At 56.4% G+C, this 111064-nt stretch carries 124 protein-coding genes and 1 tRNA gene (2 of these 125 running past the window's edge); 61 read left to right on the top strand and 64 right to left on the bottom strand.

Annotated features, from left to right (window positions below):
* The 10 genes from V6N04_RS07950 to V6N04_RS07905 all read left to right on the top strand — a co-directional run.
* Window positions 1–194: the end of a TRAP transporter substrate-binding protein gene (locus V6N04_RS07950; RefSeq protein WP_371169611.1), read on the top strand. It extends 952 nt beyond the left edge of the window; the window shows 194 of its 1146 coding nt (coding positions 953–1146); the start codon falls outside the window, past its left edge; it ends in the stop codon at window positions 192–194.
* 117 nt (window positions 195–311) lie between these two features.
* Window positions 312–824 carry a TRAP transporter small permease gene (locus tag V6N04_RS07945; protein ID WP_371169610.1) on the top strand — a complete coding sequence of 171 codons (513 nt, stop codon included), beginning with the start codon at window positions 312–314 and terminating at the stop codon, window positions 822–824.
* A 10-nt stretch (window positions 825–834) separates the two neighbouring features.
* The gene (locus tag V6N04_RS07940; protein WP_371169609.1) at window positions 835–2163 is read left to right on the top strand and encodes a TRAP transporter large permease; all 1329 of its coding nucleotides are present in this window, start codon (window positions 835–837) and stop codon (window positions 2161–2163) included.
* Between the two features lie 12 nt (window positions 2164–2175).
* A complete protein-coding gene (gene hisD, locus V6N04_RS07935) occupies window positions 2176–3483 on the top strand; it encodes a histidinol dehydrogenase (RefSeq protein WP_371169608.1) in 1308 nt (435 codons plus the stop codon).
* Window positions 3476–4237 (top strand): SDR family NAD(P)-dependent oxidoreductase, encoded by a 762-nt coding sequence (locus V6N04_RS07930; protein ID WP_371169607.1) that lies wholly within the window; start codon window positions 3476–3478, stop codon window positions 4235–4237. Before hisD ends, V6N04_RS07930 begins: the two co-directional genes overlap by 8 nt.
* The gene (locus tag V6N04_RS07925) at window positions 4234–5220 is read left to right on the top strand and encodes a zinc-dependent alcohol dehydrogenase (protein WP_371169606.1); all 987 of its coding nucleotides are present in this window, start codon (window positions 4234–4236) and stop codon (window positions 5218–5220) included. The genes V6N04_RS07930 and V6N04_RS07925 overlap by 4 nt, the downstream gene beginning before the upstream one ends.
* A 20-nt stretch (window positions 5221–5240) precedes the next feature.
* A complete protein-coding gene (locus tag V6N04_RS07920; protein ID WP_371169605.1) occupies window positions 5241–5651 on the top strand; it encodes a universal stress protein in 411 nt (136 codons plus the stop codon).
* Window positions 5652–5711: 60 nt separating this feature from the next.
* Window positions 5712–6209 carry a sulfopyruvate decarboxylase subunit alpha gene (locus V6N04_RS07915; protein WP_371169604.1) on the top strand — a complete coding sequence of 166 codons (498 nt, stop codon included), beginning with the start codon at window positions 5712–5714 and terminating at the stop codon, window positions 6207–6209.
* A 1-nt stretch (window position 6210) separates the two neighbouring features.
* Window positions 6211–6765, top strand: coding sequence for a sulfopyruvate decarboxylase subunit beta (gene comE / locus V6N04_RS07910; protein WP_371169603.1), 555 nt, complete (start codon window positions 6211–6213; stop codon window positions 6763–6765).
* 49 nt (window positions 6766–6814) lie between these two features.
* Window positions 6815–7891: an alpha-hydroxy acid oxidase gene (locus V6N04_RS07905; protein ID WP_371169602.1), complete on the top strand. Its 1077-nt coding sequence runs from the start codon at window positions 6815–6817 to the stop codon at window positions 7889–7891.
* A 40-nt stretch (window positions 7892–7931) separates the two neighbouring features.
* On the opposite strand, the gene V6N04_RS07900 is transcribed toward V6N04_RS07905, so the two are convergent.
* From V6N04_RS07900 to V6N04_RS07870, 7 genes are all read right to left on the bottom strand, one after another.
* A complete protein-coding gene (locus V6N04_RS07900; protein ID WP_371169601.1) occupies window positions 7932–9077 on the bottom strand; it encodes an iron-containing alcohol dehydrogenase in 1146 nt (381 codons plus the stop codon).
* Complete coding sequence (locus V6N04_RS07895) at window positions 9074–10456, bottom strand: aldehyde dehydrogenase family protein (protein WP_371169600.1); 1383 nt, start codon at window positions 10454–10456, stop codon at window positions 9074–9076. Before V6N04_RS07895 ends, V6N04_RS07900 begins: the two co-directional genes overlap by 4 nt.
* Before the next feature lie 82 nt (window positions 10457–10538).
* Window positions 10539–11900, bottom strand: a complete 1362-nt coding sequence (locus V6N04_RS07890; RefSeq protein WP_371169599.1) for a glutamine synthetase family protein — start codon at window positions 11898–11900, stop codon at window positions 10539–10541.
* A gap of 62 nt (window positions 11901–11962) precedes the next feature.
* Complete coding sequence (locus V6N04_RS07885) at window positions 11963–12997, bottom strand: TRAP transporter substrate-binding protein (RefSeq protein WP_371169598.1); 1035 nt, start codon at window positions 12995–12997, stop codon at window positions 11963–11965.
* Window positions 12998–13048: 51 nt separating this feature from the next.
* A complete protein-coding gene (locus tag V6N04_RS07880; RefSeq protein ID WP_371169597.1) occupies window positions 13049–14374 on the bottom strand; it encodes a TRAP transporter large permease in 1326 nt (441 codons plus the stop codon).
* Window positions 14364–14882, bottom strand: a complete 519-nt coding sequence (locus V6N04_RS07875) for a TRAP transporter small permease subunit (protein WP_371169596.1) — start codon at window positions 14880–14882, stop codon at window positions 14364–14366. The genes V6N04_RS07880 and V6N04_RS07875 overlap by 11 nt, the downstream gene beginning before the upstream one ends.
* Window positions 14879–15655, bottom strand: a complete 777-nt coding sequence (locus V6N04_RS07870; RefSeq protein WP_371169595.1) for an N-formylglutamate amidohydrolase — start codon at window positions 15653–15655, stop codon at window positions 14879–14881. Before V6N04_RS07870 ends, V6N04_RS07875 begins: the two co-directional genes overlap by 4 nt.
* Window positions 15656–15772: 117 nt before the next feature.
* On the opposite strand from V6N04_RS07870, the gene V6N04_RS07865 reads away from it, so the two are divergent.
* Window positions 15773–16633 (top strand): MurR/RpiR family transcriptional regulator, encoded by an 861-nt coding sequence (locus V6N04_RS07865; protein WP_371169594.1) that lies wholly within the window; start codon window positions 15773–15775, stop codon window positions 16631–16633.
* A 13-nt stretch (window positions 16634–16646) separates the two neighbouring features.
* On the opposite strand, the gene V6N04_RS07860 is transcribed toward V6N04_RS07865, so the two are convergent.
* A complete protein-coding gene (locus V6N04_RS07860) occupies window positions 16647–17510 on the bottom strand; it encodes a zinc-ribbon domain-containing protein (RefSeq protein ID WP_371169593.1) in 864 nt (287 codons plus the stop codon).
* A 158-nt stretch (window positions 17511–17668) separates the two neighbouring features.
* Between V6N04_RS07860 and V6N04_RS07855 the strand changes: the two genes are divergently transcribed.
* From V6N04_RS07855 to V6N04_RS07835, 5 genes are read left to right on the top strand one after another with little or no spacing between them, the layout of a single operon-like run.
* The gene (locus V6N04_RS07855; protein WP_371169592.1) at window positions 17669–18343 is read left to right on the top strand and encodes a cell division ATP-binding protein FtsE; all 675 of its coding nucleotides are present in this window, start codon (window positions 17669–17671) and stop codon (window positions 18341–18343) included.
* Window positions 18340–19245, top strand: a complete 906-nt coding sequence (locus tag V6N04_RS07850) for a cell division protein FtsX (protein WP_371169591.1) — start codon at window positions 18340–18342, stop codon at window positions 19243–19245. The genes V6N04_RS07855 and V6N04_RS07850 overlap by 4 nt, the downstream gene beginning before the upstream one ends.
* The gene (locus V6N04_RS07845) at window positions 19245–19979 is read left to right on the top strand and encodes a lysophospholipid acyltransferase family protein (RefSeq protein WP_371169590.1); all 735 of its coding nucleotides are present in this window, start codon (window positions 19245–19247) and stop codon (window positions 19977–19979) included. The genes V6N04_RS07850 and V6N04_RS07845 overlap by 1 nt, the downstream gene beginning before the upstream one ends.
* A complete protein-coding gene (locus V6N04_RS07840; protein WP_371169589.1) occupies window positions 19979–20584 on the top strand; it encodes a pyridoxamine 5'-phosphate oxidase family protein in 606 nt (201 codons plus the stop codon). Before V6N04_RS07845 ends, V6N04_RS07840 begins: the two co-directional genes overlap by 1 nt.
* Window positions 20541–21200, top strand: coding sequence for an HAD-IA family hydrolase (locus tag V6N04_RS07835; RefSeq protein WP_371169588.1), 660 nt, complete (start codon window positions 20541–20543; stop codon window positions 21198–21200). The genes V6N04_RS07840 and V6N04_RS07835 overlap by 44 nt, the downstream gene beginning before the upstream one ends.
* A 9-nt stretch (window positions 21201–21209) precedes the next feature.
* Here the strand turns inward: V6N04_RS07835 and V6N04_RS07830 are convergent, their stop codons facing one another.
* Together V6N04_RS07830 and V6N04_RS07825 are read right to left on the bottom strand one after the other, a co-directional pair.
* The gene (locus V6N04_RS07830) at window positions 21210–21545 is read right to left on the bottom strand and encodes a carboxymuconolactone decarboxylase family protein (RefSeq protein ID WP_371169587.1); all 336 of its coding nucleotides are present in this window, start codon (window positions 21543–21545) and stop codon (window positions 21210–21212) included.
* Between the two features lie 214 nt (window positions 21546–21759).
* The gene (locus V6N04_RS07825; RefSeq protein ID WP_371169586.1) at window positions 21760–22725 is read right to left on the bottom strand and encodes an acetyl-CoA carboxylase carboxyltransferase subunit alpha; all 966 of its coding nucleotides are present in this window, start codon (window positions 22723–22725) and stop codon (window positions 21760–21762) included.
* A gap of 150 nt (window positions 22726–22875) precedes the next feature.
* Between V6N04_RS07825 and V6N04_RS07820 the strand changes: the two genes are divergently transcribed.
* The gene (locus V6N04_RS07820) at window positions 22876–23706 is read left to right on the top strand and encodes an AraC family transcriptional regulator (protein ID WP_371169585.1); all 831 of its coding nucleotides are present in this window, start codon (window positions 22876–22878) and stop codon (window positions 23704–23706) included.
* A gap of 54 nt (window positions 23707–23760) precedes the next feature.
* On the opposite strand, the gene V6N04_RS07815 is transcribed toward V6N04_RS07820, so the two are convergent.
* Window positions 23761–24720 (bottom strand): L-malyl-CoA/beta-methylmalyl-CoA lyase, encoded by a 960-nt coding sequence (locus V6N04_RS07815; protein ID WP_371169584.1) that lies wholly within the window; start codon window positions 24718–24720, stop codon window positions 23761–23763.
* Between the two features lie 356 nt (window positions 24721–25076).
* Between V6N04_RS07815 and dgcN the strand changes: the two genes are divergently transcribed.
* Together dgcN and dgcA are read left to right on the top strand one after the other, a co-directional pair.
* Window positions 25077–26078 (top strand): N-acetyltransferase DgcN, encoded by a 1002-nt coding sequence (gene dgcN / locus V6N04_RS07810; protein WP_371169583.1) that lies wholly within the window; start codon window positions 25077–25079, stop codon window positions 26076–26078.
* Between the two features lie 77 nt (window positions 26079–26155).
* Window positions 26156–27121 (top strand): N-acetyl-D-Glu racemase DgcA, encoded by a 966-nt coding sequence (dgcA, locus tag V6N04_RS07805; protein WP_371169582.1) that lies wholly within the window; start codon window positions 26156–26158, stop codon window positions 27119–27121.
* Between the two features lie 5 nt (window positions 27122–27126).
* On the opposite strand, the gene V6N04_RS07800 is transcribed toward dgcA, so the two are convergent.
* Window positions 27127–27576 carry a DMT family transporter gene (locus V6N04_RS07800; protein ID WP_371169581.1) on the bottom strand — a complete coding sequence of 150 codons (450 nt, stop codon included), beginning with the start codon at window positions 27574–27576 and terminating at the stop codon, window positions 27127–27129.
* Window positions 27577–27682: 106 nt separating this feature from the next.
* Here V6N04_RS07800 and V6N04_RS07795 point away from each other — a divergent pair, with 106 nt between their 5' ends.
* The gene (locus V6N04_RS07795; protein ID WP_371169580.1) at window positions 27683–28537 is read left to right on the top strand and encodes a D-amino-acid transaminase; all 855 of its coding nucleotides are present in this window, start codon (window positions 27683–27685) and stop codon (window positions 28535–28537) included.
* Between the two features lie 118 nt (window positions 28538–28655).
* Here V6N04_RS07795 and rplT read toward each other — a convergent pair whose 3' ends face one another.
* The 4 genes from rplT to pyk form a co-directional block, all read right to left on the bottom strand.
* Window positions 28656–29021 carry a 50S ribosomal protein L20 gene (rplT, locus tag V6N04_RS07790; protein ID WP_371169579.1) on the bottom strand — a complete coding sequence of 122 codons (366 nt, stop codon included), beginning with the start codon at window positions 29019–29021 and terminating at the stop codon, window positions 28656–28658.
* 14 nt (window positions 29022–29035) lie between these two features.
* Complete coding sequence (rpmI, locus tag V6N04_RS07785; RefSeq protein WP_371169578.1) at window positions 29036–29236, bottom strand: 50S ribosomal protein L35; 201 nt, start codon at window positions 29234–29236, stop codon at window positions 29036–29038.
* A gap of 135 nt (window positions 29237–29371) precedes the next feature.
* The gene (locus tag V6N04_RS07780; protein ID WP_371169577.1) at window positions 29372–29608 is read right to left on the bottom strand and encodes a hypothetical protein; all 237 of its coding nucleotides are present in this window, start codon (window positions 29606–29608) and stop codon (window positions 29372–29374) included.
* A gap of 42 nt (window positions 29609–29650) precedes the next feature.
* Window positions 29651–31099 (bottom strand): pyruvate kinase, encoded by a 1449-nt coding sequence (pyk, locus tag V6N04_RS07775; RefSeq protein ID WP_371169576.1) that lies wholly within the window; start codon window positions 31097–31099, stop codon window positions 29651–29653.
* 130 nt (window positions 31100–31229) lie between these two features.
* On the opposite strand from pyk, the gene V6N04_RS07770 reads away from it, so the two are divergent.
* The 12 genes from V6N04_RS07770 to V6N04_RS07715 all read left to right on the top strand — a co-directional run bounded on the left by V6N04_RS07770 (window position 31230) and on the right by V6N04_RS07715 (window position 40012).
* Complete coding sequence (locus tag V6N04_RS07770; protein ID WP_371169575.1) at window positions 31230–31970, top strand: N-formylglutamate amidohydrolase; 741 nt, start codon at window positions 31230–31232, stop codon at window positions 31968–31970.
* Between the two features lie 98 nt (window positions 31971–32068).
* Window positions 32069–32311, top strand: a complete 243-nt coding sequence (locus V6N04_RS07765) for a DUF6868 family protein (protein ID WP_371169574.1) — start codon at window positions 32069–32071, stop codon at window positions 32309–32311.
* Between the two features lie 78 nt (window positions 32312–32389).
* A complete protein-coding gene (locus tag V6N04_RS07760) occupies window positions 32390–32707 on the top strand; it encodes a DUF1244 domain-containing protein (RefSeq protein ID WP_371169573.1) in 318 nt (105 codons plus the stop codon).
* Between the two features lie 115 nt (window positions 32708–32822).
* Window positions 32823–33173 (top strand): YciI family protein, encoded by a 351-nt coding sequence (locus V6N04_RS07755; protein WP_371169572.1) that lies wholly within the window; start codon window positions 32823–32825, stop codon window positions 33171–33173.
* A gap of 6 nt (window positions 33174–33179) precedes the next feature.
* Window positions 33180–34427 carry an RNA polymerase sigma factor gene (locus V6N04_RS07750; RefSeq protein WP_371169571.1) on the top strand — a complete coding sequence of 416 codons (1248 nt, stop codon included), beginning with the start codon at window positions 33180–33182 and terminating at the stop codon, window positions 34425–34427.
* A 71-nt stretch (window positions 34428–34498) separates the two neighbouring features.
* Window positions 34499–35584 carry a phenylalanine--tRNA ligase subunit alpha gene (pheS, locus tag V6N04_RS07745; protein ID WP_371169570.1) on the top strand — a complete coding sequence of 362 codons (1086 nt, stop codon included), beginning with the start codon at window positions 34499–34501 and terminating at the stop codon, window positions 35582–35584.
* Window positions 35581–35844 carry a hypothetical protein gene (locus tag V6N04_RS07740; RefSeq protein ID WP_371169569.1) on the top strand — a complete coding sequence of 88 codons (264 nt, stop codon included), beginning with the start codon at window positions 35581–35583 and terminating at the stop codon, window positions 35842–35844. The genes pheS and V6N04_RS07740 overlap by 4 nt, the downstream gene beginning before the upstream one ends.
* Before the next feature lie 49 nt (window positions 35845–35893).
* Window positions 35894–36340: an ASCH domain-containing protein gene (locus V6N04_RS07735; protein WP_371169568.1), complete on the top strand. Its 447-nt coding sequence runs from the start codon at window positions 35894–35896 to the stop codon at window positions 36338–36340.
* A complete protein-coding gene (gene pheT, locus V6N04_RS07730; protein WP_371169567.1) occupies window positions 36337–38733 on the top strand; it encodes a phenylalanine--tRNA ligase subunit beta in 2397 nt (798 codons plus the stop codon). The genes V6N04_RS07735 and pheT overlap by 4 nt, the downstream gene beginning before the upstream one ends.
* Window positions 38734–38780: 47 nt before the next feature.
* Complete coding sequence (locus tag V6N04_RS07725; RefSeq protein WP_371169566.1) at window positions 38781–39230, top strand: YtoQ family protein; 450 nt, start codon at window positions 38781–38783, stop codon at window positions 39228–39230.
* Window positions 39231–39364: 134 nt separating this feature from the next.
* Window positions 39365–39793, top strand: a complete 429-nt coding sequence (mscL, locus tag V6N04_RS07720) for a large conductance mechanosensitive channel protein MscL (RefSeq protein WP_371169565.1) — start codon at window positions 39365–39367, stop codon at window positions 39791–39793.
* A gap of 142 nt (window positions 39794–39935) precedes the next feature.
* Window positions 39936–40012 (top strand) — tRNA-Met (locus V6N04_RS07715).
* A gap of 52 nt (window positions 40013–40064) precedes the next feature.
* Here the strand turns inward: V6N04_RS07715 and V6N04_RS07710 are convergent.
* Together V6N04_RS07710 and ald are read right to left on the bottom strand one after the other, a co-directional pair.
* Window positions 40065–40475 carry a DUF1801 domain-containing protein gene (locus V6N04_RS07710; protein WP_371169564.1) on the bottom strand — a complete coding sequence of 137 codons (411 nt, stop codon included), beginning with the start codon at window positions 40473–40475 and terminating at the stop codon, window positions 40065–40067.
* Window positions 40476–40560: 85 nt separating this feature from the next.
* On the bottom strand, window positions 40561–41679 hold the full coding sequence (ald, locus tag V6N04_RS07705) for an alanine dehydrogenase (RefSeq protein WP_371169563.1): 1119 nt from the start codon (window positions 41677–41679) through the stop codon (window positions 40561–40563).
* A 157-nt stretch (window positions 41680–41836) separates the two neighbouring features.
* Between ald and V6N04_RS07700 the strand changes: the two genes are divergently transcribed.
* Entirely contained in the window at window positions 41837–42295 is a 459-nt protein-coding gene (locus tag V6N04_RS07700; protein WP_371169562.1) for an Lrp/AsnC family transcriptional regulator, read from the top strand.
* Between the two features lie 53 nt (window positions 42296–42348).
* On the top strand, window positions 42349–43431 hold the full coding sequence (gene zapE / locus V6N04_RS07695) for a cell division protein ZapE (protein WP_371169561.1): 1083 nt from the start codon (window positions 42349–42351) through the stop codon (window positions 43429–43431).
* Between the two features lie 522 nt (window positions 43432–43953).
* On the opposite strand, the gene V6N04_RS07690 is transcribed toward zapE, so the two are convergent.
* The 3 genes from V6N04_RS07690 to V6N04_RS07680 are packed head-to-tail and all read right to left on the bottom strand — an operon-like array spanning window position 43954 to window position 47169.
* Window positions 43954–45192 carry a bifunctional folylpolyglutamate synthase/dihydrofolate synthase gene (locus tag V6N04_RS07690; protein ID WP_371169647.1) on the bottom strand — a complete coding sequence of 413 codons (1239 nt, stop codon included), beginning with the start codon at window positions 45190–45192 and terminating at the stop codon, window positions 43954–43956.
* Window positions 45193–45224: 32 nt separating this feature from the next.
* On the bottom strand, window positions 45225–46196 hold the full coding sequence (gene accD / locus V6N04_RS07685) for an acetyl-CoA carboxylase, carboxyltransferase subunit beta (protein WP_371169560.1): 972 nt from the start codon (window positions 46194–46196) through the stop codon (window positions 45225–45227).
* A gap of 31 nt (window positions 46197–46227) precedes the next feature.
* The gene (locus V6N04_RS07680) at window positions 46228–47169 is read right to left on the bottom strand and encodes a CPBP family intramembrane glutamic endopeptidase (protein WP_371169559.1); all 942 of its coding nucleotides are present in this window, start codon (window positions 47167–47169) and stop codon (window positions 46228–46230) included.
* Window positions 47170–47343: 174 nt separating this feature from the next.
* Between V6N04_RS07680 and V6N04_RS07675 the strand changes: the two genes are divergently transcribed.
* From V6N04_RS07675 to V6N04_RS07645, 7 genes are all read left to right on the top strand, one after another.
* Complete coding sequence (locus tag V6N04_RS07675; protein WP_371169558.1) at window positions 47344–48084, top strand: hypothetical protein; 741 nt, start codon at window positions 47344–47346, stop codon at window positions 48082–48084.
* A 91-nt stretch (window positions 48085–48175) separates the two neighbouring features.
* Window positions 48176–48949, top strand: a complete 774-nt coding sequence (locus V6N04_RS07670; RefSeq protein ID WP_371169557.1) for a DUF6478 family protein — start codon at window positions 48176–48178, stop codon at window positions 48947–48949.
* A 28-nt stretch (window positions 48950–48977) separates the two neighbouring features.
* Entirely contained in the window at window positions 48978–49358 is a 381-nt protein-coding gene (locus tag V6N04_RS07665) for a hypothetical protein (protein ID WP_371169556.1), read from the top strand.
* 4 nt (window positions 49359–49362) lie between these two features.
* Window positions 49363–49848, top strand: coding sequence for a 2-thiouracil desulfurase family protein (locus V6N04_RS07660; protein ID WP_371169555.1), 486 nt, complete (start codon window positions 49363–49365; stop codon window positions 49846–49848).
* Between the two features lie 81 nt (window positions 49849–49929).
* On the top strand, window positions 49930–51957 hold the full coding sequence (locus V6N04_RS07655) for an FAD-dependent oxidoreductase (protein ID WP_371169554.1): 2028 nt from the start codon (window positions 49930–49932) through the stop codon (window positions 51955–51957).
* A gap of 35 nt (window positions 51958–51992) precedes the next feature.
* A complete protein-coding gene (locus tag V6N04_RS07650) occupies window positions 51993–52913 on the top strand; it encodes an AEC family transporter (RefSeq protein WP_371169553.1) in 921 nt (306 codons plus the stop codon).
* Between the two features lie 130 nt (window positions 52914–53043).
* Window positions 53044–53949: a LysR family transcriptional regulator gene (locus V6N04_RS07645; protein ID WP_371169552.1), complete on the top strand. Its 906-nt coding sequence runs from the start codon at window positions 53044–53046 to the stop codon at window positions 53947–53949.
* A gap of 4 nt (window positions 53950–53953) precedes the next feature.
* Here the strand turns inward: V6N04_RS07645 and V6N04_RS07640 are convergent, their stop codons facing one another.
* From V6N04_RS07640 to V6N04_RS07625, 4 genes are read right to left on the bottom strand one after another with little or no spacing between them, the layout of a single operon-like run.
* Entirely contained in the window at window positions 53954–54895 is a 942-nt protein-coding gene (locus V6N04_RS07640) for an OmpA family protein (protein WP_371169551.1), read from the bottom strand.
* Window positions 54892–55467, bottom strand: a complete 576-nt coding sequence (locus tag V6N04_RS07635) for a peroxidase-related enzyme (protein WP_371169550.1) — start codon at window positions 55465–55467, stop codon at window positions 54892–54894. The genes V6N04_RS07640 and V6N04_RS07635 overlap by 4 nt, the downstream gene beginning before the upstream one ends.
* Before the next feature lie 6 nt (window positions 55468–55473).
* A complete protein-coding gene (locus V6N04_RS07630) occupies window positions 55474–56211 on the bottom strand; it encodes a GNAT family N-acetyltransferase (protein ID WP_371169549.1) in 738 nt (245 codons plus the stop codon).
* Window positions 56208–56936, bottom strand: a complete 729-nt coding sequence (locus V6N04_RS07625; protein ID WP_371169548.1) for a competence/damage-inducible protein A — start codon at window positions 56934–56936, stop codon at window positions 56208–56210. Before V6N04_RS07625 ends, V6N04_RS07630 begins: the two co-directional genes overlap by 4 nt.
* Before the next feature lie 38 nt (window positions 56937–56974).
* Here V6N04_RS07625 and sfsA point away from each other — a divergent pair, with 38 nt between their 5' ends.
* The 3 genes from sfsA (at window position 56975) to V6N04_RS07610 (ending at window position 59849) form a co-directional block, all read left to right on the top strand.
* Entirely contained in the window at window positions 56975–57673 is a 699-nt protein-coding gene (sfsA, locus tag V6N04_RS07620; RefSeq protein WP_371169547.1) for a DNA/RNA nuclease SfsA, read from the top strand.
* Window positions 57674–57708: 35 nt separating this feature from the next.
* Window positions 57709–58557, top strand: a complete 849-nt coding sequence (map, locus tag V6N04_RS07615) for a type I methionyl aminopeptidase (RefSeq protein ID WP_371169546.1) — start codon at window positions 57709–57711, stop codon at window positions 58555–58557.
* A gap of 233 nt (window positions 58558–58790) precedes the next feature.
* Window positions 58791–59849 carry a TRAP transporter substrate-binding protein gene (locus V6N04_RS07610; RefSeq protein WP_371169545.1) on the top strand — a complete coding sequence of 353 codons (1059 nt, stop codon included), beginning with the start codon at window positions 58791–58793 and terminating at the stop codon, window positions 59847–59849.
* 50 nt (window positions 59850–59899) lie between these two features.
* Here V6N04_RS07610 and V6N04_RS07605 read toward each other — a convergent pair whose 3' ends face one another.
* The 3 genes from V6N04_RS07605 to V6N04_RS07595 are packed head-to-tail and all read right to left on the bottom strand — an operon-like array spanning window position 59900 to window position 62312.
* A complete protein-coding gene (locus tag V6N04_RS07605) occupies window positions 59900–60541 on the bottom strand; it encodes an HAD family hydrolase (protein WP_371169544.1) in 642 nt (213 codons plus the stop codon).
* Between the two features lie 8 nt (window positions 60542–60549).
* Window positions 60550–61107 carry a 16S rRNA (guanine(966)-N(2))-methyltransferase RsmD gene (gene rsmD, locus V6N04_RS07600; protein WP_371169543.1) on the bottom strand — a complete coding sequence of 186 codons (558 nt, stop codon included), beginning with the start codon at window positions 61105–61107 and terminating at the stop codon, window positions 60550–60552.
* Window positions 61104–62312 (bottom strand): NAD(P)/FAD-dependent oxidoreductase, encoded by a 1209-nt coding sequence (locus V6N04_RS07595; RefSeq protein WP_371169542.1) that lies wholly within the window; start codon window positions 62310–62312, stop codon window positions 61104–61106. The genes rsmD and V6N04_RS07595 overlap by 4 nt, the downstream gene beginning before the upstream one ends.
* An 82-nt stretch (window positions 62313–62394) precedes the next feature.
* On the opposite strand from V6N04_RS07595, the gene V6N04_RS07590 reads away from it, so the two are divergent.
* A complete protein-coding gene (locus V6N04_RS07590) occupies window positions 62395–62889 on the top strand; it encodes a peroxiredoxin (protein ID WP_371169541.1) in 495 nt (164 codons plus the stop codon).
* Here the strand turns inward: V6N04_RS07590 and V6N04_RS07585 are convergent.
* From V6N04_RS07585 to V6N04_RS07575, 3 genes are read right to left on the bottom strand one after another with little or no spacing between them, the layout of a single operon-like run.
* Window positions 62886–64073 (bottom strand): GNAT family N-acetyltransferase, encoded by a 1188-nt coding sequence (locus V6N04_RS07585; protein WP_371169540.1) that lies wholly within the window; start codon window positions 64071–64073, stop codon window positions 62886–62888. The two genes, V6N04_RS07590 and V6N04_RS07585, sit on opposite strands and share 4 nt — an antisense overlap.
* Before the next feature lie 31 nt (window positions 64074–64104).
* Window positions 64105–64872: a glycerophosphodiester phosphodiesterase family protein gene (locus tag V6N04_RS07580; protein ID WP_371169539.1), complete on the bottom strand. Its 768-nt coding sequence runs from the start codon at window positions 64870–64872 to the stop codon at window positions 64105–64107.
* Window positions 64869–65330, bottom strand: coding sequence for a RidA family protein (locus V6N04_RS07575; protein ID WP_371169538.1), 462 nt, complete (start codon window positions 65328–65330; stop codon window positions 64869–64871). The genes V6N04_RS07580 and V6N04_RS07575 overlap by 4 nt, the downstream gene beginning before the upstream one ends.
* A gap of 358 nt (window positions 65331–65688) precedes the next feature.
* On the opposite strand from V6N04_RS07575, the gene V6N04_RS07570 reads away from it, so the two are divergent.
* Window positions 65689–66432, top strand: coding sequence for an MlaA family lipoprotein (locus V6N04_RS07570; RefSeq protein ID WP_371169537.1), 744 nt, complete (start codon window positions 65689–65691; stop codon window positions 66430–66432).
* Window positions 66413–67030, top strand: coding sequence for an MlaC/ttg2D family ABC transporter substrate-binding protein (locus V6N04_RS07565; protein WP_371169536.1), 618 nt, complete (start codon window positions 66413–66415; stop codon window positions 67028–67030). The genes V6N04_RS07570 and V6N04_RS07565 overlap by 20 nt, the downstream gene beginning before the upstream one ends.
* 73 nt (window positions 67031–67103) lie before the next feature.
* On the opposite strand, the gene V6N04_RS07560 is transcribed toward V6N04_RS07565, so the two are convergent.
* Both V6N04_RS07560 and V6N04_RS07555 read right to left on the bottom strand, forming a co-directional pair.
* Entirely contained in the window at window positions 67104–68363 is a 1260-nt protein-coding gene (locus V6N04_RS07560; RefSeq protein ID WP_371169535.1) for a ferredoxin reductase family protein, read from the bottom strand.
* 25 nt (window positions 68364–68388) lie between these two features.
* Entirely contained in the window at window positions 68389–68871 is a 483-nt protein-coding gene (locus V6N04_RS07555) for an EF-hand domain-containing protein (RefSeq protein ID WP_371169534.1), read from the bottom strand.
* Window positions 68872–68982: 111 nt separating this feature from the next.
* Between V6N04_RS07555 and V6N04_RS07550 the strand changes: the two genes are divergently transcribed.
* Window positions 68983–69447, top strand: coding sequence for a MarR family winged helix-turn-helix transcriptional regulator (locus tag V6N04_RS07550; RefSeq protein WP_371169533.1), 465 nt, complete (start codon window positions 68983–68985; stop codon window positions 69445–69447).
* A 102-nt stretch (window positions 69448–69549) separates the two neighbouring features.
* Here V6N04_RS07550 and V6N04_RS07545 read toward each other — a convergent pair whose 3' ends face one another.
* A complete protein-coding gene (locus tag V6N04_RS07545; RefSeq protein ID WP_371169532.1) occupies window positions 69550–71766 on the bottom strand; it encodes a transglycosylase domain-containing protein in 2217 nt (738 codons plus the stop codon).
* Between the two features lie 263 nt (window positions 71767–72029).
* Between V6N04_RS07545 and V6N04_RS07540 the strand changes: the two genes are divergently transcribed.
* Together V6N04_RS07540 and amt are read left to right on the top strand one after the other, a co-directional pair.
* A complete protein-coding gene (locus V6N04_RS07540) occupies window positions 72030–72368 on the top strand; it encodes a P-II family nitrogen regulator (protein ID WP_371169531.1) in 339 nt (112 codons plus the stop codon).
* An 18-nt stretch (window positions 72369–72386) separates the two neighbouring features.
* Window positions 72387–73703, top strand: a complete 1317-nt coding sequence (amt, locus tag V6N04_RS07535; RefSeq protein WP_371169530.1) for an ammonium transporter — start codon at window positions 72387–72389, stop codon at window positions 73701–73703.
* Between the two features lie 163 nt (window positions 73704–73866).
* On the opposite strand, the gene V6N04_RS07530 is transcribed toward amt, so the two are convergent.
* The 11 genes from V6N04_RS07530 to V6N04_RS07480 all read right to left on the bottom strand — a co-directional run bounded on the left by V6N04_RS07530 (window position 73867) and on the right by V6N04_RS07480 (window position 82981).
* Window positions 73867–74175, bottom strand: coding sequence for a hypothetical protein (locus V6N04_RS07530; protein WP_371169529.1), 309 nt, complete (start codon window positions 74173–74175; stop codon window positions 73867–73869).
* A 175-nt stretch (window positions 74176–74350) separates the two neighbouring features.
* Window positions 74351–75535 carry an amino acid aminotransferase gene (locus V6N04_RS07525; protein ID WP_371169528.1) on the bottom strand — a complete coding sequence of 395 codons (1185 nt, stop codon included), beginning with the start codon at window positions 75533–75535 and terminating at the stop codon, window positions 74351–74353.
* Window positions 75536–75538: 3 nt separating this feature from the next.
* On the bottom strand, window positions 75539–76393 hold the full coding sequence (sseA, locus tag V6N04_RS07520) for a 3-mercaptopyruvate sulfurtransferase (protein WP_371169527.1): 855 nt from the start codon (window positions 76391–76393) through the stop codon (window positions 75539–75541).
* Window positions 76394–76534: 141 nt separating this feature from the next.
* Complete coding sequence (locus tag V6N04_RS07515) at window positions 76535–76819, bottom strand: hypothetical protein (RefSeq protein WP_371169526.1); 285 nt, start codon at window positions 76817–76819, stop codon at window positions 76535–76537.
* Between the two features lie 146 nt (window positions 76820–76965).
* Window positions 76966–77415 (bottom strand): YaiI/YqxD family protein, encoded by a 450-nt coding sequence (locus V6N04_RS07510; protein ID WP_371169525.1) that lies wholly within the window; start codon window positions 77413–77415, stop codon window positions 76966–76968.
* A 6-nt stretch (window positions 77416–77421) separates the two neighbouring features.
* Window positions 77422–78252, bottom strand: a complete 831-nt coding sequence (gene fghA / locus V6N04_RS07505; protein WP_371169524.1) for an S-formylglutathione hydrolase — start codon at window positions 78250–78252, stop codon at window positions 77422–77424.
* Window positions 78253–78286: 34 nt separating this feature from the next.
* Window positions 78287–79399 (bottom strand): NnrS family protein, encoded by a 1113-nt coding sequence (locus V6N04_RS07500; RefSeq protein WP_371169523.1) that lies wholly within the window; start codon window positions 79397–79399, stop codon window positions 78287–78289.
* A complete protein-coding gene (locus tag V6N04_RS07495) occupies window positions 79396–80322 on the bottom strand; it encodes an AEC family transporter (protein WP_371169522.1) in 927 nt (308 codons plus the stop codon). The genes V6N04_RS07500 and V6N04_RS07495 overlap by 4 nt, the downstream gene beginning before the upstream one ends.
* A 32-nt stretch (window positions 80323–80354) precedes the next feature.
* Window positions 80355–80681, bottom strand: a complete 327-nt coding sequence (locus V6N04_RS07490; RefSeq protein WP_371169521.1) for a cupin domain-containing protein — start codon at window positions 80679–80681, stop codon at window positions 80355–80357.
* 89 nt (window positions 80682–80770) lie between these two features.
* A complete protein-coding gene (gene mbfA / locus V6N04_RS07485) occupies window positions 80771–81748 on the bottom strand; it encodes an iron exporter MbfA (RefSeq protein ID WP_371169520.1) in 978 nt (325 codons plus the stop codon).
* 120 nt (window positions 81749–81868) lie between these two features.
* Window positions 81869–82981 (bottom strand): S-(hydroxymethyl)glutathione dehydrogenase/class III alcohol dehydrogenase, encoded by a 1113-nt coding sequence (locus V6N04_RS07480; RefSeq protein ID WP_371169519.1) that lies wholly within the window; start codon window positions 82979–82981, stop codon window positions 81869–81871.
* 110 nt (window positions 82982–83091) lie between these two features.
* On the opposite strand from V6N04_RS07480, the gene V6N04_RS07475 reads away from it, so the two are divergent.
* Complete coding sequence (locus tag V6N04_RS07475) at window positions 83092–83367, top strand: I78 family peptidase inhibitor (protein WP_371169518.1); 276 nt, start codon at window positions 83092–83094, stop codon at window positions 83365–83367.
* 58 nt (window positions 83368–83425) lie between these two features.
* Here V6N04_RS07475 and V6N04_RS07470 read toward each other — a convergent pair whose 3' ends face one another.
* The 4 genes from V6N04_RS07470 to paaI form a co-directional block, all read right to left on the bottom strand.
* On the bottom strand, window positions 83426–83869 hold the full coding sequence (locus V6N04_RS07470; RefSeq protein WP_371169517.1) for a c-type cytochrome: 444 nt from the start codon (window positions 83867–83869) through the stop codon (window positions 83426–83428).
* Between the two features lie 105 nt (window positions 83870–83974).
* Complete coding sequence (locus V6N04_RS07465; RefSeq protein WP_371169516.1) at window positions 83975–84553, bottom strand: TetR/AcrR family transcriptional regulator; 579 nt, start codon at window positions 84551–84553, stop codon at window positions 83975–83977.
* 3 nt (window positions 84554–84556) lie between these two features.
* The gene (gene paaK / locus V6N04_RS07460; protein ID WP_371169515.1) at window positions 84557–85864 is read right to left on the bottom strand and encodes a phenylacetate--CoA ligase PaaK; all 1308 of its coding nucleotides are present in this window, start codon (window positions 85862–85864) and stop codon (window positions 84557–84559) included.
* Between the two features lie 34 nt (window positions 85865–85898).
* Window positions 85899–86330, bottom strand: a complete 432-nt coding sequence (gene paaI, locus V6N04_RS07455) for a hydroxyphenylacetyl-CoA thioesterase PaaI (protein ID WP_371169514.1) — start codon at window positions 86328–86330, stop codon at window positions 85899–85901.
* Window positions 86331–86653: 323 nt separating this feature from the next.
* On the opposite strand from paaI, the gene V6N04_RS07450 reads away from it, so the two are divergent.
* Window positions 86654–87001 carry a DUF2794 domain-containing protein gene (locus tag V6N04_RS07450; protein ID WP_371169513.1) on the top strand — a complete coding sequence of 116 codons (348 nt, stop codon included), beginning with the start codon at window positions 86654–86656 and terminating at the stop codon, window positions 86999–87001.
* On the opposite strand, the gene V6N04_RS07445 is transcribed toward V6N04_RS07450, so the two are convergent.
* From V6N04_RS07445 to V6N04_RS07435, 3 genes are all read right to left on the bottom strand, one after another.
* Window positions 87002–87853, bottom strand: coding sequence for a C40 family peptidase (locus V6N04_RS07445; protein WP_371169512.1), 852 nt, complete (start codon window positions 87851–87853; stop codon window positions 87002–87004).
* Entirely contained in the window at window positions 87853–89235 is a 1383-nt protein-coding gene (locus V6N04_RS07440; protein ID WP_371169511.1) for a leucyl aminopeptidase family protein, read from the bottom strand. Before V6N04_RS07440 ends, V6N04_RS07445 begins: the two co-directional genes overlap by 1 nt.
* 85 nt (window positions 89236–89320) lie before the next feature.
* Window positions 89321–89701 carry a hypothetical protein gene (locus V6N04_RS07435; RefSeq protein WP_371169510.1) on the bottom strand — a complete coding sequence of 127 codons (381 nt, stop codon included), beginning with the start codon at window positions 89699–89701 and terminating at the stop codon, window positions 89321–89323.
* Window positions 89702–89840: 139 nt separating this feature from the next.
* On the opposite strand from V6N04_RS07435, the gene V6N04_RS07430 reads away from it, so the two are divergent.
* Genes V6N04_RS07430 through V6N04_RS07410 form a run of 5 tightly spaced genes read left to right on the top strand, consistent with a single transcriptional unit; the run spans window position 89841 to window position 93295 of the window.
* Window positions 89841–90491 (top strand): carbonic anhydrase, encoded by a 651-nt coding sequence (locus tag V6N04_RS07430; protein WP_371169509.1) that lies wholly within the window; start codon window positions 89841–89843, stop codon window positions 90489–90491.
* Window positions 90492–90506: 15 nt separating this feature from the next.
* On the top strand, window positions 90507–91145 hold the full coding sequence (locus V6N04_RS07425) for a lysophospholipid acyltransferase family protein (protein WP_371169508.1): 639 nt from the start codon (window positions 90507–90509) through the stop codon (window positions 91143–91145).
* Window positions 91142–92080, top strand: coding sequence for a phosphatidate cytidylyltransferase (locus V6N04_RS07420; RefSeq protein WP_371169507.1), 939 nt, complete (start codon window positions 91142–91144; stop codon window positions 92078–92080). The genes V6N04_RS07425 and V6N04_RS07420 overlap by 4 nt, the downstream gene beginning before the upstream one ends.
* Window positions 92081–92095: 15 nt before the next feature.
* On the top strand, window positions 92096–92713 hold the full coding sequence (locus V6N04_RS07415) for a CDP-alcohol phosphatidyltransferase family protein (protein WP_371169506.1): 618 nt from the start codon (window positions 92096–92098) through the stop codon (window positions 92711–92713).
* 48 nt (window positions 92714–92761) lie between these two features.
* On the top strand, window positions 92762–93295 hold the full coding sequence (locus V6N04_RS07410; RefSeq protein ID WP_371169505.1) for an SRPBCC family protein: 534 nt from the start codon (window positions 92762–92764) through the stop codon (window positions 93293–93295).
* A 54-nt stretch (window positions 93296–93349) separates the two neighbouring features.
* Here the strand turns inward: V6N04_RS07410 and V6N04_RS07405 are convergent, their stop codons facing one another.
* Together V6N04_RS07405 and V6N04_RS07400 are read right to left on the bottom strand one after the other, a co-directional pair.
* Window positions 93350–94030, bottom strand: a complete 681-nt coding sequence (locus V6N04_RS07405) for a hypothetical protein (RefSeq protein WP_371169504.1) — start codon at window positions 94028–94030, stop codon at window positions 93350–93352.
* An 868-nt stretch (window positions 94031–94898) separates the two neighbouring features.
* On the bottom strand, window positions 94899–95921 hold the full coding sequence (locus tag V6N04_RS07400) for an aspartate-semialdehyde dehydrogenase (protein ID WP_371169503.1): 1023 nt from the start codon (window positions 95919–95921) through the stop codon (window positions 94899–94901).
* A 386-nt stretch (window positions 95922–96307) separates the two neighbouring features.
* Between V6N04_RS07400 and V6N04_RS07395 the strand changes: the two genes are divergently transcribed.
* Entirely contained in the window at window positions 96308–97615 is a 1308-nt protein-coding gene (locus tag V6N04_RS07395; protein ID WP_371169502.1) for a DEAD/DEAH box helicase, read from the top strand.
* On the opposite strand, the gene V6N04_RS07390 is transcribed toward V6N04_RS07395, so the two are convergent.
* Together V6N04_RS07390 and hemE are read right to left on the bottom strand one after the other, a co-directional pair.
* Window positions 97612–98799 (bottom strand): MFS transporter, encoded by a 1188-nt coding sequence (locus V6N04_RS07390; protein ID WP_371169501.1) that lies wholly within the window; start codon window positions 98797–98799, stop codon window positions 97612–97614. The two genes, V6N04_RS07395 and V6N04_RS07390, sit on opposite strands and share 4 nt — an antisense overlap.
* A 128-nt stretch (window positions 98800–98927) precedes the next feature.
* Window positions 98928–99962 carry a uroporphyrinogen decarboxylase gene (gene hemE / locus V6N04_RS07385; RefSeq protein ID WP_371169500.1) on the bottom strand — a complete coding sequence of 345 codons (1035 nt, stop codon included), beginning with the start codon at window positions 99960–99962 and terminating at the stop codon, window positions 98928–98930.
* Window positions 99963–100077: 115 nt separating this feature from the next.
* On the opposite strand from hemE, the gene hemC reads away from it, so the two are divergent.
* Window positions 100078–101034, top strand: coding sequence for a hydroxymethylbilane synthase (gene hemC, locus V6N04_RS07380; protein ID WP_371169499.1), 957 nt, complete (start codon window positions 100078–100080; stop codon window positions 101032–101034).
* Between the two features lie 40 nt (window positions 101035–101074).
* On the opposite strand, the gene V6N04_RS07375 is transcribed toward hemC, so the two are convergent.
* The 6 genes from V6N04_RS07375 to clpS all read right to left on the bottom strand — a co-directional run bounded on the left by V6N04_RS07375 (window position 101075) and on the right by clpS (window position 106145).
* The gene (locus V6N04_RS07375) at window positions 101075–102250 is read right to left on the bottom strand and encodes an acetyl-CoA C-acyltransferase family protein (RefSeq protein WP_371169498.1); all 1176 of its coding nucleotides are present in this window, start codon (window positions 102248–102250) and stop codon (window positions 101075–101077) included.
* 91 nt (window positions 102251–102341) lie between these two features.
* Complete coding sequence (locus V6N04_RS07370; protein ID WP_371169497.1) at window positions 102342–102791, bottom strand: MarR family winged helix-turn-helix transcriptional regulator; 450 nt, start codon at window positions 102789–102791, stop codon at window positions 102342–102344.
* A gap of 200 nt (window positions 102792–102991) precedes the next feature.
* Entirely contained in the window at window positions 102992–103882 is an 891-nt protein-coding gene (gene hemF, locus V6N04_RS07365; RefSeq protein WP_371169496.1) for an oxygen-dependent coproporphyrinogen oxidase, read from the bottom strand.
* Window positions 103883–103930: 48 nt separating this feature from the next.
* Complete coding sequence (locus V6N04_RS07360) at window positions 103931–104758, bottom strand: SDR family NAD(P)-dependent oxidoreductase (protein ID WP_371169495.1); 828 nt, start codon at window positions 104756–104758, stop codon at window positions 103931–103933.
* A gap of 35 nt (window positions 104759–104793) precedes the next feature.
* Window positions 104794–105783 carry a class I SAM-dependent methyltransferase gene (locus V6N04_RS07355; protein ID WP_371169494.1) on the bottom strand — a complete coding sequence of 330 codons (990 nt, stop codon included), beginning with the start codon at window positions 105781–105783 and terminating at the stop codon, window positions 104794–104796.
* A 20-nt stretch (window positions 105784–105803) separates the two neighbouring features.
* Window positions 105804–106145: an ATP-dependent Clp protease adapter ClpS gene (gene clpS, locus V6N04_RS07350; protein ID WP_371169493.1), complete on the bottom strand. Its 342-nt coding sequence runs from the start codon at window positions 106143–106145 to the stop codon at window positions 105804–105806.
* A 110-nt stretch (window positions 106146–106255) separates the two neighbouring features.
* On the opposite strand from clpS, the gene V6N04_RS07345 reads away from it, so the two are divergent.
* Entirely contained in the window at window positions 106256–106960 is a 705-nt protein-coding gene (locus V6N04_RS07345; protein ID WP_371169492.1) for an HAD family hydrolase, read from the top strand.
* Between the two features lie 227 nt (window positions 106961–107187).
* A complete protein-coding gene (locus tag V6N04_RS07340; protein WP_371169646.1) occupies window positions 107188–108624 on the top strand; it encodes a D-alanyl-D-alanine carboxypeptidase family protein in 1437 nt (478 codons plus the stop codon).
* A gap of 8 nt (window positions 108625–108632) precedes the next feature.
* Here the strand turns inward: V6N04_RS07340 and V6N04_RS07335 are convergent, their stop codons facing one another.
* Both V6N04_RS07335 and V6N04_RS07330 read right to left on the bottom strand, forming a co-directional pair.
* On the bottom strand, window positions 108633–110240 hold the full coding sequence (locus V6N04_RS07335) for an ABC transporter ATP-binding protein (protein ID WP_371169491.1): 1608 nt from the start codon (window positions 110238–110240) through the stop codon (window positions 108633–108635).
* Window positions 110237–111064, bottom strand: the 3' portion of a protein-coding gene (locus V6N04_RS07330; RefSeq protein WP_371169490.1) for an ABC transporter permease. Its footprint extends 279 nt past the window's final position; the window shows 828 of its 1107 coding nt (coding positions 280–1107); the start codon falls outside the window, past its right edge; the stop codon is at window positions 110237–110239. The genes V6N04_RS07335 and V6N04_RS07330 overlap by 4 nt, the downstream gene beginning before the upstream one ends.

Here is a 111064-nt window from a genome sequence, read left to right as displayed (position 1 = left end):
CTGAGCTGGCAAAGGCCGGTGTGAATTTCCACAGCCTGACGGACGATCAACTGGCGGAATGGAAATCTGCTGGTGGTTATCAGCTGCCGGAATGGGACCCCTTCAAGAAAGAATTGGCTGGCTCGATGGATGCGTTCGAGAAGCTTGTTGAAGCGGCTGGTACGCAAGGCAAGTACTACGTCCACGACGCCTAAAGACAAAGGCGGGCGCAGAGCGATGCGCCCGCCCGTTCTCTCCTCCAAATTCGACCCCTTGGCGCAGGCCCTTTCAGGTTGGCGACAGGGAAACTCCGCCCAAGTGCAGGATGCGACATGGATATTTTACGCAACATAGACAGAAACGCCGAGCGTTGGTTGCTATTGACGTTTTACGTCATGCTCGTCGTCACGATGGCGATCGAAGTGCTTCGACGCGAGATCTTCGCCTACTCGTCGATTTGGGGCGAAGAGATCGTCCGATATTCCTTCATCTATCTTGCTTGGATCGGGGCCGCTGCTGCCGTCAAGGAACGCGCGCATATTCGTATTGATGTGTTGATGCACTACCTCGGGCCGCGTCCCAAAGCGTTACTGTATATATTCGGCGACCTTGTGATGTTCGCAGTCGCCATCATCGCCCTCTACTGGTCGATTGAAACGGTTCACGTATCGGCCAAGTTTGGCTCAGTGACGGATGGGCTGCGTATCTCCAAGGTGTGGTTTCTTATGGCTGTGCCAGCTGGATTTGGGTTGATGGTCTGGCGTTTGATCCAATCTTTCCGCCGTGATGTTCGCGCGCTTCGAGACGGTTCGCCCGTCTTCGAAGGCGACAAACTGTTTGATTGAGGATTAGATAATGCTTTGGAATCAAGTCAATCAAACCGTCGAGCTAGGTTGGGACTTCTACCTTCCCGTCCTTCTGTTCGTTGCCTTAATCGCGCTGGCCGTTCCTGTCTGGGCTGCCATCGGATCCGCTGCCATAATCATGCTATATATGTCGGGCGACTTGCCGCTAAGCCTGATTGGCGAAAGCCTATTTACCGGCATCGACGCTTTTGCGCTGACGGCTGTGCCGCTTTTTATTCTAACCGGGGACGTTTTGGTCCGCACCGGACTTAGCCGCAAGTTCCTTGACGTGGCCGAGGCGCTGACCTGTTGGACCAAAGGAGGTTTCGGATCTGCCACAGTTCTGGTGTGTGGTATGTTCGCCGCCATTTCAGGCTCCGACGCAGCGGGTGCTGCTGCAGTTGGCCGGATGACGATCAACCGGCTTGTCGAAAGCGGCTATCCGCGCCCATATGCCTGCGCGCTTGTTGCAGCGGGTGCCTGTACCGGTATTCTGATCCCGCCTTCCATCGCTTATATCATCATTGGTCTTGTACTGGGCATTTCCGCATCTACCCTGTTTCTGGCCGCTTTGATTCCCGGTCTTGCAATCCTTTTTGCGATCCTGATCACAAACTTGATCGTCAACCGCATCTACCACTATGAAGGCGGGGGCATGATGACCTTCGCGGAATGGTTCGCCAATCTGCGCGCGTCCCTGAAATCTGGTTGGTATGCGTTCATCGTTCCCGGCATCATCTTCTACGGCATTTTTTCAGGTCGTCTGACGCCGACCGAAGCAGGCGCGACCGCTGTTGTCGTAACGATCGCGATGGGGTTCATTCTGCGCACTTTGTCACTCGCCGATTTCCCAGCGATGCTGGTCAGTTCCGCCAAGGTAAACGGCGTCATTTTGCCGATCATTGCGTTTTCCGCACCGCTGGCCGAGGCGTTGGCCATCATGGGCGTACCGCAGGGTTTCGTGACGTCGATAACGGCCCTGACTGATGATCCTTATGTGTTGATCTTGCTGATGATCGGAATTCTGATTGCCGCTGGTTGCGTGATGGAGACGACACCGAATATCGTGATCCTTGCTCCGATCCTGAAGCCTTTGGCGGACAACATAGGCATGAACGAAATTCAGTTCTGCATCATGATGATCACGGCACTGGGCGTGGGTTTCATCACACCGCCGCTGGGTCTGAACCTGTTCGTTGTCTCCGGTATAACTGGTGAATCGATCTTGAAAATCGCGGCCCGTGCCGTCCCTTTTGTTCTATGTATGCTATGTGTTGTTTTGCTGATCGCGTATGTACCAGCTGTCTCAACAACATTGCTCCCCGATATCTATAAATAGGAAGCCCAGAATATGGCCCGTGAGTACCTAAAGAAAGCGACACTTACGTCGAAATCCGATGCATCTGATGTGCATGAAACTGTGCAGAACATTCTGGCTGATATCGAGGCTGGAGGCGATAAGGCGGCGATGGAATATGCCGCAAAGTTCGACAAATATGATGGCCCTGTTTTGTTGAGCGCTGAAGAGATCGAAGCAGCTTGCGCGTTGGTTCCTGAGAAGCTGAAACAGGATATCCAATTTGCACATGACAACGTTAAACGGTTTGCGGAGATGCAGAAGTCGACGGTGGCAGACGTGGAATACGAAGTTGTTCCAGGTCTGACCGCTGGCCAAAAGGCGATCCCGGTTGATGCGGCAGGGTGCTATGTGCCTGGTGGCCGGTATAGCCACGTGGCCAGTGCGATTATGACCGTGACGACTGCCAAGGTGGCTGGCTGCCGTCACATCACGGCCTGCTCTCCTCCCCGCCCTGATGTCGGGGTGGCGCCGGCAATTGTCTATGCAGCGCATATTTGTGGCGCGGATAAGATCCTTGCCATGGGCGGTGTGCAGGGTGTCGCTGCGATGACGTTTGGTCTGTTTGGTTTGCCGAAAGCCAATATTCTTGTTGGGCCGGGCAACCAGTTTGTCGCCGAAGCCAAGCGCATTCTGTTTGGGCGCGTTGGTATCGACATGATCGCTGGCCCGACCGACAGCTTGATCCTTGCCGATGAAACGGCGGATGCACATATCGTGGCAACCGACCTCGTCAGCCAAGCCGAGCACGGGTACAATTCGCCTGTGTGGTTGGTGACGGATGATCGCGCGCTTGCCGAGAAAGTTCTGGAAATGGTGCCGGGGCTGATTGACGACCTTCCCGACGTGAACCGCGACAATGCGAAAGCAGCATGGCGCGATTATGCCGAGGTGATCTTGTGCGCGGACCGTGAAGAAATGGCCGCAACATCCGATGACTACGCCCCTGAACACCTGACGGTTCAGGCCGAGGACCTCGACTGGTGGCTTGATCGGTTGACTTGCTATGGATCGCTCTTCCTTGGTGAAGAGACCACGGTGTCCTACGGCGACAAAGCATCTGGAACCAACCACGTGCTGCCCACATCGGGCGCGGCTGGGTATACGGGTGGCTTGAGTGTCCACAAGTATATGAAGATCGTTACCTGGCAACGGTCGACCCGAGAAGGGTCGAAATCCGTTGCGGAAGCCACGGCCCGCATCTCTCGCCTCGAAGGGATGGAGGGACACGCCCGCGCGGCAGATGTCCGTTTGGCGAAGTACTTCCCCGACGAAACTTTTGACCTGACAGCCGATGGCTGATCCACGATCTCTTTTCGATCTGTCGGGGCGTGTGGCATGTGTGACCGGGGCCAGTTCAGGCCTTGGTCAGCATGCAGCCTCGGTTCTGGCCGCAGCTGGTGCGAAAGTGGTCGGTGTTGCCCGTCGGCGTGAGGCACTTGAAGACTGGCGTTCAGGCCAGGGCGACAATGTCGCGACTGTTGCGGCGGATCTGTCTGATCGCGACTCGATCCCTGCCTTTGCCAAGCAGTTGGCAGAGCCCTTCGGTGCGCCGGATATTGTTGTCCATGCCGCAGGGCTGAACACGCGTGAGGTTGCCGACAAAGTGACGCCAGAAGGGTGGGACGCCACAGTGGCGATCAATCTGACGGCTCCGTTCTTCTTAAGTCAGGCATTGGTTCCCGCAATGTCGGACAAGGGTTGGGGGCGCATTGTAAACTTCGCGTCGCTTCAAACGACCCGAGCGTTCCCCGGAGGGATTGCCTATGGGTCGACCAAGGCCGGTGTTGGGCAGCTAACACGCGCGATGGCCGAGGCATGGTCGCCCCATGGTGTAACCGCCAATGCCATCGGCCCGGGCTTTTTCCCGACCGAGCTGACAGAGGCCGTGTTTCAGGACGCGGACCTTGCGAGGCGCAACGCCGAGCAGACCTGCATTGGCAGAAATGGACGGATGCACGACATGGATGGCCCTTTGCTTTTCCTGTGCTCCGAGGCTTCGTCCTATGTCACGGGGCAAGTCTTGATGGTTGACGGAGGGTTCACGGCGAAATGAAAGCACTGATCTATGATGCGCCAGAAACACTGGGATATCGCGATGCAGATGACCCTATTTGCGGTGAAGGTGAACAATTCATCAGGGTCGAGGCCGCAGGGATCTGCGGCTCGGACATGCATGCCTATCTTGGACATGATGATCGCCGCCCAGCCCCTCTGATATTGGGGCACGAGGCTGCTGGAACAATTATGGGAGGCGGGCGTGATGGAGAACGGGTGACGATTAACCCGCTGGTCCATTGCGGAACGTGTCATGCTTGCAAAACAGGACGCGAGAACCTGTGCCCAGACCGTCAAATAATTTCGATGCCACCACGCGAAGGGGCGTTTGCCCAATATGTGACGATGCCAGACACCAATCTTGTTTCGGTGCCTGATCATGTGCCGATCAGTTGGGCCGCGCTGACCGAACCATTGGCGGTCAGCTGGCACGCTGCCCGGCTTGGGTTAGAAGCGCTGCACCCGAGAGCATCACGTACAGCGCTGGTGTTGGGTGGTGGCGCGATTGGGCTAGGCTCGGCCCTGACGCTTAGGGCGATGGGTCTATCTGATATCACAATCGTTGAACCCAATGTGGAACGTCGCGCGTTTCTGACCGACACATGTAATGAGCACGCGGTTGAACGTGCAGAAGGCCAGTTTGGTCTTGTTGTAGATGCTGTGGGTTACGCGGCGACCCGTGCGACCGCATCGGCCTTGGCAGAACCCGGTGGTGTCGTCCTGCATATCGGGTTGGGAGAGGATACTGGTGGGTTGGATATCCGCCGTATGACCTTGCAAGAAATCACATTTATCGGCACCTATACCTATACCACCCAAGATTTTCGCGCGACGGCGCAAGCGATATTCGATGGCCGCTTGGGGGATATGAAGTGGACCCAGACGCGGGCGTTATCTGATGGCGCCGCTGCGTTTTCAGACCTTCGAAATGGGCTGGTGGCCGTTCCCAAAATCGTTCTGGACCCTTGGGCCAACGCATAAACTGATGGATAGAGGATAGCATGTACAAGAAAATTCTGGTCCCGATGGCTCTGGATCACGACATCTCGGCCGAAACGATGGAGATCGCACGCAACCTTCTTGCTGAGGGGGGTGAGATTACCGGCCTGCATGTGATGGAAGCCACCCACGGATCGGTTAGCACCTATCTGGACGAGGACACCGTGCGCGCCGTGAAAGAGCAAACCCGGAAACTACTGCAAGAAAAAACGGCTGGTCTGAAAGACGTGACACCGGTGCTTTTGAAAGGTCATACGGCCCGAACCATTATTGATTACGCGCATGACAATGATGTGGATTGCGTCGTGATCGGGTCCCATAAGCCAGGGTTGAGTGACTTCTTCCTCGGATCAACAGCTGCACGCGTAGTGCGCCATTGCCGTTGCGCCGTACACGTACAACGCACCCGCTAATTCACAGAGATATAGGAACACGCGCCCAGTGAGGGTGCGACCAATCGGAGACAAGGGTCCATGGACATTAACAAGAAGATCGTTGACGATTTCGTCGCCAACGACGTTTCCTTCGTCACAACAGTGCCGTGCAAGCAGCTTGCGGGCGTGATCGAAGAGTTTGAAGCACGAGAAGAGGTGTTTCACATCCCGTCCAACAAAGAAGACGAAGGTATGGGCCTTTGCGCCGGAGCTTTCATGGGTGGCAAACGTCCCGCCATCATCATGCAAAACACCGCGCTGGGCGTGACGTTGAATACGTTGGCCACGCTGACCCAATACTACCGGATGCCGCTGCCCATGCTGATTTCATATCGCGGAGAGCTGGGTGAGCCAGTGGCCTGTCAGGTCGAAATGGCTGTGCACACCAAGGCGCTTTTGGCGCAGATGCACATTCCGACCTTCCATTTCCACAAACGGTCCGACGCGGAAGAGCTGGACAGCATCCTGAAATACACATTCATGTGCAACAAGCCCGTGGCGATCCTGACGGATGCGTCGTTCTGGGGAGGCTACTAATATGATCCGCTCTGAAATTCTGAAAGAAATTGCTCCGATCCTGCGGGACCAGCTTGTTGTCTGTAATATCGGCATTCCCAGTCAGGAACTGCACGCCATCGACGACCAGCCCACCAACTTTTACATGCTTGGTACAATGGGACTGGCGTCTTCCATCGGTCTTGGGCTTGCGCTGTCTCAGCCAAAACCGGTTATTGTGATTGACGGTGACGGTTCGATCCTGACCAATATGGGAACCCTTCCGACGATCGCGAACAATGTCGCGGATAATTACATCCTGCTGATTATCGATAATGGTTCATATGGCTCGACGGGGGATCAGCCCACCTATGCAGGGATGAAAACATCGCTGGCGAAAGTGGCCGAAGCTTGCGGCTGCGAAAACGTGGTTGAATGCAAGGCCGAGGATACTGGTAAGGCCGTTCAAGACGCGCTGGATGCCAAGCAGATGACAATCATCGTCAGCAAATGTGAAAGCGGCAACGCCAAGATGCCTGTGATCACCATGGACCCTGTCGTGATCCGCGATCGGTTCATGAAAGCGGTCACTGCCTAGGCCCATGTCGCGGGCAACACGCATCCATTGTAGCGAGGACGCTCGGCGCATGGCGCGTCGGCGTCTGCCCTGGATGGTCTTTGATTATATCGACGGGACCGCAGGCAATGGTTGCGGTGATGCGCGAAATCGCAAGGCATTGGACGACGTCTGCCTGCGCCCTCGCATTCTAAGGGATGTCAGCCAGCGCATGTTGGATGTACCGTTGTTTGGTAGTGCTGCAAAACGCCCCTTTGGTATTTCCCCAATGGGGATGTGCAATCTGTCTGGCCCCGGGGCGGACATGATGCTGGCGCGACTTGCCGCGCGCTATGATGTGCCACTTGGCATATCCACTGTGTCATCCACTCCGATGGAGGCCCTGATCAGCGAAGCCAATGGGAACGCGTGGTTTCAGCTTTACTTCAGCGGAGATGGCGAAGGTTCTTTCAAATTGGTTGAGCGGGCCAAATCCGCTGGATTCGACACTCTGGTTCTTACGGTCGATGTCCCAATCGTCGGCCGCCGTCCGCGTGAGCTACGTCATGGATTCACCATGCCCTTCCGCATCGGCCCACGCCAATTTGTCGATTTCGCCCTGCACCCGGAATGGTCATTGCGTACGTTGTTCAACGGCCGCCCAGAAATGGCAAATTTCGAAATGGAGGGATTCGAGTTTGATCGCAAAGAAACCCGCGCGCGGGCGGACTGGGATACACTCAAACGCTTGCGGGACAGCTGGGACGGTAATCTTGTCATCAAAGGTGTTGTCGATGTCGAAGACGCAGTTCGCCTGAAGAAAGCCGGAGTGGATGCCATCCAAGTGTCGAGCCATGGCGCGCGCCAACTTGAAAGCGCGCCCGCGCCGATCACGGCGCTCGCAGAAATACGCGCGGCGCTGGGTGATGGCTTCACATTGCTTTATGATAGTGGGCTACGCTCGGGCGAGGATGTCCTGAAAGCCTATGCCGCCGGTGCCAATTTCACCATGCTGGGGCGCATTTTGCAGTTCGCAATCGCTGCCGCCGGTGAAGAAGGGTTGCATCGTTTGTGGGATGTTCTGACCGAGGAGTTGAGTAACTCCATGGCGCAGGTCGGGCGATGTGATCTGACCGGTGAAGGTCTGTACAAGATCATCGCGAAGTGACCGACCCCCGCAAGAGCGGGGATCAGTGTCGTTTTCGAAGTTAAAGAACCTCTTCAAACAATGCCGTCAGGTTGGCTTCCGTCAACTCAATCGGGTTGCCACCACATGACGGGTCAATCAAAGCGCCTTTAACCAGCGTTTTGACGTCCGGATTGCTAACACCAAGTTCGCCGACACGATGCGGGATTGCCATACTGTCGTTGAAGTCCTGAACGAAGCTCTGGAACCCTTCGAAACCGCCTTCAATCCCCAGATACCCAGCCGCCAGATCAAATCGATCTTTAATAACCGGCGCGTTGAAGCGCAAAACAGCAGGCATGCAGATCGCGTTCGTTGTACCGTGGTGTGTGTGGTACATGGCGCCAATTGGGTGGCTCATCGCATGGATCGCACCAAGCCCTTTTTGGAATGCAGTTGCGCCCATCGCTGCCGCGCTCATCATATTGGCGCGTGCCTCGATATCGGTGCCGTCTGCATAGGCACGCGGCAGGTTGTCGATCACCAGCTTCATCCCCTCAAGCGCGATGCCTTGGCTCATGGGATGGTAATGCGGGCTTGAATAGGCCTCGACACAATGGGCGAAGGCGTCCAAGCCGGTGCCAGCGGTGATGAATTTCGGCATCCCAACAGTCAGTTCTGGGTCACAGATCACCACGGCGGGCAGAACTTTGGGGTGGAAGATGATCTTCTTTTCATGCGTTTCGGAATTGGTAATGACGCTGGCACGCCCCACTTCGGATCCGGTGCCTGCGGTCGTAGGCACAGCCACAATGGGCGCAATCACATCTGCATCCGCGCGGGTCCACCAGTCACCAATATCTTCGAAATCCCAGACAGGCCGTGTCTGGCCAGCCATAAAGGCCACCATCTTGCCAAGATCAAGCCCGGAGCCGCCGCCGAACGCGATCACACCATCATGACCGCCTGCATTGTAGGCCGCCACACCAGCAGTCAGGTTTACCTCGTTTGGGTTTGGGTCAACCTCCGAGAATAGCCCGCGACCAAGGCCAGCCGCCTCCATAATGTCCAAAGTTTCCTTGGTGATTGGCAGATCGGCCAAGCCCTTATCGGTCACCAAAAGGGGGCGTTTCATCCCAGCCTGCGCGCATGCTTCAGGTAGTTCTTTGATCCGGCCCGCGCCGAACTTCATCGTGGTCGGATAAGACCAGTTTCCTTGAAGGCTCATTTAGTCACCTTTTTCAGATGGTAAGATTTGGGACGGGTAAGGTTCTGATAGCCGATGACCGACAATCCACCACCACGCCCGGTGTTTTTGCATCCGGTCCAACACAGGCCCGGATCAAGATAATCCGCACGATTCATAAAGACCGTACCGGTTTCGATCTGATCACCCACAGCTTGCGCGCGGTCCAGATCACTGGTCCAGAGCGAGGCGGTCAGACCAAACTCGCTGTCATTCATCAACCGGATCGCCTCAGCATCGTCTTTGACCGGCATAATACCGACCACGGGACCAAAGCTTTCGTCCCGCATGACGCGCATATCGTGGGTCACGTTGGTCAGAATCTGAGGCGTCAGGTAAGCGCCGCCATCATCCTCGGGAAACGTCTCGATGTGAGCGATTGCACCATCCGCCAGAGCCTCAGCGGTCTGCGCTCGCACCTCGGCTGCGAACCGTACATTTGCCATTGGGCCAAGCGTTGTCTCGCTGTCCAGCGGATTGCCCAGCTTGTACCCCTTCACGATCTCCACGGCTTTGGCAACAAAATCGTCAAACAGGCTCTCATGCACATAAATGCGCTCGATCCCGCAGCAACATTGGCCCGCGTTGAACATCGCACCATCAATCAATGTGTCGACCGCTGCGTCCAGATCCGCGTCCTCCATGACATAGCCCGGATCTTTGCCGCCCAGCTCAGTCCCCACACCAGTAAAGGTGCCAGCCGCCGCGCGCTCCATCGCCTGCCCGCCGCCGACTGATCCTGTGAAGTTCACAAAATCAAACGCATTTCCCGCGATCAAGTTGTTGGTCACGTCGTGGGACAAGAAGACGTTCTGGAATACATCAGCGGGCACGCCTGCTGCATGAAAAGCAGCCGCCATCCGCTCGCCAACCAGCAATGTCTGCGTGGCGTGTTTCAAGACCACGGCATTCCCAGCAATCAGCGCAGGCGCAACCGTGTTGATCGCAGTCATGTAGGGGTAATTCCAAGGTGCGACGACGAAAACGACACCATGTGGCACCCGTTTGATGTAGCGCTTGAAGTTTGCATCCTCACCAACTTCGATATCTGCAAGAGCGTCGGCTGCAATCTCGGCCATATGGTTCGCGCGCTCATGAAAGCCACCAAATTCCCCACCATAGCGGACAGGGCGTCCCATCATATGGGCAAGCTCTGGCACAATCTCATCATTCATCTCGCCGACGCCAGCAACTCCAGCCATGACCAGCTTGACCCGCTCCGACAACGGTCGCGCGGCCCAGTCAACCTGCGCTGTCCGCACACGCGCCACAACTTCAGACGCGGCGCTTTCGGACAGAACCTCACGCTCTGCGAAAACCGATCCATCAATCGGTGAGATACATTTCAACACCTGGTTCATTTCTTCCTCATTCTAAGTAGGTCCCGTTTTTTTCTTGTAGAAAATATCCTGGGGGACGCCGCAGGCGGGGGGCAAAGCCCCCTTACGCCCTTTCAAATCCACGCGCAATTTCCCAATCGGTCACAACGCGTTCAAATTCTTCGATCTCAACTTCGGCAGCGCGGGTGTAGTGATCCACAACGTCATCCCCCATCGCCGCGCGCAACATTTTTGAGCCGTGCAGCGTGTCCCTTGCAGCCTTTAAGTTGCCAGGGATCATACCGGTGTCGCCTTGATAAACATCGCCGACGGTGGGCTCTTGAAGTGCCAACCCATCTTCGATCCCAGCGACCCCGGCTGCAAGCATACCTGCCATCGCCAGATAGGGGTTCATGTCAGAGCCCGGAATGCGGCACTCGACCCGAATGGCCTTGGTGCCCTCGCCACAAAGGCGGAACCCGGCGGTGCGGTTGTCGACCGACCAGATGATCCGCGTAGGCGCAAATGTCCCCTTCATGAACCGCTTATAGCTGTTGATATAGGGTGCCATGAAATAGGTATAGTCGGGCGCGTATTTCAGAAGCCCGGCCATATAGTTTTTCATCAGATCGGACATGCCCAACTTGTCATCCGCATCGACAAAAGCGGGCTTGCCATCTTTCCACAAGGACTGGTGAACGTGGGAAGAGGATCCAACTTTGTCATGATGCCATTTCGGCAGAAATGTCGCTGCATGCCCTTGTTGCCATGCGATTTCCTTCACTGCGTGTTTGGCAATCGTGTGAAACTCGGCCGTGTTCATGGCGGCGGAATACTTGATATTCAGTTCTTCCTGACCGGCCTCGGCCTCGCCTTTTGAGTTTTCGATCGGCAGGCCCGCGTTCCACAAATGATTGCGGATCGGTCGCATCACATGCTCTTCTTTGGTGGTCTGCAAGATGTGGTAATCTTCGTTGTAAGCAGAGATCGGGGTCAGATCACGGAAGCCGCCTTTGCTGATTTCGTCAAAGCTTTTCTCAAACAGGAAAAATTCCAGCTCGGTCGCGGTCATGGCGTCAAAACCCATGGCGTCAAGCCGTTCAACCTGCCGCTTCAGGATTGCGCGCGGGCTGTGGGGGACTTCTTTATGTGTGTGGTGATCCAGAACATCGCACAGCACCATCGCCGTGCCCTCAAGCCAAGGCACCGGGCGCAGTGTGTCAAGATCGGGCTTCATGACATAGTCGCCATACCCGTTTTCCCAAGAGGTCGAGGCATATCCGTCCGGCGTTGCCATCTCTAGATCGGTGGCCAGCAGGTAGTTGCAGCAATGGGTTTCTTCCCACGCGCCAGCGATAAAGTGGCCCGCATGGAAACGTTTGCCCATCAGGCGGCCTTGCATGTCGACCAAGCAGACCAACACTGTATCAACCTCGCCACTAGCGACTTGGGACTTCAGATCATCAAAGGTAAGATTTGGCGACATTTTGTGGACCTTTATTCATGTAAGCCGGGCAGGAAGGCCCGCCCGGCAATTGTTTGCATAGCTTAGCCGTAGCGATATGGACGACCAGCCTTTTGCATCTCGGCGTTATACTTTTTGAAGATGTCGACCACTTTGGCTTTGACCGGGCTTTCGGCCGCGATCTCATCCCAGAATTTAACGGCGGCGTCTTCGACGGTCTTCCATTCCTCGTCCGGGATGGTGGTCAGCTTCATCTTGGTGCCATTGACGCGCAGATTGGCTTCTCCGCCCCAGTACCACCACTGACGGTAGTAGTGTGATTGATCGGCACAAACCTTGAAGAGCGTTTTCAGGTCCTCTGGCAGTTCGTTCCAGCGATCCATGTTGGCAAAGAAGTGACCGGCCCAAGCGCCTGACACGTTGTTGGTCAGGAAATAGTTGGTCACGTCTGCCCAACCCACTGTGTAGTCCTCGGTGATGCCCGACCACGCGATGCCGTCGAGTTCGCCGGTTTGAACAGCTACCTCAATGTCTTCCCAAGGAAGCGAGACGGGTACAACACCGAACTGGCTTAGGAAGCGGCCAGCCGTTGGGAAAGTAAAGATGCGTTTACCCTTCAGGTCAGCAAGGCTGTTGATCGGGTCTTTTGTCGCGAAATGGCATGGATCCCATGCGCCTGCCGATACGTGCTTCACACCAACTTTGGAATATTCCTCGTCCCAAATCTCGTTCAGGCCCCATTGGTTGAACAGAACCGGTATGTCCAAAGAGTAGCGCGATCCAAATGGGAAATAGCCGCCGAAAACCGTGACTTCGGTGGGTGAAGCCATCGAGTCATCATCAGATTGAACCGCATCAATTGTGCCGCGCTGCATGGCTTGGAACAGCTCGCCGGTTGGGACCAGCTGGTCGGCATAGAACAGCTCGATCTGCATACGGTCACCCGCGATTTCATTGAACATCTTGACTGCCGGATCGATCACATGCTCGGCCAGTGCAGGTCCCGCATAGGTCTGCATCCGCCATTTGATCGTGGATTGTGCAAGCGCCGGAGTAGCAAGTGGCGCTGCCAACGCGCCAACTCCGGCGCCGGCGATAAACTTACGTCTCGTTGTCATTTGTCTTTCTCCTTGTTGCAAAAAATCGGGCCCGTTGACCGGGCTCTTTACCTAGTTTCCGTATACCCATCCTGGCAGCCAAAGGGCGATTTCCGGGAACAGGATGACCAATGTCAGGGCAAGCACCATCACCAGCACGAAAGGCAGAATGGAGCCGTAGATGTCGCGTAAAGTGATCTCGGGCGGGGCCATGGCGCGCATCAAGAACAGGTTGTAGCCGAAAGGTGGCGTCATATACGCGATCTGCGTGGTGATCGTGTAGAGCACTCCGTACCAGATCAGATCGAACCCAAGGGCCGACACTAGTGGTACATATAGGGGTGCGACGATGACCAGCATGGCGGTGTCATCCAGAAACGTGCCCATCAGGATGAAGCTAAGCTGCATCAGGATCAGGATAACCCAAGGGTTCAGGCCCAGGCGTTCAGTAAACAGAGACTCGATTGCCTTAACTGCGCCCAGCCCGTCGAACACAGCTCCGAATGCCAGCGCGGCAAGGATGATCCACATGAACATACAGCTGATGCCAAGGGTCATCCGTACCGAGGTCTCGAACACTTCTCGGGTCATCCGGCCCTTGAGGACCGCTGCCGCAAAGGCGGTCAGCGCCCCAATGGCTGAGCTTTCAACAAGTGAGGTCCAGCCGTTTACGAAAGGCACCATCATGGCCGCGAAAATGACCAAGGGCAGCATTCCAGCGCGCAGCAGGGCAAGTTTTTCTGACATGGGTATGTCACGCTCTTCCTTCGGAAGCGCTGGGCCGAGTGACGGGTTCAGGTGACAGCGAACTGCAATGTATATGATGAACATCGCGGCCATCATCAGGCCCGGAAAAACACCTGCCAACCACAGCTGGCCGACGGGTTGGCGGGCAATCATCGCGTATAGCACAAGTACAACAGATGGAGGCACTAGGATGCCAAGCGACGATCCCGCTTGGACCACGCCAGTCACCATCCTTTTGTCGTAGTTCCGTTTCAAGAGCTCCGGGAGCGCGATTGTCGCCCCAATGGCCATGCCAGCCACGCTCAGCCCGTTCATGGCCGAGATCAGGACCATTAGCCCGATTGTACCAATAGCCAACCCGCCCTTTAGTCCGCCCATCCAGACATGAAACATCTTGTAAAGGTCGTCGGCGATCTTTGATTCCGACAGGACGTAGCCCATGAAGATGAACATCGGCAGGGTAAGAAGCGGATACCACTTCATCAGCTTCATGGCGGATGAAAATGCGATGTCATAACCGCCTCTGTCGCCCCAAAGCACGAGGGCCGCAATCACGGCAACAAAGCCGATGGCTCCGAACACGCGCTGCCCTGTCAGAAGCATCGCCATCATCGTGGCGAACATGAAGATCGCGATCATCTCATACGACATGGTCGATCTCCTCGCCGCGTAGGCGCAGAATGTCTTTGAATAGCTCAGAGATGGCTTGCAGCAGCATCAAAGAGATGCCCACGCACATGATCATTTTGATCGGCCACAGATAGGGGCGCCAGGCGGTTGGGCTACGCTCGCCGCCATATTTGAAGGAATAGGCCGTGCTGTCGATGCCACCCCAAAGCAGGATGCCAAGATAGAAGATCAAGAACATAACGGTAATCGTGTCGATGGCCGCTTTGCGTCGCGTGCTCCACCCACCATAAAGAAGGTCCATACGTACATTTGACCCCATCTGGATCGAGTATGGCCCGCCCAGAATATAGTAAGCCACCATCGCGAACTGCGCCATCTCCAGCGTCCAAAGCGATGGATTGAAGAAGGTTTTTGAGATCGACGACCACAGCAAAATCGCCATCATGACGAAAATGCCGTACATGGTGACCCGACCGATGCGATAGTTGATCTGGTCAACAATGTGGATGAATTTGCGAAGCAGGTTCATATGGCTTCCCGGTTTGATGAGCTGTCCAATGAAACTGCGGAACGCAGGACGCCGGCCAAATGTTGCGCCATGTTCTGTGCTTTGGTGGGAGTGTCGATCAGATCATTGCGAACCTCGATCATGACATTGTCGATGTCGCGCGCGGTTCCATGCTTTGCCAGCGAATAGGTCACGCCATCGCGCGCCGCATAAGGTTCGTTTATCGCGGTATTAAATGATCCAAGACCCGCTTCGGCTTCAAGCGCGGCTTCCGCTAGCTTGGTCGAGCTGTCGTGCAGATAACCAATCTCGACCGCGCGTTGCTGCCCGTGAAAAATGGGCGTGAAGCTATGGATCGTAACCAGACGGACGGGCGACAATGATCGCTCTGTCTGGCGGTCGATCAACCAGTCAACGCTGTCGTGAAACGGTGTGTGGACAGTGTCAAAGCGGCGCTTGCGTTCTGTATCGGTCAAGTTTGCGTTGCCGGGGATGTCAATGACTTCGCTACGTTTCGGGATACAGTCGGAAGCTTCGAGCGGCCTGTTGCAATCATAGACCAACCGCGAAACCTGCCCAGCCACAAGCGGGGCGTCCAGCAAGGTGCTAAGGCATTTGGCTACATCCAACGCTCCGATGTCCCATGCTGCATGCGATGTGTGTCCGGCCTTGTCGAGTCCCAGACCGTCATATTCCGGTGGAATAAAGCTCGATGCATGCTCGCAAATAATTACCATCGGCGCACGCCCAGAGGCATGATACAGCGCTGCGGCTGGCCAATTCGGTGCGCGCATCTCTCTTGCCCCCCAGTTTCAAGCTGTGTAATTATCACTACGGTAGTACTGTGGGTGTCAAGAAATATTCTGTAACGATATCTACAAACCCAAGAAGACTGAGTGATTTGGAGACAAATGGGAAAGAAACCCCTCGTTAAAGACCAAATTCGCGAGAAGCAGGACGAGCTGACAGCGGCAGAACGCCGCCTGACAGCCACCTTGCTGAACGATTCGCTGGTGGCTGGGCTGCAGTCGATAACCAAGCTTGCGGAAAGCGCCGAGGTGTCTACTCCAACCGTCATTCGATTGGCGCGCAAGCTGGGTTATAATGGGTTCCCGGACCTGCAGGACGCAATCCGCGAAGAAGTGGCTGCGCAGATGAAAGAGCCGCTGGCGAAGCTAGAGGCTGCCGAACTTGCGGGCGGCAAAGATCACATCGTCAGCCGCTTCGCCGAAGCTGTATCCCACAACATCAACCGCAGCCTGGAGCGATTGGACCTGACCGAGTTTGACAAAGCCGCGGCGCTTTTGTCTGACCCGTGCCGAAAGCTCTATCTGCTGGGTGGGCGTATAACGCGGTCCAACGCGCATTACTTCTTCAATCACCTGCAAATCATCCGGTCCGGCGTCACTCAGTTGGACTTTTCCCCCAGCGTCTGGCCGCAATCACTGTTGGATATGGATGCGAACTCGACCCTGATCGTGTTTGATATCCGGCGGTATGAAAAAGAGTTGGAGCGTTTGTCCAAACTGGTCGTGGATCGCGGCGCGAATATTGTGTTGTTCACCGATCAATGGGGGTCGCCAATTGAACGCTATGCAGCACATTGCTTCCGCAGTCGCGTTGAAGTGCCGTCCAGTTGGGATTCGACACTTGCCATCAACTTTATGATCGAAGCTTTGGTTGCCGAGATTCAAAGCAGATGCGACAGCGCTGACCGGATCTCTGAGTTGGAAGAGATGATTGGCGAATCCCGGATATTCCGCAGCAACTGACCGTTGTGTAGGACTAGCCGTTCTCTGGCTTATCAATTAGCCCCTGCATTTTCGAAATCGCGTTGCGCATAGTGTCTTCAAGTGCGACCCGAACCCGATCTGCCACATCAATGTACTGCTCCAACGCAGGCTGAAGCGCAGGAATACGTTCACCTATTGCGGGCGCAAAGATGTATAGGATCGCCAACAAGCACGCCAAGACCACGACGAGCACGAACCCTCTGCGAAAGCCACCGGATCGCGTTTCACCCTCTGCGTCATCCGCGGCAAGGGAAATCTCTGCTTCATCCTCGGGGGCATCAAGTGTTGAGTTGATTTCTTCTATATCTGGAAGAACATCGCGACCTTTCAGATCGTCTGCTCCAACCGATGCATCATCGTTTGATGTGTCTTGCTCGACCACTCGAATGTCAGGAGTCGCTTTTGGTGCTTCCTCCAAGCCCAGATCGGTCTGAGTCTCAATGTTTTCGCGTTCGGCTTCGCGCGCATGAATTTCCTGCGCAGCTTCTTCCTGCAAAATGTTGCGCACATCGTCATTCAACGAGCGTGCAGCCTTTTCGCCTTGCGCGGTGTCTGGATCATCGACGCCTTCATCAGAGGATGTTTCGTGATCGTCGTCGTCCGCGCTATCCTCGGTGCCATCGTCAGCCGAACTGTCCCCGGCGCGTTCAGAAGGCGCATCATCGTCGTCGTCGCTACCAACGTCGTCGATATCGTCAAAAGGTGATGGGGTTTCGGGTTCCTCGGGCTCTGCGCTCGGAGGAAGCTGAAACCAAGCATGTCCACAATTGGAGCATTGAACATCGCGCCCGTTTTCGGGCATGACGCGGTCGTCGACTTCGTACTGAGCGCCGCAATTAGGGCAAACCAGACGCATTATTTCCCTCGATCCCCCAATATTAAGCTGGGGTTTTTCCTGCCATTTCAAACTCAATATGGCAGTTTCACGGCGAAAATCAAACCATTGCAAGCTCTGCATTGAAACAATTGCAAAGCTGAGGCAAAACTGTCGCCAAACAAGTGTGAGGACAAATTGTGATCGAGCTAGAACAAGTGTCCTACGGATATGGGGATCGTATGCTCCTATCTGACATTTCACTAAATCTCGCACCGGGATCGTTTCATTTCCTGACAGGGCCGTCAGGGGCGGGCAAAACGACGTTGATAAAGCTGTGCTACGGAGAACTGATCGCGACGCAGGGGCGTGTGGCTCTGTTTGATCAGGATGCAGGAATGATGTCGCGGGACGATATCGCTGCGGCCCGTCGCCGCATCGGAGTCGTACATCAGGACTGCAAATTTCTGGACCATCTCAGCCTATCAGAGAATGTCTCGCTGCCTTTGACGGTGTCGGGGCGCAGCCTTGCAAACCCGTCTGAGCTTGACGATCTGATGGCTTGGGTTGGATTGACCGAGCAAAGCAGTGCCAAGCCGCCTGAACTGTCCGGGGGAGAGCGCCAGCGGGCCGCGCTGGCCCGCGCCGTAGTCATGTCCCCCGATGTGATTTTGGCGGACGAGCCAACTGGTAATGTAGACTGGGAGATGTCACTTCGATTGCTCAAGCTTTTGATTGAACTGAACCGTATGGGCAAAACAGTCTTGATCGCGACGCACGACATGAACTTGATCCGCTCCACGAAGGCACAAGTTCAGGCCCGTGTCCTTCGGATTTCGAACAAGCAAGTCCATCAGGCAGGAGCCGACCTATGAACGCGCGCCTGAAAAACCTAACCCAATTCGTCACCGGTGACGCTCAGGCAGACCGGGTTGTTCCGCCGACCGGGTTCACTGCACGCCTGACGGTGTTTGCGGCGGCCTCGATGGCGTTTCTTGCGGTGTTCGCTCTGGCGCTGTCCCTTGCAACGGGCCGTTTGGCGGATCGTTGGGGCGAGGCATTGGCCAAAAGTTCGACAATTCGTATATCCGCGCCTGCCGATCAGATGGACGCGCAGGTCCTCGCTGTGATGGAGGTCTTGGCCACCACCCCCGGTATCAAGTCATCCCGACCACTTGGGGACGACGAACAGCGGGCATTGCTAGAGCCCTGGTTCGGACCCGACTTGCCACTGGACCAATTACCGATCCCAAAGCTTGTCGAAGTGATCGAAGATGATCAGGGCTTTGACCCCGAAGGCCTGCGCGCACGGCTGGCAGGCGAAGCACCCGGGGCAATTCTTGATGATCACACCCGCTGGAGAGAGCCGCTGGTGAAAGCGGCCAACCGCTTGCGAACTTTGGGATTTGTAGCGATCGCGCTGATTTCGGCGCTCGCAGCCGTGGTAATCACATTGGCGGCGTCGGCAGCACTTGCCGCGAATGAACAAGTCATCCGTGTCTTGCGTTTGGTGGGCGCACAGGATGGGTATATCGCGCACGCATTCGTTCGCAGGTACACTTTGCGCGCGCTGGGCGGTGCTTTTGCTGGAACTCTGCTTGGTGCGGTTGCTATCATGTTCCTTCCCTCGACCGGGGACGAGCCAAGCTTGCTGACTGGGCTTGGTTTGAAGGGCTGGCAATGGCTTTGGCTCTTGCTGATCCCACCATTCGCTGCGCTCGTGGCCTTTCTGGCAACCCGTCGCACTGCCCAGACCGTATTGCAGGAGAAACGCTAATGCGCCATGCGATCCAATGGCTCCGCTCGTTGCTATTTATCATCCAGATGTATTTGGTTCTTCCAATCATTGGCTTCGGATTTGTGCCGCTAATCTGGATCAACAAGAAATACGCGATGATCGCCATTCATAGTTATTGCAGGTGGGTCCGATGGACCGCGTCTTGGATGGTCGGACTGCGCTCTGAAATTCGGGGCGAGCCGCCGACGGACGAGGTTATCATCGGTGCGAAACATCAGAGTTTCCTTGATATCATTATGATCGCCAGTGCTTTGCCAGCGCCTAAATACATCATGAAAAAGCAACTCGTTTGGGCGCCTGTGATCGGCCTGTATGCGAAATATACCAACAGTATTCCTGTCGATCGTGGCAAGCGTGGGCAGGCGATCAAGCAGATGGTTGCAGACGTCCGTGCTGGAACCGTGAAGCCCGGTCAGTTGGTGATCTTTCCGCAAGGCACCCGCGTCGCGGCCGGGGCTAAGAAGCCATATAAAATCGGCACTGGCGTACTCTATCGCGAAACTGGGCAACCTTGTGTGCCGGCCTCAACCAACGTTGGTGTATTTTGGAAGCGGCATGGGATTATGCGCTATCCGGGTCTGGCAGTGGTGGAGTTTCACCCTCGTATCGAACCGGGGCTCGAATTGGAGGCGTTCATGGAGCAGTTGGAAACGGCCGTTGAAACAGGCTCTAACGCCTTGATGCGTGAAGCTGGGTTGGAGATTGTAGACTAATGGACTTCATAATGACGGAAGCGGAACTGGAAGCTTTGTATGGCGCGCCTGTCGAAATGGCGATGAGGAAAGTTACCACCCACCTGACACCTGCCTATCGCAAATGGATTCTGGCGTCGCGCTTTTGCGTACTGACAACAGTGGGCGATGAAGGAACCGACGGCAGCCCCCGAGGCGACGATGGCCCTGTCGTGATGGAAATTGATTCACAAACGCTTGCTTTGCCGGATTGGCGCGGCAACCAACGGCTCGACAGTCTGCGCAATATCGTTCGCGACCCCCGCGTATCTCTGATGTTCATGGTGCCGGGATCGGCAAATGTCATGCGTGTGAACGGAGAGGCGCGATTGACAACAGACGACGCCCTGTGCGCGAAGTTCGAGAAATCCGGCAAACAACCTCGGACCGTCATCGTGATCCGTATCCACGAGGTATACCCCCAATGCGCCCGCGCCATCGTGCGCGCGAAGATCTGGACGTCGGGTGATGAAAGCACCGATTTGCCTACGATTGGTGCGATGATGAAAGAGATCACTTCGGGCGCGTTCGACGGTGATGCTTATGACAAAGAATGGCCGGATCGCGCAAAGTCGACGATGTGGTGAGAAGATGATCACCCAGCTGATGATGGACGTAGACGGCGTCTTGGTGACAGGGCGGCCATCGGATGGATTGCCATGGAAAACGGATCTTGAGGCCGATCTAGGCGTTTCGCCAGAGGACCTTCACGAGGCATTCTTCCGCCCCTATTGGTCCGATATCGTTACGGGAAAACGGGCGCTTCATGCGGTTTTGGGCAATGTGCTGACCGACATAGCGCCTCATTTGTCATCGTCTGAGCTGATCGACTACTGGTTCGCGAACGATGCCAGATTGGAGGAATCTGTTCTGGAAGCGATGGAAAACCTGCGAAAGCCGGGGATGCAGGTTTACCTTGCAACAAATCAAGATACGCTTCGGGCGCAGTATCTCTGGGACGACCTAGGCTTAAAGGTCTATGCTGACGGTATGCTAAGCTCGGCGCGCCTTAGTGCAGCCAAACCGGACCCAGAGTTCTTCATGCGTGCGTCGAACCACACTAATGCCCCAGTAAGTGAGCACCTGCTGATCGATGACAGTCAGGCCAATACAGCCGCAGCCAAGGCTGCTGGCTGGCATGCGTATCATTGGACGGGTGCAGAGGCGCTGGGCGACGTGGTCCAACGCTTCCAGTCTGGTTGACTTAGCAGTTTAAGCGCTGAACTGTTCGAACGCCTCGCGCGCTTTGGCGCTGTAGGCAATCGATGGACCACCGCCCATATAAGAGGCCATCGCCAAGGCCTCGTTCAACTCGTCCATGGTCGCGCCGAGTTTTACCAGGGAACGGGTATGAAAGCCGATACAGCTGTCGCAACGGGTCGCGATGGCGATGCCCAACGCGATAAACTCTTTGGTTTTTTCGCTCAGCGCACCTTCTGACTTCGCAGCAACACCCATCTGGCCGAAGCCCTTCAGCGTTGTGGGAATGTCTTTTGCGAGGTGATTGATGTTGCCTTCGGTTTCGGCAATGAATGCTTTCCAGTCCACGCGGGCCTCCTTAGAGCGTTTCGAGATTAAGTTGGCTCGCAACTTGATTTCGGAACGCCCACGACATCAAGAGGTATCGAGCATTTCGCGTTAAACTTAGACGTAAATTCATCGCGAAGCGCTTATTGATCTCTCGTGCATATCACCCTTGTGTGCTGGCTTGCCAACCCCGCCCACGAAGACGTGATTATCGGCAGTCCATCTCTGGATATTATTAAGCGGCAAGGCCCTTGGAGCCCATCTTCAGAAACTTTTCGCGACGCTCTTTCAAAAGCTTGTCGCCCTTTTGACGTTTCTTGAGCGCCTTAAGTTCTTCTTCGATGGCTTTTCCGACGGCTTCGATCGTTTCCGTTTTGCCACGCTGGGCCCCGCCCACGGGCTCGGGGATGATCTTGTCTACAACACCCAGCTGGTTCAGGTCTTGCGCGGTCAGGCGCAACGCCTCGGCCGCTTCGCGCATCTTTTCGGCGTCTTTCCAAAGGATCGAAGCACAGCCTTCGGGGCTGATCACGGAATAGATCGAATGCTCCAGCATCATCACAGAGTTGGCCGTCGCAAGCGCCACCGCGCCACCCGAACCGCCTTCGCCGATAATCACCGAGATAACGGGTGACTTGACGTTCAACGAACGCTCGGTCGCGCGGGCGATTGCTTCGGACTGTCCGCGCTCTTCCGCACCTTTGCCGGGATAGGCTCCGGGGGTGTCAACAAGCATGACAATCGGCAATCCAAACCGATCAGCCAAATCCATCAGGCGAATGACTTTGCGATAACCCTCGGGACGCGCCATGCCGAAATTACGTTCAATCCGCGATTTCGTATCATTGCCTTTTTCCTGACCCATGACGACGACGGGGATGTCACCGATCCGGCCAAGCCCCCCCATGACAGCGTGATCATCGGCAAAGTTACGATCACCGGCCAATGGGGTGTATTCAGTAAATAACGCCTCGATATAGTCCTTGCAGTGGGGACGATCAGGATGGCGGGCCACCTGACATTTGCGCCAAGGGGTCAGGTCGTCATAGAGGTCTTTCAGCAGGGTCTCGGCCTTGGCATCCAATCCGGCAGCTTCGCCTTCGACGTCCATCTCTTCATTGGCTCGGGCAAGCGCGCGCAGTTCTTCTGCTTTGCCCTCGATTTCAGCCAGCGGTTTTTCAAACTCAAGATAGTTGGTCATGGCTCATGCCCCGTTTGATATCGTTCATAGCTATATGCCGCTTGAAACGACGCAATACAACTACTGCTCTGTTCTTGGCAGGCATAACTCGGCAAGATTTATGCATCGAATGTCGGGCAATACGTAGTGGAAAGGCGAAAGGAGCATGTCTTGCAATACGAAGATCGACTACTGCGGGTGCTGAACTATATCCACGACAATCCGGATGGAGACTTGTCGTTAGACCAGTTGGCAGATGTTGCGGCGATGTCGCGGTTCCACTGGCACCGCGTGTTTCACGCGATGTCGGGCGAGACATGCGCACAAGCGGTGCGGCGTATGCGTTTGCACCGTGCTGCGGGCCGATTGGTGCGCGAAGACACAGCGATCGATGTGATTGCTAAGGAGTGCGGCTACCCAAATCCGCGCAGCTTCACGCACACGTTTCGCGCGTCGTACGGCAAAACTCCGACCGCCTTTCGAACCGCTGGCAGGCTTGATGCCCCGGCACTATTGCAGCGAATAGGAGAACTAAAGATGCACACTGTTGATATTCGAGAAACCGATGGGAAACGATTGATCGGCCTGTCCCACAAGGGGGCCTATATGGAGATCGGAAAGAAGTTCGAAGAAAGCGCCACGATGATCAGTGCACGTGACTTATGGGGTAAATGTGGTCCTATGATGGGGGTCTATTTCGACGATCCTGACGCCGTCGCCGAAAAAGACCTGCGCAGTTTTGCGGGTGCTCAGTGGCGCGGTGGCGATGTGCCGGATGATTTCGAGGTGATGGATATTCCCGCCGGTCGCGAGGCTGTTCTGACCTACAAAGGGCCCTACGCCATGATCAAAACGGCATATGATGCGCTTTACGGCCGCTGGTTGCCGAGCTCTGGTGAAACACCGGCCGATGCGCCAAGCTACGAAATCTACCTGAATGATCCGCGCACAACCGATCCAGAGGATCTGTTAACGGAAATCTGCATGCCTCTGGCGTCATAGTCGCAGCGGCACGCGCGCTGAATAACAGCGCGCGTGCCGCTCTAGTCTACTGGTTCAGGAATTCGCGATCAGTTCGGCCTGAGCGACGATGACCTCAGCCTGTTTGATCGAGGCAATGTCGACCAGACGTCCTTTGTAAACCGTTGCGCCTTCTCCGTTGGCCTTGGCTTGCTCCATTGCGGCAAGGATTTCACGCGCCTCGGCTACGGCTGCTTCGGAAGGTGTGAAAACCTCGTTGGCCAATGCGATTTGCTTGGGGTGAATGGCCCATTTGCCAACCATACCCAGCGTGGCAGACCGTTTGGCCTGCGCGATATATCCCTCGTCATCAGAGAAATCGCCAAACGGGCCGTCGACGGGCAGAATGCCGTGGGTGCGGCAAGCGGCAACGATCGCAGCTTGTGCCCAGTGCCAGGGATCCGACCAGTGTTTCTCTCCTTCGCGCAGCATGTAGTAGTTCTCTTGTGTGCCGCCGATGCCCGTGGTTTGCATACCCATCGAGGCCGCGAAGTCGGCCGCCCCGAGGCTCATGGCTTGCAAGCGGGGCGATGACGCGGCGATTGCTTCGACATGCGCGAGGCCGGCAGCGCTTTCGATGATGACTTCGAAACTGACGGGTTTGGTGCGGCCCTTGGCGCGTTCGATGGCTGTGACCAGTGCGTCCACCGCATAAACATCTTCGGCGCAGCCAACCTTGGGGATCATGATCTGATCCAGACGGTCGCCCGCTTGTTCCAAAATATCCACAACATCGCGATACCAATAGGGCGTATCAAGGCTGTTGATCCGTACCGACATGTACTTATTGCCCCAGTCGATGGTGTTCAGCGCGTCGATGATATTCGCGCGGGCCGCGTCCTTGTCAGAAGGGGCAACACTGTCCTCCAGATCAAGGTTGATCACATCCGCGGCAGAGACTGCCATCTTTGGGAAGAGCTTGGTGTTTGATCCGGGGCCAAACAATTGGCAGCGATTTGGGCGAGCTGGAGCAGCAGGCTGAAGGCGAAAGGACATGGGAACCTCGGTGCAAGAAAGTTTCTAAGCGGTTGTAGTGAGGGATAGATTATTGCGCGGCGCCGTTCAAGCCGCATTTTGCAGGTGCAGCAAGCCGATTGCTGCGGGCGCATATGGGTGATGATGGGATACACGTGCTTGGAACTAATTCTCTCCGGCGAAAACTGCCGCAGAAACACACACAGGGGGAAGTAATCGTCGTTCTTGTCCTAGAACATGCAAGTATCTTTCAGCAGATTAGCATTCAGCGATGGATAATTGCTCATTGAGGTGCAGCAGAGTGCGAATTGAAAATCCTTTTGCGGACGAATCCGAATATCTACGTCCGGACGGGATTCACTTGCCAGGAGGGCGCTATGATCAAGACCCCATATCTTCTGTTTCTGGGCGACGCGCCCGACCAACTGGCCGCGAAGGTGGCACAGGGCATCAAAGACTGGCGCCCGGAAAATGCCGTGGGCCAATTCCGGCTGGAAGGCTGTGGTGCCGATCTGGGGCTGACCGACATGACTTTGCAAGAGGCAAAGGAAGCGGGTGCAAAAACTCTGGTCATCGGTGTGGCCAACCGAGGCGGCGTTATTTCCAAAGAGTGGAAGAAGGTTCTTGTGACAGCGCTAGAAGAGGGGTTCGACCTTGCCTCTGGCCTGCACAACCTTCTGCGTGATGAACCTGATCTTGTGGCGGTGGCCGAAGCCACCGGCCAAGAGCTTCATGACGTGCGTATTCCAGAAGTTGATTACCCGATTGCCAACGGCAAGACCCGATCCGGCAAGCGCTGTTTGGCCGTTGGAACGGATTGCTCGGTTGGCAAGATGTATACCGCTCTTTGCATGGATGCAGAAATGCGCAAGCGTGGCATGAAATCGACCTTCCGGGCCACCGGACAGACCGGCATTCTGATCACAGGTGATGGCGTGCCGCTAGACGCTGTCATTGCCGACTTCATGGCGGGATCAGTGGAGTACCTGACCCCAGACAACGATGAAGATCACTGGGATCATATCGAGGGGCAGGGCTCGCTGTTCCATGTGTCATATTCGGGCGTCACCATGGCGCTGATCCATGGTGGTCAGCCGGATGCTTTGATTCTTGCGCATGAGCCGACCCGCGAACATATGCGGGGTCTGCCCGAGTATCAGCAACCGTCGCTGGAAGATCTGAGAGATACTGCGCTGGCGTTGGCCAAGGTGGCGAACCCGGATTGCCAGGTTATCGGCGTGTCCGTGAACACACAACACATGTCCGATGAGGATGCCAAAACCTATCTGAACAAAGTGGAAGCAGACATGGGTCTGCCCGCCACCGATCCATTCCGTTATGGTGCAGGCAAACTGGTGGATGCTCTGGCAGCTGTGTAAGCTGATTGTGTTCAAGCCGGGGGGCCAGCCCCCCGGAACCCCCCGGGATATTTAGGGAAAGAAAATAAGGGGCAGCTATGCGTATTTCGGTCACTGCGGACGTGTTTAAGTTGGCGCAGGTTTTCACCATTTCGCGCGGATCACGGACCGAGGCGAAGGTCCTGACTGTTCGCGTGAGCGATGGGTCGCATGACGGCTGGGGCGAGTGTGTTCCTTATGCGCGCTATGATGAAACGCTGGAGAGTGTGACCGACGAGATCATGGGCCTGCCCGGCGATGTCACGCGGGAGGCGTTGTATGACCTTTTGCCTGCCGGGGCGGCACGGAATGCGATTGATTGTGCCTTGTGGGACCTTGAGGCGAAGCGAGCAGGCAAGCGCGTTTGGGAGTTGGCGGGGTTGTCTGCACCCGGACCGGAGATCACGGCTTATACTCTGTCACTGGCGGAGCCTGCGGAGATGCAGGCGCAGGCAGCTAAGAACGCACATCGTCCCTTGTTGAAAATCAAGCTGGGCACGCCGGATGATATGCCCCGATTGGAAGCGGTTCGCGCGGGTGCGCCGGACGCAAAGATCATCATTGACGCGAACGAGGGGTGGTCGGCTGATGTGTATGCAGACCTTGCGCCGCATCTGGTTCGGTTGGGCGTTGCACTTGTTGAACAACCTCTGCCTGCCGGTGAGGATGAAGCTTTGATCGGGATGGATCGGCCCGTACCGGTTTGTGCGGATGAAAGCTGCCATGATCGCGCCAGCTTGCCCGGGCTGAAGGGTAAGTATGACGTGGTGAACATCAAGCTGGACAAGACCGGCGGGCTAACCGAGGCTTTGGCATTGCGTAAGGCGGCGTTGGCTGACGGCTATGATGTCATGGTGGGCTGCATGGTCGGATCGTCTTTGGCGATGGCACCCGCGACATTGGTCGCGCAAGGGGTGATTGTGACCGACTTGGACGGACCGCTGTTGCTTGCCGAAGACCGTGACGTGCCTCTGCTTTTCGATGAAAAAGGTGTGCACCCGCCGGAAGCGGCGCTTTGGGGGTGAGGCTGTTATCCGCGACCAGCGATTTGGGTCAGAAACACGCCGAAGCCCATGACCGCAATTCCGGCAAAGCGCCACAAGGTCAACGGCGAGGGCTGCGCGCCGAAGAGGCCAAAATGATCAATGACCGCCGCAGAGATGAGTTGACCAATCAGCACAAAGAACACCGCATTGCCGACGCCGAATGTTGGGGCGACCCATGTGATGGTCAGGACGTAGAACGCAACAAGACATCCGGCCAGAAAAAGGTGGGGCGGGGCGCTGGTTGCTCCTTTTACCGATCCGCTCGAAAAGAAGAACACGGCGCTTGTCGTCAGCAACGCCACCAGAAACAGGATAACACCCGCCGCAATCGGAGATCCCAACCGTTGACCCAACGCGGCATTCAATGCTGCCAGGATTGGTATTCCAATTCCGGCTGTAAGCATGATGGCTGCGGATTGGGTGGCGCTGGGCATAGGATTTCTCTTTTGCAATTTATCAAGACCTGAGTATCAACAGCCAGAACAGGAAATACCGCGCGGGTCAACTGGCCCGACTGGCGTCACACCAAGGAGACCTGACATGACCCGTACCGTTTACGTGAACGGAGAGTACTTGCCCGAGACGGAAGCCAAAATCTCGATCTTTGACCGTGGTTTTCTGTTCGCGGATGCGGTGTACGAAGTCACAAGTGTGTTGGATGGCAAACTGATTGCGTTTGACGGGCATGCGGAGCGGTTGAAACGGTCGTTGACCGAGTTGGATATGGAAAACCCCATCTCGACCGAAGATCTGCTTGAGGTTCATCGCGAGTTGGTTCGACTGAACGAGATTGATGAAGGGCTGATCTATCTTCAGATTTCGCGCGGGGCAGCATCCGACCGTGATTTTGCATTCCCGGACCCCGCCGAGGTCAAGCCGACGGTGGTGCTGTTTACGCAGTCTAAGCCCGGACTGGCAGCGACCGTGAAGCCGATGAAGGTCATCTCGATCGATGATATCCGCTGGGGACGACGCGACATCAAGACGGTTCAGTTGCTTTACCCCTCTATGGGGAAAATGATGGCCAAGGCGGCTGGTGCAGATGATGCTTGGCTGGTCGAGGATGGGTTCGTAACCGAAGGGACGTCGAACAACGTTTATATCGTTAAAGGCGGCAAGATCATCACGCGCGGTCTGTCCAATGATATCCTGCATGGGATCACGCGGGCGGCTGTGTTGCGCTTTGCTGAGGAAGCTCAGATGGAGATCGAGGAGCGTAATTTCACCATCGAGGAGGCCCAGAACGCAGACGAGGCGTTCTTTACGTCCGCATCAGCCTTCGTGATGCCAGTGGTGCAGATTGACGATGCCGTGCTGGGAGATGGGACACCGGGCAGTGTGGCGCTGCGCCTGCGTGAAATCTATCTGGACGAAAGCATGAAGCAGGCTGTCTGATACCAAGGTGTAACTCGCAAAACGGGCGGCGTAGGCGGCCCGTTTTTTGTTGACCAGAACCCAACGAAAAAAGCCGCTGGATTTCTCCAACGGCTTTCTAATTTAAATACTGAAAGGCTTACGCAGCCAGAGCAGCCTGTGCTTTTTCGACGATGGCACCGAATGCTTCGGGTTCGTGAACGGCCAGATCGGCCAAAACCTTACGGTCCACTTCAACGCCAGCCATGTTCAGGCCGTTGATGAAGCGCGAGTAAGTCAGGTTTTCGTCATGCGAACGCACAGCAGCGTTGATCCGTTGGATCCACAGCGCGCGGAAATTGCGCTTGCGGTTCTTACGGTCGCGAGTTGCGTATTGGTTCGCTTTGTCGACGGCTTGGCGCGCTACCTTGAAGGTATTCTTGCGGCGGCCGTAATAGCCTTTGGCGGCCTTGACGACTTTTTTGTGACGGGCGTGGGTTGTGGTTCCACCTTTAACGCGGGACATATCTGTATCTCCTCTTAGCGGTCGTAGGGCATGTAGCCCTTGACGATCTTAGCGTCGGGGGCGGACAGAGCGGACGTGCCGCGTGCGTTGCGGATGAATTTCTTCGTCCGTTTGATCATTCCGTGCTGTTTACCAGCCTGGGCTCCCATGACCTTGCCGGTCGCGGTCACCTTAAAGCGCTTCTTGGCGCTTGATTTGGTCTTCATCTTGGGCATTTCCGTCTCCTTCGTGGGGTTCGGTTCGGACGCGACTCGGCATGCCACTTAAGCCGGCCACGCATGAAGTGCGCGATATAGGCGGAATCATTCAAGCTGGCAAGCGGATTCTGAGTTTTCGGCAGTGATCGCGGCCTAGGCCGACAACATCACCTTCAAACGCCCAAAAACGGTGCGGAACGCCGTGAAAATATCATCGATTTGATACCCTCCGGGGCGTTGTAGAAGCGCGATTGCCACCAAGCCACCGCCGATCATAAACATGATCGCGGGTACACGCGGCGTGCGCCCCTCGCGGATCGCGGAAAAAAACGACGGGATTGATAGTGTAAGCACAATAATCCCGACAACAATAAACGTGTCTTCCCTCATAACTGTCTCCTCCACACCCCGTAAGGATGCGATGAAGTCAGGTTACTCCTGATCTGCGGCAAAAATAAGCCGTTCATCACACGGGGCTACGCGCAAGATATTCGTAGTGCCGGGCACATTGAAGGGGACACCGGCGGTTACGACAATTTGGTCAGCTTCCGTTGCGAATCCGGCACTGCGCGCTGCACGCGCGGCAGAAACGACCGCAGTTTTGAAGCGTTCGACCTGAATGGGGGTTACGAAGCAATTTGTACCCCAAGACAGGCACAAACGCCGTGCTGTACCTCGCAGAGGGGTGAGCGCAATGATCGGAACGCGCGGGCGTTCCCGCGAGGTCAAAAGCGCTGTCGTGCCTGATTGCGTGAAGCAGCAAATTGCTTTGATGTCAGTGGTTTCTGCAATTTCACGCGCCGCAGCAACGATAGCATCGTTAATTCCGCTGCGTGAGGCTACGCGGGACGCTTCGACCTGCTCGCGGTAAGTCTCATCGTGCTCTACTTCAACAGCCACCGAATTCATTGTCGTTACCGCTTCAATCGGATACTGACCGGCCGCGCTTTCCGCAGACAGCATAACGGCGTCAGTACCATCATAGATGGCATTCGCGACGTCCGAGACCTCGGCGCGTGTGGGCATCGGGCTTTCAATCATGCTTTCCAGCATTTGGGTCGCAACGATCACAGGTTTGCCTGCACGCCGGCAGGCATGGATTAAGCGTTTCTGGATCGGGGGAACCGCGTGCACGGGTAACTCGACTCCCAAATCGCCACGCGCCACCATGATCCCGTCAGACACACCAAGTATCGCGTCAAATGCGTGCACAGCTGCGGGTTTTTCGATCTTCGACAGGATCGCGGCGCGCCCCTGTGCGAGTTCGCGGGCCTCGGTTACATCTTCTGCGCGTTGGACAAAACTAAGCGCAAGCCAGTCGACACCAAGTTGGCACGCAAATTCCAGGTCGGCGCGGTCTTTGTCCGACAGAGCCGCCAGTGGCAAGACCACGTCAGGCACGTTCACACCCTTGCGGTCCGAGATCGTACCGCCCACTTCAACAACGCAATCGGCGAAGTCTGGGCCGCAATCCTTGACCTTCAGCCGCAGTTTTCCGTCGTTCACCAAAAGTGATGATCCGTTCTCAAGTGCCGCAAAAATCTCGGGGTGGGGCAGGCAGACGCGATTTGCGTCCCCGGGGGCGTCGCTCAGGTCGAACCGGAAATCCTGACCTACTTCGATTTCCACCGCACTTTCCGCAAACACGCCGCAGCGCAGTTTCGGGCCCTGGAGATCGGCCAGAATGGCAATCGGACGCTCCACGTCTTTTTCAACTTTGCGAACCATCGCGTGACGCTCACGCTGTTCGTCATGCGTGCCGTGCGACATATTCATGCGGAACACATCTGCGCCTGCCTCGAACAGTGCGCGAATCGTTTCGTAGTCGTTGGAGGCGGGGCCAAGCGTGGCGACAATCTTGACGTTGCGATGGCGTCTCACGGGGCGCATCTCCTGTTTATCGGTCTGAAATCGGGTTCGAACGCTCTATGCCCGAAAATGTTAGCGCTGACAACTGGCGCTTGCCAAAAGCCTCGCATAAATGGGTCTGACAAATTAAGACGACACGAACATGACATACAATCCTTACACGATCATCGGAAAAGACCGCCCGGCCCGCTGGCTGATCACCTGCGACCATGCCGCGAACACCGTGCCTGACTGCGTCGGTGGTGGCGATTTGGGCATCTCGGCGACGGACATGGCCCGTCACATCGCATATGATGTGGGAGCGGCTGGGGTGACACGACACCTTTCGGACCTTCTGGATGCACCGGCTGTTCTGTCGAACTTCTCGCGATTGGTGATTGATCCCAATCGCGGCGAGGATGATCCAACGCTTCTGATGAAGCTATATGATGGGACGATCATCCCTGCAAATCGGCACGCAGACGACGTTGAGCGTGATCGGCGCCTGAACGCGTTTCATCGCCCCTATCATCAGGCTGTTGCCGATCTGGCAGCGCGCCAGCAAAACACGGTGATTGTGGCGATGCACTCCTACACGCGGCAGCTCAAGGGGCGAGGGATGCGGCCTTGGCACATTGCCGTCCTGCATGAACATGACAGCCGACTGGCAACGCCTTTAATCGCGCGCTTACAACAAGAACCCGACCTTTGTGTTGGGGAAAACGAGCCTTATGGCGGCCATCTGGACGGCGACAGCATTGATCGCCATGCTTTGGCCGCGGGACGCGTCAATGTCCTGATTGAAATTCGCAACGATCTTATCGAAACGGATGACCAGCAACGCAACTGGGCGGAGCGGCTTGCGCCAATCCTGACCGAAGTTCTGGCGAATAACGGGTTATAGTGGGTCACAGTTCGCATCGGCAAATCGTCGCAGATTTATTGCCCTGCGTTCAGCGCACTCCCATATAATTGGTAGGGAACAATGAAAGGAGACCTGCCATGACACTTGAGAACATGACCTCTTTCTTTGGTTGGATTTCGGTCATCAATATTGCCTTCCTTTTGCTCGCTACGTTTGGCGTGGTGGTGATGAAACGAATGGCAATCCGAATACATTCATCAATGTTTCACATGACAGACGAGGCGCTCAACGCCGCGTATTTTACCTATCTCGCGAACTTCAAGCTGCTCACGCTTGTGTTCGGCATTACGCCGTGGCTTGCATTGAAGTTGATGTCTTGACCTGACGGGTGCGGTTGACCTTGTTGGCCGCACCTTGTCCTATGCGTCAAATTCCAGCCCGAAAAACGGAGCACAAATATGGACGACCAGACCCGCATTGAAATTGAAGCCGCCGCCTTCCGCCGTCTGCAAAAGCACTTGATGGAGGATCGTCAGGACGTGCAGAACATCGACATGATGAATCTGGCGGGCTTTTGTCGCAATTGCCTGTCACGTTGGTATCAGGAAGCCGCCAACGAGCGCGGAATCGAGATGTCAAAAGAAGAAGGGCGCGAAGCTTACTACGGCATGCCATACAGCGCGTGGAAAGCGAAATTCCAGACTGAAGCCGATGCCGATCAACAGGCCGCCTTCGAAGTCGCCTTTAAAGAAAACGTGTTGAATGACAAAAACTGACGTCGATCTCGGGTTTTCAAAAATATTTTGACCCGAGTGTCGATTTTGCTGTTTCCCGAACGTCTGGTACACAGAAAGGCCTGAAGTCTTTCCCAACATCTGAAAGGAAACTCCGATGCAATATATGTGTTTGATCTATAATGCCGAAGACAATGGCCCCCAACCGGGCACTGACGAATTCGGCCCCTATATGCAGGGTTATGTGGATTTCACCAAAGAAGTCGAAGATGCGGGCAAGATGAATGGTGGCAACGCGTTAGAACCCGTCGCCACGTCAACCACCGTTTCTGTGCGTAATGGAAAAACTGAGATTGTTGACGGCCCGTTTGCCGAGACCAAAGAGCAATTGGGCGGCTACTACATCCTTGATTGTAAGGATTTGGACGAAGCGCTGCACTATGCCGCCAAGATCCCGGATGCCAAATACGGTCGGATCGAAGTTCGTCCCGTCATGATCTTCGACTGACACTAAATGCTGCCCCCGGTCGAAGCACAGGCGCTTGTTGCGCGGCTGATCCGCGAAGACTGGGGGCGCATCTTGTCCTCCCTCGTATCCACCACCGGCAACTATGCGTTGGCCGAAGACAGCTTGCAGGACGCGGTTGTATCCGCGCTTGAGGTTTGGCCGCGCAAGGGCGCACCACGCAATCCTGACGCATGGCTGATTACAGTCGCACGCCGCAAGGCGCTGGACCGCATCCGGCGCGGTCAAACCGCCGAGCGGAAATCCAGCGAACTTGCCTTGTGGCTGGAGCAACACCGCGATGACCCCGAGGACCGGGATATGATGATCCCAGACCACCGACTTGAACTCATCTACACCTGCTGCCACCCGGCGCTTGAGGAAAAATCCCGCGTGGCCCTGACATTGCGCGCGCTGGGCGGCCTGACCACAGCCGAGATCGCCAAGGCCTTTCTGGACAAAACCGACGCGATGGCCGCGCGCCTGACGCGGGCTAAAAAGAAACTCGCTGGCGCGGGTATCGCCTTCAAGCTGCCTGAACCTGACGACTTGCACGACCGTACCGATACGGTACTGAAGGTGATCTATCTGATCTTCACCGAGGGCTGCCATGCTTCTGCAGGGCAGCTGATGCGCGAGGAACTGGTGCAAGAGGCGATCCGTCTTGGCCGTATCCTGACCAACTTGCTGCCCGACCACGCCGAGGCAAAGGGGCTACTGGCCCTCATGCTGCTGTCGGACAGTCGCCGACTGACCCGAAGGGGTGAAGACGGCAGCTTTATCCCGCTCGACGCGCAAAACCGCGCACGTTGGAACCGTGGACGAATAAGCGATGGTTTGGCGTTGACCAAAGCCGCACTTTCAACTGGCCCGGCTGGCCCATATGCGTTGCAAGCCGCGATCAGCGCAGTTCATGCCGAGGCGCGGGATTTCAAGTCTACCGACTGGGCGCAAATTGTGGCGCTCTACGATGTGCTCTATCAACGTGGACCCAATCCAATCCTTCGGATCAATCAGGCCGTCGCCGTTTCCTATGCGGACAGCCCCGAGGCGGGTTTGCGCCTGCTTGCCATGGTCGAATCGGAGGATAAGTTGACGGGTTATCAACCGTTCCACGCCTGCCGCGCCGACCTACTGGCCCGCCTTGGCCGCCATGAAGAGGCAGCCGTTAGCTACCGCGCGGCCATCGCTTTGTCACAAGCACCCGAACAGGCAGCGTTTTTGGAAAGCCGACTTCACGCCTTGAACGCCCCTTAACAACCCCGCCCCCGCTTGCCATTTTGCCCTGTATTCGCTAGCTGGAAGCGGTGCGAAGTAAAGGGACCGACATGGACGAGCTCAGAACAAAATATCTGGACGCAATCGGTGGGGCCGCTGATGAGGCGGCGCTGGAAGATATCCGCGTGCAGGCGGTCGGCAAGAAGGGCGAAGTCGCCCTGAAAATGCGCGAACTGGGCAAGATGACGCCCGAGGAACGCCAAGTCGCTGGTCCCAAGCTGAACGCCCTGAAAGACGAGATTAACTCGGCCATCGCCGCCAAGAAATCCGGGCTGGCAGATGCCGCACTTGATGAACGTCTGCGCACCGAATGGTTGGACGTGACCTTGCCCGGTCGACCCGCGCGCCAAGGCAGCATTCACCCGATCAGCCAAGTGACCGAGGAAATTTCGGCCATATTCGGCGATATGGGTTTCTCGGTCGCCGAAGGGCCGCAGGTTGAGTCCGACTGGTATAACTTCGACGCCCTGAATATCCCGCCGCACCACCCCGCGCGTCAGGAATTCGACACGTTCTATATGCACCGCGACACGACGATTGAGGGTGGCGACAACCGCCCGCCGCACGTGCTGCGCACCCACACGTCGCCCGTACAGATCCGCGCGATGGAGAAGACCGGCGCGCCGATCCGCGTGATCGCACCGGGCCGCGTTTACCGATCAGACTACGACCAGACCCACACCCCGATGTTCCATCAGGTCGAGGGGCTGGCGATCGACAAAGATATCTCGATGGCGAACCTGAAATGGACGCTGGAAGAATTCGTACGCGCGTTCTTTGAAATAGACGAGATTGAACTGCGCTTCCGCGCCTCGCACTTCCCCTTCACCGAACCCTCGGCCGAGGTCGACATCCGTTGCTCATGGGCCGGCGGCACGCTGAAACTGGGCGAGGGCGACGACTGGATGGAAATCCTTGGCTCTGGCATGGTGCACCCGAAAGTGCTGCAATCTGCGGGCGTTGATCCTGACGAGTGGCAGGGCTTCGCCTTCGGCCTCGGCATCGACCGTCTGGCCATGCTGAAATACGGCATCCCCGACCTGCGCGCGTTCTTTGATAGCGACCTGCGTTGGCTGAGGCATTACGGGTTCAGTTCGTTGGATGTTCCGACGATGCGTGGGGGGCTGAGTAGGTGAAGACCAACTCAATAGACCAACACGGCAACCATTGGGCCGTTGCGTGGGGGCTTGCGGATGAGCGTCAGGCCCTGGTCGAGGAGTTTGACATTAATGGAACACTCGCGGAGACAGGCGAGGCTGTTACATTTACTGACCCACTCTACAGCGAAGAAACCAAGACACTGCACGTCTATGAGACAGCGGAAAACGGCAAGCATTATTTTGTTGCAATCGCAGAAATTACACCTGGCATTTATGCCGTAGGAGTCCGCCAATGAAATTCACCATCTCCTGGCCGAAAGACCACCTCGACCATAAGGCATCTCAATGAGCGACGACGACATCGAAGACCTGCAAGTCACTTACCCCGGCGCCGGGACGTTCAAGTTTGGCGACAGCGCCAAGCTGTCGGCCAAGCTGATCAAGCGGGTGCGGGCGGGACAGAAGCATGCGACCTCTGGCGCGCTGCGTGACTTCGCGGATGACCCGGAGTCTATGCCTCAGGTCGGGCGTTGCGATATCGCGGCCAATTGGGACGGCACGCCAGCGCTGGTGATCCGCACCAAGTCGGTGCAGCAGGTCCGGTTTTGCGATGTCACCGAGGAATTGGCCCATGCCGAGGGCGAAACGCTGGAAGGTTGGCAGCGGGGCCATAAGGCCTATTTTGAGCGCAACGGCGGATTTGACCGCGAAATGATGTTGCTGTTTGAGAAATTCGAAGTGGTTGAAGATTTGGCAAGCCGTCCGGCGATGCAGACAGAGGACAAGACATGAAATTCACACTCTCCTGGCTGAAAGACCACCTCGACACCACGGCGTCCGTGGACGAGATCGCCGAGGCGCTGACCGATCTGGGGCTAGAGGTTGAAGAGATCATCAACCCCTTGGATCGTTTGGGTGCGTTCACGCTGGCCAAAGTGACCCATGCTGAAAAGCACCCCGATGCGGATCGTCTGCGTGTTTGCACGGTTCAGACCAACCAAGGCGACAAGACCATTGTCTGCGGCGCACCCAATGCGCGCGAAGGCATCACTGTCGTCCTTGCCAAGCCCGGCGACTATGTGCCCGGTATCGACATCACTCTGTCCGTCGGCAAAATCCGTGGTGTCGAAAGCCACGGCATGATGGCGTCCGAGCGCGAGCTGGAGCTGTCGGACGAACATGACGGCATTATCGAGCTTCCCTCGGGTGAGGTGGGTGACCGTTTCGTCGACTGGCTCGCCGTCAATGACCCGACCAAGGTTGATCCCGTGATTGACATCGCCATCACGCCCAACCGCCCCGACGCGCTGGGCGTGCGCGGCATTGCGCGTGATCTGGCCGCTCGCGGTTTGGGTACGCTAAAGCCGATGGTCGAACACAAGGTTGCGGGCAACGGCCCCAGCCCGATCAACGTCACCATTGATGACGATACGCTGGACGCGAACCCGTTGTTCATGGGGCGTCTGATCAAGGGCGTGAAGAACGGCCCCAGCCCCGCGTGGTTGCAAGCGCGTTTGAAAGCGGTGGGCCTGCGCCCGATCTCGGCCTTGGTCGATATCACGAACTTCTTCACCTACGACATGAACCGCCCACTGCACGTGTTCGACGCTGACAAGGTCAAAGGCGACCTGCGCGTGCACCGTGCCAAGGGTGGCGAGACGCTGATCGGTCTGGACGAAAAAGAATACACGTTTGAACGCGGCATGGTCGTGATCTCGGACAGTGAAGGCGTGGAGAGCATCGCGGGCGTGATGGGTGGCTTGCCCACAGGCTGCACGGAAGAAACTACGAACGTGTTCCTTGAGGCGGCTTTCTGGGAAACCATCCAGATCGCCAAGACCGGTCGTGCGCTGAAGATCAATTCGGACGCCCGCTATCGCAACGAACGAGGGATCGACCCGGCCTATAACGCGCCTGCAATCGAGGCCGCGACTCAGATGATCCTTGATCTCTGCGGCGGTGAAGCGTCGGATGTGGTGACTGCCGGGGCCGAACCGGATGTGAGCCGCGCGTACAAGCTCGACACAGACCGTGTGCAGAGCCTCGTGGGTATGGACATTCCGGCGGATGAGCAGCGCAAAACGCTGACCGCGTTGGGCTTCACCATCGACGGTGACATGGCGCATGTGCCCAGCTGGCGTCCTGATGTGTTGGGGTCCGCTGATCTGGTCGAGGAAGTCGCGCGTGTAGCGTCGCTGACCAAGCTTGTCGGCAAGCCGCTTCCGCGCACCCATGTGGGTGTGCCCAAAGCGATCTTGTCGCCGATGCAAAAGCGTGAAGGCATCGCGCGGCGTACTGTGGCGGCGCTGGGCTACAATGAATGTGTGACCTACAGCTTCATTGATCAGGCAAGCGCTGCGCGCTTTGGCACCGGCGGTGATGACGTTGCATTGGCAAACCCGATTTCGTCCGAGATGAGCCACATGCGCCCCTCGCTTCTGCCGGGTCTGTTGCAGGCGGCCGCGCGCAACCAAGCGCGTGGTTTCATGGATCTGGCGCTGTTTGAAGTTGGCCCTGTCTTCAGCGGTGGCGAGCCGGAAGAATACGAACAAATGGTCACAGGTATCCTTGTTGGCAACACCGGCCCTCGCGACCGTTTCGGCGCGCGCCGTCCGGTCGACACCTATGACGCTAAAGCAGATGTCGAGGCGGTTCTGAACGCCATCGGTGCGCCTGCCAAGCTGACCTTTGTACGCGACATGAACGCGTGGTGGCACCCAGGCCGTTCGGCCAAGCTGGGTCTGGGTCCGAAGAACATCCTTGGCGCATTTGGCGAGCTGCACCCGAAGACCATCGCCGAGATGGATGTTAAAGGCCCGGTTGTGGCTTTTGCGGTCCATCTGGCGAAAGTGCCGTTCCCGAAAGCCAAGGGCACGGGCCGCATGGCGCTGGGCGCATCTGATCTGCAACCAGTCGAACGCGACTTTGCCTTTGTGGTGGATACGGATGTGGAAGCCATCAATCTGGTGAATGCGGCCGCAGGTGCGGACAAGGCGCTGATCACCGACGTGAATGTCTTTGACGAATTCATTGGTGGCAGCTTGGGTGAGGGTAAGAAATCCTTGGCCATCACGGTGCGCCTGCAACCGCGTGACGCGACCCTGACTGACAAGGACATTGAGGCGGTAAGCGCAAAGATCGTCGAGAAGGTCGGCAAAGCCACCGGCGGTACTTTGCGGGGATAACTTAAAGCGCGGCTCTTCGGGGCTGCGTTTTCATTTGGAGGATGATCATGACCCTGAACGTATATCTTTCCGGCGAAATCCACACCGATTGGCGCGAGCAAATCATCGACGGTGCCAAAGGCTTGGACGTCAGTTTCTCGGCTCCAGTAACGGATCATGAGGCCTCGGATGATTGTGGCGTCGCCATTCTGGGCGAAGAGCCCAACAAGTATTGGCACGACCACAAAGGTGCGATGGTGAACGCGATCCGTACCCGTAAGGGGATCGAGGATGCAGATGTCGTTGTCGTTCGCTTTGGCGAGAAATACCGCCAGTGGAATGCGGCGTTTGACGCGGGATATGCAGCAGCGAAAGGCAAGTCACTAATCGTGCTACAAATGCCCGAGCATGATCATGCGTTGAAAGAGGTCGATGCGGCTGCGCTGGCCGTAGCGCGCGAGCCCGAGCAGGTCGTTGAAATCCTGCGTTACGTCCTAACGGGTCAGCTCTCCGGTTGACCTGTGCGTCAATTTACGGTGAGCGAGCGACTGTTTTTCCCCCGGAAAACAAGATGCAAGCGCTTCCATATTCGGATAGTATACGCGCGTAAACTTATGAAACGCGTAACATCTGAAAACAGAGTGAGGACAGTATGCTCAACGAATTCAAAGATTTCATCGCCAAGGGCAATGTCATGGACATGGCAGTTGGTATCATCATCGGTGCCGCCTTTACCGCAATCGTAACGGCTTTGGTGTCTGACCTGATTAACCCGATTATCGGGCTGTTCATGGGCGGTATCGACTTCACCAATATGTATGCCGTGCTTTCTGGCAACGTGGCGGCAGGGGCTTCGCTGGAAGCAGCCCGTGATAGTGGAGCAGCTGTCTTCGCATATGGCTCGTTCATCATGGCAATCATCAACTTCCTGATCATCGCATTCGTTGTGTTCATGCTGGTGCGCTACGTGAACAAAGCCAAGGAAGCCGCAGCCGCGAAAGAAGAGGCCGCAGAGGAAGAACCCGCAGGCCCGACTGAGCTTGATATCTTGACGGAAATCCGTGACGCGCTGAAGAAGTAACGGTTTTGAACAATTATTGGAAAGAGCGCCCGAAACCGGGTGCTCTTTTTCTTTTGGGATTTCCGATGAAACAGTGCGAGATTCGGTGTTTTTCGTTTGACACCGGGGCCGGGTCGGAATATCTCGGCCACCGATGTGAGATGGCGTGATAGCTCAGCTGGTTAGAGCACAGCACTCATAATGCTGGGGTCGGCGGTTCAAGTCCGCCTCACGCTACCATCTCAAATGTCGAAGAAAGCCCTGCCATGTGCGGGGCTTCTTTCGTTTGGCACTATTTTAAATGATAGGTTAGCGCGTTTCCAATGAAGAGCCGCAGGGGCTCCTCCAGTGATGTTACATCCTTGTCGAACAGAATCGCACGGTTGCCGTCGTAGTTAAACTCGGCAGGAAACAGGCTGCGGAACTCCGAAATCAACGTCGTCTGACAATGGACATAAAGCGCGGTGCCCCCAGATTTCGGGGTTCCCAACCGGATCGTCGTCCCGGATTTGGTGTCTGGCGTCAGATATGCAGGCTGTCCCCATTTCAACGTCTCTTCGATCCGTCCGACCCCCGGTGTCGCCTGGGCGGTTGAAAAGATAAGGGACCGCAGGGCCAGCAGGTGCGCAGTCGCGCCGGATGGGAAAGTCTTAAAGGTCGCGGCGACCTCGGAGCTGGCAAATGGAGGTGATAATTCCGACATAGGAACAAACTGTGGCGTCATGGTTGCTGTGTCAAAGAAAAAGCCCCACCAAATGGCGGGGCTTTTCAATGAATTGATCAGAGGATCAGATTTTCAGAGCGTCTTCCGGAGTGATCGTGTCAAGGCCAAGAGCCTCGCCCACCGCCGCGTAGGTCAGCTTGCCGGCATGTACGTTCAAACCGTTCAGCAGATGCTCGTCGTCTGCACAGGCTTGCTTCCAACCTTTGTCAGCCAAGGCCAGCATGAAAGGCATGGTGGCGTTACCAAGAGCGATGGTCGATGTACGTGCAACAGCGCCCGGCATGTTGGCAACACAGTAGTGCATGACGCCATCAACTTCGTAAACTGGATCAGCGTGAGTGGTGGCTTTCGAAGTCTCAAAGCACCCGCCCTGGTCGATGGCAACATCTACAAGAACCGAACCGGGTTTCATGGTCGACAGTTGTGCGCGCGTGATCAGCTTTGGGGCCGCAGCGCCAGGGATCAGAACCGCACCAATGACCATGTCAGCGGTCTCGATCAGTTCAGCCGTGGCTGCCGCAGTCGAGTACTGGTTTTTGAACGTGCCGCCGAAAACGTCATCGAGGTACCGAAGACGCGGGATCGAGCGGTCAAGAATGGTCACATCAGCGCCCATGCCAGCCGCGATTTTGGCTGCGTGCGTACCAACAACACCGCCGCCAATCACGACAACTTTTGCCGGACCAACACCGGGAACGCCGCCCATCAGAACACCGCGGCCGCCATTGGCCTTCTGCAATGTCCACGACCCAACCTGGGGGGCCAGACGACCGGCAACTTCCGACATTGGCGCCAACAGGGGCAGGCCGCCATTGCGGTCGGTCACAGTCTCATAAGCGATTGCTGTGCAACCGCTTTCCAGCAGGTCTTTCGTTTGCTCGGGATCGGGAGCAAGGTGCAGATATGTGAACAGCAATTGGCCTTCGCGCAGCATCTTGCGCTCTCCGGCCTGAGGCTCTTTTACCTTCACGATCATGTCTGCTTTGGCGAATACTTCCTCTGCGGTGCCAATAATGGAGGCACCAACGGCGACATAGTCATCGTCCATGAACCCAGCACCTTCACCGGCGTTGGTTTCGACAATTACGGAATGGCCACGGCCGATCGCTTCACCAGCAGCAGCAGGTGTCAGGCCGACACGGAATTCTTGTGGTTTGATTTCTTTCGGGCAACCGATCAACATGGGGTATCCTCCTCAGTCCCTGTAGATGGGAAATATTTCCTGTTTCCATCTTGCTTGCGGCGTCGCGCAATTGCTTTGAAAAGATGCGGCGTGTGTGATAGGAATATCCGAATAATTCACCGGCATATGTGAAAAACGTGCAAGAAACTTGTGAGGTATGGAAGTGGACAGCATAGATCGTCGAATCTTGAAAGTTCTGCAGCGTACGGGTCGCATTTCGAACGCTGACTTGTCCGAGAAGGTAAATCTATCCCAATCGGCGTGCCATCGGCGTGTGCAACGGCTTGAGGCGGATGGATACATAAAAGATTATGTAGCCCTGCTGGATGCGCGTAAGATGGGCTGCGCAACGACGGTCTTCGTTGAAATCACGCTGTCCGGGCAAGCCGACGAGGTGCTCGAGGCGTTTGAACGCGAAGTCTCGCGTGTTCCTGATGTGCTGGAATGCCACCTGATGGCAGGCACTGCCGATTACATCTTAAAAGTGGTTGCTCAAGATACCGAAGATTTTGCCCGCATTCACCGCCAGCATCTGGCGCGCCTGCCGGGTGTGCAGGGGATGCAAAGCTCTTTTGCGCTTCGTACGGTATTCAAGACCACAGCCTTGCCGGTCTAGGATCCGACCGTCCTCACCTTGCCGCGTAACAAGAAGCGATTTATCCCTCTATCATGACAACCTTGCCCGAGATTTATGACGCGCTGGCCCAGAAGGGCGAGATCAAGACTGACGCAGCGCAGGAAGCCTGTTTGCCAGCGTTGGACACCATCCGCGCCTTTTTAGAGGCCGCTCCCGTTCGCAAACGCGGCTTGCTGGGTGGGCTATTTCAGGCAAAACAAGAAGATCTGCCAAAGGGCCTGTATCTTTGGGGTGGGGTTGGGCGCGGAAAGTCCATGTTGATGGACCTTTTCGTGGATCATCTGAATATCGCTGAAAAGCGCCGCGTGCATTTCCATGCTTTTATGCAGGAGGTGCACGAGCGTATGGCGCAGGCGCGTAAGGCCGAAGTTGATGATCCTTTGGCCAAGGTCGCCGCGCAGATTGCGGCTGATGTCCGGTTGTTCGCTTTTGATGAGATGCAGATTACCGACATCACCGACGCGATGATCGTGGGGCGATTGTTTGAGAAACTCTTTGAGGCGGACGTTATCGTCGTTACCACGTCAAACCGCCACCCTGATGATCTGTACAAGGACGGTCTCAACCGGCAGCTCTTTTTGCCATTCATCGCGCTTATCAAAGAGCAAATGACCATACACGAATTGTCCAGCCCGAACGATTACCGGCAGGATCGGCTGGCTGGTGAGCAGGTTTATTTTACACCTGCCGGTACAGAGGCGCGCCAAGCTATTGATCTGATCTGGAGTGATTTGACCGGCGGGAAGGCAGCGCCGTTGCATTTGGCCATCAAAGGTCGAGACGTCGTGTTGCCCGCGTTCCACAATGGGGCCGCTCGGGCTGGGTTTCATGACCTTTGCGGAGTGATGCTTGGGCCCGGTGATTATCTGGAGATTGCCGATGCGGTAAAGCTATTGGTGTTGGAGGATATTCCTCAGCTCGGGCGATCAAACTTCAATGAGGCGAAGCGCTTCGTGATCCTGATTGATGCCCTTTATGAAGCCAAGGTCCGTCTGATTGTATCCGCGGCTGCGCAGCCCGAGATGCTCTATATCGAAGGGGAGGGGTCGTTTGAGTTCGAGCGTACCGCAAGCCGACTGCGTGAAATGCAGGACAAAGACTGGGGTGCCGAATAGCGTATCGCGGGGCGAAGCGGTGAACCAAAGTCGACCAACGGGTTCGTCAAATAGGGGTCGCCCGTTGGCGACCCCAATAGTTTAACCTGCCCGCCTAACTTACCGCGCCGGTTTCCTGATAGCAGGAGTGAATTTGGCGGACGTAATTGTCGCGAACCAGATCATGATCCTGTATCGGGAAGAGGTATGGCGGGGGTGGTCTCAGTCTTGGATAGAAAGGCATTTGCATTTGTGATCACAAATACGTCTGCCCTAGATCGTATCGGTCGAAACATGAGACCCCCCGGTCATATGTACTGCTCGACAGATCGTCCACTTATCGTGAACTTTACCTGAAGAATACCCTATTTGTATTAGCTAACTGCTTATTTTGTCAACGTTTTATGTCGAATCATTTCCCGAATCGCCCAAGTCGAAAAAAGTGATTCTTTTCGGGGGGTTGAGTCGCGAAGTGAATCCGGTTCGACGGCGTCTTGGAAAAATAAATTTGTGATCACGATGCGCATTCGGCACCGAAACAGCCTAGCCGTTCTCTTTCAATACATCGCCAGCAAGGTAGAGCGACCCGCAAATCAGAATGCGGCAATTCGGGTTGGATTGGACGATCTGGTCGATCGCTGCCACAACAGTTGGCGCCTCGTTCGCATCCAATCCAACGTCACGAGCCTCGATGGCTGTCACGTCCGCGGGAAGTGTGTTGGCTTCTCCGGGTATCGATACCGCAGTCAGACTGTCCGAGACGCCGGCGAGTGGTCGCAAGTAACCCGAGATATCTTTGGTGTTCAGCATCCCGCAGATCAAATGCGTGGGGCGTTTGGGCAGATCGCCCAACACTTTTGCCAGTGTTTCGCCGGCTGCGGGGTTGTGTCCGCCATCCAACCAAAGTTCAGCATCCCCAGCAGCTTCGACCAAGGGGCCGTGGCGCAGGCGTTGCATCCGCGCAGGCCAGGTCACATCGCGCATGGCGGCTTCGCATGCGGCTTCGCCATAGCCCAGCAGTCGAAGAGCGGCGACAGCGGCGCCTGCATTCTCTAACTGGTGGGGCCCGATCAACGCGGGCATGGGAAGATCCAGAAGTCCGGTCTCGTCTTGGAATATGAAACGCCCGCGCTCTTCCCACATGTGCCAGTGTTGGCCGTGAACGGCCAGCGGACAACCAAGTTTGGCGGCGCGCGCTTCAATCACCTCAAGCGCTTCGTCAGATTGCGGACCAACCACGCAGGGGACACCTCGTTTCAGAATGCCCGCCTTTTCGCCCGCGATGGCCGTCAGCGTGTCGCCGAGAAACTGGGTGTGATCGATCGAGATCGGCGTGATAATGGTCAACGCAGGTTTTTCGACCACGTTCGTTGCGTCCAAGCGTCCACCCAGCCCGGTTTCCAACAAAGTGTAGTCGGCTGGCGTTCGGGCAAATGCCAGAAGGGCTGCGACTGTCGTGATCTCGAAGTAAGTGATCGTCTCGTCGCCATTGGCGTCGTAGCAATGATCCAGCACCTCGGTCAGAGCCTCTTCCGAGATCAGCTCCCCTGCCAACCGTATGCGTTCGTGAAACCGTGCCAGATGCGGCGAGGTATAGGCGTGGACCCGTTTTCCAACCCCTTCAAGCCCGGCACGGAGCATAGCCTGCGTCGACCCCTTACCATTCGTACCCGCCAGATGAATCACCGGTGGCAATTGATCTTGTGGGTCGCCGACTGCGTGCAGCAACCTCCAGACACGATCCAGCGTCAGGTCGATGATTTTCGGGTGAAGGGACATCATCCGGTCAAGGATGACGTCCGAAGTCTGAGCGCTCACGCTTTCGGGGCTTCTTTGCCTGCCTCGGCGGCAGCGGGGGCATCCTTGGCGGGCGCTTCCTTTTTGTCGTCAGCCTTCGCGGGTTCCTCGGGCTTGGGCAGGTCGCCTTTCACCGCAGGGGTTTGACCGGTTAGCATGCGTAGGATCGTGACAAGCTCGTCCTTCATATCCTTGCGGTGCGTTACACGATCCAGCATCCCGTGATCCAAAAGGTACTCCGCGCGTTGGAAACCTTCGGGCAGTTTCTCGCGGATGGTTTGCTCGATGACGCGGGGGCCAGCGAAACATATCAGCGCGTTGGGCTCAGCGATATGTACGTCACCAAGCATTGCATAAGATGCGGTTACGCCGCCGGTTGTCGGGTGTGTCAGAACGACAATGTAGGGAAGCCCGGCTTCCTTTAGCATCTGAACGGCCACAGTCGTGCGCGGCATTTGCATCAGCGACAGGATACCTTCCTGCATCCGCGCGCCACCAGCGGCCGAGAACAGGACCAAGGGACGCCTCGCAGCAACAGCACGTTCGGCAGCCGCGATGATGGCGTTGCCGACAAACATACCCATCGACCCGCCCATGAAGCTAAAGTCTTGCGCGGCAGCCACGATGGGTGTCCGCCCAATCTCGCCCTCGGCCACCAGCATTGCTTCGCGTTCGCCAGTGTTCTTGCGCGAGGCTTTCATACGCTCAGGGTATTTTTTCTGGTCTTTGAACTGCAACGGGTCGTCGACCGGGGCGGGGACATCGACCTCTGCATACACACCGCCATCGAAAAGCGCTTCAAACCGCTCGCGCGGGGTGATTGCCATGTGATGGTCGCAGCTCGTGCAGACGTTCAGGTTTTCGGCAAACTCGCGGTGGAACAGCATCGTTCCGCATTCCGAGCATTTGGTCCACAGGTTCTCGGGCACCTCACGGCGCGAGAAAAGCGAGTTAATACGCGGGCGGACATAATTCGAGATCCAGTTCATCGCCAGTCATCCTTGATCGGTTTCGAATTACCTAATCCGCCTGCGAGGCATTTGCAATTGGCTGGTTGCGTTGGGTCCGGTTCCACCACAGTGTAAATGCAATCACAACAAGGCCGGTTTGCAGCAGGATGGACCATCCCATCGTGGTGCTTTTCGGGTCAAGGTCGCTCAGAAATAGCGAAAATCCATCCAGCGTCCCTTTGGCCCCAACAAGTAGAAGCATTGCGTTGTTTGCAAAATGCAACCCTGCTGCAGCGCCGATGTTTCCGGTGCGCAATGTGACGATTGCGAGCACAATTCCGGCGACGGTGGTGTGAGTCACGTAAAAAACGGCGTTGATCCCATATGTGTAGGGATCGAAGTGCAGAACGCCAAAGATGAAAGAAGGAATGATCGCCCAGAGCCACACCGACCGAAAACGGGCGCGGAGTTGTTGCAGCAGGTATCCCCGAAACACCAGCTCTTCGGCAAAAATTTGCATCAAGATAAGTCCAAGCGCAGGCAGTAGAATAACCAGCCACGTGCCGAACGAGAGGTTTTGTTCGATCTCAACCGCCGCATTTGCGGGAAGAAAAAGCCCACCGACCAAGTCGATCAGCACTGCCACCACTCCGATTACAAGTGCGATCATCAACCCCTGTTTGAAATGGCGCCAACTGACACGCAATGTGGGTCCGAACAGGCTTTGATATCCCCGCTTGTGCAAGATGCGCAGGGTGATCCATAGCCCCAGATGGTAGCCTAGGAAAGTCAGGAAGAACACGGCGGTTTCACCCGGGTTGGACGCGCCAAGTATCCGCTCTGGCGTCGACCCCAAGACCGCCGCGCCGGCCATAAATATCGCGAACGTGGCGGCAAGGAAGACCGCGTGAATGAGTATGAGCCCGACAATTGTACGCCAGATTTGATTGCGCGGTTTGGCGGGTGTCCAAAACCAGGTCGATGTTTCATCGGATCGCGAAAAACTTGTCATCAAACAGATATCACCTCGTGAACAACTCTGCCGCATGATGGTGCGAGTGATGACGAAGGACAATGCGAAATCCAAAATTTGGAACGTGAACGAGCCAGGATCACTCATTCTGGCTGGGCAAAAGGATGATTTCTGTGTTTAGGTCTTATGGAGGGTTAGTTTGTCGGGGGTTCTATGGTTGGGATATCACGTCGTTTAGGAATGAAAGCGACAAGAGTAGCGGGCGCGCTGATCTTGGTGATGGGTGTCTCTGGCTGTTTATCAGGCGGCCTAGGGTTCGGCGATGGAGAGCTGAAAAACAGCCCTATATTCTCCAATACAAAGACCGCACCCAGTGAGGGCCTAATCCAGAATTTGGGTGTGATGGACGGTACTGTCGTGATCGCGGCGCCCGCAGGTTATTGTGTTGATGCGACCTCGATAAATGATGGGTCCGGGCGCGCATTTGTGCCGTTGGGTGCCTGTTCTGCAATGACCAAAAACCCTGCAGACCCCACGCCGAAGGTGACGGCTTTTTTAACAGCGTCGGTGCTGCCGTTACCCGTTTCGTCACCCAACGTACCGTCCGATCCAAAGGCGCGCATGCAAGCGGCTAAAGCATTCGTTGAAAGTGACGTTGGCCGTGGCGCGCTTAGCCGAAGCGGCGCTAAGATGCCTGTTACGCTGTTGGATATTCGGCCATCGTCCGATGTGCTTTTTGTACGGGTGAAGGATGGTTCTGCTGGGTTGCCAAGTTCCTTGTCCGACACCAACTGGCGTGCGTTTTTTGAGCAGAATGGTGTCCTTGTGACCGCCACCGTCAACACGTTTAAAGAGCGTTCATACAAATCCAACGACGGTTTTCGCCTGCTGACAGAGTTCGTTTCGGCGATTCAGAAGGAGAATTCCGGCTCTGGGCGTGGCAGCGGGGGTTAGAAAAGCCTTTTCGACTGTTTGCGCGTATGAAAGGTTTCTGGTTAAGAATGGCTGCACAACAAAAACAATCTGAACCAAGGCGAAATGGCAGATGGCGCGACGGGTGAATGGCATTCTTGATAAGTGGCTTCAGTGGCGCGTGGTCAGGCGCTGGCAGGCGGCTGCGCGTGATGCCGACAAGATGGATATCGCGACCCTTCGCGGCTTACGAGGAAGCGCGCGCCAGATGCGGCAGATACTAGACCGCGTGTTGCACGTTGCCGATAGCCGCCTGACTTTGCCAATGATTGGCGCGGACGCAATTCAAAAACCGCTCCATAGCGATTGGGCTGCCCGCCCAGAGCTTTGGCGCGGTCAACTTTCCCCACCCGGACGCTCGTCTGTCGAAAGTAAGACTGCGTTTGGGCGCGAGGTGACGGTTTTTCACGATTGCCAAGTTTCTGAACTGACCGTCCGTCAAATTCGCAACACGCGTGAAAGCGATCTTGCACCGTTTGGCCTTCGAATGGATGTATTCGGTTTTGATGGATCATTTTTGTCGTTGGTGATCGAGCTGCCCTTCGCTGCCGTGGACGGATTAAAGCGAAGCCATATGATCCGCCTCACCGCAATTATCGAGATGGAAAAACCGTTGGAGGCTTTTGCGCGTCTGAATGTTTTGAATGGTCCAAACACCGAACAGATCGTCCGCGAGTTGCCAGTTGGCGATGGCGATAGTGTTGTGGAATTTGACCTGGCTTTCACACAGTTGAACGAAAAACGTGTAGAGCGTATGTGGATTGACCTAGTGTTTGAAAATCCCGAGATGAGTCAGGTGATCTTGCGGGACATAACGCTCAGCCGTCGCCCAAGGGCTGAATTCTGATGGCTGTTGACCGAACAAGGAGTGTGACGTGAAAGCTTTGCATCTGGTGAAGGCGCGTATTCAGGCAGGTGTCTGGGAGGGGGTTCTTACAGCACAAGGAAACCCAACCGCACCGCCGAAGTTGGATGTCACACATCTGTCGCGACCACTTGAAGGTGTGACCGTCGAGCCCAATCCCGATCGTGCCGGATCGTTTGTCGTAAAGGTGCCGATTCCGACAGATATCCTGACCGATGGGGTTCAGACCTGCGTGATTTCGGACGCTGACACTGGTGACACGCTAGAGACATTCACGATCGTGACGGGTGAACCGTTAGATGATGATATTCGTTCCGAAGTAGACTTGTTGCGCGCGGAACTTGATATGCTCAAACGAGCCTTTCGCAGGCATTGCATGGAAACCAGCTGATGCCATGACGCGACTCCTGATCAGTGCTTGCCTGACGGGTCAACCTGTTCGCTATGATGGTCGTGCGAAGCTATTTGATCATGAACACTTGGAGCGATGGCGGTCAGCAGGGCGTCTTGTTTCCTTCTGCCCGGAGTTGGCCGGTGGCATGATGGTGCCTCGGCGACCTGCCGAGATAGAACCTGGTTTCAACGGGGACGATGTTCTCGGCGGTCGCGCCCGTGTCCATGATGATACGGGTGCGGACGTGACGCGGGCTTTTGTGATTGGAGCGCAGCTGGCTCTGGACTTCGCGCTGGGCCAACGGTGCGCCTATGCATTATTGACCGAAAACAGCCCGTCATGTGGGTCATCCGTGCTTCATAGCGGGCTGCACAATGGACAGACCCGCGATGGCTTTGGGGTGACAACGGCAGCCTTGCGCGCGGGCGGCATTCAGGTGTTTGCGCCAGATCAGATCGAACAGCTTGCGGCAGAATGCGCGTGGTAACGGCCAGATTTACGCAGCGTTTCAGATGACAGCGCCCGCGCTGTGGTCCACGTTCAGCGCACATTACAGGAGACCGCCAGTATGACCAGCTATCCGACCCTTCTTTCCCCGCTCGACCTTGGTTTTACCACGCTGAAGAACCGCGTCTTGATGGGGTCGATGCATACGGGGTTGGAAGAACGTGGCGACTGGCCGCGCGTTGCAGAGTTCTATGCAGAACGCGCGCGCGGCGGTGCAGCCCTGATTGTGACGGGCGGGATGGCCCCAAACCCCGAAGGCGGCGTCTATCCCGGTGCTGCCGGGCTGTACACCGATCAGGACATCGCGAACCACAAAACAGTGACAGATCGCGTTCACGCCGAAGGTGGGAAGATCGCGATGCAGATCCTGCATGCCGGTCGTTATGCCTATGGTCCTGATTGTGTTTCTGCCAGCCCCGTGAAGTCGCCCATTTCTCCGTTCCCCCCAAAAGAGCTGGACGAGGATGGCATCCAAAAGCAGATCGCTGACTTCGCCACCGCCGCCAAGCGCGCCAAAGAAGCCGGGTATGACGGGGTCGAGGTTATGGGCTCGGAGGGGTATTTTCTAAACCAGTTCCTTGTGACGCACACCAACAAGCGCGAAGACCGCTGGGGTGGGTCGTATGAAAACCGGATGCGTCTGCCGATTGAGGTCGTCAAAGCGGTGCGCGCCGCCGTTGGGCCTGAGTTTATTATCATCTATCGCCTGTCGATGATTGACCTTGTGCCGAATGGCTCCAGCTTCGATGAAGTTGTCCAACTGGCCAAAGAAATCGAGAAAGCTGGCGCGACGATCATCAACACCGGCATCGGTTGGCACGAAGCGCGCATTCCGACCATCGCCACCTCGGTGCCGCGTGCCGCGTTCACCTGGGTGACGAAAAAGCTGATGGGGCAGGTATCGGTCCCGGTGATCACCTCGAACCGGATCAACCACCCGGATGTCGGTGAAGAAGTGCTGGCCGGTGGTGCCGCCGACATGGTGTCCATGGCACGCCCGTTCCTTGCTGACCCGGAATTTGTGGTGAAAGCCGCCGAAGGTCGCGCGGACGAAATTGCGCCGTGTATTGCCTGCAACCAAGCTTGTTTGGATCATACCTTCGGCGGCAAAATCTCGACCTGTTTGGTGAACCCGCGCGCCTGTTACGAGACGGATCTAAGCTACGACATGACCGATGCGCCGAAATCCATCGCGATTGTGGGGGCGGGACCTGCTGGGTTGTCCACGGCACTGGTCGCGGATGAACGGGGACACAAAGTCACGCTGTTTGACCGGGCCGATCAGGTTGGCGGGCAATTGAATATGGCAAAGAAAGTGCCCGGCAAGGAAGAGTTCATCGGACTTGTTGATTGGTACGACCGCATGGTCGCGGCGTCCGACATTGATCTACAGCTAGGTAGTGAGGTGACGGCTGACGACCTTGACGGTTTCGATGAAATTGTCATCGCCACGGGCGTCATACCCCGTGATCCGGGGATCGAAGGTCAGGCGTCGGACAAAGTTCTAAACTATATTGACGTGTTGCGTCACGAAGCGCCTGTCGGGGACCGGGTGGCCATTATTGGCGCTGGTGGTATCGGTTTTGACGTGGCCGAGTATTTGACACAGGCCGGCGAAAGCCCGACCGAAAACCTTGATGAATGGCTGGCTGAATGGGGTGTTGCTGATCCAGAGGACCAGCGCGGTGGCTTATCACCCGACGGTCCCAAACCCGAAGCGCCGGCGCGTCAAGTGACCCTGATGCAACGTAAAGCTAAAGCGCTGGGCAAGGGGTTGGGTAAAACCACAGGCTGGATTCACCGTGCAACCCTGAAGATGAAGGGGGTCGAGATGGTGGGTGGCGTGAACTATGAACGCATCACCGATGACGGGCTGATGGTCTCTACCGGTGAAGCACGTGAAAACCCTCGTATTGTCGAAGTTGACAACGTGATCCTGTGCGCTGGCCAGATCAGCGAACGCAGCTTGGCTGACGCGTTAGAGGCGCGTGGCAAGGCACCGCATGTCATTGGTGGCGCAGACGTTGCCGCCGAACTTGACGCGAAGCGCGCAATCGACCAAGGGTCACGATTGGCAGCGTCGCTTTGATCACCTGATCCGAGCGCGCGCCGTTCGGAGGTCAGATGGTTTTCATTTCGGTATTTTCCGGTCTCTTGCCAAGCTTCCTTTTGGTGGGGCTGGGCGGTCTGCTGCGCAAACGCTTATCAGCAAACGCGTGGCAAGGGCTCGACCGGTTGAACTTCGAGATTCTGTTCCCCGCGCTTTTGTTCGTTGCCGCAGCCAGCAGGCCCATCGATCCGAGCAAATTGATCGTAATGGCGCCGGTCGTGTGGGCGATACTTTCCGTTGGACTAGCGCTGGGCTGGCTTATGCGAGGAACAGGACCAACACGGTTTCTGGATTTTGCCGGAGCCTGGCAGGTCGGCTGGCGCTTTAACACCGCGCTTGGGCTGGTCGCGGTTGAGTTGCTGACGCAGGGCGGGGCAGGAGAGATGGCGGTCGCGGTTGGCATGGGTGTGCCGGTCGCAAATCTTTTTGCTGTTTCCGCTCTGTCACGTGGTGGGGCGTTGGGTTTTGGTGCGACGGTTGCCAAAATCGCATTGAATCCTTTCCTTCTGGCCAGCCTTGGTGGCGTCGTGTTTGGCCTTATGGGGTGGCGATTGCCATCGCCCCTCATGGCTCCGCTTGAGATGTTGGCGCGTGCGGCGATCCCTATTGCGCTTCTGTCAATCGGGGCGACCATGAATTGGGGCGCACTGGCGCGCTTGGATCGGTTCAACGCCTCTATCTGTGCGATCAAGCTTGTCGCACTGCCCTCATTTGCTCTGCTTGTGTCGGTGATTTTAGGGCTGGACGCAGGTGTCGCGTCTGTGTTGGTCGTGTTCGCGGCCCTGCCGACGGCCTCGGCAGCACATGTCTTGGCGTCGGCATTTGGGGCCGACAGAAATCTTGTTGCGACATTGATTGCGCAGACCACTTTGTTGTCGGCGATAAGCTTGCCCATTTGGATCAGCATCGCAGAACTTGTCTTTTCAATGAGATAGCACCCATCCGCCGTTTCCGGCTTGTGGACGATACCTATTATTACCCCCTTATTGTCGGCGGAACTTCACAGTCTTGCCCCATTTCATCCCGATACAGAATGCACTGGGGTGATATTGTGGAAAGAGTGAAATGGATCGACTGACTGAAATGGAAGCCTTCGCCACCGTCGTGGATCAAGGAGGTTTCACAGATGCTGCTAAGAAGATGGGGATCTCGAAATCGGCGGTGTCAAAGCATGTATCCAGCCTTGAAGCGCGATTGGGTGCTCGGCTGTTGAACAGAACAACTCGGCGGGTTAGCCCGACCGAGATCGGCCTTGCATACTATGACCGCGCCCGCCGCGTTCTGAATGATGCAGGGGAAGCCGACGCGCTTGTCACGTCGATGCAATCCGCGCCGTCTGGGATGTTGCGTATCTCGGTAGCGACCGATTTTGGTGTGAATCACCTCAGTCCGGTCCTGGGTGAGTTTCTGCACGATTTCCCCGATGTGCACGTGAACATGGAATTGGCCAATCGCTATGTCGAGCTGATTTCTGAGGGGTTCGATATGGCCATTCGCGTGGGAGAGCTTGAAGACAGCTCGCTGCGCGCCCGCAAAATCTCGACCACGACACACCGCATGGTCGGCAGCCCGGAATACTTCGAGCAGTATGGCCGCCCCACCCGCATTGACGACCTGAACGAACACAAACTTCTGCATTACTCGAGCCAAAGCTCGGGCAATGTCTGGAAAGTTCCGGCCCCGTCAGGCGAGGTGCGGCAGGTCCGCTCGGCCGGTTGGCTAAGTGTGAATGACGGGCAGTCGCTGCTAAACGCCGCGATCTCGGGTCTTGGGATCGCATATCTGCCAAGTTTCCTTTACGCCGATGCGCTGGAGCAAGGGCTGGTGGTCGACGCCATTCCCGATTTGCCGCAGGATATTCAGGGCATCTATGCCGTCTATCCGCCCGGTCGCTTTACGCAGCCCAAAGTGCGCGCGTTCATAGATTTTCTTGTCCATGCGTTTGCCGATAAGGGGCCCGATAGCTGGTAGGTACTTAGTCGGTGCTGGTTAGCACCGCCTCAACTCGCCTGTTCAGCGCGCGCCCTTCATCCGTCAGGTTTGCTGATAATGGCATCAGAAACCCCACGCCCTGCGCAGAAAGCTGGCTTGGGTCGACGCCATAAAGCTTGCTGAGCGTGCTCATCACTGATGTGGCACGCTTTCGGGACAAGGCAATATTGCCATCTAGACTACCTTCGGCATCTGTATGACCCACCAACACGATTTTCCGGTTGGGGTTTTGCGCAAGGTAGCGGGCAAGATCGGCCAGAACTGGCACGTCCTCGTCTTGTAGCTGAGACGATCCAGTTGCGAATTGCAGTCCATCCAGAACGGTCCGCCCACTGGTTTCCAACACCGAACCGATCGAACCGGAAGGTTGCTTGGATGATGGCGTCGCAACGCCGCCGGCCTGCGCCGAAGATATCTGTGCGGCTGTTTCGCCTGCTGGCGTCACTTGCGCAAGTTCCACAAATGCGCTGTCGCTGGATCGGCTGACCAGTAGGCTGACATATTGATCGCCTTTTTGGGCGCTCAGGTAGTGGTAATCACCCAGATCAACATACATTTCGGGTGCGCTGAAATGGCCGATGTCGAAGCGGAAATCATACCCGCCACATGACACTGCCTGGCACTGAAACAAGATGTCGTACCCATCGGTCATCAGTTGATCGCGCAGGTCCACAAGTATTTGAAAGCTCGTCCGGCTGGTCCCGCCAATCTTCCATGCCTGCCATGTAACCTGACCCTCGGCGGTCACAACCGGAACGGTTTCACCATCAAAGCGACTTGTCGCGACACGCACTGGCGCACTGTCCTGCGGGTCACTTGCCTGAAGCTTTGCGCCTTGTGGAAGGTCCAGCGCCCAAGCTGTTCCAGAACCCGCAAGTGCCACGGCGACGGCCAGTGTCTGAAAGAAACGCAACAAACTGGTCATCTGGCCTGCGCGTGGTATTCGTTATTGGGCTGCATGCCTACGGCTGACGCCATGCGGTTTGACATTGAAAAGAACCCGACAGTTGCGGCGATGTCCCAAATATCGCGGTCCGAGAACCCAACATCACGTAGTGCCTCGCGATCCTTTTCCGTTGTTTCGGCAGAGGCCTTTGTGACCTGTTCGGCGAAGGACAGCATTGCGGTCTGTCGGTCGTCCAGATCAGCCATTCGCCAGTTCATCACCATCGCTTCACCCAGTTTCGGATCACCAGACAGGGCGCGAACTGCAGCACCGTGGGCCACCTGACAATACCAGCACCTGTTGATCGAACTGACGACCACGGCGATCATCTCGCGCTCTAGCTTCGTCAGGCCGCTATCACCCAGCATCAACTCGTTATACATACCCGAGAACGCGCGTAGCTTTTCCATGTCGAAGGCGTAGGCCTTCAGAACATTTGGGACCATGCCGAGTTTCTCATCACAGATATCGAAATATTTTTGGATGTCTTCGGGAAGGGGATCGACCATCGGCAAATCCAGAGCTGTCACACCATTGTTCTTGCGGTCCATGGAGTTCTATCCCTGCGAGTTTTTGATGCGGTAGTGATAGTGGCCGACAAGGTGCATCCCAAGATTGGCATAGAGCGGATTGGCGGCGTGATTGCCTTGGGTCACGATCAGCGCCAAATACTTCGCACCCTGTTCTTGGGCCCAAAGGGCGGCCTGCCGCAACAGATTTTGCCCAGCACCTTGTCTGCGAAGTTTCTCATCCACATGCAATGCATGCGCCATCGCAATGTCATCGTGAATGCCGACAAATCCGACACCAGAAGGATTGTCATCTGTCCGGGCAAGCAACCCCGTCTTGGGGCAGTTGGCGCGTTCCATCACGGCGCGACGTGCTTGGCCAATTCCGCCTGCATCCCACAGCTCGTTCATAATGGATAGCGTGGGCCAGATCGCAAAGGCCGAAACCGGCGGCATTTCCTCTTTCGTCAGCTCTGAAGCCTTAATGACCCAGAAATTCACCGGATCAACAATGTCGTACCCATGTTGCTCCAACATATCGTCCAGATGCTCGTCCCCGTGGCGAATTTGGAAAAGCGGGTCCATGCCGAGATCACGCATGGCATTTTCGGCCGCAGGCAAATCTGCCTCGGTGGTGGGCCAGCTTTCAGTCGCGGCCGAGACTCGCTTGCCCCCGCCTGCACCATCACGGATAACCCAGGCACCAACGCGGTTTGTCGCGGCTGGTGGCCAGGTTGCCTCGCAGGCTTCGATGATGGCGTCACCGTTTGGAAGATCGTTTTTCATGTGTCCTCCGGGAATAGCGTGGTCAGAGTTTCTGCAGCCGCGTCAAGTCGGGTGGCATCCGTGCCGCGAATGACGATGTTCGACCCAAACACTCCGTTCTGAATGAAAGGATAGGAGCCAAAGCTAAGATCGCTTTGATCCAAAGCAAGTTGACCCAATGGGCCCGCAATGTCGCTTTCGCCTCGTTCGATCCGGACGGTCCGCGATTTAAGTGGTGTGCCACCTGTCAGGGTGGGCAAGACGCTGTCCACCATCGCTTGGAACACGGACGGAACCCCCGCCATGACGTGCACATTTCCCAGTGTAAAGCCGGGCGCGATAGAGACGGGGTTATCAATCAACACCGCCCGATCTGGAATGCGTGCCATGCGTTGTCTGGCCTCGTTGAATTCGCGGCCCGAGGCTTCGTAATACGCTGCCAGAAGATCGCGCGCGTCGTCGCGAATGCCGATGTGATCATCGAAAGCGCGGGCGATGCAGTCAGCCGTAATGTCGTCATGGGTCGGGCCAATGCCGCCCGATGTAAATACGTGATCGTAGGCGTTGGAAAGGGCTTTGACCGCCGTTTCGATGGCAGAGGCATCGTCAGATACCACGCGCACTTCTTTCAGGTCGATGCCGTGTTCGGTTAGCTTGCCCGCAAGATGGTACATGTTCGCATCTCGTGTGCGGCCAGACAAAATCTCGTCTCCGATCACCAACATGGCAGCTGTCGGGTTGGGCATCGCTTGTTCCTTTCCTTCTTCCGGTATAGGCCTGCTATATGAAATTTCCCAGCCCTCTTGTGCCCGCAAGGCTCATTCGTCGCTATAAAAGGTTTCTGGCCGATTGTACGCTTGAAGACGGGCGCGAAGTGACTGCGCATTGCGCAAATCCGGGCTCGATGATGGGTTTGGCCGAGCCAGACACGAAGATATGGCTGGAACCGAATGACGACCCAAAGAAGAAACTGAAATTTGGGTGGCGTCTGGTCGATCACGAAAACGGTCACTTTACCGGCGTCGATACATCGGTCCCAAATCGAGCTTTGCGGGCGGCCTTGGAGGCGCGCGAAGTTAACGGGTTGGGCGACTATCACACCGTCCGACCCGAGGTGAAATATGGTGAAAACAGCCGCATTGACTTCCTTTTGGAGGGCGAAGGTCTGACCTATGTCGAAGTGAAATCTGTCACATTGTCTCGACGGCCCGGACTTGCAGAGTTTCCCGACAGTGTGACCGCACGCGGCACCAAGCATCTGGGCGAACTCGCCAATGTGGTCGGGCAGGGGCATCGCGCTGTGATGCTCTACCTGGTTCAGCGGACGGACTGTGATCGGTTCGACTTGGCACGAGATATTGATCCGACTTATGCCGAGGCTTTTCAAATTGCCCGCAAAGCAGGCATCGAGGTTATCGTTCTGGGTACCCAGATCAGCCCCGAACGTATCGAAGTTGCGGCGCCTCTGGCGTCTTTGGTCTGAACATCCTATTTAGGGGGCGAAGAAGAGGACCTAACATGGACGACACCATGCGCGTGACCAAAGAAGGCATTCGCCTTTACGAAACATCGGACTTTGCAGGTATGCATGCCGCCGGCCGTCTGGCGGCTGACATTCTGGACCGTATTGCCCCAATGGTAAAACCCGGCGCCACGACCGCCGAGCTTGACGCCGCGATCGAGACGATGGTGGACGAGGCCGGCGCGGTCTCTGCGACCATCGGCTATAAGGGCTACAAGCATGCCTCGTGCATCTCGCTGAACCATGTAGTGTGTCACGGGATTCCGGGCTCAAAGACCCCAAAGGGTAAGAACGAAAAAGCGAAACGCCAACATGACGAGCTGATTGATGGGGACATTCTGAACGTCGACGTCACGGTGATCGTAGATGGTTGGTACGGTGACACAAGCCGGATGTACAAGGTCGGTGCCCTGAAACCTTTTGCGGATCGGTTGATCCAAGTCACGCATGACGCGCTGATGAAAGGGATCGAGGCGGTGCGTCCCGGAAACACGTTCGGCGATATCGGTCACGCTATTCAGGAACATGTTGAAAGCAAGCGCATGTCCGTCGTGCGCGATTTCTGCGGTCACGGACTGGGGCAAGTTTTCCACGCCCCGCCCAATGTCCTGCACTATGGACGCCCCGGAACCGGACCGATGTTGGAAGAAGGGATGTTCTTCACCATCGAACCAATGGTCAATCTGGGTCGCCCCGAAACCAAGATCCTTGCGGATGATTGGACGGCCATCACACGCGATAAGTCGCTGTCCGCACAGTTCGAACATTCGATCGGTGTGACCGCGGATGGGTGTGAAATTTTCACACTTTCGCCCGCCGGGAAGTTCCATCCGACTTGGAGCTAGAATGTCCGGTTGACTTAGGGGAAACTTCTACCAGTTTTCCCCCTTCACAGAAAAATATCCTTTTGAAATCAGCACTTTTATGGCGCTGATTTCCTTAGGTCAGTAAATTTGCCGTTTTCCGATTGTACTCACGGAATGCCGTGCATAGGTTCCGATTGCCGCCCCGCAAGAGGTGGGTCGGCTTCCGCGATAATCATGCGCGGCTGACTGTAAGAAATAACGGAGGGTGTCCGATGACCCACTTCCGCACTTTCACCCCGAAATCCATCATCACATCGTTGACCGCTGCGGCGGCTCTCGCGATTTCAGCCAGCTCTGCAGCGGCTCAAGAGGTAACGCTGCGCTTCCAGCATTTCGTGTCGCCTTTGTCGGCGAACCCGACCTATTTCATGAAACCTTGGGCCGAAAAGATCGAGAGGGATTCAGACGGGCGCATCAAGGTTGAGCTCTATCCAGCCATGCAACTGGGTGGCAAAGCCCCCAGCCAGTTTGACCTGATCCGCGATGGGGCGATTGATGGCGGTTGGGTTATCCCCGGTTATCAACCCGGCCGTTTTCCAGAAGCCGAAGCCATGGAGTTGCCCTTCATGGTGACGAAATCCGGTGAAGAAGCGTCCAAAGCCGCGTGGGTCTACACTCAGAAGTACCTGTTAGATGACTTTGCGGATGTGAAAGTGATCGCGGCACACATGCACGGGCGCGGGATCGTACACAAGAAAGGCGATCCAATCTCCACAGTTGGGGATTTCGACGGCCTGAAATTGCGCGGCCCGTCGCGCACATCGACCCTCTTATTGGACAAATTGGGCGCAACGCCTATCGGTATGCCTGTACCTGCCTTCCCAGAAGCGCTGGCCAAGGGTGTGGTCGATGGTGGCGTGATCACGTGGGAGATGTCGCCGTCCCTGAAGTTGAACGAGTTGACGGACAGCCACACCGATATCGCAGGCGATAAGTCGCTCTATAACCTCTATTTCATCTGGGCGATGAACAAGGACGTGTATGACGGCCTGCCGGACGACTTGAAGGCCGTGATAGACGCAAACTCGGGCTTTTATGCCTCTGCGATGGCCGGTCGTGCACATGATACCGGCGACGTTGAAGGTCGCGAAAAGATGGCCGCCGACGGCAACGCCATCGCTGAGCTGTCAGAGGCGGAGACCGCAAAAATCCGCGACTTGGGCGACGAGGTGATTGCCGAATGGATCGAGGATATGAACAGCAAAGGTCTGAACGGCGCTGCGATGGTCAAAGATGCACGCGCTGCGGTCGAGGTGACGCGCGCGCGGTAAAGAAACCTGAACTCAGCGAAAGCCGCTCCTTTCGGGGCGGCTTTTGCTTTCTATCCCTTGATCAAACCCAGCAATTCGCCAACTTGTTCCATGTTGGTTGCGGTCGTCGCACCCAACGCCTCAAGCTTTTCTTTCGGTGTGTCCTGAGCATATCCGATACATGTCATCCCTGCGGCGATGGCACCTGTAACGCCGGATGGGCTGTCATCAATTACGACGCAGTCGCCTGGTGCGACGCCTGCATTCTTTGCGGCCAACAGAAACATATCCGGCGCAGGCTTCGGCTTGCCATGGGTTTGAGGAGAATACATTTTCCCTTCGAACCGATCCCAAAGCCCATGCGGTCCGAGGGTCAGTTTCATCTTGGCGAAGCGTCCGTTTGAAACAATGGCGGTTTTCATGTCGGCCTGATCCACCCGATCCAAAAGGGTCACCACACCGTCAATCAACGGGACGCCACCCGACAGGGCTGTATCCATGCGCTCGTAAAAATCTTCGCGCCAACTATCCTTAAACTGCCCGCCTTTAGCCGTGGCGTCGTTGATGATGTCCTGAAGGGGGCGCCCGACGAACAGGTCGTGACACTCGTGCTGAGACACCACCGCGCCATGTTCTGTCAGGAAATCGGCCAACAACCGATTGGCGACCGGTTCGCTGTCAACCAACACGCCGTCGCAGTCGAAGATGACCATTTGAGGATTCACAACGACGCCTCGCAAATTGAAATGACGGTGTCTCCATAGCGGCGGCTATCCAGCAACTCGATTCCATCTGGCAACTCAATCGCAGCGTTGTCTTCCCAAACAATCAACGCGTCCGCGGCGATCCAGCCCCCTTTGATCGCCGCGTTCAATGCCTTCTCGCCCAGAGCTTTTCCGTAAGGGGGATCAAGGAAGATCAAGTTGTGCGCCTGTCCGTCACCAAGTCGTGTGGCGTCGCGTTTTACGATGGTGACTTCGTCTGAACAACGGCACTTGGCAACATTCTCGCGGATCAAAGACAGTGCTTTTCGGCCATCATCAACCAACGTCACACGCGCAGCCCCGCGCGACAGGGCCTCTAGCCCCAGCGCGCCAGTGCCTGCGAAGAGGTCGAGCACCCGGGCACCCTCTATCGGATCACCAAACCGTCCGCCGGTCAGCATGGAAAACAGGCTTTCGCGCACACGGTCGGTTGTCGGGCGCAAATGTGCGCCCGCATCGCCTTTGCCTACACTGGCAAGGGCCAACCCGCGAAAACGACCAGCGATAATCCTCATTTCAGGAGAGGTTTCAAGTCGGCATCGGTGTCTGCGATGATCGATTTGTCTGGTGACTTCCCTGCCTCGATCAAACGCTTTCCAATCATGTAACCACGCGGGTCATTCATCGCGTCCACGGCCAGCAGCATGTCGTCTTGATAGTACCAAAAGCTTGCGCTTGCTGCGTCGCCGTCCCGGCGCGTGACGACGTTATTGTATCCCGTGTTCAAACCGGCAATTTGCAGTTTGACGTCGTATTGATCGGACCAGAACCACGGTTTGGCGACGTATTCGATGTCATCGCCCATCATATTACGGGCCACGATCTCGGCTTGATCGATGGCGTTTGGCACGCTTTCCAGCCGGATACGTGCATTGCGATAGGGAAACGAGGTGCAGTCACCAGCGGCCCAAATTGCAGGGTCGGATGTGCGGCCATGGGTGTCAGTTTTGATACCATTGTCGATGTCCAAACCGGCGGCCTCAGCAAGCGCGATGCCCGGTGTAATCCCAACGCCCACGATGGCGAAGTCGATCTGTATCTTGGTGCCGTCTGACAAGATTGCACCCGTTACCCGACCATCACCAGTCAACCTGTCCAGCCCGACCCCTTCTTTGATATCGACACCGTGAGACTGATGCAGCGCGCGGAAGTAGTCCGAGGTCTCCGGTGCGGCCACTCTTTGTAAGATGCGGTCGGCCATTTCGACCAACGTGACATTTAGGCCCTTCTTGGCGGCTACTGCAGCGGCCTCTAGCCCGATGTATCCGCCGCCAATGATCAGAACATGTCGACCACCTGCGAACTCCGGGGCCATCTGATCGACGTCGTCTAGCGTGCGTACGGCATAAACGCCCTGAAGCGTTCCGCCAATCGACGCCGGTAACAGACGCGGAACCGATCCGGTGGTCAGGGCCAGTTGATCATAGGCTATACGCTCGTCACCAATCACAACTTCTCGGGCGTTGGTGTCGATCGCGTCAACATGGGTTCCCAGCCGAAGGGTGATGTTGTTGTCGGAATAAAAACTCTCGGGCCGCAGATAGAGGCGCTCAAGCTCCATATCCCCCAGCAAATACGCTTTGGACAGCGGGGGGCGCTGGTACGGCGGTGCGGATTCAGCACCGATAAGCGTAACTTCGCCGTCAAAACCAGAGTTCCGCAACTTAGCGACCAATGACGATCCGGCCTGTCCGGCACCGATGACAACAATGTGAGACATGATGGGCTTCCATTCCTACTGACGCGCGGCTGAATGCAGAGTAAGACTAGCAGAACGAGAAACACAATCAGGGATGTCTAAAATGACACTTTCAGTAGGTGATAAACTGCCCGGCGGCACAGTTCTTACCATGGGCGCCGAAGGACCAGAGGCTGTCGAACTGTCGACATTGACCAATGGCCGCAATGTCGTGATCTTTGGCCTGCCGGGGGCCTATACAGGCACCTGCACCACTGCCCATTTGCCAAGCTTTATGCGCACCAAAGACGCGTTCGCTGAAAAGGGTGTGGACGAGGTTATTTGCATCTCGGTCAACGACCCATTTGTGATGCAGGCTTGGGGCGAAAGCACCGGGGCCGCTGCCGCAGGCATTACGATGCTGGCCGATGCCGAAGGCGCGTTCACCAATGCTGCGGGCCTTGCGTTTACTGCGCCTCCCGTCGGACTGATCAATCGTTCGCAACGCTATGCGCTTTATGCAGAAGACGGCGTGGTGAAGGTGCTAAATGCAGAAGACAATCCGGGGGTTTGCGAAACCTCAGCAGGCGAGGCGCTTTTGCAAGATATGCAAAGCTAGTCGCCCTCGTCGACCAGTGACTTACGAAAGGGGCCGTAGGATGTTAGGATCTCGATATCCTCTGCCACGGCCTCTTTTTCTGCGGACAGAAATTCGGTCACAGCATTGCGAAACCCTGGATCGGCGATCCAGTGAAGCGAATGTGTTGTGACCGGCAAGTACCCCCGCGCCAGCTTGTGTTCGCCCTGCGCACCAGCTTCGACCCGGCCAAGCCCATGCTCGATGGCAAAGTCGATGGCCTGATAATAGCACAGCTCGAAATGCAGGAAGGGGTGGTGTTCCATGGCCCCCCAGTAGCGTCCGAAAAGCGTTTCGCGCCCAATGACGTTCAGCGCGCCTGCGATCGGACGCCCATCGCGCAAGGCGAGAACCAAAAGCAGGTCGTCGCGCATCGACTCGTGCAACTCATCAAAGAAGGCGCGGGTCAGGTAGGGGCGTCCCCATTTGCGCGCGCCGGTGTCCTGATAAAACCGCCAAAAATCGTCCCAATGATGCGGCTTTATCGCGTCACCGGTGAGCGCGACGACCTCACCACCAAAGCTTTGCGCCTGCCTGCGTTCCTTGCGAATTTGTTTGCGCTTGCGAGAGCTTAGCGTCTCGAGGAAAGCGTCAAAACTCCTGTAGTCGCTGTTCTCCCAGTGAAACTGCTGACCGATGCGGTGAAGAAGTCCCATTTGGTTCCCCGCTTCTGCTTCCTCTTCTGTGCAGAAGGTGACATGCGCAGAACTTAGCCCGTTCTCGGCAGCGATCTGAACCATCCCTTGAATTAGCCCGGCCTGACCAATCGTCTCGTATCCGGGCCGACTTAAGAAACGTCGTCCGGTCACAGGTGTGAAAGGCACCGCCATTTGCAGTTTCGGATAGTATTGCCCGCCGGCGCGTTCGAACGCATCTGCCCAGCTAAAATCAAAGACGTATTCGCCCTGACTGTGGGATTTGCCGTAAAGCGGGGCCACGGCGACGATTTGATCGTCTGCATGGACCGTCAGATAATGCGGATGCCAGCCGGAGCGGTCGCCCACGCTTGCCGAACGCTCCAGCGCCGACAGAAAACGGTAGGTCGTGAAGGGATCAACCGGGCGATCACCGTCGATGCTCTCGGGGCAGGCACAAGCATCCCAATCCTGTGCGGTGATCCCGGTCAAGCTTTGGTGTGTTCGAATTTCGATCTGGGTATCTGTCACTGGGCTATTGGGTCAGAACCGCAACGCGTGGTCAAGCGACGTAGCCTTCGAATGTGATGTTGTCAGCGACCTTGCGCGCCTCTGTTTCGGCCTCGGATGAGCGGACAGTCCAGCACAGGACCGGCACATTCTGTGCTTTCAGGCGCGCGACTGCTTCATTCTTCAAGTCATTCACATCGTGGCTGATGAAGCTAGCCCCGACACGTTCAAAATCCGGTATATCGCGCAGGTAGTTACGGGTTGCGGCGGGAACGAACGGGTTGTTTTTCTGCAAGAACGCCTCGGTGGTCAGGCCAAGTGGTCGGTTGGTTTCAAGCTTGGATAACGCGGCCACAGAGTGCGGGTTGAAGGACATCAACGCAACATCGCCGTGATATTCTTCAAGCGCCTTGGCGGTGGCCCGTTCCAGCGCACCAACACGCGGCCCCATTGCGCCGTCTTGATCTTTAAGCTCGACCAACAGTGGGACGCGCCCGCCGACCAGTTCCAACACTTCAGAGAACGTAGGAATACCTTCGTTCCCATGTTTAAGGTCGATCCGGCCCAGCTCAATGGATGTCTGTTGTTGGATCGGGCCCTTGGTTCCAGTCAGCCGGGTCATGTCATAGTCATGAAAGACCATGGCTTCGGCATCTTTGGACAATTGCAGATCAAGCTCGATCCCATAGCCGTGTTCGATTGCGGCCAAGATCGCGGCACGCGAGTTTTCGGGACGTCCGGCACCGATATCGTGATAGGCGCGGTGCGCGATGGGACGCTTCAAAAAACTGTCTGGCAGAGGGATCGGCGCGTGGGTCATTTGATCTGGAAGATGCCTTCGATTTCGACAGCGACGCCAAAGGGCAGGCTTGCCGCAGACACCGCAGAGCGCGCGTGACGTCCGGCGTCACCCAACGCTTCGACCATAAAATCGGACGCGCCGTTGATCACTTTTGGCTGGTCGCCAAAATCAGAGGTCGAGTTCACGAAGCCGACCAGCTTAACCACGCGTTCAAGGCGGTCCAAGTCACCACCGCAGGCAGCTTTGACTTGCGCAAGAAGACTGATCGCGCAGCTTCGCGCAGCTTCTGCGCCCTCTTCTGCAGACATTGTGTCGCCCAACTTACCTGTCAGGAACGCGCCGTCCTTCATGGAGATTTGGCCTGAGACATGGACAAGGTTGCCGACTTGAACATAGGGCACATAGTTTGCCGCTGGCGCCGGGGCGTCGGGCAGAGTAACGCCCAGTTCGGCAAGCCGCGTCTCGAATTTGCTCATCTCTTGTCCTTTCAATTCTGGTCTTCCCACAAATTGGGCTCGCCCGGACGCTAGCTTGACTGGGCAGGTCTGAAAAGGGCGAAAACGCAGCGGGAGCGGTGTTGGACGAGGGAAACTATGCCGCCTATGAATGGTTGACCGCGATGTCGTCACGTAAATCGTACTCGTTCCGGCCAGCGCGAGTGGACAATACACTCGATCGTGTTGTAGCCGCTCGCAGCTTCGGCAGGAATCTGCTTGTAAACTGTCGCCAAATAGACACATAAAAAGCCGCATGCCGCTTGATGGCTATGCATAGAAAAACACAACACTATGTGTGACCAGAACAACTTAATTGCTACTGAAAACAGATATCGCTTTGACCAAACTCAACATGAAATCGTCACTGGCCGTTGTTGGCATTGTATCGATGACCGTAGGCGCTTGCGCAAAAGCGCCTGTGCCCTCCGGCTATGATGACCCGCACCAAGAACAGAACCGTCGTACCCACGGCGCGAATATCAAGCTGGATCAAGCCTTGGTCTCGCCTGCTGCCGATACGTATGGACAGGTGCTACCGCGTCCTGTGCGTGACACGATTTCGGTTTTCTCGGACAATGCGAGCTTGCCGGGGGTTGTTGTGAACAACATCCTGCAAGGCAACATCGAGAACGCAGTGCACAACTCTGCTCGCTTCTTGTTCAACTCTACGCTCGGATTACTCGGCATGTTTGACATCGCCACCGATATCGGGCTTGAGGAACGCGACAGTGATTTTGGCGAAACGCTGCATGTTTGGGGCGCGCCAGAGGGCGATTATGTTGTGTTACCGGTCTTTGGACCGTCAACAGAGCGTGACGCTGTCGGTATAGTCGCCGATTTCGTTTTGAACCCACTGAGCTTGGTTTTGCCGGTCGAAGTTGAACACCTTCCCAAAGCCACCTGGGTTCTGTCAAAGTTTGGGGACCGGTATACATTCGGTGATACGATCGACGAGTTTTATGCAAGCGAAGAAGGTTACGAGCTGATGAAGCTGTATTATCTGGACTCGCGCCGCTACGAGCTTGGCATTGAAGTCGAAGATAACGAACTTGAGGATATTTATGATGCGTATGATGGGTAACAAAACTCAGGTAACACGCCGCGCCGTTCTGGGCGGATTGGCTGGACTGGGCGTTCTTGCGTTGGTCCCTGGGCGCGCTTTGGCTGCCATCTCGGCTGAAAAGGCCGAAAGCCTGATCACCAAAGTGGTGGGCGACATCAATTCGATCATCAATTCTGGTGCATCAGAAGCCAAGATGATCAGCCGGTTTGAAAGCGTCTTTGCAAAATATGCGGACGTTAACTTCATCGCGCTATCGGCTTTGGGTCCAGATGGACGGTCGGCAAGTGCGTCGCAGAAAAAGGCGTTCGTTAAAGCCTTCCGCGGCTATGTGGCACGGCGCTACGGCAGCCGGTTCCGCGAGTTTCAGGGCGGGCGTATTGATGTGGTTGGATCGAAAAAGGTCAAAAGCCGGTTTGAGGTGCTGACCAAGACCAGCCTGAAGGGCAAATCTCCCTTCGATGTGGTCTTTGTTGTATCCGCCAAGAACGGAAAATTCATCGACATGCAAGTCGAAGGGATTTCGATTGTGAAATCTGAGCGCAAGGAAATTGGCGCAATGCTGGATCGCCGCGGGGGTGATCTGAACAAGTTGATCGCGGACTTGAACGCGGGTTGATCACTGAAGCATTTTGAATTGGAAAAGCCCCCGAGTGAACCTCGGGGGCTTTCTAGTTTTACAAAGGCACTCGCTACCGGAATTCAAACGCTTCTGTGTGGATATTATTGCGTGCGACGCCCTCTGACTTCAGACCCTTCATCAGGCCATCAATCATCGGTTTTGGGCCGCACATGAAGTAGTCGTAGCTGTCCAACGGGTCGGGTAACTTCTCCTTCATGATATCGACGCGAGCGAAATTACCTTCGTCTGAAAACAACGGAACCAGAGTGATGTTGCCAAGTTTCGCAGCCAAGGCCTTCAACTCGTCCAGATAGATCGCGTCGTTTTCTTCGCGTGCTGCATAGACCAGATGAATATCACGGGAGTCGTCCTGCTTCATATCTCGTAGTGACGACAGGAACGGGGTAAGCCCGATGCCACCCGCTAGCCAGATTTGCTTGTCACGCGCTTTGGTCGTGTCGAACCGTCCATATGGGCCGCGCACAAGCACCTTTGCGCCGGGCTCGAGCTCCTCTCGCACTTTACGCGTCCAGTCGCCTAGGACTTTGAGGGTGAAGCGAAGCTTATCCTCACCAGGGCTGCTGGAGATCGTGAACGGGTGTGGCTCGTTCCAGTCCTTGCCTTCGATTTCGATAAAGGCGAACTGACCGGCTTTGTAAGACATCGGTGTCGAGACGGGTGACAAAACAAGCTCGGTTGCACGCTCCAATCCGTTGACCTCGTCCAAACGATACTCAAGCGCGGTACGTTTGTTCATGCCAAAGATCGAATAGAAGAAGGATACGATCCCGATTGCGCCAGCCAGATAGAGGATTGGCAAGGAGGGACCGAATGTGTTCGCGAAGACCTCTGGAATTGTGAAGAAGTGGACCGTGGCCAGAATATAGACCAAACCCATTGCCTTATGCATTGGCCGCCAACGGCTGTAGCTGATCTTGCGATTCAGCGCGATCACCAGCGACAGGATCAGCAGGATCATGGCAAGCATACCCGCCGGAGCTGATGGTGTAAGCGAGTTCACCACCGCATCTGTGCCTTCAGGCAGGTCTTTTGGTGCCAAGAAGAAGTGCGGAAGGATCAGCAGCAGCGCGAAAATTCCGCAAAACTTGTGAACCTGATACATCCGGTCCAACCCGCCAAACAGGTCTTCTAGAAAAGCGGCCCTGGTCGCCAGAAAGATCGAGCAGGTCATCAGTAGATAGGCCGCTCCGCCAAGCATAGCTGGCCCCGCGACACTTGGATCGAAGCTTGGGCCTGCGAGGCCAAAGTGAACGGCAATGAATATCGCAATGATTGCGAAGATGATCAGCGGTCCTTGCTTTCGTAGCATGACGTTGCCTCCTTAATGGATTGGATCAGAGGTTTTCTGGCTTCAAAGCAGCACGAATGGCGACGAGGACGGAAAACCCACGAACATATTCGCTTTCGCTTAGCAGCGCGTCGTCATCCAGATCGGCCCGCTGAAAGTCACGCGCCAAAGACTTGCGATGTTCGGTTGGGGTGATTTCGCCATCTGCGTCGCGGTCCCAGAAGCTGAACACCACGCGGAGTGCAGTGCGATAGGCAAGCTCTTTGTCAGACTCTTCGGCCAGACTTCCATAGCCAAATCCCCAGCCAAGGAATTCTTCTTCAGTCAGGCGCCCGTTGTCATCTGCATCCATGGAATAAAAAACATCACCGCCGTAGTTACTGTTTTCACCCATATCGATGAAACCGTTTCCATTTGCGTCGACTGAGGCAAATGAAAGCTCGGCAAGGTTGCGGCCTTCGGGTTTCGTTTCTGCAAAGCTGGCTTGTGCAAACAATGGCAGAGTTAGTGCGAGGACAAGACGTTTCATCGGTGATTCCTTTTTACTGTACTTGACTTTTGCCACATTACTTGCAAATACAAATGTTGTAAATGCAAGACTTGTAAAAGGTTGCTAAGTGCAAGTATCAGGAGGAAAAAGATGCAAAGGAGCCTACTATTGTCAGGTGAAAACTGGCCCAGCGGTACCAAAATGCAAAGTTTTGGATATCTGATGCAGGTGCTGGCGCGCAGAATTGACGACAGCATGAAAGTGCGGCTCGAGGCCTTGGACCTCGATTTCCGATTTTTCATGACATTGATGTTGCTGTTGGCGCGTGACGGGCAAAGCCAGCGCGAATTGGGTGGAAAGTTGAACCTGCCGGAATATCAGGTCAGCAGAAACTTGGATGCCATGACAAAAGCCGGGCTGGTAGAACGTCGGCCCAGCCCGACAAGCAGGCGCACGACATTGATTTATCTGACTGATCAAGGCCGGTCGGTTGCGCAATGTTTGCCGCCAGTGATCAATGATCAGAATGACAGGTTTTTAAAGTCACTCAAAGATGACGAACGTGCGGTGCTGATCTCGCTGCTTCAAAGGGTCATGGCTGATAGCGCACCATAAAAGTACGTTGCGTTGCAGCTGCGTCTTAACTCTGGGTCGAAACGCTTTCATCGCCAGAGCGCCGTTGTCCTATCAATGAGCGCGACGTCGCCGTCCAAAGTCCTAGTTCTTCCCAAAGATCGATCGCAAGACGCCGATCAGAGCATCTTCAACGGCTTCTCCGACCGATTGCCCGTTTTGTGGGCGATTGCTCTGAGGCACGTTAACAATCTGGCCCTGAGAATCGATGATCTGACCGTCGAAACGAGGCGGGCCATTTGGGTGAATCATTGGCAATGGCGTTGGAACAAGCTCTGATTGGATCGCGACCATCGCATCATGCCACATCTCCGCAGGTAACCCTCCGCCGGTCACACCCTTCAACGGGGTGTTGTCATCATACCCCATCCATACACCCATGACGTATTCTGCGGTGAAGCCGATAAACCATGCATCCCGGGCAGAGTTCGTTGTGCCTGTCTTGCCAGCAATCTCTACACCGTCCACCTTTGCACGCGTCCCGGTTCCGGCATCGACAACCTGGTTCATCATATAGACCAGTTGCTGCGCAGCTTGCTGAGAGATTACACGCTCACCAATACCACCGGCTTGCGTCATCAATGGGTCGCTGTCGCCAACAAGATTAAGCTCAGTCAACCCGTATGGAATAACAGCAGAGCCGCCATTCAAGATGCCCGCATAAGCGCCTGTGGTCTCCAAAAGTGTGCTTTCTGATGCGCCAAGGGCCAGGGCGGGTCCGGCGGCCAGATCGCTTTCTATTCCGAACATCGATGCCACGGCGCGCACGGCCTCTAGCCCGACATCTTCTGCAATCTTAACGGCAGGGACGTTCAGGGATCGGGCCAGCGCTTCGGTTATGCTGACGGTGCCATAGTGTTTTCGGGTATAGTTCTTTGGACACCATTCGCCCGATCCGGCAACATTTACGCAATATGGTTCGTCCAAGATGAAGTCATCCCAACGATATCCCACGTCCAGCGCGGCCGCATAGACAAAGGGTTTGAAAGCCGATCCGGTTTGACGCTTGGCTTGGGTGGCGCGGTTGAACGCCCCGGTGACGCGGGTTTCGCGCCCGCCGACCATACCGCGTACTGCGCCGTCCGAGCTCATTACAACAATGGCGGCCTGCGCTTTGGACCCGGATGACACCTTAGTCTCGAAGATCTTGGCCATCGCCTTTTCGGCGGCTTTTTGGATACGCGGGTCAAGTGTGGTCTTGATGATCACATCTTCGGTGGTTTTTCGCGTCAGGAAGGCGGGAAGGTCGCCCATGATCCAATCGGCAAAATAGCCGCCTGCCTGCGCCTTGGCCGCGCGGGAAAGAGTAGCTGGGTCTTGCTGAAATTTCGCGGTTTCTGCGTCGCTCAGATACCCTTGTTCGTTCATCAGGCGCAGGACAGTCGCCGCCCGATCCTGCGAACGTTTAAGGTTCGCCGTCGGCGCATAGATCGAAGGTTTCGGCAACATCCCCGCCAGCATTGCTGCCTGTGCGGGGTTCAACTCGGATGCGGGAATAGCGAAATAACGCTGGGCGGCTGCATCGAACCCGTGTGAACCTGCCCCAAGATAGGCGCGGTTCAGGTAAATCGTAAGGATCTCATCTTTTGAGAACTTGGCTTCAAGCGCGAAGGCATAGATGGCCTCTTTCATTTTGCGCCAAAGTGATCCTTTGCGGCAGTCGGCTTCGTAGGCCGCTTCGTTTTTCCACTTGTTGGAGTCGTAGGGCACGCCAAGGCACAATAGTTTGGCGACCTGCTGGGTTAGCGTCGACCCGCCGTGACCGGACAAAGGTCCGCGCCCTTCGCGCAGGTTGATCCGCACGGCGCTGGCGATGCCGCGGGGGCTTAGGCCAAGATGGCCATAGAACCTCTTATCCTCGCTCGCCACGACGGCGTCGCGTAGATATGGGCTGACGGTCTCGGTGGTGATCGTGCGTCCGCGCTGGTCCCCGCGCCATGCATAGACAGCACCATATCGGTCCAGAATGGTCACAGAGCCCTTGGCGCGCCCGTCCAGAAGCGCGTTCAACTCGGGCATGGTCGACGCGAAGTAAAAGACCGCAAGACCTATGATCAACGCGATCACCGCAGCCGATTTCCAGGTGAGCCGCCATATCAAACGGAAGATCCATTTTATCAGAAAGATCGGCCAGCCCAGTATGCTCTTTGGCCGCTGCGAGCGCTTGGTCGACCTGCGTTGCGACCGCTTTGGCGCGGCCTTGGACGCCTTACGCTTGGCAGGCTTCTTCGCTGCCGGTTTCTTACTGGAATACCGTTTGTCTGCCACAAGCTTGGGGCGTTTGGGTCCGGATGGGCTCATAATACTGGTTCCGCGTCTGCTCGATCGATCCAATTTAGCGAATCGTTTTCTTTGAGTGTAGCCCGTTCCCTCGGGTCCTGCGACTTTTTGCAGTGATCAAAAAATGTGCAGGCCATTGTGCAGGTGCAGCAATTTTTGCGCAACCATCGTTTTGGGTGTCGGCAATCCTACGCCAACCCTGTTCAAGCCCCACCTCTCACATCCGAATGAGTACGAGCACGGTCGCAGTTTGCGCCGTTGAAGTGGGACAGAAAGGACAATTCGTGAAACTGATCATAGCAGCGATCAAGCCGTTTAAACTGGAAGAGGTGCGCGAGGCGCTGACCTCGGTCGGGGTGACAGGCATGATGGTCACCGAAGTCAAAGGCTTTGGCATCCAATCGGGCCATACCGAGATCTATCGCGGCGCGGAATACGCCGTGAACTTCCTTCCAAAACTCAAGCTAGAGGTCGTCGTCGCTGACTATCTGGCCCCCGATGTGGTCGAGACGATCGCCAAGGCCGCACATACCGGCAAAATCGGGGACGGCAAGATTTTCACATTGGATGTGGGCGACGCGTTGCGTGTGCGCACGGGTGAAACCGGGGTGGACGCCCTTTAGGGCGCGAAAGGACAAGATATGACACGTAAGTTTACAATCACGGCGATGCTTCTGGCGACCATGCCCGCCATGGCCATCGCACAAGACACAGGCGGCGCGCCTGCCGCCCAAACACAGTTTATCCTGACCTCTGTTCTGTTCCTTCTGGGCGGTGTGATGGTCTTTTGGATGGCGGCGGGCTTTGCGATGCTCGAAGCCGGGCTGGTGCGCTCCAAGAACGTGACCATGCAGCTGACCAAGAACATCGCGCTCTTTTCCATTGCGGCGATCATGTATTGGCTGGTCGGTTACGGGATCATGTATCCTGCGGATTGGCTGATCACAGGGTGGCTGGGACCGTTCTTTGCGGTGACGTCGCTTGATCCGGTCGGGGTCGGTGCTGACGCAGTGGATGTAGGATATGCGTCTGGTGCCTCGGACTTCTTCTTCCAGCTGATGTTTTGCGCCACCACGGCCTCTATTGTGTCGGGCGCGCTGGCCGAGCGCATCAAGCTGTGGCCGTTTCTTGCCTTCGTGGTCGTGCTGACCGGCTTCATCTATCCGATTGAGGCAAGCTGGCAGTGGGGCGGCGGCTGGTTGTCGGAAGCGGGCTTCTCGGACTTCGCAGGCTCGACGCTGGTTCACGCAGCCGGTGGTTTCGCAGCGCTGGCCGGTGCTTTGATCCTTGGACCGCGTATCGGCAAGTACAAGGACGGGCGCACGGTCCCGATGCCCGGCTCCAACCTGCCACTGGCCACGCTTGGCACGTTCATCCTGTGGCTTGGCTGGTTCGGCTTTAACGGCGGCTCGCAGCTGGCCATGGGCACGATCAGCGATGTCTCGGACGTGGCACGTATCTTCGCCAACACCAACATGGCTGCTGCCGCAGGTGCTGTCGTTGCGATGATCATGACGCAGGTGATGTTTAAAAAGGTCGACCTGACGATGACCCTGAACGGCGCGTTGGCTGGTCTGGTATCGATCACTGCCGAGCCTCTGGCCCCGTCGCTGTTCCAGTCGCTGATCATCGGCGGCCTGGGTGGAGCCATCGTGGTCTTCGTTGTCCCTCTGCTGGATCGTTTGAAGATTGACGACGTGGTTGGTGCCATCCCGGTTCACTTGGTGGCGGGCTTCTGGGGCACGTTCATCGTGGCTTGGACAAACGCCGACGCCAGCTTTGTGACCCAAATCATGGGCTTCCTTGCCATCGGCATTTTCGTCTTTGTGGTCAGCTTCATCTTCTTTTCGATCATCAAGGCCACCATGGGTCTGCGTGTCAGCGAAGAGGAAGAAGTGAGCGGTCTCGACATGGCTGAGCTGGGCATGGAAGCCTATCCGGAATTCACCAACGGGTGAAAACAAAGCGCCGGGGGACCAACTCTCGGCGCGCATTGGCCGCGCAAATACCAAGGCCAACAGGGTGGAAAAGGGGGCTGGAAGGCTCCCTTTTCTTGTCCTGACTAATTCGGGTTAGTATTGCCGGTCATCTTTAAGCCAATCGAATATAAAGGTAACTTAATCATCTTAACCTGACGACACCTGCGCCAAAATGCTTCCGAAAAAGCTCTTCGACTCTTCTGAAAACTCGACCCTTGTCAAAGTTGTATTTAGCGATTGTTGGACGAATGTTTGCCGGATTGACCGCTTCATGGCCTTCAAAATCATCCAGCATTTGATCTGTTGCGTACATGACGTTCGCGAATGTAGTCGCGTCGATTTCTTCGAATGCTTGTGCTATGCCACGCGTCCTGACGAAACCGCCCACTCCTAAGGTCACGATTGTGTCATCTATTGCCGCCTCAAGTTTTGCGACGAGTATGTCATCCATTCATTTTCGCCTCGAAACAGGCGTAACTTATTGTGATAGTGTGAGGAATCTACATCAAGGCCGCCAAGGCCGCAAGCCTAGGAAAGCACACAGAGTCTCACGTCACCGACATGTTGTTCAGAGCTGTGCAACTAGACTGGATTCCAGAGAAGCTATTCCATGAAGTGGTTGGAGCCTAAACCCCAACCTTCGCAATCGCCTCCGCCAAAATCGGCACCGTCTCTTCGTTCAACCCGGCAATATTCATCCGCGAGTCTCCAACCATATAGATGCCGTGATCGACGCGCAGGGCCTCGACCTGTTCGGGCGTGGCGCCGAGGCGCGAGAACATGCCGCGGTGGTCGGCGATGAAGCCGAAGCGGTCGGACCCCGTGCGGGCGCGCAACTCGCCAGCCAGTTTTTCGCGCAGGCCCAACATACCGGTGCGGACATCTTCTAGCTCGGTCATCCAGTCGGATTTCAAGCCTTCATCCTCAAGGATCATGGTCACCAGTCGGGCGCCGTGATCGGGCGGGAAGCTGAAGTTCTGGCGGTTTAGGTGGGTCAGGTTCTGCTGGGTGATCCCGGCCTGTTCTTCGTTCTGCGAGATGCCAACAAGAAGCCCGGTCCGTTCGCGGTAGATGCCGAAGTTTTTCGAACAGCTCGCTGCGATCAGGGCCTCAGGTACGGTCTGTGCGATCAGGCGTACGCCAGCGGCGTCCTCTTCCAGACCATCACCAAACCCCTGATAGGCGATGTCGATCAAGGGCGTCGCACCTTTGTCGACAATCACGGCGGCAACCTCTTTCCATTGGGGCAGGGTCAGATTGGCACCGGTCGGGTTGTGGCAGCAGCCATGTAGCAGCACAGCGTCGCCCGCCTTGATGCCCTTCAGGTCTTCCATCATCCCGTCGAAATCAACCGCGCGGCTTTCATTGTCGAAATAGCGGTACTCGGCCATGTTCATGCCAAGGTGTTTGATGATTGACGGATGGTTTGGCCATGTGGGTGCCGACAGCCAGATTGTGGCATCGGGCGAGGCCATCTTGATCAGCTCGACCGCTTGGTGGATCGCGCCAGTGCCGCCGGGTTGCGCGGCCATGGACAGTCGTTCCGACGGTACGGTATCGCCCAGAACCAGCTTTGACAGCGCGCGCCCATAGGCCGGATCGCCAGCCAGACCGGTATATGATTTGGTGCCTTCGATGTCCCACAGCACCTTTTCCGCCGCCTTTACAGCGCGCATCACCGGGGTCACACCGAGTGCGTTCTTGTAAACACCGACGCCGAGGTCAATCTTACCCTCGCGCGTGTCTTCGCGGTATTGCTGCATCAGCGCCATGATCTTGTCTTTGGGCTGGGCTTTGAGGTTGGTGAACATCGTCTACTCTCCGGTTTCGACTTTCAGGTCGGAATACATGCCCCATTCGGACCAGCTGCCATCATATACCGCATGGCGGTCATGGCCCATGCGTTCAAGCGCAAGCGCCAACACGGCCGCAGTCACGCCCGATCCGCAGCTTAGGATGGCGGGTTTGTCCAAATTGACCTTTGCAGTTTCAAAGATCGCGCGGGTCTCGTCAGGGGTCTTCATTGTACCGTCGGCGTTCAACAGCGTCCCAAAGGGCACGTTTTTTGAGTTCGGGATGTGACCGGCGCGCAGTTCTTCGCGCGGTTCCGGCACATCGCCGCGGAAACGCTCGGCAGCGCGCGCATCAATGATCTCGTAATCACCAAGTTTCGACGCCGCAGCCACCTGGGTCACATCTTTGATCATATGGGCTTGGCGCATCACGGTCATATGGCGGTCGCGAATGATCGGGGGCATGTCTTCGATGGGGCGACCTTCGGCCTGCCATTTTGGAAAACCGCCGTCCAAAACAGCAATGTCCTTGTGGCCCATCAAGCGGAACATCCACCACACGCGCGCGGCGGAAAACAGGCCCATCCCGTCATAGACCACGATCTGATGCCCGTCGCCGACACCCAATGCGCGCACGCGAGACATAAACTTCTCAACCGGGGGCATTGTATGTGGCAGGTCTGATCGTAGGTCGGCGATTTCGTCAATATCGAAGCGGCGCGCGCCGGGGATATGCGCGGCCTGATATTCGGCCTCTGCATCGCGGCCCATATCGGGCATGTACCAGCTGGCATCCAGAATGCGCAGGTCAGGGTCTTTTAGGTGCTGCGCTAACCAGTCGGTCGAGACCAGTGTCCTCGGGTCACTATGTGGCATGGCTTGCCCCTCCGCTCTGTTTCTATGACTGCGTAGAACGCATGCTGGAAATACGCAAGACTGGGGGCGCAAACATCCTTGCCAGAACGAAAAAAGGGAAGGCCGAAGCCTTCCCTGCACTCGTTAAAATAACTTTTTGCCTTATTTCGACATCATGTTGCGGACAACGCCCACAACAGCAAGCAACGCGCCGCCGCCAACACCACCCGTCGCCACATGGCTCAGGATCGATGCAATATCCAACCCGCCAGCGCCTGCATCCGCAACACCACCAGCGCCGATCATGGACAGGATTGTGCCGCCCAGACCGCCACCAAGGATGCCCGCGATCGAGTTGATCAGCGTGCCCTGGTTCAGGTTTTTCAACAGGCCGCCAGCTACGTTGCCGCCAACCGCACCCGAGATAAGTCCAATAATCAGTTCCATGTCCCATTCCTTCCGTTCTTCTTGCGCAGAATGAACCATGGCGCTGACCGCCAACAAAGGGGAAAACGAGCGTGTTTTACCCCCTAAACATCCTGAACGGAAAACCTAGAGCACGTCGAAAAGGGCTCGGCCCGATGGATGGCCGGTTAGCCTGAGGTAACCCTGCGAAGCGCCATGTCCAAGGCTTCACGGAAACGCGCGCGGTCGGACTTAGAGAAGGTCCTGCCGCCACCCTGCCGAAACGGGTCCGCGGCGCGCAAGTCGGTCATTAGATCGCGCATGGCTAATTGTTCGCGCACATTGGCCTGAGTAAAGCGTTCGCCAGAATGGCGCAAAACCTGTGCACCAGCTTCTACACATTTGGCTGCCAACGGAATGTCGCCCGTGACCACCACATCCTTGGGGCCTGCGCGATCCGCGATCCACATATCCGCCACGTCCGGCCCGTCTTCGACATAGATCATTTCGACCAAAGGGTTTGGGGATGGACGCAGCCCGCCGTTAGAAACGAACAGGACTTTCGTTTTGTGACGTGTCGCGACGGCCTCGGCTTCGGCCTTTACGGGGCAGGCGTCTGCATCGACATAGACGACCATGCGCGCCTAGGTCCACAAGGCTTCGGCGTGAAACGCGATATGGTCTTCCATAAAGGTCGAGACGAAGAAATAGCTGTGGTCATAGCCCGGTTGCAGCCGCAGCGTTGCTTGTTGGCGGCGGGTGGCAATGGCGGCGGCCAATGCCTCGGTTTTCAGAAGGTCGGCGAACTGATCATCGGTGCCAGTGTCGATCAACATTGGTCCGTCAAACCCACGCTCTGCCATCAGAAGGCTTGCATCAAGGGCCGCCCAATTCGACTCGTCTGATCCAAGATATGCGCCCAACTGCTTGCGCCCCCAATCCGAGGCCGTCGGATTGCAAATCGGCGAGAAGGCCGAGACCGACCGGAACCGCTCAGGCAGCGCCATCGCCATTGTCAGCGCGCCGTGCCCGCCCATCGAATGACCTGTGATCCCTTGTCGTTCTGGGTCCAGTGCGAACTTGTTGAACACCAATTCGGGCAGGTCTTCGATCACGTAATCCCACATGCGGAAATGCGGGGCCCAGGGGGCTTCGGTCGCGTTCACGTAAAACCCGGCACCTTGGCCCAGATCATACGCGTCATCATCGGCGACATTTTCGCCGCGGGGGCTGGTATCCGGGAAGATCAGCGCGATGCCCTGTTCGGCCGCCCAAGCTTGCGCTCCGGCCTTGGTCATTGCGTTTTCATGCGTGCAGGTCAGGCCAGACAGATACCACAGCACGGGGACGGGACCGTCTTGCGCCTCGACCGGCTGAAAAAGCCCAAACGTCATGTCCGTCCCGGTCGCGTCCGAGGCGTGCTTGTACACCCCTTGCGTGCCCCCAAAACAGGCGTTTTCCGATAGCGTTTCCATCCGTCGCTCCCTTTGAACTGCTACGTAGAGCTAACTAGACACGCGGGGCGATGGCAATGGGGAAAGCGCGCGTGAAGAACATGATCATACCAAGCGACCAGAATATCCCACCAAGGGTGTAGAAATGGCTGGGGTCGCTGGACCAATCCGCCGTGACACGTAACGCCGCTCCGATATGGATGAAATTCAGATACAGGCGGTCAAACCGTGTCCCAACGATAGGGCGGCCTGAATGGCCCAAAAGCGCACGCAGCATGACGATCATGGTGATCGACCCAATCGCGCCTGCCCCAATGGCGTGATAGACCTGTCCGATGCTGACAAGATCGGTTAGCGATGCCAATGCAAGCAGAGCCGCGGAAATTGGAAGCCACGCGTAACCGGCATGTTGAGCAAATAACAGCGGCTCGCTGACAACTGCGAAACCGCGCCAGCGCGACAGGCGTACAGCAAGCGCGATGGCTGCAACAGCAGCCAGTGCACCGGTAACAACGTGCGCACCGAACACCACCCAACACGCCGCCATCGCGACGCTTAGGCCAATGGCGATTTGGTCGATGGTGCCAAACTGGGCTGGCAGTTGCGTCTCGCCTCGCTTCTTTAGCCAGTTCCGGCTGAAAGCGGGGGTCACGCGGCCACCGATCTGGACCATAAGGACAAAAGCCAGCGCGAAACCCATAGTCAGGCCAAGCGCCGCGTCTGACATCAGGAAAATCGCTTGCGACAGCCCGAGCGCCAGCACCACCGCGCCGACGACGTAGTTGCGGCGATTGCGGGCGGCGATCAGCTCGCGCAGTACCAAAAGCGCCACGATTGGCAGGAAGGCCAGCGTCACCGTATGCGACAGATCGCCCTCGGGCGCGGTGAACATCATAATGCGCCCCGAGGCCCAAAGCGCGAATAGGGCGGCAACCATCTTAGGTCCAAGTGGCGGGCGATTGGTCCAATTTGGGATCGCCGTAAATAAGAAGCCGGCGAGTGCCGCAGGAAGGTAGCCCCAAAGCATCTCATGCTGGTGCCACAGCAGTGGGTTTTCCATCCGGTCGACGACACCAGAATAATAAATCAACCAGATCGGAACGGCCGTTCCAGCAAATAAGGCAGCAAATGGAAAGAACAGGCGGTAAGCGCCGGATAGGATTGTCATGGGTTCAACCAAGCAAGAATTGCGGACACGGTCAGTATTGACAAGATCGTCGATATCAGGATTGAAGCCGAAACGCGCTGCGGCGCAACGCCGTAGTGCTGGGCAAGGATATAGACGTTGCCCGCAACAGGAAGGCCCGCCGCTGCGACCATGACGCCAGCCGAAAACCGGTCGACCTCGAACACGAAGAACGCCAACAGACCAACCGCCAGCGGGTGCAGGATCAGTTTGGCAAAAGAAAGCCACGCAGCGACGCTGACCCGCTCGGCGGATTTGGCAGCAAGTGATGCCCCGATGGCAAAGAGCGCGCCGGGTGTCGAGGCACCGGCCAACAGGTCAAGGAACCTGCCGATTGGTTCGGCCAGCCCCCATCCGGTTGCAGACCATGCAAATCCAAGCGCCATCGAGACGATCATCGGGTTGGTGAGCAGACCCCTCGTTACAGTGCCCAGCACAGCAGGGCTGATCCGCCCGTCGCGCGATCCGGTGATCAAGATTACGATCAGGCTGCTAAAGACGAAAAGGTCGACGGCAAGAACAAGCATGACTGGGCCGACGGCGGCGTCACCGATCAGAAGAGCCAACATCGGAATGCCAAGGAAACCAGTGTTGCCGATCACGGCGCATTGCGCTTCAACCGCCGCTTCTTCAAGCCCGCGTTTGCGGATCAGGGCAATGCCGGTTGCCAGTAGGTAGATCGCGCCTCCGCCCAGCAGGTAGGCCCAGATAAAGGGCCAGTCGACGACTTCGGACAATGTCAGGTTGGCCGAGAACCGAAATAGCATTGCAGACAGCGCAAAGTAGAAGACAAATCGGGTGAGATAAGCTGTTGCCTGAGGTGGGAAAAACCCGCGCGCGGATGCGCCAAAGCCCAAGCCGATAAGTGCGAAAAATGGCAGGGTCTGCAACAGCACGTCGATCATGACGCAGCCCTAGCATGAGGAAAGGTGCTTGGCTACGCGTTGCGATGCCGGTTGGAAGGTTCTTCCAGCAACTCGACCTCGATAAATGCGCATTCGAAGTCATTTCCGTTGATGACGTCGTGCTCGACCCCGGCCTTTCGGTCGTAGGGCACACCGTTACTTAGCTCGGCTTGAACTTGGGTGCCGTCGGGCAGGTCGATGTCTAGCACACCGTCAAACATCGGCACGACGAGGTAATCGTAGGCATGGGTATGCCAGCCCGTGTTGTCACCCCGCTTGGCAAAGCGCCATTCGGTGACGCGCATGCGCTCGTTCTCTAGCAGCAGCGTCGGTTTTGCAGATCCTGTCGCGTCACACATAGTGTCCTCCTGTTCGTCGCAGGATGCGTGTGAGGCTGCGGATGCGCTATCGCCAGTTGCATGGTGATGTCAGTCCAGCTTTGGCCCGCCTAACCGCCACCAATCAGCGCACCTGCAGCAAAGACTAAGGCTCCTCCGACCACGACCTGCAATGTCGCGCGCATGAACGGCGTTTGCATGAAACGGTTTTGCATCCAGACAATTGCCCAGAGCTCGATAAACACAACGATGATGGCAATCGTGGTTGCGGTCCAGAAGTCCGTAATCAGATAGGGCAGGGCGTGACCCAAGCCACCCAGCGTGGTCATGATGCCTGACGCAAACCCGCGCTTAATTGGGCTGCCGCGCCCCGACAGTTCGCCATCGTCCGAGGCGGCTTCGGTGAATCCCATGGAAATGCCCGCGCCGACACTTGCGGCCAGACCCACCAGAAACGTGGTGTGAGTATCTTGTGTTGCAAAGGCCGTGGCAAAGATCGGAGCCAAGGTTGAAACCGACCCGTCCATCAGACCGGCAAGTCCGGGCTGAACCCAGGTCAGGATAAACTGACGATGGGCGTCGGCATCCTCGGACGATCGGGCGTCGCTATCAAGATGCATAGCTTCCAGATCGCCCGCCAGATTGCCGTGGTCTGCTTCGGCCGCTGCCAAATCACCCAGCAGTTTTCGCGTGCTTGCATCAGCGGTCCGGTCAGCTGCTTTGCGATAAAACTGCTCTGCCTGACGTTCCATTTCGCGAGCTTCGGCGCGGATCGTTTCAAGCCCCAGATTTTCGACAAGCCAAACCGGGCGACGCGCATAAAACCCGGCCACATGTTCCCGGCGGATCAATGGAATGACGTCGCCGAACCGCGCTTGATGCGCTTCGATTAGGATGCGCCGGTGTTCATCCTCCTCCAAGGCCATTCCGTCAAAGACCTTTGCCGAGGCAGGGAAGTCGTTGCGCAAGTGCTCGGCATACTGACGGTAAATGCGCGCGTCGTCTTCCTCGTTCGAGATCGCCAAGGCGAGGATTTCTTGTTCGGACAGATCCGAAAAGCGACGACGTTGAAGGGTGCCGGACAGCATGAGAAGGCTCCTAAATTAGAACGGTTCTAATTTAGCAAGTTGCGGGGTTTTCACAAGCTCAAATAAGAAAAAGAGGGGGCCACGGCCCCCTCCTAAACGTGCTCAGATGTGGGCTGGTGTTTAGTAAACCACAACACCGCGAATGCTTTCGCCTTTGTGCATCAGGTCGAAGCCCTTGTTGATGTCATCAAGGCCCATGGTGTGGGTGATCATTGGGTCGATCTCGATCTTGCCGTCCATGTACCAGTCGACGATCTTGGGCACGTCGGTCCGGCCGGATGCGCCGCCAAACGCTGTACCGCGCCAGCTGCGTCCTGTGACCAATTGGAAAGGGCGGGTTGAGATTTCGGCACCAGCCGGGGCCACACCGATGATGATCGATTCACCCCAGCCTTTGTGAGCGGCTTCCAAAGCGGTGCGCATCACGCCGACATTGCCGGTTGCATCAAACGTGTAGTCCGCGCCACCGCCGGTCAGTTCGACCAGATGGGCAACCAGATCGCCGTCGACTTCTGCAGGGTTCACAAAATCGGTCATGCCGAAATGCGTGCCCATTTCGACCTTTGAAGGGTTCAGGTCCACGCCGACAATCTGATCGGCACCCGCAAGGCGCAAGCCCTGGATGACATTCAAGCCAATGCCGCCAAGACCGAAGACAATTGCGGTCGAACCGATTTCGACCTTGGCCGTGTTGATCACTGCGCCGATGCCTGTTGTTACACCGCAGCCGATATAGCAAATCTTCTCAAACGGAGCGTCCTTGCGTACTTTCGCCAGCGCGATTTCCGGGACGACCGTATGGTTGGCAAAGGTCGAGCAGCCCATGTAGTGATGAATAGGCGTACCATCAAGCATTGAGAACCGGGTTGAGCCATCGGGCAATAGACCAGCGCCCTGTGTCGAGCGGATTTTTTGACACAGATTGGTTTTCGGGTTCAGACAGTAATCGCATTCACGGCACTCAGGCGTGTAAAGCGGAATGACATGATCGCCGACCTCAAGCGATGTCACGCCTTCACCAACCTCGATCACAACGCCAGCGCCCTCATGTCCCAGAATGGCGGGGAAAATGCCTTCGGGGTCATCACCTGACCGGGTGAATTCGTCGGTGTGGCAAAGCCCAGTGGCTTTGATTTCAACAAGAACCTCGCCGGCACGTGGGCCTTCAAGGTTCACTTCCATGATTTCAAGCGGTTTTCCGGCTTCAACGGCGACAGCAGCACGCGTGCGCATAGTAGTTCTCCCTCAGTTCGTTGTCGGCAGGTTGCGGGAAAGAAGCGCGGTTTTCAACCTTGCTGCGACCGCCCCTTGCCTTGGGGCGACATTCCGGCGCAAATAGCGGAATGAAACTGCACGTTATTCTACCCGTGATCATTTTGCTGTGGGCCTGTCAGGCGGGCAGCCCACCACCAACGCAAGACGATCTAACGCCGCGTTGCGGCAAGGATCGGTTGCTTGGATTGGTTGGGCAAGATGCTGCAATCCTGCGCGAGGTCGAATTGCCCGCAACCACCCGTGTTGTTCAGCCCGGCATGGCGCTGACGCAGGACTACCGACCGGATCGGCTGAATGTCTCGATTGATGATGACGGTAAAATCGATCGGGTATGGTGCTCGTAGTCAAAAGAAAAAGGGCGGCGCGTCGTTGACACATCGCCCCTGTTGTATTCGTCGATACTTACTTGCGATAGTCGCGGTGGCACGCTTTACAGGTTCCGCCGATTTGGCCCAAAGCGGCCCCCAAAGATGCTTCGTCTGTGATCGGGCCGACACTTTTCGCAGCCATCACCATATCTTCCGATTTTTTCACGAAATCATCCCAGTTTTCCCAGATTGCTGGCAGGGCTTCGGTGGCGGGATCAGTTTCATTCGCCATGAACTTCTCGGGCACCATCATGCCATTCTCAGCTATTGTTGCGACGGCTGCATCAGCTTTTGCGGCGTCAAACGCCATTTCGCCTTTCGCCATCCCTGCAAGCGTTTTCATTGCACCGCCAATGGCTTCCATCGTTTTCATTCGCTCAATTACGACTGGGTTCGTGGCGTCTTGATGGGCTTGAATTGCGGTGGCCATTGGAATGCTGACTGCCAAAGCCAATAATGTGGGTCTAAGAAGTTTCATGGGTAATCCTTTCGCCTAGAAACACGTCATTCATCCGATCTTACGCACGAAGTTGCAAAAACAAAATGACAGGATTGTGATCGGCGAAATTCGCCATTGGGCGACCTACAGTGAGTGGACACCACCCAGCACAACATCGGTAACTAGATCGGCATACTCTTCGCGACTTAGCCCTTTGCCCGGCCTGTTCCACATATAGTACCAGTTCAGAATGCCAAATACCGACATCGTCACGGCACGCAGATTGCGGCTGCCCGAAAACGCCTCGGGGGCTTCTTTTTGCAGCGCGGCACCCATCATGTCGATCAGTCGGCGTTGAAGTGCGATCAATGGGGCTTGTTGCCGATCATCCAGCACAGCAAGGCTGTCGAGCTGCAACTTATGCTCGGCGTCCGCCCCCCGATACGCCTGCAAAATCGCCTGAACCAATCCACGCAATCCATCGGTTTCTGGCGCAGCTTCTACGTTGGCCACTAGCCCCGACAGGTGGTTGTCCAGGATATCGAACAGCAGGGCTTCTTTGCTGTCATAATAATGGTAAATCAGTGCTTTCGACACGCCACAATGCTTGGCCGCCGCAGTCATCGAGGCACGGTCGAACCCATGTTCTGCAAAATACGCCGCAGCGCCCTTTCGGATCGCGGCGCGTTTCTCCTCGTGATCGCGGGCTATTCCTCGCGGCATCGGTTACTCCTTCGGCCGATTGTCGATGACCCTTACAGCTTTCCCCTCGCTGCGTGCAACCTTGCCAGCATCTGCAACATGCACCTTTGCGCTGACGCCGACATTTGATTTGATCTTGCCTGATAAGGCACGGGCAGCGGCGTCGGCCCCGTCTTGCGACAGACCCTCGGCCATTTCGACGTGAATGTGCATTTCGTCCATGCGCCCCGGGCGGCACAGTTCGATCTGGAAATGCGGGCTAAGTGACGGGACATTCATTAACTGTTCTTCGATCTGGGTCGGAAAGACATTCACACCACGTAGGATGATCATGTCGTCCGAACGCCCGGTGATTTTCTCCATCCGTCGCATCGAACGAGCGGTGCCGGGCAAGAGCCGCGTCAGATCGCGGGTGCGATACCGGATGATGGGAAACCCTTCTTTGGTGAGCGAGGTAAAGACCAGTTCGCCCAGCTCTCCATCCTCGATAACCTCGCCGGTGTCGGGGTTGATGATCTCGGGGTAGAAATGATCCTCCCAGATGTGTAGCCCGTCTTTGGTTTCTACGCATTCATTGGCGACGCCCGGTCCGATCACCTCGGACAGGCCGTAGATGTCGACGGCGTGCATGTCGAAGGCGTCTTCGATTTCGCGCCGCATATTGTTGGTCCAAGGCTCGGCCCCGAAAATTCCGACTTTCAAGGGGCTCTTGCGCGGATCCAGCCCCTGTTTTGCGTATTCGTCCAGAATGGACAGCGCATAGGATGGCGTAACCGTGATGCCATCTGCCTGAAAATCCTCGATTAGGCGCACTTGTCTTTGGGTCATCCCGCCCGAAACAGGCACAACTGTCAGCCCGAGCGCTTCGGCTCCGCCGTGAACGCCAAGGCCGCCGGTGAACAACCCGTAGCCATAGGCGTTGTGTAACACATCACCGGGGCGCAGACCCGAGGCCCGCATGCAGCGCGCCACGACGTCGGACCACATGGATAGATCGTTTTTCGTATAGCCAACCACGGTCGGCTGCCCCGTTGTGCCGGAACTTGCATGGACCCGCGCGATTTGCGTGCGTGGCACTGCGAAAAGCCCGAACGGGTAGTTGTTGCGAAGATCTTGTTTCACCGTGAATGGAAACTTAGACAGATCGGCGAGGTCGTTCAGGTCATCGGGATGCACGCCCGCGTCATCAAAGCTTTTGCGATAAAAAGGCACGTTGTCATAGGCGTGACGCAGCGACCATTTCATGCGCTCAAGCTGGGTTGAGGCGATCTCATCGCGCGAGGCAATCTCGATCGGGTCAAGATCTTCCTTGCGGGGCGTCAAGTCTTTCATGTCTCTCCTTCGGCGGGGCGCTGCCCGCCCCATCTCAGTCGTTTTCGTTGAAATGTGTGCCGGATATCTGGCGTGAGTGTCCGCGGAAGATCGCGATATCGCGCCCCGCTTCGCCGGTGACGGTGACGTCATAGATACCGGACCGCCCCTCGCGGCTGGTTTCCCGCGCGGTCGCGGTTAGCGTCTCGCCCAGTTTGCCTGGCGCCAAATAAGTGATCGAGTTGTGTTGGGCGACAACGCGTTGATTGTAGCTGTTGCATGCAAAGGCAAATGCACTGTCGGCCAGCGTAAAAATGAACCCGCCATGGCAAATGCCGTGACCGTTGGCCATGTTGTCGCGGATCGTCATGGTCATCGTTGCACTTCCCGGAGCCACGGCATCCAAGGACATCCCTAGCCTCTTCGAGGCAGGATCATCCTCCCACATCACCTTGGCGGCGCGTTCGGCACGGTCTTGCGGCGTCATCATTCCCCCTACATTTGAAGCGAGGATGCACAAAGCTGACCATTCGGTCAATAGTGTTATCAAAGACCAACAGATGATCACCTGACTTGTCAGGTCCAGAAGCATAAATTTTGGGAGGTATTTTGTTTTGTAGCCCCGGTGCCGCAAACTGGGTGGGGGCTGTTAACTGCGACACCGGGATGAGCTTTCACTCTCTCTACACCTAGATGTATCCGCGGTTAACGTGGCGTCAAAAGGGAGCGCATGTGTTATCTTGTGTCAGATTCTTAGGCTAAATCAGGGCAGGGATTGATTTATTTACCATTGATGGGCAGTCTGGATGCATGAACATGCAAAACCTGACGCCCTTTCCGGGGCAGGGCCCGCCAGCAGATCAAGTTACGTTTAATCGTGTGGAACTGGGCATTATCATGGGACTTTACGGTCGGATGGTTGCGGCCGGTGAATGGCGCGACTACGGCATGAGCTTTTTGCGCGAGGTTGCGGTTTTTTCGGTCTTCCGGCGCACGGCAGAGCATCCATTGTACCGGATCGAGAAACGCCCGAAACTCCGTGGTCGGCAAGGGCAATATGCCGTGATCGGTATGGATGGCCAAATCCTGAAACGCGGCAATGATCTTAAAACGGTTCTGCGCGTATTGGAACGCAAGCTGATCCGGGCGGTCGAGTAGCTACAGGCGTTTTCGCGATGTAACCGGGCCATCGCCCTGCGTGTCGATGCGCGCAATGCCAGCCTTGATGTCTTCGTAAACCACCGCCATATCATGCGCGTTGGCATGGATCATGCGGGTGCCATCGACCACCATGGCAACGTGGCCTTTCCAGAAAATCAGGTCACCGCGTTCGAGCGGAGTCCCGTCCGGGATGTCGCGTCCCAACGCGGCCTCTTGCATATCGCTGTCGCCGGCGCAGGGGATGCCACAGGCCAAAAGCGCGGCCTGCACAAGGCCGGAGCAGTCGATGCCGAAGCTTGAGTTGCCGCCCCACAGATAAGGGGTTCCCAAGAATTTCTCAGCGACTGATACAGGATCAGTTTCGAGATGGTCGAGAGCACTTAGGTGTCGGACTGGGACAAATAGGTTATGCGGGATGGTGCCGCTGCTCCAAGCCACCTCGGCCCAACCGTCTTGTTCGCCCATAAAGGTCAACTGCGCACCGAAGGGCAAGGCGGTGATCTGCCCCTGTTTTTTAAGTCCCGGTGTCGATTTCCCGTAGCTTCTGGCGGTGGAGATCTTGTGTGTCGGGGTCTCGTTCACAGCTGGAATGAACGCGGTTGCATCGATCCATCCACAATATCTGTCTTTTTGCGCGAACCCGAAGGCCTGACCGTCACGCATCTCGAGCGTTGTGAAGCTTTCGCCACGCAACAACTGTCGGTTCCGTGCGCCAGAGGGTGACAAAAGGTCAGCCACCACTGCAGCGACACGATGTGTTTCGCCCTCTACATAGCGTTCTCTTTCCACCACCCCACGCAGGCTTTCATGCGCCACGTGGTCATTTGCGGGGGTTAAACGCGGGTCCATCACAAGTCCAACATTTCAGGCAGAGCTTCCAGAAGCGCACGCGCGCCCATGCCGACGCCGCCTTTTGGGCGGGCGGGGGCGGCTGTTGGGTTCCAGCCATAGATGTCAAAATGCACATAGCGCGGTGTGTCGGTGACAAAGCGTTTCAAAAACAGCGCCGCCGTGATCGAGCCTGCAAACCCGCCTTTGGGTGCGTTGTCGAGGTCGGCAATACCCGGTTCGATCATCGCTTCATATGGCGCCCAGAACGGAAGCTCCCATACTGGGTCGGCTGCTTGGCGGGCTCCCTTGCGCAGGGCATCTGCATCCCCGTCCGCAGTGGCATAAAACGGGGACAGATCCGGGCCGACCGCAACACGGGCGGCCCCCGTCAGCGTCGCCATTGAGATCATCAGGTCGGGCGTCTCTTCATCCGCCAACGCCAACGCATCTGCCAAAACCAAACGACCTTCAGCATCCGTATTGTTCACCTCGACCGTGAGGCCCTTGCGTGAGGTCAGAATGTCACCCGGTCGAAACGCATTGCCGGCCACCGCGTTTTCAACGGCTGGGATCAGCACACGTAGACGCAGCGGTAAATCTAGCGCCATGATCATCTGTGCCAGACCCAGGACCGTGGCCGCGCCACCCATATCCTTTTTCATCAAGCCCATCGAGGCTCCGGGCTTCAGGTTCAGCCCGCCGGTATCGAAACACACACCCTTGCCCACCAATGTCAGCGTCGGGCCTGCGCTGCCCCAACGCAGATCAATCAGCCGAGGGGCACGGCTGGCGGCACGGCCAACGGCATGGATCATCGGGAAGTTCGCATCCAGCAACGCTTCGTCTTTGACAACGTCAACCGAAGCACCGTGTCCGTCTGCAAGCGTGCGAATGGCGTCTTCCAGATGGTCCGGCCCCATATCCTCGGTGGGTGTGTTGATCAGGTCACGGGTCAGGGCTTCGCCGGCGGCGATGGCCTCCAGCCGTTGGGCGTCCAATCCCTCGGGCGCAACAAGCTGAGCTTGGGGGGTGCTTTGAGACGCATATCTGTCGAAGCGATACCCCTCAAGCAACCAACCCAATGCGGTCTCTTCAAGGTCTTTTGGTGAAAGGTTATGTTCAAGGCGATAGGTGCCTGAGGGCAGTTTCGTTCGTGCCGCCGCGAAACCGAACCGCTTACGCGCGCGCGCGGCCTGATCGCCATTTCCGGCCAACGCCATCGCGATTGTCCCGTCTTGACCCGGAACGACCAAAACCTCGCCAAGGGCACCCTTGAACCCGTTGGCTGTTGCCCAAGCGGCCGCGTGATCTGGTAGCAGATCAATGGCTGCGTCATCCCCTTTCTCGATCAAGATCAGGGGAAACACATCATCTGTGTCAGGAGCAAAGGTTAGGGTCATGGGCGCCTCAGGTCGTTTTATCCGCGCACAGCTTAACGCGCCCGCGCGCCACCGCAAGGCAAAGGCACGACACGTGCGAAATCGCCTACACGGACATGTCTTGAATGTCCCAGACTGCAATCAGGCTTCGTTCTCCTATCCGGCTGAGGCGTGACAGTGTCGCAGCGAACCCAGCAGGATCATGTCCCCGCGAAAGATCCAGTACGTCCCGCGCGACCCGCCCCAAGCTGGTCATGCCAAGCTTGTTGGCGATCTTGGTCAGGCTGCGAACGTGGTCACGCACCTCTTCAACCTGCCCGCTGCGGTGACTTTTTTGCACGTTGGCTAAGCTTATCGCCAACTCCTCCAACGTTTGGTTGACTTCTTTATCTGCGGTTGTTGGTCCAAGCTGGACATACAACGCCTCGAACTGCGAACGATCCAGATGTACGGATTCCTTCAAGTTCAGATTCATAACGACAGACACCGGTTCACCCCTGGCTATTTACCCACTCAAGCCGATTGTGACGCAGCGATCTCAAGAAATCGTATACTGATACTACAAAATTTCCTCGAATTTCACTCGATTGCACCCTAGATACGAACAAACCTGTCAGGAGGGACACATGGACAAAGCGCTACCACTGCCAACTTATCTTGTTCAACGCTATCAAGGCTGGAAGGCCACCGGGTATGCCGACAACAAAGCGTGGTATCGCCGATTGGCTGATGAGGGCCAGCACCCGCGCGCCATGTTGATTTCATGTTGCGATTCCAGGGTCCATGTGACGGCCATCTTTGGCGCAGATCAGGGCGAGTTCTTTTTGCACCGTAACATCGCCAATCTGGTGCCGCCCTATGCACCGGATGGCGATTATCACGGAACATCCGCCGCGATTGAATACGCCGTCACCGCGCTGAAAGTGGCGCATGTGATTGTGCTGGGCCATTCGACCTGCGGCGGCGTGAAAGGGTTTCACGATATGTGCCGTGGCGATGCCCCTGAACTGGCCGAGGAAACATCATTTGTCGGACGCTGGATGGATATTCTGCGGCCAGGGTATGAGCGATTGGGCGGAGATGATGCGAAGATCAACCTGTCCGAGCTTGAAAAAGAGGCAGTGGTCGTATCCATGGACAACTTGATGACATTCCCCTTCGTGCGCGAGGCGGTCGAGTCAGAGAGGTTAAGTCTTCACGGCCTGTGGACCGATATTGGCGAGGGCGGGTTGGAATATTACGATGCCTCCTCGAAATCATTCAAACCAGTTGGATAGCGGGCGGGTGATCGCATGATACGCAGGGCGCTTGCAGGGATTGTCGGAAACGCGATTTCCCTGTTTGCGCGCGTCGTGACGGCGGTTCGGGGTGTCTGGCAGGGCATAGAGCCAATCCAGAAACAACGCATCTATTTTGCCAACCATGGCTCGAACGGTGATTTCGTTCTCATCTGGACGGTGCTGCCCCCGGCGCTGAGACGCCAGACACGTCCGGTTGCAGGGTCCGATTATTGGCTGAAAGGAAAGCTAAAGACCTTCGTGGGACGTGAGGTGTTCAACGCAGTTTTGATTGACCGCAACCCGAGCACACGCACCCATGACCCGATTGCACAGATGGTCGAAGCGCTTGATGGCGGGGCAAGCTTGATCCTGTTTCCCGAAGGCACGCGCAACCTGACCGACGAAACCCTGCTTCCCTTTAAACCGGGTCTGTTCCATCTGGCCGAGGCTCGCCCAAATGTCGAGCTTGTGCCGACGTGGATCGACAATCTGACCTCGGTCATGCCGAAGGGCAAGGTGATCCCCGTGCCGCTTTTGTGTTCTGTTACATTTGGCACGCCGCTAGAGGTTATCGACGGCGAAGATAAAGCCGCATTCCTCGCCCGCGCCGAAAATGCGCTGGGTGATCTGGCAAAAGAGGTGGCGCGATGAATGCTCCCGCGGAGTTCACGACGCTTATAGGGGGCGTATTTGCGGTCCTTGTGGTGGCGACGATCGTCGGTCAAATCCTCAGCGCAAAGATGGGCGCCGATAACGAAGTGGTCGAAAACCTTGTTGCCCGTATCAATGCGTGGTGGGGCATGGTCATCTTGCTGGCGCTTGCGATGTTGGGCGGGCAGGCAGGTGTCGTTATCCTTTTCGCCGTTCTCAGCTTTGCGGGCCTTCGCGAATTTCTGACCCTGACCGCCAAAAGACGCGCCGACCACTGGGCACTTGTGATCAGCTTTTTCGTGATCCTGCCCGCGCAATATGCGCTGATTTGGGCGGACTGGTACGGCATGTTCTCGGTTTTCATTCCGGTCTATGTGTTCCTGCTGCTGCCCATCGTGATGGCCGTCCACGGGGACACAGATGGGTATCTGACGCGCATCGCGGAAACCCAATGGGGTCTGATGATTTGCGTCTTCGCGGCCAGCCATGTGCCCGCGCTTTTGTCGCTCGAAATCCCCGGCTACGAAGGCAAGAACGTGTTGTTGGTGGCCTTTCTTGTCGTGGTCGTGCAGCTGTCTGACGTCCTGCAATACGTCTGGGGCAAATTGATCGGACGTCACAAGATCGCGCCGCGCCTGTCGCCCTCCAAAACATGGGAAGGGTTTGTCGGAGGTATTCTGACAGCATCTCTGGTTGGGGCAGGCTTGTGGTGGATGACCCCGTTCACACCGCTTGAAGCTGCAGGGCTGTCACTGATCATCACCCTGATGGGCTTTTTCGGAGGGCTAGTCATGTCCGCTATTAAGCGAGACAAGGGTGTGAAGGATTGGGGACATCTGATCGCAGGTCACGGCGGGTTTATTGACCGGCTTGACAGCGTCGTCTTCTCGGCCCCCGTTTTCTTTCACCTGACCCGTTATTTCTGGTCCGTCTAATCGGGAAATAAACCCATGACCCAACGCAGACCCATCGCCAGCCGAGACCGCAAATGGGCGCAACGTGTGGCAGCTTGGCTTGTGAATAAAAAGGTCACTCCGAACCGGATCAGCCAAGCCTCGATCGTGTTTGCGGCGCTTGCAGGTATAGCGTTCTGGTTGTCTGGCGGAAGCTCGGCAATCTGGCTAATCCTCGCTGCGATCTGCGTGCAGGGCCGCCTTTTATGTAATCTGTTCGACGGTATGGTCGCGGTCGAAGGCGGACGGGCCGAACCCGACGGACCCTTCTGGAACGAGGCCCCTGACCGTTATGCCGATATCCTGATCTTGGTCGGCGCGGGGCTGGGTGCAGGAAGCCCTGCGCTGGGCTGGGCTGCGGCCACGATGGCGGTCTTGACGGCCTATACACGCGAGGCGGGCGCGGCGCAGAGTTTGGAGCCGGACTTTTCCGGCCCGATGGCCAAGCAACACCGCATGGCGCTGGTGACAGCCGCGGCATTGGTAGCTGTTTTCCTGCCAATTCTTTGGGGATACCCGACCCTGTTGATCGCATTGTGGGTCATCATTATGGGGGCAGGAGCGACCGCCATTCGGCGCGGATTTCGCATGACCGTTGCGCTAAAATCGCGCTGATCGGCGATTTATGCTATACTTCGCAGATTGAAGCGAAGGGAATGATTAATGCGATTTTTTAAAGCCCTATTGAAGTGGCTGGTGATTCTGATTGTTGTGCTTGTGGCGGTGGCCTTTTTGCTACCTTCGTCAGTGTCAGTCAGCCGGTCCACGGTCATTGCGGCCGCCCCCGAGAAGATATTTCCTTATGTAAATTCCATGCAAGCAACCGAGGCTTGGTCACCGTGGCTAGCGCGCGACCCAGACGTGCAACTAACCTATGACGGCCCGGAAGAAGGCGTCGGGAATACCTTGCGCTGGGCCTCGGATAAACCGGATGTGGGCAACGGCATTCAGGTGATTACCGCCAGCACGCCAAACGAACGTGTGGACACAGCGCTGGACTTTGGTGCTCAAGGGTTGGCCAACGCATACTTCTTGCTGGACCCCGCTGACGGAGGCACGCAAGTGACATGGGGTTTTGACACCGAGCTTGGCATGAACCCCATCGCGCGTTGGATGGGTCTGATGTTCGACAGCTGGATCGGTGCTGACTACGAAGCAGGGCTCGCGAATTTGAAGAAGGTGGTTGAGGGGGGGTAGATTGCAGGTGCTCTGAACAAATCGTTGATGTTCGCCTCATTTAAAGGGTTGATGTCACTGAGAGCTAGTCTCTGACAGTAAAACCAACTCAAGTCCGAAACCATCCAGCAGCGCCTCGCTGTTCGATTGTATGCCTGCAATCGGCAACTTCTCACTGGGAAAACTAAGCACGAGCGATCCAAGTGTCTTGTTTTCAGTTTCAAACACTTCTTCGCGGAACGGTGACCAATAAACTTCAAGTCGACCAGTCAGAAGCGCTCTGTAATTCAGCCCGAAGGAGTTGAAGCCACTGTCTGGATCATAGGGGAACGTACGGGTGCTGGTCTGCCCATCTTCTAGTTCGAGGATCAAAGTTACATCGCCTTCTTGAGGCAAAAAATGCTTCCCAAACAGGCACCCGAGTAGATTGAGTTGAATCTGGCCAGTCACGAGGTTGTCCACGCGCTGTTTTTCGTCAGACGCTCTTTTGTGAATAGAGAATTCCGGCTCTGTATACACCTTAGCAACCTTTTTAAGATCAATATCGCCTGAAAGGTGCACAGTTCTAAAATGGGGTGGGCAGTGATCAGATTTGTCTGTCGGTTTGCTGTCCGAAAGGGTCGCCGAAGCATACTGGACTTGCCTGACTTTAATCGTCAAACTACCGGCGACAGCTGCTTCGACGCAGATAACGATTGCTGCGAAGCTCAGCAAAAACTTCAGACTGAATTGGTGGTAACGATGGCTCAATTTCACGGGGCTTCTCTGTCTTCTGCGACGTAGATGTGGGTAGAGGCTCGTATATCAACCAGCAACGGCTCCTTCCCTTCTTTTAACTCCATTGGGATTGCTCTCCAATCGAAGGTCAACTTCAACCGACCAACAAAATTGTCGTTAGGAGATTTGGCAAATGAGGATCCTACGATAGGTTCAAACTGGCCTCCGTTCGTCGGTGTCCAGGATCGACTAGTATACATTAAGGACAACGTATCTTGGATATCGGTTTCGATAAGACCTTGATGAAAAACAGTGAAATTTCCGATGTCCCCCGACAGGGTGTAGCTTGCTCGGATAAACTCAAGGAACCCTTCATAGTCACAAAAAACCAATGATGCTCTCAGGTTTAGGGAAGCCATATTGCGACGCTCTCCGTCGGAATAGAACCTCTTCGAGAACCTCGATGAAATTTGCGTTCTTACTGGGTTTTGCTCCATTTTCCCTGCACGTCTTATACCGACTGTTTTGCTTGTCGCCTCGGTGTGTAGAAATGGGGAAACATCAAAATACAGGGGTACTAATTCGCGAGCGAGGTCAATTCTTGCGAGGCGGGTAGGTGTGCTGCAAGTATCTGACATGTCGTCAGGCACCACGATCAGTGTTTCTTGGGCCCAGTCTGGACTGATAACAAATGACGCAGTCGGCGTCTGGGAAACTCCCTTCGTAGATAACGCAAATATGGCGAGGACCGACACACGGAATAGCAAAAATAGTCTTTGAAATAGTGAAATCATGACGCCGGACGTATTCGTTTATCAGAAGTTGAGTATATGGCGCAAATTTCCACTATGAAAGACAAAAGCCCCACTAAACAGCGGGGCTTTCAAACAGGATTGATTGGGTGTGATCACCCCTTCTTCAGAACCTCACGCCCCAGAAGCTCGGCGATCTGTACCGCATTCAACGCGGCTCCTTTGCGCAGGTTGTCGGACACGCACCACAGGTTCAGGCCGTTCTCAACCGTTACATCCTGACGGATGCGGCTGATGAAGGTGGCGAAGTCGCCCACACATTCGACCGGGGTGACATAGCCTCCGTCTTCGCGTTTATCCACGACCAGAATGCCGGGGGATTCGCGCAGGATGTCGCGCGCTTCGTCTTCGTCCAGAAACTCCTCGGTTTCGATGTTGACCGATTCTGAGTGGCCCACAAAGACCGGAACACGCACGCAGGTCGCGGTGACTTTAATTGATGGGTCGACGATCTTTTTCGTCTCGGCGACCATCTTCCATTCTTCTTTCGTGTCACCCGAGTCCATGAAGACGTCGATATGCGGGATCACATTGAAGGCGATCTGCTTGGGGTAAACCGATGGATCAACCTCCTGACCCGGCACGTACATGCCCTTGGTCTGGTTCCACAGCTCGTCAATCGCGTCTTTGCCGGACCCCGACACGGACTGATAGGTCGACACGACGACGCGTTTGATCTTGGCGCGGTCATGCAACGGTTTCAGTGCCACAACCATCTGAGCAGTCGAGCAGTTGGGGTTCGCAATGATGTTTTTCTTCGCGTAATCGTGGATCGCCTGCGGGTTCACTTCTGGAACAATCAGCGGGATGTCTGGATCATAGCGGTAGAGCGAAGAGTTATCGATCACAACACAACCTGCGGCAGCCGCCTTGGGCGCATATTGCTTGGTCGCCTCTGAACCCACGGCAAACAGCGCCATGTCCCAGCCAGAGAAATCGAACGTGTCCAGATCCTTGGTGGTGATGGTGGTCTCGCCAAAGCTGACTTCGGTGCCGAGGGAACGGCGCGAAGCTAGCGCGACAATCTCGTCCACAGGAAACTGGCGTTCTGCCAGAATGTTCAGCATCTCGCGGCCCACATTGCCTGTGGCGCCAACGACAGCGATTTTATAGCCCATCACGGCCTCCTTAATTTCATATAGTCCGCCAGACCCCTTGTGAGTCTGGTCAAACCGAGGGCGTCCATAGCGCAATTGCCGCGTGCGTGAAAGCGTCATACGCGCGATCTGCCATCATTTATCGTTGACTTGTGTGCTTTTCGCTGTGATACGCGCGCTATCTGTCCGGTCGACGCGTGAGCGACCCGCCCCAAAAGTGAGGCAGGCAGACCAACGGGCGCAAAGCCCATTTCCACAAGTTCCCAAATCACGCGGGGTGCTAGCGACCAGTTCGGCGCTTGGGCATTCGGTCCAGATCGCGAGCATTGGCCGCAACCTATGCGATGGGCTTAACGCCCCAGACCCGTGTGATATCGGTGCGCGTAAGGCGTGCCAGAAAGACGAATATGACTAAATTTACAGAGCTTGGGCTAGACCCGAAGCTGGTGGCCGCCGTGACCGAGGCTGGCTACGAGACGCCGACACCCATTCAAATACAAGCCATCCCCTTAGTGCTTGAAGGGCGTGACGTGATGGGGTTGGCGCAAACAGGTACCGGCAAGACCGCAGCGTTTGGCCTGCCATTGATCCATCAACTTTTAAGCAACCATGACAAGCGACAGCCAAAGTCGGTCAAAGCGCTGATCCTTGCACCGACGCGCGAGCTGGTGAACCAGATCGCCGACAATCTGCGAGCCTATGTTCAGGGCACGCATCTGAAGGTGCGGACCGTTGTGGGCGGCATGTCGATCAACAAGCAGATCAACATGCTTGCACCGGGGATCGACATTCTGGTCGCAACACCGGGGCGGTTGATTGACCTTTTGGATCGCCGTGCAATCCGTCTGGACACCGCAACCTTCCTAGTGTTGGACGAGGCTGACCAGATGCTCGACATGGGGTTCATTCATGCGTTGCGCCGGATTGCGCCAGAATTGGGAAGCCCACGCCAAACCATGCTTTTCTCGGCGACCATGCCCAAACTGATGGCGGAATTGTCGAAAGCGTATCTGACCGATCCTGCGCGTGTGCAGGTTTCGCCTCCGGGCAAAGCTGCCGATAAGGTGACACAAGGCCTTTACTATGTGCCCGGCCGAAACGAGAAAATCACCAAGTTGATTGAACTGCTTGAGCATGATGAGGAGGCGCTTTCGCTTGTCTTTTCGCGCACCAAGCACGGGGCCGAAAAACTGATGAAACACCTTGTCACCAAGGGGTTCAAGGCAGTGTCGATCCACGGCAATAAAAGCCAAGGTCAACGCGACAGGGCGCTTGCAGCCTTCCGCGCAGGCGAGGCACGCATTCTGGTGGCGACCGACGTTGCGGCGCGCGGGATCGACATTCCGGGCGTGAGCCACGTATACAATTTCGATCTGCCCGAGGTGGCCGATAACTACGTTCACCGCATTGGCCGCACCGCGCGTGCTGGTGCTGACGGGGACGCAATTTCGTTTGTCTCCGGCGTCGAACTGGGCCTTCTGCGTGATATCGAGAAGGTAATGAAAATCGAAATCCCCGTGCTTGGCGGCAAGCGCCCGGCCGAGGAGAAACGGCCCCAACGTGGGCAAGGCGGCGGAGGCCGTCGCGGCGGCGGTGGCACAGGCGCTGCTGGCGGGCGCAAGCCGCGAGGCGCGTCAGGGCAAGGCGCAAAGCCCTCGGGCAATCCGAACGGGGGTGCGAGCAGACGACGCCGCAGGCCCAGAAAATCCGCTTAGTCCGTTCGGTCCTGACTGAACAGATACAACAGACAGCCGATTAATCCCGGCACCGCAAAAAACAGGAACACGGCCTGATACGGGGCCGTGACCGCCACTTCAGGGCCTTGCGCGGACCGGAACACACCGGCTGACGCATATTGGAACACTCCAACACCACCGATCCCGAACATATTCATCAAGGTCACGCCACGCCCCACCAGATGCGGGGGATAGAAGCTGCGACCATGCGCCATGATCAGTGGGAAGCTTGCAGCAAAAAGCCCGATCGCCGCCATTGTCAGCGATACGCGCCACACACCGGCATCTGGCGCAGCCCACAGCAGGAAAACCAGCGCGACAGCAATCATGTTGCCAGGAAAGATCACCCATTTCCGCGTTTTGAAAATCCGATCCAGTGGGCCATAGACGAAACTTCCGATCACCATAGCCAATGCAATCGCCATCGTGGCCCAGCCAATCCCGGTGGTATCCAACCCATAGACATCGCGCAAATAGGGCCCCGCCCAACTGCCGCGCAAACCTGCCGCTGCTGCATAGTTCACGAACATAAGTGGGAAAATAGCCCAAAGGGCGGGCATCTTCAAAAGGTCCAGAACGGTACCCTTCTGTTCCCCTTCTTTCGTGATGACCTTAGGGGGATTGTTGACAGTGATCATAATCAGCGCCGCAACAACCAGTGTGATCGCTGCCAACGCCCACAAACATGTTCGCCAACCAAATTGTTCGATCGCCAAGGCCATTGGCAAAGCGCCCGCAATGTTTCCCAATGCCCCGATCCCAATGACCATCCCGGCAAGAGTCCCAAAAACGGCTGGCGAATACATGCGAGCAAAAATGAAGTAACTCGCCATCAAAACCGGAGAACACCCGATCCCGATCAAGATCATTGCGTAGAGTATATGGTCAGGCGTGGCCGCCACCGCAAAAAGAGCGGCGCCCCCGGCTCCGCCCAAGGCCAGTAAACCGGCGGCCACCTTGCGCGGCCCAATATTGTCCAATGCCCAGCCAACGGGGATCTGCATCAAAGCAAAGACCAGAAACCAAGCACCGGATGCCCGCGCTAGATCTTCTGGCGCCGCCCCCAAATCCATCTTTAGTGCAGGCGTCATAACCGCCAGAAACGCCCGGTAAAACTGGCTCAGAACATACGCAATGATCAGTGTGATTATGCCAGCCCGCATGGCGACCTCCCTCAAGCAACCCGCGCAGAAGACACGGCGGCCACCGGTTTGACAAGCCCGCTCTTTTTCTTGTTACAAGTATCCTGGGGTGAGCGGCAGAGCCGCGAGGGGCAAAGCCCCTTACCGGGTCAACCGCCCCGCACGGTATCGATCATCAACTGAACATTCTCTGGATCAGCGTCCGGCGTGATCCCATGCCCCAGATTGAAAATATGCGGCCCGTTTTTGAACGCCTCAACAACCTTGCGCGTCTCGTCGACCAGCGCCTGACCGCCAGTGACCATATGGCTCGATGCCAAATTGCCCTGCACACAGCCATCAATCTGCACATTCTCGGCGCCCCATCTCGGGCTGACCGAGTTGTCCAGCGCCACGCAATCCACTCCGGTCGCTTTGGCAAAGCCAATGTATCCGTCGCCGGCTTCTCGTGGGAAGCCAATCACAGGGATGCCGGGATGGCGTTTCTTAAGCTCAGACGTGATCACCTGTGCAGGCTCTACTGCGTATTTCTGGAAATCCTCGCCCTTCAGCGACCCGGCCCAGCTATCGAAAAGCTTCACGACTTCAGCACCGGCTTCAATCTGTTTTGACAGATACTCAATCGTGCCTTCGGTCAGGCGGTCCATCACGGCCTCAAACAGCGGACGGTTTTCAGCCTTTAAGGCATGTGCCGGCCCTTGATCCTTGGTGCCTTGCCCCGCAATCATGTAAGTCGCCACTGTCCAAGGCATGCCGGCAAACCCTATCAACGTGGTCTCTTCCGGAAGCTCGCGGCGCAGTATGCGCACCGTCTCGTAGATCGGATTCAACGTCTCGTGGATGTCTTCTTTGCCCGACAACTTGTCGAAGTCCGCTTGACTGGTGATCGTTGAAAGTCGCGGACCCTCACCGGTCACAAACCAAAGATCAGCCCCGAGCGCCTGTGGCAGCAGTAGAATGTCGGCAAACAAGATCGCCGCATCAAAACCGTAGCGGCGTATCGGTTGCAATGTGACTTCAGCCGCAAGTTCTGGGTTATAGCAGAGCTTCAAAAAGTCGCCTGCTTCGGCTCTTGTAGCTCGATATTCCGGCAAATACCGCCCCGCCTGACGCATCATCCAGATTGGTGGCGTGGGAAGGGTCTCACCCGCAAGTGCGCGTAGAATGGTCTTTTGCTGGGTCATGGGGCGGCCTTTCGATTTTTGTCCCCTGCGTGGTCACTCAGCCGCGACAGGATGTCAAGCGTAGGGGGTGTCGCAGGCATAGACAGCCCTGTGCAACAGGGCTAAACGGAATGCCATGACATACGCACTTCCGACCCCCGACGCCCCGCTGAATATTGGCACCCGTGGCAGCCCCCTTGCGCTGGCCCAAGCACATGAGACACGCCGCCGCCTGATGGCTGCTTTCAACCTGCCGGAAGCCGCGTTCGAGATCATTGTGATCCATACCACCGGTGATGACCGCGCAATGATCGACGCGGATCGCGCGCTGAAAGAAATTGGCAATAAGGGCCTGTTCACCAAAGAAATCGAAGAGGCGATGCTGGATGGCCGCATCGATATTGCAGTTCATTCGATGAAGGACATGCCTGTCGAACAGCCCGAGGGGCTGGTGCTTGATTGCAACCTTCCGCGTGAAGACACGCGCGACGCATTCGTGTCGATCAACTACAGAACCATCAGTGACTTACCAAAAGGCGCCGTTGTCGGCACGTCATCGCTGCGTCGCAAGGCGCAGCTTCTAAATAGCCGTCCGGATTTGCAAGTTGTCGAGTTTCGCGGAAACGTGCAAACCCGACTGAAAAAGCTTGAGGACGGCGTCGCAGAAGCGACGTTTCTGGCAATGGCTGGACTGAACCGATTGGCGATCGAAGGCGTCCCCAAGACAGCCATTCCAACGGACGAAATGCTAAACGCAGTCGCGCAAGGTGCGATTGGTATCGAACGGCGTGCCGATGACATGCGTGCAAAAGAAATGCTCGATGCGATACACGACACCGAGACCGGACAACGCCTTGCCGCTGAGCGAGCGTTTCTCGGCGCGCTTGACGGATCATGCGAAACACCGATTGCAGCGCTTGCGACACTGGAAGGCGACATGCTGACCTTGCGCGGGGAAATTCTGCGCACGGATGGGTCTGAAAGCGAAGCTGGCGAGATTTCTGGCAAGATCGCCGATGGTCCGATGTTGGGCCGTAGTCTAGCCGAAGACTTGCTTTCACGCGTTGACGACGACTTCTTCGACTGGAAATAGCACGTCGCCCCGCCAGTAAGCCGGGCGACGCCTTTAATTTCTACAAACGCTCGATGGCCAATGCGATCCCCTGACCGCCACCGATACACATCGTGATCAGGGCCTTCGACCCTCCAATGCGTTCCAGTTCGTAAAGCGCCTTGACGGTGATAATCGCGCCAGTGGCTCCAACCGGATGCCCCAAAGCAATCGCACCGCCGTTAGAGTTCACTTTCGCTGGGTCCAGTCCAAGCCCTTTGTTCACCGCAATGGCTTGCGAGGCAAAGGCCTCGTTCGATTCAATCACATCAAAATCGCCAACCGAAAGCCCAGTTTTGGCGAGAAGATTCTCGACCGCAGGAACCGGGCCGATGCCCATGACTTCGGGCCGCACGCCAGCATGACCGTACCCAATGATACGGGCCTTTGGCTTCAAGCCAGCCGCCTCGGTTGCGTCTGCACGTGCCAACACCAGCGCAGCTGCCCCGTCATTGATGCCCGAGGCATTACCTGCCGTAACCGTTCCATCCTTCTGAAACACAGTCCTGAGACCCGCCAGTGCCTCTGCAGTTGTTGGCTTTGGGTGCTCATCGCGGGCAAACTGAACCAATTCACGGCGTTGCTTGACTTCAACCGGTACGATCTGACTATCGAAATGACCGGCCTCAATTGCCGCCGCCGCACGAGCCTGACTTTCCAATGCAAACGCATCCTGATCAGCGCGAGATACATTGTGTTCAGCCGCCACGTTTTCTGCGGTCACACCCATATGGCCCGTACCAAAGGGGCAATTGAGCGCCCCCAGCATCATATCCTGCGCGCCCGTGTCGCCCATCTTCTGACCCCATCGCGCCTGCGGAAGAATATAGGGTGAACGGCTCATGTTTTCCGCGCCACCCGCCAGCGCAAAATCTGCATCGCCAAGCATCAAGCTTTGCGTGGCCGAGACAATAGCTTGCAAACCAGACCCACAAAGCCGGTTCACATTCATTGCAGGCGTCGTGTTTGGAATACCGGCCTCAACGGCAGAAACACGTGAAAGGTACATGTCGCGCGGTTCTGTGTTGATCACATGACCAAATACCACATTACCAACTTGCCCAGCCTCCACACCTGAACGTGACATAGCCTCCTTCGCCACAATTGCTCCAAGTGAACTGGGCGGAATGGCGGCTAGGCTTCCTCCAAAACCACCGATTGCGGTGCGCGCGCCGTCAAGGATAACGATATCAGACATGAATGCCCCCTATATGTTTTTAAGTTGGGGGAAAGATCGCACAGCAATGACGATGTTGTCGCCTGTAACGCTCCGTCAAACGACCTGACGACTAAATGTCCTCAGTTACGTCCTGCTCCAAAGCCTTGGACAACTGAACCACACGCGTCCGAAACTCCGCATCGTCACCGGCCAACAAATCTGACAATTGCGCCTCATAGGCATGTGCGATGGGGGTCAACGCTTCAATCATCTCGCGCCCCTTCGCCGTTAACCGCAACTCCACCAGACGCCGATCCTGAGGGTTGATCGCCTTGGTGACATACCCAGACGCCTCCAGCCGCGAGGCGGCTCGGCTAACCTTGGGCTTGTCCATATCCACGCGCTCATGAATTTCGCGCACGCTGACACTGTCGGCTTGGCTCAAATGCGCCACAACCCGCCATTCCGACACAGAAATCCCGTAGGCTTCGCGATAGTGTCGCGCAAAACCGGCACTTACCCGACTGGACAATACAGACAGCTGGTAGGGCAGGAAGTCATCAAGTTTAAAGGTGGTCACTGCGATACCTTTCGTTTCTTTCCCAACAATCTGCCTGTTTGCCTGCCGCATGACAAGCCGTAGCCGCGCCCACCCGGCTGGCAGGTATCCGACTGAGCAGCCCTGCCCAGTTTTTCTTGTCAAAATATCCTGGGGTGAGCGAGTATGCTTGCGAGGGGCAACGCCCCTTATGAACGCTCTATCCAGTCAAATCTTGGGTGCTAGATCCACTTCGCCTCTGGCGGCAAACTCATTAGCACCGCGTTGGCATCATGCCCGGTCGTCAAACCGAACTTGGTGCCCCGGTCATAGACCAGATTGTATTCGGCATAGAGCCCGCGATGAATAAGCTGAGCATCCTTGTCAGCGTCGTCCCACGCCGCATCACGCCGCGTTTTGGTCACCGGAACAAATGCCGGAAGGAACGCACGCCCGACATCTTGAGTGAAGGCGAAATCAGCCTCCCAATCGCCTGTATTCAGATCATCATAAAAGATGCCTCCCACGCCGCGGGCCCGCCCACGATGAGGGATAAAGAAATACTCGTCTGCCCAAGCTTTAAACTTGTCATAATAGCTTGGATCGTGACCAGCGCAGGCCGCTTCAAGCTTTCCGTGGAAATGTGCGGTGTCTTCCTCATATTCAATGCAGGGGTTCAGGTCCGCACCGCCGCCGAACCACCATGCGCCAGGGGTCCAGAACATGCGGGTGTTCATATGAACCGCAGGGGTATGGGGGTTTTGCATATGCGCCACAAGACTGATGCCCGAGGCCCAGAACCGCGGGTCATCCTCCATTCCCGGCACGCCACGCGCGGCCATTGCCTTCTGGGCTGCTGCGCCCAGGCTGCCATAGACAGTCGAGATGTTGACCCCGACTTTTTCGAACACGCGGCCACCGCGCATTACGCTCATCTCACCGCCGCCCGCATCGGATCCGTCGTCGGATTTACGAGTTGTTTCGCTGACCTCGAAACGCCCAGCGGGAAGGGATGCAAAGGGGCCAGTGTTCTGGCTGTCTTCCAAACTCTCGAATGCGCTGACAATCTGGTCGCGCAGATCTCGGAACCACGCGCTGGCCCGCGCCTTTTGATCTTCCATCTTATCCGCCATGGCCTGTTCCTTCGAGAGGGTGTGGTTGAGGAGCGTGTTGATCTCGCGTCAATGTGCCGGGTTGCCGACCACATCAAGCAGGCTGCGACCGCCGTCTACGGTCAGTATGTGACCGGTCATGAAACCCGACCCTTCTGAGGCGAGGAACTGGACGGATTCTGCCAGCTCGTGTGCCGATGCAATACGTCCCAAGGGCGTACCATCCAAGATATCCTCACGCGTTTCCTTTGCCTCGCGGATCGTGTCGCGCAGGCTTGCGCTCATCACAGACCCGAATGCGACCGAGTTCACCCGAATGCGGTTGGGTGCAAGCGCGACCGACAATGACCGTGTCATCTGGTCCAGTGCGGCACTGGCAATCGAATAGGCCATCAAACCGGGCTGGGTTCGGGTGGCCGCGATAGAAGACAGGTTGACGATAGCACCCAAGGGCGTGTCCTGTTCGTCTTCGCCCAAATCCTCGCCCTGCTGGATCATCCGCTTGGCGACCAGCTGGCTTAGGCGCAGGCTGGTCATAAGGTTCTGGTCAAGCAGCATCTGGACCGCTTTGTTGTCGACATCCAAAGGATCGGCCAAAGCCACCTGTCGCGAAGCGTTGACCAGAATATCGACGCGTTCGAACGCATCTATCGTGGCGGACAGCAGGTTCGCGATGGTCAGCTTTTCACGCAGGTCGCCCGCAAATATGCGCGTGTTCGACGGCTCATCTTCGTCGTTCTCAGGGTTTGGTCCCCATTCATCTATCAGCCGCGCTTCGTCCATATCGGCACAAATGACATTCGCGCCGTGATCCGCGAAATGGCGGGCGATGGACAGCCCGATACCATTGGCTGCACCTGTGATGATGGCGGTTTTGCCTGCGATTGAAAAGGACATGGTTGCCTCCTGATTCCCGGTGAGCCTATCTGATCCTAACGGCGGGCGCGACGGGGCTTTGTGCCGCGCAAAAGCTTGAACCCGGGTGAGCCGCCCAGATCATCAACTTCGCGGAATTCCTCGGTCAAAGTATCTTCGTACGGAAGGTGACGATTGGCCACCATCACCAACCGCCCAGACCCTTTCAACATGCGTGCCGCTGACTTTATGAACGCCCGGCCAAGATCGGGGTCGCCCGCGCGCCCGGTATGAAAAGGTGGGTTTGATATGACCATGTCATATTGGATGTCTGGCCTGAAGCTGGTCGCGTCCTCCCAGATAAACTGCGCACGCGTGTCCTGAACATTCTGACGGGCGCAGTCCATTGCGACCAGATCGGCCTCGACCAAATCCAGTGACGTGACGCCCGGGCGTTCTAGGATGTGCCGTGCCAAATAGCCCCAACCTGCGCCCAGATCGGCGACGCGACCTGACAAGTCAGGCGGCATTGCCGCAACCAACACAGCTGAACCTTTGTCTATCCCATCGGCAGAAAACACACCGGGGCGGGTAATGAACCCTTCGTCTAAGGTGGTGTCGGTCGCTGCCCACTCCGCGACATCGGCGTTTTCAAACCAAACCAGCTTTCCATGGGCCTTGGATAAGGTACCCTTTAGTGCGGCTGCTTTCTTCAGCGACTTTAGCAGACTGTCGACCCCATCCGTCTTTTGCCCGTCCAACAGGACCAAACCGCCGTTTGTGGCCTGTGTTGCTGCCCATATCCACGATTGCGCAAGCGATTTGGAGCGGGGGGCGCAGACCAGTGCAGCGGCGAAGCCATCCTTGGGGATCGAGGATACGGTGTCGTACCCGCTTGCGGTCCAATATTGATGGTCGGGAAAAAATCGGCTGTAGATTGTGACCCGATCTTTGGGCAGCGCTGACAAATTGTGGCCAGATGTCGGGCCAAGTACCAGAAGATTACCTTCATCGGGCAGTTGCAAAGCGCCGTCGCGCAGCGCAAGGGTCAATCGTGTGTCTAACATGCTGGGTACCGCTGACGCGGTCACTCCTTTTCCATCGTGCACTGGAGCGGATGCTGATGCTCGCGCGCCAATTGCATGACTTGGGTGACTTTTGTTTCCGCAACCTCGTGCGAGAATACGCCCGCGACGGCCAAACCTTTTTTGTGAACGGTTAGCATCAGTTCAAAAGCCTGCGCATGGTTCATGCCAAAGAACCGCTCCAACACCATCACAACAAACTCCATCGGCGTGAAGTCGTCGTTCAGGATCAAGACTTTGTACATCGGCGGGCGTTTTGTCTTGGGCTTTGTGACAACCGCAAGATCAGTGTCACCGTCATCGGCGCCGCTGCCTTGTGACCGTATAAAAGGCTGACTGGCCATGTGATCGTCACTCCGATGGTTGCAATTGGGCATGCCCAAGTATCAGAATATAGGCGCATCGTACCCGAAGAAAAGGGGCGACGCTGGGTTCTGAGAAAGGCACATACAAAATGGGGGGCAAAGTCTCAACAATTGGTTTCGATGCAGATGATACATTGTGGCACAATGAACGATATTTTCAGCTTACTCAGGCTCGGTTTGCCGAATTGCTGGCGGATTTTGTGGATGCCGATGACCTTTCTGACCGATTGTTGGAAGCCGAGAAGCGGAACCTCGGACATTACGGGTTCGGCGTGAAGGGGTTTACTTTGTCGATGATTGAAACCGCGATTGAGGTCACGCAAGGCAAGGTTTCGACGCAGGTGATCCAGACGCTGATCAACGCGGGACAAGAGATGTTGGCACAACCCATAGAGCTTTTGCCCCATGCTCGCGCGGCGATCGAGGCTCTGTCACAGACGCACGAGCTAGTGTTGATCACCAAAGGGGATCTGCTGGATCAGGAACGTAAGTTGGCCCAGTCCGGTTTGGGTGATTTCTTTGATGCGGTCGAGATTGTGTCGGACAAAACCCCCGCAGTGTACCAGTCGGTCTTCGAGCGACATGGCGGGACGGGGCAGGGGGCGATGGTTGGCAACTCTCTTAAATCAGACGTTATTCCAGCGTTAGAGGCGGGCGCTTGGGGGATACATGTCCCACATGATCTGACATGGGGATACGAGCATGCCGTGCCACCAGTCACGCATCGCAAATTTCGTGCACTTGCTGACCTATCCGAACTTGCCATGATGTTGCGCGATTTGCCCCATATCTAGCGGGTGGGCCTTCTGCCGCCACCATATGTCGCTGGCGTGTCCTGACCGCCACGAATTAGGGCTTTGAAAATAATATGTTTTCTCGAACGCGATCTTCGTGTTAGCCTGAAAAAAACAAATCAGCCGGGCGTTAGACTCAGGCGATTGAGGCAGAAAAGGTGGACGACGTGCAGACACGTCCGTGGCAGTGGGCCCGTATTGGGCTGTTCCTGGCTATTATAGGCTGTATGGCTGTGTTCGCGCCTATGCGCGCGCAGGCAGCGCCCTATGCGGCAATGGTAATTGACGCACGCACCGGTAAGGTGCTGCATTCCCGTAACGCAGATACGCGACTTCATCCGGCGTCTTTGACGAAAATGATGACGCTCTACATCGCGTTCGAGGCGATTAAGCGGGGCGAGATTTCGCCTGATACCGTCGTCACGATCACCAAGAAGGCAGCGGCCGAACCCCCGTCTAAACTGGGTCTTCGCGCCGGGCAGAAAATCAAATTCAGGTACCTGATACGTGCGGCAGGCGTGAAGTCAGCCAACGACGCAGCCACCGCGATTGGTATCGCGATCTCAGGATCCGAGGCAGCATTTGCCCGTCGTATGAACCGCACGGCCAAAGCGCTGGGCATGTCACGCACACATTTCAAGAACGCTCACGGACTGACCGAAAGTGGTCATCTGTCCACCGCCCGGGACATGACAAAGCTCGGGCGGCACCTGTTTTATGACCACCCGGAATACTACAACCTGTTTTCGCGGATCACGACCGATGCGGGGATGCGTAAGGTATCAAACACGAACCGGCGGTTCCTTGGCAGCTATAAGGGCGCCGATGGGATCAAGACCGGCTATACCCGCGCAGCGGGGTTCAACCTTGTTGCGTCGGCTGAGCGTGGACAGGAGCGGATTATCACCACCGTCTTCGGAGGACGCTCGACCGCAACACGCAACGCACGGGTTGCTGAACTTATGGACATGGGCTTTCGGCGCGCGCCAAGCCGTGCCAATGTGCGCAAACCCGCCTTGCCAACTTACACCGCCGAAGTGGTCGAGCCGGGAGCGTCCGGCAAGACAATTCGCCTGATCACAGCGGTTAAACGCAGCCCTCGCCCCTCGCCTCGTCCAGTCAAGCAAGACGAAGCGGCGCAAACGCAGCTTGCCGCTCTGACAGAAAGCATCAAGGACGCCGTGGTGACAGCTTCGGCTGAGCCTGAGGTTGCAGCTGAAGTTGAGCCGGCGCAAGAGCCAGTGGTGGTCGCTGAAACAGCCCCCGCGACAGCACAGAAACCGCAAGCGCTATTGAGCAATGTTACCGCTCCGGCGACGGCGGCTGCACCGCCCCCACGCCCAGCTAAAATTGTGCTGACATCACTGGAACCGCAGGCCCCAGCAAACGCCGAGCCCGAAGTCGTAACGCGTATGTCGACGTCAGGTGGTCGCCACTGGGCCATCAACGTCGGTGTGTTGGGTTCACGTTATCAGGCCGAGCGCAAGCTTTTGAAAACCGCGTTGAAAGAGATTGACACGCTGGACGAGGCGCTGCGCAAAGTCGTCAGACGTTCTGACGGGTGGCATGCGAACTTCGTTGGTATGTCGCAAACTCAGGCTGATCTGGCCTGTCGCCGGCTAAATGCGCGTAACACCCGGTGCAATGTGATCGGACCATCCTAAGATCGGGGCTACTGAGAGGCCCCGTCTTTCGCTTTTAGTTCGAACGCAGCCGCCATCAATGCGCGGGTGTAGTCCGTCTTGGGTGCGTCAAAAATCTGATCTGCCGTCCCGCTTTCGACAACGTCACCTGCCCGCATAACCAAAACCTGATGCGACAAGGCACGGACGACACGCAGATCGTGTGAGATGAATAGATAGGCCAGCCCGTGTTTCCGTTGCAAACTGCGTAGCAGTTCGATGATCTGGACCTGTACGGTCATGTCCAGAGCCGAAGTCGGCTCGTCCAAGACCACAAGTTTGGGGCGCAGGATCATCGCACGGGCAATCGCGATGCGCTGGCGTTGCCCGCCAGAGAATTCGTGTGGATAGCGGTCCATTGTGGCCGGGTCCAATCCGACCTCGACCATGATTTCGGCCACCATTTCACGTCGATCTCGTCCCGGTTCAAGCCCATGGACAGACAGGCCTTCAGCGATGATTTCCTCGGCCGTCATACGCGGAGAAAGAGAGCCAAAGGGGTCTTGAAACACAATCTGCATGTCACGCCGTAGCGGTTGAAGCTGACGAGATTTCAGGCCCTGTATATTGTCACCCAGAAACACAATTGGTCCGTCGGAGCTGATCAATCGCATCATCGCTAGGGCAAGTGTTGTTTTCCCCGATCCACTTTCGCCGACGATCCCGATCGTCTCGCCTGCACGAACCGAGAAATTGGCGTCATTCACCGCTTTGATATGGCCCACCGTGCGACGCAAAAGACCGCGTTGGATAGGGAACCAAATTCGCAGGTTCTCGGCACGCGCGATCTCTGCGGCGTTGTCGGGTACGGGATCGGGTTGGCCTTGAGCCTCGGCGCTAAGCAACATCTTGGTGTAGTCATGCTGCGGGTTGGTGAACACTTCTTCGGTTGGGCCGGTTTCGACAATCTCGCCATCTTTCATCACGCAAACCCGGTCTGCGATCTTGCGCACGATGCCCAGGTCATGGGTGATGAACAACAAACCCATCCCCTCGCTGTCCTTCAAGTCAGCGAGTAGATCGAGTATTTGCGCCTGGATGGTTACGTCAAGCGCCGTCGTAGGTTCGTCTGCGATCAAAAGCTCTGGCCCGTTGGCAAGCGCCATGGCGATCATGACCCGCTGCCGCTGCCCGCCGGATAGTTGGTGCGGATAATGGGCGAGTCGCGTTTCGGCATCACGGATCCCCACTTTGTTCAGAAGCTCGATAATACGCACGCGCACAGCATCGCCGCGCAAGCCCTGATGCAGCTCAATCGACTCGGCCAATTGCTTTTCAATTGTGTGCAAAGGGTTGAGCGATGTCATCGGTTCTTGGAAGATAAAGCTGATGTCATTTCCGCGCACATCTCGCAAACGCGAGGGGGAAGCGCCGATCATCTCTTGCCCTTCATACTTGACCGAGCCTTCGATCTGCGCGCTTTCGGGCAACAGGGACACGGTCGATAGTGCCGTGACAGACTTGCCAGACCCACTTTCACCGACCAAAGCGACGGTTTCGCCTTTGTCCACGGAAAAGCTCACACCGCGCACAGCGGGGTGAACCTGTCCGTCCTGTCGGAAACCGATATGCAGGTTTTTGACGTCAAGAACGCTCATTGAAAGGTCTTTCGCGGATCAAATGCATCGCGCACGCCTTCAAATATGAAGACCAGCAGCGAAAGCAGGATTGAGAATGTCAGAAAGGCTGTGAACGCCAACCAAGGCGCTTGCAGGTTTGCCTTGGCCTGTCGTGTGAGTTCGCCCAGCGAAGGTGCGGATGAAGGCAGTCCGAACCCAAGGAAGTCCAGCGTTGCAAGGGTCGAGATCGTGCCCGTGATGATGAAGGGTAGCATGGTCAATGTGGCGACCATGGCGTTGGGCAATACATGACGGAATATGATCACGCGGTTGGATACCCCAAGCGCACGAGCCGCGCGGACATACTCGAAATTGCGAGCGCGTAGGAATTCAGCACGTACCACACCCACAAGTGCAGGCCAGCCAAACAGCACGGTCACAAAGACCAAAAGCCAGAAACTTCGCCCAAGGATCGCAAACAGGATGATGATCACATAAAGCGACGGGGTCGAGCTCCAGATTTCCAAAATACGTTGGAAGACAAGGTCGATCCAGCCACCGAAATATCCCTGCACCGCACCGGCAACGACGCCGATGATCGACGTCAGGAAGGTTACAATGATGGTGAAAAAGACCGACAATCGGAACCCATAGATTACCCGCGCAGCAACATCGCGCGACGTGTCGTCAGTGCCTAATATGTTCTGGCTGGATGGGGCCGAGGGGACGGCCCCTCCGGTATCGACGATACTCGTATAGCTGTATCGAATCGGCGGCCAGACAAGCCAGCCTTTGTCGATCTTCTGCCCATCCACAACGCCGGTTTCGGCTTGCTTGATCACACCTTCGGGGTCGTCCCAGCA

This window comes from Aliiroseovarius conchicola (genome assembly GCF_041403445.1).
GTDB classification, from domain to species: domain Bacteria; phylum Pseudomonadota; class Alphaproteobacteria; order Rhodobacterales; family Rhodobacteraceae; genus Aliiroseovarius; species Aliiroseovarius conchicola.
Note: the sequence above shows the minus strand (reverse complement) of the source record. Positions and strands in the feature narration are given on the sequence as shown.

Bases quoted from the DNA above. Each gene is read 5' to 3' on its own strand.
- zapE (WP_371169561.1), top strand. From the start codon at position 42,349: ATGACAACCTTGCCCGAGATTTATGACGCGCTGGCCCAGAAGGGCGAG.
- V6N04_RS07905 (WP_371169602.1), top strand. From the start codon at position 6,815: ATGGCGCGTCGGCGTCTGCCCTGGATGGTCTTTGATTATATCGACGGG.
- V6N04_RS07895 (WP_371169600.1), bottom strand. From the start codon at position 10,456: ATGAACCAGGTGTTGAAATGTATCTCACCGATTGATGGATCGGTTTTC.
- pheT (WP_371169567.1), top strand. From the start codon at position 36,337: ATGAAATTCACACTCTCCTGGCTGAAAGACCACCTCGACACCACGGCG.
- V6N04_RS07630 (WP_371169549.1), bottom strand. From the start codon at position 56,211: ATGAAAAACGATCTTCCAAACGGTGACGCCATCATCGAAGCCTGCGAG.
- hemE (WP_371169500.1), bottom strand. From the start codon at position 99,962: ATGACCCAGCAAAAGACCATTCTACGCGCACTTGCGGGTGAGACCCTT.
- V6N04_RS07490 (WP_371169521.1), bottom strand. From the start codon at position 80,681: ATGTGTGACGCGACAGGATCTGCAAAACCGACGCTGCTGCTAGAGAAC.
- hisD (WP_371169608.1), top strand. From the start codon at position 2,176: ATGGCCCGTGAGTACCTAAAGAAAGCGACACTTACGTCGAAATCCGAT.
- V6N04_RS07610 (WP_371169545.1), top strand. From the start codon at position 58,791: ATGACCCACTTCCGCACTTTCACCCCGAAATCCATCATCACATCGTTG.
- V6N04_RS07680 (WP_371169559.1), bottom strand. From the start codon at position 47,169: ATGACAAGTTTTTCGCGATCCGATGAAACATCGACCTGGTTTTGGACA.
- mbfA (WP_371169520.1), bottom strand. From the start codon at position 81,748: ATGCTGTCCGGCACCCTTCAACGTCGTCGCTTTTCGGATCTGTCCGAA.
- V6N04_RS07595 (WP_371169542.1), bottom strand. From the start codon at position 62,312: ATGTCTCACATTGTTGTCATCGGTGCCGGACAGGCCGGATCGTCATTG.
- V6N04_RS07415 (WP_371169506.1), top strand. From the start codon at position 92,096: ATGACCCAACGCAGACCCATCGCCAGCCGAGACCGCAAATGGGCGCAA.
- V6N04_RS07515 (WP_371169526.1), bottom strand. From the start codon at position 76,819: ATGGAACTGATTATTGGACTTATCTCGGGTGCGGTTGGCGGCAACGTA.
- V6N04_RS07660 (WP_371169555.1), top strand. From the start codon at position 49,363: ATGACGCGACTCCTGATCAGTGCTTGCCTGACGGGTCAACCTGTTCGC.
- dgcA (WP_371169582.1), top strand. From the start codon at position 26,156: ATGCGTATTTCGGTCACTGCGGACGTGTTTAAGTTGGCGCAGGTTTTC.
- V6N04_RS07395 (WP_371169502.1), top strand. From the start codon at position 96,308: ATGACTAAATTTACAGAGCTTGGGCTAGACCCGAAGCTGGTGGCCGCC.
- V6N04_RS07890 (WP_371169599.1), bottom strand. From the start codon at position 11,900: ATGTCGCCAAATCTTACCTTTGATGATCTGAAGTCCCAAGTCGCTAGT.
- sseA (WP_371169527.1), bottom strand. From the start codon at position 76,393: ATGCCACATAGTGACCCGAGGACACTGGTCTCGACCGACTGGTTAGCG.
- V6N04_RS07480 (WP_371169519.1), bottom strand. From the start codon at position 82,981: ATGCGCACGCGTGCTGCTGTCGCCGTTGAAGCCGGAAAACCGCTTGAA.
- paaI (WP_371169514.1), bottom strand. From the start codon at position 86,330: ATGACGCCGCAAGACCGTGCCGAACGCGCCGCCAAGGTGATGTGGGAG.
- V6N04_RS07770 (WP_371169575.1), top strand. From the start codon at position 31,230: ATGACATACAATCCTTACACGATCATCGGAAAAGACCGCCCGGCCCGC.
- hemF (WP_371169496.1), bottom strand. From the start codon at position 103,882: ATGGCGGATAAGATGGAAGATCAAAAGGCGCGGGCCAGCGCGTGGTTC.
- V6N04_RS07590 (WP_371169541.1), top strand. From the start codon at position 62,395: ATGACACTTTCAGTAGGTGATAAACTGCCCGGCGGCACAGTTCTTACC.
- V6N04_RS07410 (WP_371169505.1), top strand. From the start codon at position 92,762: ATGCGATTTTTTAAAGCCCTATTGAAGTGGCTGGTGATTCTGATTGTT.
- V6N04_RS07420 (WP_371169507.1), top strand. From the start codon at position 91,142: ATGAATGCTCCCGCGGAGTTCACGACGCTTATAGGGGGCGTATTTGCG.
- V6N04_RS07575 (WP_371169538.1), bottom strand. From the start codon at position 65,330: ATGAGCAAATTCGAGACGCGGCTTGCCGAACTGGGCGTTACTCTGCCC.
- V6N04_RS07450 (WP_371169513.1), top strand. From the start codon at position 86,654: ATGAACATGCAAAACCTGACGCCCTTTCCGGGGCAGGGCCCGCCAGCA.
- V6N04_RS07900 (WP_371169601.1), bottom strand. From the start codon at position 9,077: ATGAGCCTTCAAGGAAACTGGTCTTATCCGACCACGATGAAGTTCGGC.
- V6N04_RS07545 (WP_371169532.1), bottom strand. From the start codon at position 71,766: ATGAGCCCATCCGGACCCAAACGCCCCAAGCTTGTGGCAGACAAACGG.
- V6N04_RS07920 (WP_371169605.1), top strand. From the start codon at position 5,241: ATGTACAAGAAAATTCTGGTCCCGATGGCTCTGGATCACGACATCTCG.
- V6N04_RS07750 (WP_371169571.1), top strand. From the start codon at position 33,180: ATGCTGCCCCCGGTCGAAGCACAGGCGCTTGTTGCGCGGCTGATCCGC.
- V6N04_RS07445 (WP_371169512.1), bottom strand. From the start codon at position 87,853: ATGGACCCGCGTTTAACCCCCGCAAATGACCACGTGGCGCATGAAAGC.
- V6N04_RS07655 (WP_371169554.1), top strand. From the start codon at position 49,930: ATGACCAGCTATCCGACCCTTCTTTCCCCGCTCGACCTTGGTTTTACC.
- V6N04_RS07425 (WP_371169508.1), top strand. From the start codon at position 90,507: ATGATACGCAGGGCGCTTGCAGGGATTGTCGGAAACGCGATTTCCCTG.
- V6N04_RS07560 (WP_371169535.1), bottom strand. From the start codon at position 68,363: ATGCTACGAAAGCAAGGACCGCTGATCATCTTCGCAATCATTGCGATA.
- pheS (WP_371169570.1), top strand. From the start codon at position 34,499: ATGGACGAGCTCAGAACAAAATATCTGGACGCAATCGGTGGGGCCGCT.
- V6N04_RS07465 (WP_371169516.1), bottom strand. From the start codon at position 84,553: ATGCCGCGAGGAATAGCCCGCGATCACGAGGAGAAACGCGCCGCGATC.
- V6N04_RS07915 (WP_371169604.1), top strand. From the start codon at position 5,712: ATGGACATTAACAAGAAGATCGTTGACGATTTCGTCGCCAACGACGTT.
- V6N04_RS07945 (WP_371169610.1), top strand. From the start codon at position 312: ATGGATATTTTACGCAACATAGACAGAAACGCCGAGCGTTGGTTGCTA.
- clpS (WP_371169493.1), bottom strand. From the start codon at position 106,145: ATGGCCAGTCAGCCTTTTATACGGTCACAAGGCAGCGGCGCCGATGAC.
- V6N04_RS07840 (WP_371169589.1), top strand. From the start codon at position 19,979: ATGGACTTCATAATGACGGAAGCGGAACTGGAAGCTTTGTATGGCGCG.
- V6N04_RS07780 (WP_371169577.1), bottom strand. From the start codon at position 29,608: ATGAGGGAAGACACGTTTATTGTTGTCGGGATTATTGTGCTTACACTA.
- V6N04_RS07870 (WP_371169595.1), bottom strand. From the start codon at position 15,655: ATGCGCGCACCGAATTGGCCAGCCGCAGCGCTGTATCATGCCTCTGGG.
- dgcN (WP_371169583.1), top strand. From the start codon at position 25,077: ATGATCAAGACCCCATATCTTCTGTTTCTGGGCGACGCGCCCGACCAA.
- V6N04_RS07650 (WP_371169553.1), top strand. From the start codon at position 51,993: ATGGTTTTCATTTCGGTATTTTCCGGTCTCTTGCCAAGCTTCCTTTTG.
- amt (WP_371169530.1), top strand. From the start codon at position 72,387: ATGACACGTAAGTTTACAATCACGGCGATGCTTCTGGCGACCATGCCC.
- accD (WP_371169560.1), bottom strand. From the start codon at position 46,196: ATGAACTGGATCTCGAATTATGTCCGCCCGCGTATTAACTCGCTTTTC.
- V6N04_RS07340 (WP_371169646.1), top strand. From the start codon at position 107,188: ATGGCTGTGTTCGCGCCTATGCGCGCGCAGGCAGCGCCCTATGCGGCA.
- V6N04_RS07755 (WP_371169572.1), top strand. From the start codon at position 32,823: ATGCAATATATGTGTTTGATCTATAATGCCGAAGACAATGGCCCCCAA.
- V6N04_RS07375 (WP_371169498.1), bottom strand. From the start codon at position 102,250: ATGTCTGATATCGTTATCCTTGACGGCGCGCGCACCGCAATCGGTGGT.
- fghA (WP_371169524.1), bottom strand. From the start codon at position 78,252: ATGGAAACGCTATCGGAAAACGCCTGTTTTGGGGGCACGCAAGGGGTG.
- V6N04_RS07690 (WP_371169647.1), bottom strand. From the start codon at position 45,192: ATGATGTCCCTTCACCCGAAAATCATCGACCTGACGCTGGATCGTGTC.
- mscL (WP_371169565.1), top strand. From the start codon at position 39,365: ATGCTCAACGAATTCAAAGATTTCATCGCCAAGGGCAATGTCATGGAC.
- V6N04_RS07355 (WP_371169494.1), bottom strand. From the start codon at position 105,783: ATGTTAGACACACGATTGACCCTTGCGCTGCGCGACGGCGCTTTGCAA.
- V6N04_RS07510 (WP_371169525.1), bottom strand. From the start codon at position 77,415: ATGGTCGTCTATGTCGATGCAGACGCCTGCCCCGTAAAGGCCGAAGCC.
- V6N04_RS07580 (WP_371169539.1), bottom strand. From the start codon at position 64,872: ATGACCCACGCGCCGATCCCTCTGCCAGACAGTTTTTTGAAGCGTCCC.
- rpmI (WP_371169578.1), bottom strand. From the start codon at position 29,236: ATGCCCAAGATGAAGACCAAATCAAGCGCCAAGAAGCGCTTTAAGGTG.
- V6N04_RS07670 (WP_371169557.1), top strand. From the start codon at position 48,176: ATGGCGCGACGGGTGAATGGCATTCTTGATAAGTGGCTTCAGTGGCGC.
- paaK (WP_371169515.1), bottom strand. From the start codon at position 85,864: ATGAAAGACTTGACGCCCCGCAAGGAAGATCTTGACCCGATCGAGATT.
- V6N04_RS07860 (WP_371169593.1), bottom strand. From the start codon at position 17,510: ATGCGTCTGGTTTGCCCTAATTGCGGCGCTCAGTACGAAGTCGACGAC.
- sfsA (WP_371169547.1), top strand. From the start codon at position 56,975: ATGAAATTTCCCAGCCCTCTTGTGCCCGCAAGGCTCATTCGTCGCTAT.
- V6N04_RS07835 (WP_371169588.1), top strand. From the start codon at position 20,541: ATGACAAAGAATGGCCGGATCGCGCAAAGTCGACGATGTGGTGAGAAG.
- map (WP_371169546.1), top strand. From the start codon at position 57,709: ATGGACGACACCATGCGCGTGACCAAAGAAGGCATTCGCCTTTACGAA.
- V6N04_RS07825 (WP_371169586.1), bottom strand. From the start codon at position 22,725: ATGACCAACTATCTTGAGTTTGAAAAACCGCTGGCTGAAATCGAGGGC.
- V6N04_RS07565 (WP_371169536.1), top strand. From the start codon at position 66,413: ATGATGCGTATGATGGGTAACAAAACTCAGGTAACACGCCGCGCCGTT.
- V6N04_RS07700 (WP_371169562.1), top strand. From the start codon at position 41,837: ATGGAAGTGGACAGCATAGATCGTCGAATCTTGAAAGTTCTGCAGCGT.
- hemC (WP_371169499.1), top strand. From the start codon at position 100,078: ATGACATACGCACTTCCGACCCCCGACGCCCCGCTGAATATTGGCACC.
- V6N04_RS07800 (WP_371169581.1), bottom strand. From the start codon at position 27,576: ATGCCCAGCGCCACCCAATCCGCAGCCATCATGCTTACAGCCGGAATT.
- V6N04_RS07760 (WP_371169573.1), top strand. From the start codon at position 32,390: ATGGACGACCAGACCCGCATTGAAATTGAAGCCGCCGCCTTCCGCCGT.
- V6N04_RS07735 (WP_371169568.1), top strand. From the start codon at position 35,894: ATGAGCGACGACGACATCGAAGACCTGCAAGTCACTTACCCCGGCGCC.
- V6N04_RS07675 (WP_371169558.1), top strand. From the start codon at position 47,344: ATGGTTGGGATATCACGTCGTTTAGGAATGAAAGCGACAAGAGTAGCG.
- V6N04_RS07430 (WP_371169509.1), top strand. From the start codon at position 89,841: ATGGACAAAGCGCTACCACTGCCAACTTATCTTGTTCAACGCTATCAA.
- V6N04_RS07880 (WP_371169597.1), bottom strand. From the start codon at position 14,374: ATGTCGTATGAGATGATCGCGATCTTCATGTTCGCCACGATGATGGCG.
- V6N04_RS07625 (WP_371169548.1), bottom strand. From the start codon at position 56,936: ATGCCCAACCCGACAGCTGCCATGTTGGTGATCGGAGACGAGATTTTG.
- V6N04_RS07645 (WP_371169552.1), top strand. From the start codon at position 53,044: ATGGATCGACTGACTGAAATGGAAGCCTTCGCCACCGTCGTGGATCAA.
- V6N04_RS07335 (WP_371169491.1), bottom strand. From the start codon at position 110,240: ATGAGCGTTCTTGACGTCAAAAACCTGCATATCGGTTTCCGACAGGAC.
- V6N04_RS07795 (WP_371169580.1), top strand. From the start codon at position 27,683: ATGACCCGTACCGTTTACGTGAACGGAGAGTACTTGCCCGAGACGGAA.
- V6N04_RS07925 (WP_371169606.1), top strand. From the start codon at position 4,234: ATGAAAGCACTGATCTATGATGCGCCAGAAACACTGGGATATCGCGAT.
- V6N04_RS07725 (WP_371169566.1), top strand. From the start codon at position 38,781: ATGACCCTGAACGTATATCTTTCCGGCGAAATCCACACCGATTGGCGC.
- V6N04_RS07345 (WP_371169492.1), top strand. From the start codon at position 106,256: ATGGGGGGCAAAGTCTCAACAATTGGTTTCGATGCAGATGATACATTG.
- V6N04_RS07390 (WP_371169501.1), bottom strand. From the start codon at position 98,799: ATGCGGGCTGGCATAATCACACTGATCATTGCGTATGTTCTGAGCCAG.
- V6N04_RS07850 (WP_371169591.1), top strand. From the start codon at position 18,340: ATGAACGCGCGCCTGAAAAACCTAACCCAATTCGTCACCGGTGACGCT.
- V6N04_RS07930 (WP_371169607.1), top strand. From the start codon at position 3,476: ATGGCTGATCCACGATCTCTTTTCGATCTGTCGGGGCGTGTGGCATGT.
- V6N04_RS07495 (WP_371169522.1), bottom strand. From the start codon at position 80,322: ATGATCGACGTGCTGTTGCAGACCCTGCCATTTTTCGCACTTATCGGC.
- V6N04_RS07440 (WP_371169511.1), bottom strand. From the start codon at position 89,235: ATGACCCTAACCTTTGCTCCTGACACAGATGATGTGTTTCCCCTGATC.
- V6N04_RS07525 (WP_371169528.1), bottom strand. From the start codon at position 75,535: ATGTTCACCAACCTCAAAGCCCAGCCCAAAGACAAGATCATGGCGCTG.
- V6N04_RS07635 (WP_371169550.1), bottom strand. From the start codon at position 55,467: ATGGACCGCAAGAACAATGGTGTGACAGCTCTGGATTTGCCGATGGTC.
- V6N04_RS07550 (WP_371169533.1), top strand. From the start codon at position 68,983: ATGCAAAGGAGCCTACTATTGTCAGGTGAAAACTGGCCCAGCGGTACC.
- rplT (WP_371169579.1), bottom strand. From the start codon at position 29,021: ATGTCCCGCGTTAAAGGTGGAACCACAACCCACGCCCGTCACAAAAAA.
- rsmD (WP_371169543.1), bottom strand. From the start codon at position 61,107: ATGAGGATTATCGCTGGTCGTTTTCGCGGGTTGGCCCTTGCCAGTGTA.
- V6N04_RS07530 (WP_371169529.1), bottom strand. From the start codon at position 74,175: ATGGATGACATACTCGTCGCAAAACTTGAGGCGGCAATAGATGACACA.
- V6N04_RS07400 (WP_371169503.1), bottom strand. From the start codon at position 95,921: ATGGGCTATAAAATCGCTGTCGTTGGCGCCACAGGCAATGTGGGCCGC.
- V6N04_RS07470 (WP_371169517.1), bottom strand. From the start codon at position 83,869: ATGAAACTTCTTAGACCCACATTATTGGCTTTGGCAGTCAGCATTCCA.
- V6N04_RS07605 (WP_371169544.1), bottom strand. From the start codon at position 60,541: ATGGTCATCTTCGACTGCGACGGCGTGTTGGTTGACAGCGAACCGGTC.
- V6N04_RS07845 (WP_371169590.1), top strand. From the start codon at position 19,245: ATGCGCCATGCGATCCAATGGCTCCGCTCGTTGCTATTTATCATCCAG.
- comE (WP_371169603.1), top strand. From the start codon at position 6,211: ATGATCCGCTCTGAAATTCTGAAAGAAATTGCTCCGATCCTGCGGGAC.
- V6N04_RS07865 (WP_371169594.1), top strand. From the start codon at position 15,773: ATGGGAAAGAAACCCCTCGTTAAAGACCAAATTCGCGAGAAGCAGGAC.
- ald (WP_371169563.1), bottom strand. From the start codon at position 41,679: ATGTTGATCGGTTGCCCGAAAGAAATCAAACCACAAGAATTCCGTGTC.
- V6N04_RS07875 (WP_371169596.1), bottom strand. From the start codon at position 14,882: ATGAACCTGCTTCGCAAATTCATCCACATTGTTGACCAGATCAACTAT.
- V6N04_RS07710 (WP_371169564.1), bottom strand. From the start codon at position 40,475: ATGTCGGAATTATCACCTCCATTTGCCAGCTCCGAGGTCGCCGCGACC.
- V6N04_RS07475 (WP_371169518.1), top strand. From the start codon at position 83,092: ATGAAACTGCACGTTATTCTACCCGTGATCATTTTGCTGTGGGCCTGT.
- V6N04_RS07940 (WP_371169609.1), top strand. From the start codon at position 835: ATGCTTTGGAATCAAGTCAATCAAACCGTCGAGCTAGGTTGGGACTTC.
- V6N04_RS07885 (WP_371169598.1), bottom strand. From the start codon at position 12,997: ATGACAACGAGACGTAAGTTTATCGCCGGCGCCGGAGTTGGCGCGTTG.
- V6N04_RS07360 (WP_371169495.1), bottom strand. From the start codon at position 104,758: ATGTCCTTTTCAATCGCAGGCAAAACCGCCATCATCACAGGTGCAGCC.
- V6N04_RS07640 (WP_371169551.1), bottom strand. From the start codon at position 54,895: ATGACCAGTTTGTTGCGTTTCTTTCAGACACTGGCCGTCGCCGTGGCA.
- V6N04_RS07555 (WP_371169534.1), bottom strand. From the start codon at position 68,871: ATGAAACGTCTTGTCCTCGCACTAACTCTGCCATTGTTTGCACAAGCC.
- V6N04_RS07815 (WP_371169584.1), bottom strand. From the start codon at position 24,720: ATGTCCTTTCGCCTTCAGCCTGCTGCTCCAGCTCGCCCAAATCGCTGC.
- V6N04_RS07765 (WP_371169574.1), top strand. From the start codon at position 32,069: ATGACACTTGAGAACATGACCTCTTTCTTTGGTTGGATTTCGGTCATC.
- V6N04_RS07500 (WP_371169523.1), bottom strand. From the start codon at position 79,399: ATGACAATCCTATCCGGCGCTTACCGCCTGTTCTTTCCATTTGCTGCC.